This window comes from Nostoc sp. MG11, assembly GCF_014904695.1.
Classification (GTDB): domain Bacteria; phylum Cyanobacteriota; class Cyanobacteriia; order Cyanobacteriales; family Nostocaceae; genus Komarekiella.
Map to the genome: position 1 here is coordinate 1 of NZ_JACXXN010000018.1, position 115,343 is coordinate 115,343.

Sequence of the window (115,343 nt, forward strand, 5' to 3'; positions counted from 1 at the left end):
AAACTGCTCAGAAGGTTCTCAATCGTTTCATTGCTGAACTAATCGGTTCAGTTTAGCTGTTTGGGGAATTCGCCAACGGTATCCGTATCTCGGCGGCTACCCTACAACACTAAGGTGGGGCAGGATACCAGAGAAATTCAGGTACATCCCAAATTGAAGGAATTTTTAGAGTCTTATAGCATTGAGCTAAAAGGGAGAAATCCCCACTTGTTCCCCGGTCGTCACGGGTTGGGGCATATTCATAAGGCTAGCGCTGACCGAATATTACGTGAGGCGCTGCGGCGGGTAGATTTGTACGAGAAGGGAATATCTTCCCACAGCTTCCGGCGAACGGCGTTAACGTGGATAAGTGATGCCGGGGTTCCCTTGCGGCACATTCAATCTATCAGTGGTCATCGTTCACTTGCAGCCCTGGAGCGATATTTGGGTGTGACAGAGCAGCAGAAAGAAAATGCTATTTCCACTTTAGTTTTTTAAGTCAGTAAGGAATTATGAACGTTTACAAAAAATACATCACCATTACAGATCCAAAGCAAGTAATATTATTTGATTTACCTTTTCAAGCAGGACAGCGAGTAGAAATAATTATCTTAGCTGAGGAGAACCCCAGAGCATCTATTAGTAAAAAGCTGATAGATTTATTTGATAAAACACAGTCAATACCAGGAGTACAAGATATTAGCAAAGCCGAAATAGCAGCAGAGATTGAAGCTTACCGACGCGGAGAATAAAAGTTGTTATTGACACGAATGTTTTAGTTTCTGCTGTCCTTAAGGGTAGAGTACCAAGAGCAGTTATTCAGTTTATTTTTGATAATCCCGACTGGGAATGGATTGTTTCATTGGAAATTGTAGCGGAATATAAAGAGGTATTAAGTCGCCCTAAGTTTAAGTTGACAGATGAAGTGAGAGCATCATGGTTTGAAATTATTGATACATTTGCGACGCTAATTGATGTCAATGTGTCAATTGATTTTCCAATAGACACAAAAGATGCAAAGTTTTTAGCTTGTGCTATAGCAGCCGAAGCAGATTTTTTGATTACGGGGAATTCTGATTTTAATCAGGCGCAAACTTTGGTAAATACAACGATTATTTCTGTGTCTTTATTTAACAGGTTAGTTTGCAATTAAATGTGAGTCGCCCTGAAGTCGGTAAATGATAGTATGACGACATCGCAGCGAAAGCACCGAGTATAAGGCATTCAGCCACCGAGCGCGCCCAAATCGCGATCGCTCTCGTTGGCGGAAAAGGAGATTATCACGACATGGATACACCAGATTCTATACGGCAAGAATTAAGCCAGTGAAATACACTCAAAATTTATAATAAACAAATTTAAATTCCATTAATTTATGTTTAAATTCAAATAAACTAATCGACAGTAAAATTTATTATTTAAATATTTGTTGAAATTTAAATAATAAACCTATGTCTAACGACGGCAGAGAAACAACTTTTTGATTTAAAGATTTACTAATTGATTTTAATAAAATTGGAGAATATTACAATTTATATAATGACGGATTGGCTATTCAGCTAAAGGAACTTAAGTTATTGTCCGAAAACCCAACAGAAGCAAATAAAGTTGATGATCAAGAAAAAATTTATTTTTATAAAAAATGGTCATTCAAAGGCTTCAGAGGCAGTGTTGACCCAGCCCATTTTTATTAGCTGGACGGGTATACACGTTCCAAAACTCGATGAGATTCTGCGGTACGATGCAGAGCGTTTCCCCCTGATTCCGCAGCAAGGAAATTGCATTGGTCGCATCGTTGTACATTGGGTGGTTAGGGTCTGCGCTCCGCAGCAGAACATTGGTGTCAAGCAGATAAGCCACTAGAGCCTCTCGTCCTCATACATACTTGACCGGCTGACCGCATAGTCCGAAAGGGGAGGTGCATCATGGCGGTGACTTGCTGCCCATTCCCGGAAAGCTGTTACCCACTCCGATGCTGTTGCAGTTTCATAGAAAGGGCGTTCTGTTGATGGTTGCACCAGCTGCAATAGCATGGTGTTCAAGTGAGGTTTAATCTCCGATGGACTACGGTTGGAAATCTTCGCTAACAAACGGGTAATTGTTTCAATATCCTGACTATGGGCTTGTTCTAAATCACTCACAACAGATTTTGGTTGACTGTTCATAGCTTTAACATCATCTAATTCAAGTTAATCGCTTATTTTTCAGCTTACTGATAAATTCTTGTCCAGGTCGCACGCTTTCAACTTGTCCACAAATAAACTTGTCAACTTGTAAACATTTAAATATATTAACGTGTAAACACTGTTATATGTAATCTTATCTACATGAAAACAATCGCCATAATTTCGAGAAAAGGCGTTGCAGGCAAAACAACCCTGGCAGTGCATCTTGCTGTTGCTGCCACTATTGATGGTTTCTCAACAGCGATTATCGACTTAGACCCACAAGCTTCGGCTACTGGCTGGGGGGACAGTAGAACCTTTGAAGCTCCAACAGTCGTATCAGCACAAGCTGCCCGTCTGCCAAAAGTTTTAGAAGCAGCCGCTAATAATGGAGCAGATATAGTTTTTATTGATACAGCACCGCACTCGGAAACCGCAGCATTGGCAGCTATCCGTGCGGCTGACTTAATTTTGATTCCCTGTCGCCCTGCAATTCTTGATTTAAGAGCAATCAGCGATAGCATTGACCCAGTAAACCTGGCCAAGAAAACTGCAACTGTCGTTCTCAATGCTGTCCCTCCACGCGGTTCCTCAGCAAGTGAGGCCACTCTTGCGATTGCCACCTATGAAGTTGCAGTCGCCCCTATTCAAGTAGGACAACGAGCTGCATTTGTGCATAGCCTGACAGCAGGACAAACAGCTCAGGAATATGAACCTTCGGGTAGGGCTGCTGAAGAAATCCAACAACTTTACAAGTGGATGTGTGAACAAGTAGAAATATAAACATTTAAACTTGTACACAAGTCTACTTGTAATATTAATTGAAAATACACGACATATATTATATAGATATGGCTAAAAAGAATCTTGCAGACGCTCTACAACTTGCATCTGGAAAACCAGCGACCAATGAACGGTCTTCTTTTCAATTGCAGGCTGCTGATAAGCCGGAGTTACCACCAAGCAGACAGGGGAAAAAAGCGATCGCTGGTCATTTTGACCCAGCTGTATCTAAGCAGTTAAAGCAATTGGCGCTGGAACAAGACACCACAGTTCAAGCCTTGCTAGCTGAAGCGTTAAATGACCTATTTGATAAATATGGCAAGAAGCCAATAGCTTGAGCCGGCGATCGCCTTAACTGTGTAGGACTTGCATAAGTATCATCAGACTGTTTACCAAGCATATCTTACTAGCGAATAAAGTTATTTGTTGTAATCTCTTGAGAGAGTAGTTACATAGATTTAACTCTATGCAATGTTCTATTAATGAAATAAATAGTGATGCTATTTCTTGAAAGTAAGAAATAAAAGTAAGAAAAAGTTTACTATTCAAGCTAAAAAGCTTAATTGATAAAGGTTTCAGGAGCCAATGCTGCGTAAGTATCTTGGACGAGAAGTAACTGAAGTTTTAGGAGAATACCCCTTTCCAGTGCTAAAAGCACAGATCAGTCAAAGGGTAGCATTTGCTGAGTGTTTGAACATTGGGAGTACTGTTTTGGAGGCTGCCCCGAAAAGTGCTGCCAGTGATGAAGTACGAGCTGTTGTTGAGGAAATATTAGAAGCAAGAGAGGAAACGAATCATGGCAGAAGTTAAAAAATCACAAAAACTAAGCTTGAGGCCAGGTGTTCAGAAAACGCCTGTAAAAGATGAAGCAGCAGCGTGGGTGGTAAGGGGTTTAGCCGTTCTAATTTGCAGTATATGCGTCTGTTTTATTTGAACTATGAGAATTGCCAAACACTGTCTGGCAAATTGAGTTGGTCGCACTATACGGAGCTTTTAGCTATTTCCGATGATTTGGCGCGGTCATTTTATGAGCAGCAGTGCATCCAAGATCGCTGGAGTGTGCGGGAGTTGAAACGCCAGAAGGATTCGGCTTTGTTTGAGCGGGTGGCGTTGAGTAAGGATGGGGCAGAGATTTTGGCACTGGCTAAGGATGGGCAACGGATCGAGTCGGCGCGGGATGTGGTCAAAGATCCTTATGTGTTCGAGTTTTTGGATTTACCAGACCGCAATTATCGTGAGAGTGAGTTAGAAAATCGTTTAATTGCTCAGTTGGAAAAGTTTCTACTTGAGTTGGGCAAGGGGTTTGCATTTATTGGGCAGCAATACCGAATTACGTTAAACAACACGCATTTTTTTGTGGATTTGGTGTTTTATCATCGCATTCTCAAGTGTTTTGTCTTAATCGATCTGAAGACGCAAGCGGTAAGTCATCAGGATATTGGACAGATGAATATGTATCTAAATTATTTTCGCGCTGAGGAGAATATGGAGGATGATAACGAGCCGATAGGGATTGTGTTGGCGCGAGATAAGGATGAGATTTTGGTTGAGTATGCGACGGGTGGTATTTCTAATCAGCTTTTTGTGTCAAGATATCAACTTTATTTGCCAGATCCGGAGGTTTTAAAGCAGGAGTTAAGGCGGCTTTTGGAGGTAAATGATGGGTGATGTTCCCTGCCCCCTTTGGTGTGATGTCGTCATACTACCATAAGCCGACTTTTAAGCTACTTGGCTCGACTTGATTGCCTGTGAATTCACTCAAATAGAAAATCTGCCGAGATTGCTAGCAACTGACTACGTTTTCTTTTTTGCTTGTATTTTAGGTTTTGCTTCGCCATCAACTAATTCGTAGGTGATATCCCCTTTCGGTAGTGCGAGGAATTCTTGTAATGTGATTTGAGATTTGACTTGAGTCATAACAAGTATGTCTCCTTGGCAATGACTCTATTTTGAGGCAGTTTAACTAAAACCTATGACCAATTTCAAATTACGCGTGGAAGATACAGCTATCGAATTTACGCTTATCATGACTTGTAGAGATGCGATCAATCAATCTCAAAATTAGTTGAAGCAAATGCGATTAATTTTATACAGTAAACCTGGATGTCATTTGTGTGAGGGCTTGCAGGAAAAGTTAGAACAAATTCAAAATCTCAGTTTTGAGTTGGAAATTCGGGATATTACGACTCGTGAAGATTGGTTTGGTGCGTATCAGTATGAAGTGCCGGTACTTTATTTATCGAACCGTAGAGACACCATGTGTGCGGAGGGAGGATTGAGTGAGGAACCTTTGCCGCGTCCTTCTCCACGTGCTAGTGTGCAGCAGTTAGAGCAAATGTTGCGTAAGTATTTATCCAATTAGAAAAAAAATAATGCAGAATAAGCGCAATAGAAATGTGTGACGAGGTTCACAAGATGAAATTGCGGGAATTACTTGCAGCGGTAGACAGTGTTGAGCAATTAACTAGCCATCCTGCTTTGGAGGATGTGGAAGTTAAGGGATTGAAGACGAATTCTCATGCTTGCAGTGTGGGAGATTTGTTTATTGGGATGCCAGGAACGCGGGTAGATGGTGGGGAATTTTGGCCAAGTGCGATCGCATCGGGTGCAGTGGCGGCGATTATCTCTCCCGAAGCTGTTCAGAAAATTCCTCCCACGGCTGAGGCTTTGGTCATCAGTGCTACGGATATGACTAAAGCTTGTGGCCAGATAGCTAGTGCTTTTTACGGTTATCCAGGGCAAAAACTCAAGCTAGTAGGTGTAACTGGTACTAATGGCAAAACTACAACTACTCACTTAATTGAATATCTGCTCACCAAAGCCAATCTATCTACAGCTTTGATGGGAACTCTCTACACTCGCTGGGCTGGTTTTGAGCAGACTGCTGTTCACACTACGCCGTTTGCGGTGGAATTACAACAGCAGTTAGCAGAAGCTATGAATGCTGGTTGTGAGTTTGGGGTGATGGAAGTCAGTTCCCACGCTTTAGCGCAAGGTCGAGTTTTGGGTTGTCAGTTTGAGGTGGGGGTGTTTAGCAATCTCACTCAAGACCACCTAGACTATCACAGCGATATGGAAGATTACTTTGCTGCTAAAGCGCTGTTGTTTAGTCCTGATTATCTTAAGGGACGGGCAATAATTAACGCTGATGACACCTACGGTAAGCGATTAATTGCGTCGTTAAATGCAGATCAGGTTTGGAGTTATAGTGTCAACAACAATAGTGCTAATTTGTGGATGAGTGATTTAAGCTATGAGCCGAATGGTGTTAGCGGGATTTTGCATACACCAAAGGGTAATGTGGCTTTTCGTTCTCCCTTAGTTGGGCAATACAATTTAGAAAATTTATTGGCAGCGGTAGGAGCAGTTTTACACTTAGGGCTAGATTTAGAGTTGCTCGTATCTGTGATACCTGAGTTTCCGGGAGTTCCCGGACGAATGGAACGAGTGCAAATTACTCCTGAGCAAGATATTAGTGTGATTGTAGATTATGCCCATACGCCGGATAGTTTGGAGAATTTACTCAAAGCCGCACGTCCGTTTATACCTGGGAAGATGATTTGTGTGTTTGGCTGTGGAGGCGATCGCGATCGCACTAAACGCCCAAAAATGGGTAAAATCGCCGCTGATTTAGCTGATGTAGCAGTGGTGACATCTGATAATCCCCGCACTGAAGACCCAGAACGGATTTTACAAGATATCTTGGCGGGAATTCCTGAGACAGTAAAGCCAATTGTGAATGGCGATCGCGCTACTGCCATTCGTACCGCTATTTTACAAGCACAACCTGGTGACGGGGTATTACTTGCTGGTAAAGGTCACGAAGACTATCAAATTCTTGGCACAGAAAAAATCCACTTTGACGACCGAGAACACGCGCGTGATGCTTTACAAGAAAGACTGAAAATACAAGGTTAATTGCGCGATCGCACGGGATTGGGCATTAGGAAAACTTCCCCAATCCCCAATCCACAATAAGTAACATCACTGAAGAAAAGCACGTATAATACTTTATTTCGGTGCTTATACCGTGCCGTAAGCTCTTGATTGTGGCTAGAAATGTGAAAATCTTATACTTTCAAAGCGTATGTTTTTTAAAATAGGTGGCAGGCTGGGAGCGATCGCTATTTTGTTAAGTAGTACTGCGGCGAGTCTCCTTCAGAGAGGCTACGCCAACGCCCAAAATGCTGAAAGATATGTCACCGTAGGACACGATAAAGGAGGAAACAGCGTCGCTCTGGATACTAAAACTATTCGTGGTACGACATACAAGCTTTACGGACTTTACGGAGACGGCATATTCGAGACTACATTCTCTGCATCATGCACAGAATCGCGGCTTTTTCTAAATCGTATTGCCATTTATGGAACAGGGGGACAGCTACTTGAAGAGGATAAGGAGAAAGGAGAAATTCCTTTTGTAGCGAGTTCTTCACCAGGTAAAGCAATGCGAATTGTTTGTCAAAAGATTGGGGCGCGTGGCTGGTAGATTCTGATAATTACTGGCAATTATCAAACCAGAAGTAGTGAGTCACATCATGAGATAATTCAGAATTTATGTTTTTTCGGTAGCTTTTTTGTCAAAAATGTACACATAGGGGTGAAAATCGAAGACAGTATTATTTTTTCCTTAATCCTTCTTCGTTTTTCCTTAATTGTACTTAACTCATGAATGTTTCTCTGACTAAGGATCTATCTGTTTATCAGCTGGTTTTGGGAGTGCAATCGCCTCCTAAACCATTGTCCCTCAGTCCTGCTACTCTGCTATCACTGGTGAGAGCGCAAATAGACTTACTCATTGAGCAGCAGATTGTAGCCACTTTATGGGTAAAACTACCACCAGAAAAAATTTGGCAATCAGAATTAGCGCGTTATCAATCCTTGGTGGGTGCGTCTAGCCTCATCTATATTTGTCAGTTCGCGGACAGTGAGATAGGGGAAGCAGGAGAAGACAAGGCAGAACATTCTAATTCATCCCCCTCATCCTCTAATCATGTCCGCGTTCAACTACCAGCAAATAGCCAATTGCGGCGGGAAAACTTTCTGATGGTGTTGTCGCCGCAGTTTTGCAGTTTAGTTTTGGCGCATCGACCACTTAAAAAACGTGAAAATCCCATCTTGGGGAAGGCAAATACTAAAAAAAACCAGCCATTGCTGATTATAACTACTGTTGATGGAAAAATTATTCAGCAAGTATTAGATGGTATTCAACAGGCGACTACGCCGGAATCATTTCCAATGTTGCTTGCTGATTTTATTTGCCCAAGTGCGCCCGAAGCCGCACTCATGAATCAACTTTTGGCAAAACAACTCCAGCGATTAGATGAAATTAATCGTCAAATCATGGCAGAACGTACTGCTAAGTTGCAGCAGCAAAATCAAAACCTACATAGTAAAGAGGAACTCAAGGATGAATACCTGAATAATGTGTGTCAAGAACTACGTACACCCCTGACGCACATGAAAACAGCACTCTCTTTGTTGAATTCTCCTAATCTCAAACCGCCGCAGCGACAACGTTATTTACAAATGCTAAATACCCAGTGCGATCGCCAAAATTCTTTGATTACTGGTTTATTGGATTTGGTGCAACTAGAGCGTAATTTGGAGGAGACAACTTTAGAGTCGGTACGTCTCTCAGATATTGTACCTGGGGTAGTCAGTACCTATCAGCCTGTAGCGCAAGAAAAAGGCATCATGCTAGCCTACACAGTACCTACTGAGCTGCCTGCTGTTCGGTGTGTAAGTGGTGGGCTGAGGCAGATTGTGATCAATCTGCTACACAACAGTATTAAGTTTACGCCCAATGGTGGTCGAGTATGGGTGCGTACCCGTGTTCATGGCAATTATGTTCAATTGGAATTCCGCGATACAGGTATTGGTATTGCCGAAAGTGAAATTCCCAAAATTTTTGACCGTTTCTATCGAGTCCGTGTAGGAGCAACTGAAGATTATGGTGGTGCGGGGTTGGGGTTAACGATTGTACAGCAGTTGCTATTACGCTGTGGTGGCTCTATTTCTGTGAAAAGTAAGCTATATGAAGGTTCTAGCTTCATAATACAACTGGCGAGTGTTGGTGACATCCCAAAAGCGATCGCTACCGAACATGAGTGATATATCTAGCTCATTTTTAAGGCATTTCCTCAGATTCGGGGCATTGGGTGTAAACATCAATAGAAAAATTCATCTGATCAGCATCAAGATGCACAAAAATTAATTTACTTTGGAAAAAGCTTTTAAGGATTCGTTTGAGTGAACTAAACTTAAGTCGTCTGATGGCTTTATTCACATCTAGCCACTGCCGTTTTCTTTGATTTGCTTCTGGATAATCTTCACTCACAGTTTCGACTGGTAACAAATACATCTTGACCTGATAAATCCTGCCTCGTTTGCGGTACTTATAAGTACCCAGTTCATTCGCATCTACTTGTCCAATAACTCCAGCTTCTTCCCACGCCTCTTTAGCTGCTGAATCAGGTGGACTCATTCCATTATGAATATCTCCTTTCGGAATTACCCAGTGTTGATAGTTCCGAGTTGAAATTAGTAAAATTTCGATTTTGCCATTTTTAACTCTGTAAGGAATTACCCCAGACTGTTTAAACACTTTGCTGACTTTTCGGCTCATATAAATTAGAAAGTGTACAACTTAGTTTTTTGTACAATTTTTATTTAAAAAAGGCAAGATCTGATACCAAATATTGTTTGGTTAATATCAGGTTATAAAACAGATAATTTTGATCGCCGGAATTATTTTAAAGCATAGGATTTTATATAAATTTTATTTAAGGGATTTTAAACTACAGATAAAGATGAGATGACATGGTTAATTCTTAGGTGTGTATTTGTAAAAAATTTGAACATTAGCTTTTAACATTCAGAACTTTCAAGCTTTTGACAATCATAAAATTGACAGAGTATAAAAGGGGTCTTCCTTTAGGAGGATTAACAAACACGGTACTTTTTTAAACACAATATTTACGGTATGAGCTTGGATATTTGCTATGGGTGCAATTAACTAAATTTCTTGAGATTTTGATAGATATATTGAGAAGAAATTGCATTAAAATCTACTTTTTTAGTCTCATTATTAGTATTTTGAAATAGTACTGTAAATGCACCAGCACCTAACCTATCTTGAGGAAACATCCGATAACAAGGCATTGTAGTTAAATGCGACTGATATTTTAATAAATTGCTTACTTGCACTGCCTGAAAGTGAGGAAATCTTTCTAAAAACCATTCACAAACCTGCTCATTTTCCTCGGTAGAGTATGTGCAAGTCATATAAGCAAGATAGCCTTTTGGTGAGACAATTTTAGCAGAGTTAGCTATAATCCGTTTCTGCCTATTTGCACTTTTATTAATCGCTGTTGGATGAAAGCACCCAGGAGCTTTTTCACCTTTAGCAAGTAAAGATTGTCCAGTACAAGGAGCATCTACTATTACTAAATTACTAGAAAGTGGGATTAATTCTGCAAATATACTCGAATCTCTATTAACTACTGCACTAGGACTAATATGACAACGCTTCAAATTAGAAATTAGCATTCCTAAACGTTTACCAATTACTTCATTACTGATGATTAATTCTGGTTGTAAAGCCTTCCAGGCAAAGATACTTTTCCCTCCTGGTGCAGCACACATATCAAAAATTAAACGCACTGACTGAGGAACTGTTAACAAAGTAGCGGCAGCAAATACAGAAGAAAAATCCAAACAGTAGAAATATCCTTTTTCATGTAGTGGATGCTGACCAGGTTTTTCTCCTAGATAAAGACGGTCTATAAAATCTGGCTGCCAATGCATTGGTGTTTCCACTGAAAAAGAGGTAAATTCTGGCTTTTCCTGACACCAAAGAATACTTGGTTGAAAAGGCTGAGGATTCATTAAAGCCTCAATAAATCTTTCTTGTTGATCTGGATTTGTAAACAAACGTCGTGTGAGTTTAAGTAATAAATTAGAAGGTTTTTCCATGTGGATATATAAATAATTGTGTTGTCTTGGAATGCTAAATAAAACTGTTACACAAGAACAATGTAATTAAGGTACTTGGCTCCATACTGAAAATACAATGACCGCCTTTCAGATCGCAATTGCCAAATTACCCCACTGCACCGGAGTAGGTCATGATCTTAGATAATTTTCCGCAAAAACTACGCAAAGAGGCACAACTGTGGAGGGATGAAGGACTAATTAGTTCTTCGTTGTATGAGCAAATAGCAGAACGTTATCAATTTAAAAACCTGGAAGCTGCTGCACGCGATCGCTTCGTTGCGATCGTGGTTGCTATAGGCAGCATACTTTTATGCTTAGGCATAATTACCTTTGTTGGAGCAAACTGGCAAGCAGGATCACGAGAAGTCAAGTTTATTTTATTAATGAGCTTGTTTTTCACAATTACGATCACTGGTTTTTACACTTGGAGACAACCGGAAGGAAAAAAACCAGAACAAAGTAAACGCATACTGGGAGAAGGATTGCTAATTTTAGGCGCTTTCATTTTAGGCGCAAATTTCGCCTTGATGGCCCAGATGTTCAATATTAGCGGTACAACTTCCCAACTTTTTCTGGCTTGGGGATTGGGTGTTTTAGTCATGGCTTACAGTCTGTCCATAAATTCCTTGGGAATTCTGGCAATTATCTTAGTGCAAATCGGGTACTGGACGGGACTGGAAGACTTGCTATACTCTTCAGGTGAATCGACTTGGGCGCGGCTAGTGGTGCAGCATATGCCTCTGCTGTCATGGCTGCTATTTGTACCATTAGCATATTTTTGTCGATCGCGTTGGATTTTTGGTCTAGCAGCATTCTGCTTTGTTAGTTCCTTACAAGCTAACCTCAATCCGCTGCCGCTGCTGAATTATGCTGATGTAGCGCCTTGGGTGGCATCTTTTGCTTTTGCACTCCCACCTGCATTATTCTGGAGTTATGACGACTTGCTATTCCCCAGCATAAATTACAGGTTGTTTCAAACTCTTGCCCGTAATTTAGCGTTGGTGGCTTTTGGGGCTGTCTTTTATGTTCTGTCTTTTCGTTGGAATTGGGAATCTCCTGATTATACTTATAATCAGCCAACGACTTTGACAAACTTATTCGAGTCTCTGCCGATAATTGATTTGGGGATTCTCAGCGGCTTGGCTGTATTTCAATGGTTGTTTCTGATGCGTCAACGAAATAACCCTCCTCGCCGCGAAGTGATTTTCACGACTGCTGTCATTAGTACCTTTATTGCCTTCATTGTTGTAGTACCTTTTTGGCATCAAACTATCAGCCGGATTGATGAACTTGGCATTTTTATTTTCAATGTACTTCTAGCAACATTAGCCTGGGGACTAATTCAAGAAGGGTTGAAATTAAACAACAGAAACTCCTTTTGGGGCGGTATGCTATTGTTAACGCTGCAAGTTATCAGTCGAATGCTGGAGTACGATACTGACTTACTCTTTAAGTCCCTCGTCTTTGTCCTATGCGGTTCTGCTTTAATTAGCGCTGGACTTTGGTTTGAACGCCGCAAACCTGCTGCAAATAAGAAGTAATGCTTGAAAAGTGCTGAGTCAAGAGTCAAGAGTCAAGAGTCAGTATTTTTCCCCCTTGTACTCCTCTGCTCCCCCTGCTCCCCTGCCTCCCCTGCTTCCCCTGCCCTCTACTCCTAATTTAGAGTTTCTCTGCGTTAGTCCTAATCTTGTTACTTTTAACCTCCTCAATACTCCTTCTTTTTAGGACTACGCTCATGAAAAGTAGCGCTTCTGAATCTAAAAACAAATCGTTGTCTCCTGAAGCAGAATTCTCCGAAAAATTAACTTTTCGGGATTACCTAATTGCATCTGAACAAAAATCGAATAAGCCTTTACCTATTTGGCGGTTAATAGCTCCCTTGCTCATCCAAACAGGGTTAATTATGGCAGTACCAGCCCAAGCGCTGTACACAGACATGACGGGCAAGACAGTAATTTTGCAAACTGCGCCTGTAAATCCTAACAATGTACAGCAAGGTAATTCTCTAGCACTAGATTACAACATATCCCGTACTGCCAATTTGAGAAGACTGCCTGGCTGGGAAACATTGGTTAGCAAAGGTCGTGGAAGTGGCAGACGATTGCCCGATGGAACTACTATATATGTGATTTTGCAAGAGCAAATATCCTCTGGTAGTGGTGTTCCTAGAGCTTGGAGGCCAGTACGAGTGACTGGCGATCGCCCCACTTCCTTAAGAGCTAATCAGGCAGCCTTAAAAGGTGTGTACGAGGATGGCTTTGTTAACTACGGTTTAGAAACATATTACATCCCAGAAAACCAACGGCAGCAGATTAACAACGATATCCGACAAGCCCGACGGAATCGAAGAGGACAGCAGCCACCCATAGTTGTGAAAGCTAAAGTCGATCCCCAAGGTAACGCAGTGCCTATCAGTATGTGGGTACGCGATCGCAACTATCGCTTTTAATCTTCATGCCGTAGACGCCATACTGCACCGCAAGCAGCGCCAGCCCCGGCTAATAATCCGGTACTCATTCCTTGTAGAGTCTTTTGAATTGGGTCTTGGGTCAGGCACTCACTCGTAACCTTACTGTCTTGCAAGCAAAGACTGCTTTGTGCCCAACTGGCAGTACCTCCTAAAATTACACCAGTCACACTACAAGAAACAACAAGCAGCAAAAAGCGTCGGGTTTTTCTATCCATAGATGGATGTGTCAAGTATAAGAGTAGTAGTCAACTCTCAACTACTTTACACATCCTTGCTGCTAATGTCAGCTGGTTTCCAAGAGACTAATGTCTATACGTAAGTTCTACTTAACCTGAGTTCTGGTTAAGCCGACTAAAGCAAAGCCGATTCTAAAAAGCAATCGTAAGCGTTTTTACTATTAATTTTAGAGCATAAACTTGACGGCATGGCGATCGCATCTCATTTGCAATCTATCTCTGCACCGGATGAACGCGCTTTACTACTTTACCCATCAGGATTAGACTTTGTTGTTAGCTTTTTCGCCGCCGGAATTATCGCTGTTCCTGCTTATCCGCCTAAACGCAATCAAAAACTATCCAGATTGCAGGCAATTGTTCGGGATGCCCAAGCTAGTTTATTATTAACCACCGCAGATATTTTTTCCCTCATCGAAAAACAGGCATACTCCGAACAGCAAATATTAGCCATTTCCGCAGATGTATCTCAATGGGAACAAGTAGAAAAAGCGATCGCAAAAGCCATCACTGATCTTCAGGAGCAGGATTAATTGGATTGTATGGATATACACCATATAGTTCTAGTAAATTTGCGGTGCGGAGATTAGCTGAATCTTTGCGGGGTGAACTCAAAACCGCAGATATAGACATTTCCATTGTTTACCCACCGGATACTGATACACCCCAATTAGCAACCGAAAATCAAACTAAGCCACCCGAAACCAAACTGATTACACAATCAGCCCAAATCATGAAAGCAGAGAAAGTGGCAATTGAAATTTTACAAGGAATCACCAGCAAAGCTTTTGCAATTACACCAGAACTACAAATGTCTTTACTGATGCGGCTGCATAGTCTTTTTGCTCCCTTAGTGCAATGGTATTTTGATGGTCTTGTCAAAAAATTGCACAAAACTAAAAAACTACAAATTACTAACAAAACCGAATTACCTGTTAACTAAATCAATTTTCATAGATGATCGGGATCAATATTTAATTCTCGCAACTTAGCGGCTAGCCGTTCAGCACGTTGTTTTTCCTGTTCAGCACGTTGTTTTTCCTGTTCAGCACGTTGTTTTTCCTGTTCAGCACGCTGTTTTTCCTGTTCAGCACGCTGTTTTTCTTGTTCAGCACGCTGTTTTTCTTGTTCAGCACGTTGTTTTTCTTGTTCAGCTAATTCTTCTGGTGTCGGCAATAACTGTCCTTGTGCCGTAAAATAGCGTAATTGATTCTCATGCACACCTAAGTATAAATCTAACTGCTGACTCCATAACCAACCTTGAGAGTTTGGTTCTATTGGTTGGTAATTCCCGTCTACTAAATGAAACCCTAAAAATTCTAAATTATGTGGGTCAAACCAAAAATACTCTAGTGTGCGAAATATGTCTTGGTAGATTTGTTTTTTTAAGCTTTTGTCAGTAGCTTTTGTAGAAGGCGAAAGCAACTCAACAATGATATTCGGATACTTACCATCTTCTTGCCAAATCACCCAACTTTTGCGTGGTTTGCGTTCGCATCCTCGCACCACAAAAAAGTCTGGCCCCCGGAATTCTTCTGATTTCAGTTGACGTTGGCTGTAGTAAATTGTCAAATTTCCCGCAGCATAAAAGTCATTGCGGTTTTGCCACCACAATTCTAAGCATTGTAATAACAGAATAATCTGGCGTAGATGTAAATCGCTTTCCAATGGTGGTTCGTGACTTTCTATATCTCCTGGTGGAAATATTATATCTTTTGTCGGTTCTAATTCTTGGGCAACTGACATGACTTGATTGGGGCTAGAGGTGAAATGAGCAGTTGAATGGCTGCGGATAGATGCACAGATATTATTACTATCATAATCTGGCTAATGTATATGTGATCCAGATAAAATAACAGCGATCGTCTCATTTGGGGCTAAAGGTTGTGCAGTTCTTCTCTGAGAAGATGCCCGATTTGGATGGAATGATGAATTGAAACTCTAGCTCGAATCCAGGTTAATTAAATGACTGAATCCAAGCAATAAATCAGAATTAGGCAAACCCGAACTCAGGTTAAATAGCTATAATAAACTCCGTTTACAGAGAGTTGGTTTACTTCATCCTGTAATAAAGACTAGGAAATCAAGAGGCTATTTCCTAGTCTTTAGTGATCGTTGCAACTACTCAATTTTAATGTTGAAAGGCAAACGGGCATAAACTCCCTGTGGATCGTTCATCTTTTGCAGAATCCCAATTTCTTGTTGCAGTTTGTCAAATTCAGCGGTGAGGGGATTGGATTGTTTGAGTTTTGCCTCTTCAAGTCCCAAAGCAGCCTGCACCTCTTGAGTTGCTCGCCCGAAAAAGCGTTCTTCAAAACTGCTAACTCGTGGGTACTCTTGTAATTCCCAATCGTTACCTAGATTCGCCTGCTTAGCAGCGTATTTGATCGCAGCATTTAAGCCGCCAATTTCATCCACCAAACCAATTTCTTTAGCCGCCATACCTGACCAAACTCGTCCTTGAGCAATTTCTGCTACTTTTTGTTCTGGCAGTTTCCGACCTTGAGAAACTTTATTTAAAAACATACTATAAATACGGTTAACACTGCGCTGGTAAAGGGCCAACTCTTGGGGCGATTTTGGGCGAGAAACTGTTTGGCTATCAGCATAGCGGGCGGTTTTCACCGAATCCCAGGTAATACCATTATCGTTCGCCAGCTTTTGACCATTTAACAGCACCCCAAACACACCAATTGAACCTGTAATTGTATTTGGTTCGGCAAAAATCCGATTAGAGTCGCTGGCAATCCAGTAACCACCAGAGGCGGCGACATCACCCATCGATACTACAACTGGTTTTACTTCACGAGTCAACCGGACTTCTCGCTGCATGATTTCAGCGGCGGTAGCACTACCACCAGGGCTATTAATCCGCAGAATTACTGCCTTGACATCATTCTCTTGTCGCAGTTTGTTAAAGATTTTTGCAAAGCGATCGCCTCCTACTTCGCCAGTTTCACCTCTACCATCGACAATTTCACCCTCAGCATAAACAACAGCAATTTTATTTTTCGAGTTGCGTTCTACACCTAACAATTTGCCGGTCACTTGTGCGTAGTCATCCAGATTAATTTGTCGGAATGTTTTGTCTTCCTTTTTACTAGCTGTCAATTGTTTGAGGTCAGCTACTACTTGATCAACGTATGCTACTTGATCTATCAAACCGCTGGTTTTGGCTTCCGTTGCTTCCAGTACTGCCTGATTATCGGCGATCGCTTGCAATTGTTGGGGGTTAATTTTACGACTTGTTCCCACAGCCGTGCGCCACTCTCCCCAAACATCATCTAACAATTTTTGCGTTTGTTCACGGTTTTCTGGACTCAGTTTTGTGAGAATTAACGGTTCTATTGCTCCCTTAAATTTTCCTACCCGCACGACCTGAACGCCAACACCATACTTTTCCAATGCTCCCGTTAAGAAAATCGGTTGGCTACTCAAACCGTTGACTTCCATTAGTCCCACAGGGTTAAGTACGATGGTATTTGCCACCGAACTCACATAATATTCCTGTTCACTCCAGTTGCCACCATAAGCCACAATCTTTTTTCCCGCAGTTCGGAATTTCTCCAAAGCTTGACGGACTTCTTTAAGAGATGCATAGCCGACGCTACTAGCTTCTCTTGTGCGTGTTGCATCTAAATAAATACCAACAATTCGCGGATCGCGCCGGGCTTTCTCCAGAGTTTCCAGAACTTTGCGGAGTGTCATCCTTTTATCTTCTACACCTGATAGTGTGTTCTGAAGTATTTCGTTGGAACTGGGTGCGCCATCGGTGATTTTCATCGATAAGTCAAAAACCAGCACTGACTTATCTTTGACTTCTGGTCCAACATTTTTAGAGGAAGTGGCAGCTACAAGTAACAATAGCAGTCCAGTAGTTCCCAGACCAGAGAAAATAATCAGTCCTAGGAAGCTGCCAACTAAACTAGCAAAAGTTTGTTTAAGAAAATTACGCATTAGTCAAGAGTCAAGAGTCAAGAATCAAGAGTCAAGAGTCAAGAATCATTAGACAAATGACAAACAGAGAAGCCTGAGCGGAGGGAAAAGCCGGAGCGGAGTTTGCTCCGTACCCGTACCGGGAAGCAAGCTACGCGCAGCGTCTCTGAAAGAGACTCTGGACTTTTGAAGACAGATTTCCTCCGCTCAGAACTCCAGGGACAAAAGACAAATGACTAATGACTAAGACCTACTTATCCTATTCTATGCGCTGTAAACTCCCAGAGTGCTTTAACTGATACAAGCTGTTGTTGCCAGTGCAGAATAAAACTGTGGTGATTTCAGCGATTAGTACCTCAGCTAGATCGGAAACGGCTGCTTCTGATACTGCTGCTGCTTTGAGGAAAGGCATTGCCAAACCAGCTATATCTGCTCCTAGGGCGATCGCCACTGCTACATCTAGCCCATGACGTAATCCCCCCGAAGCAATCAAGGGTATATTAGGGGCGATCGCTCGAATACTTGTAATGCACTCTGCCGTCGGCAAACCCCAATCGGCAAACGTCCTTCCCAAGCGGCGTTGCAGAGCATTTTCTGCTCGCTCGCTTTCCACTTTTGCCCAAGAAGTACCACCCGCACCAGCCACATCAATTGCTGTCACCCCGGCGGCAATGAGTTTCTCTGCCATTACCGCTGAGATGCCATTCCCCACTTCTTTAGCAATCACTGGCACTTGTAGTTTATTGCATAAGTTAGAAATTTTGTCCAGTAATCCCCGAAAATTAGTATCGCCTCTGGGTTGAATATATTCTTGCAACGGATTGAGGTGCAAAATCAATGCATCAGCCTCTACGATATCGACAACCCGCAAACATTCATCTAAACCATACTTGTAGTTAAGTTGCACAGCGCCCAAATTCGCAAATAACAGAACATCAGGAGCATACTTGCGGATAGCAAAAGTATCAGCCACTTGGGGTTTTTCTACTGCTACTCGTTGGGAACCGACACCCATTGCAATTTTGTAGTGTTGTGCAACTTGGGCCAAACGTTGGTTAATTATTCCCGCTTGTTCCGTTCCTCCAGTCATGGAAGAAATTAACAGGGGTGCGCCAAGGTGTTTTCCTAGAAAAGTCGTACTGGTATCAATATCGTTGTGGTTTAATTCGGGCAAGCAAGAATGGGTAAAACGATAGCGTTCCAGTCCATTGGTGATTTCATGGCACTGAACATCTTCTTCTAGACAGATCCGAATATGATCCGCCTTGCGAGTTTGAGTTTGTGCTGAGATGTTGGTAGGTGCGTTCACGGTTAAGTATGACTCAACGTAGTTACAATGACTATTGTTACAGTCTCCGGCACTCACGCCTACACCCTGAGTTAAACCTGTTGGAGATAGTATTTAAACCGCTCTCGAAGTTGTTCAACTGTGAGATTTTGAGTCCAGTACTCTACTAGGGCGTGGCCAAATGCCCAGGCGTTGCGGTCGGGTGAAGAAGGATTTTCCAATAGCAGCGGCCAGAGGGATAGCAACTCAAAGTTGAGCGGGTTAGCATTGCTAGTATTTAAGAGTGAGAAAAGCTCATACGCCATCTGGAGTTTACCAATCACAATAGGCAACTGTTCTACGGGAATTTGCTCAGCCAGCAGATAAGCCAGAGCTGGAGATCCGGTTGACAGCGTAGAAACGAATTGGAGGACAGGACTTTTGAGCAGTGCTGTTAGTCCCTGTGTTGTCGCCATCTGAAAGGTGTAGTGGTCAATGATTTTGGCAGCAGCGACGGTACGGACTTCGAGGTTACGCAAAAAGCGGGTAAGACGGAGTTGCTTGGTTGGTGCGATCGCTTCCACTAGTCCCAAAGATAGGGCTTCTGCTCCCCAAGCGACTCGACCTGTTTGAGTATCACCTGTGACGACGGGCAAAACTAAATTACAGAATTTACCCAGTAGTTTAGCGCGATATTCGGTAGCTTCCCGAATAGCAATTTCTTTTGGACGATTGCCCCATTCCCAATCATAAGGTGGTTGCCACTCTCGGATGGGGCGCAGGCGATCTACTTGAGTAACGATCGCGATTCCAGGTAAATCTGCAACTTCCGCTCTCATGTCTTGGAGAAAGTCTACATCCATTTGCAGGGCAGGATCAAGGGCCGGGGTGACGAGCAGCAGTAAATCTGCATTTGTGGCATAATCAAGCACCAGCTTTCGTAAATCGGTACGGTTTGCTTGTTCATAACCAGGGGTATCCCAAAGCGTTAGTGTTTCCCCGCCTTGTGTCTGCCAGTGGTAATTCTGAATCCGATCAGTACTAGGTAAAACATCAACGGCTGCGAGTTCAGCTTGGAACAGTGTATTAATCAGGCTGCTTTTTCCTGACCCGGTGCGTCCCACCAACAGAATATTGACGGGTTTTTGCTCAACCGCCTCAGTTGGTTCTGCTTGAGTGAGGATGTCTCGGAGTGCTTGGGTTTTTGCCTTGGGTAGAGTTGATGTAGCAACGGATGCTGAAGGCAGTTTACTACGTCCGTAGAGAGCGATCGCCTGCTGACATAAGTTCCGCAAAGCAGCTTCCCGGAGCAATTGGCTTAAATTCACCAACAATTCCTGAGTTGCGCGGTTACTGTAACCTTGGCTGGCTTGTTTTGCCACCGCCGCCGCAGGATTTAAGAGCCACTGGGCCCAGTTCCAAACTCGCCAGAATTTCCGAGCGGATGGCTCCAACTTCCGGTAGACTTCATAAGCTTGGTATGCTTGTCCAACCGTTACCTGATTCAACATAGGGGATAACTTCTGCATCCATTGATCGAGATCATCCACCGTTCCCCGAATTAGCCCATAAGCTTGGGGAACGTAGATATTCAATAGAGGATATTGAACTTCAGGATTGTAGATCCGGGCGATCGCCACAACCAAATCCTGACATCGTGTCCAGAAGGTTTGCCAGTCTTCCCAAATTGGGCGATCGCTTTGTGCAGCTTTCACAATCTCTTGTAGGGCGACTTCTGCTTGCTTTGTCACGTCGCTTCCTGCTGTTGGCATAACTCTATCTTCCGCTGTTGATTCCAGTTCTTCGCGGACTTCAGCCAATACAGATTCCACTTGATTAACCGCGGGTTGAGTCCATTTCACCAGTAACCAACGCCAACCCACAAATACAAGCGTGAACACACCCCAGATCCAACTAATACCCCATGCATGGATTTGTGATCCTGCCGATATTAATAAGAAAGTGATGATGAAAGCGATCGGGATTGCTAAGACTACCCATTGCCACGGTTTTAATCGCACCATTGCCCCATACCTGCCTTGGTTAGACTACTTATACTCCTATTGTCGATCTAATACTCTTGTCATGATCTTTGGATTATTGCGTGTATTAGAGCGTAATAATTTGCTGGTGAAAGCTTCTACTGGCTGCTAGTTAATATGACAAGTTGTGGTAAAAGTGGAGGTTTGCTTACCTTCACGATAAAATTTACGTGAATAAATCACACATAAATGCTTTGTACGCCTTGAATTATGCTTGTAGACTTTACCGTCGAAAACTACCGCTCAATTAAAGAACCTGTAACCCTAAGTGCAGTTGCTCAAAAACAAAGCGATCGTCAAACAAGCCAAAGCAGCAAACGCAAACGGGTGAAGTCAGATCATGAAATTGCATCTGGATATCATGTTGAAGGGTGGGATATTGAGCTTTTACCTGTCCTGGCAATTTTTGGAGCTAACGCATCGGGCAAGAGTAATGTTATCCAAGCTCTCAATTATTTATTGCTCATGATGACTCAAGGCACACAGGAAGCAGTAAAAATCCAGAGAATCTTTAAATATGCAAAACTAGACCCTTTCAAATTGGATAGTGTCTCTGTCCACACTCCAACAAAATTTGAGTTAAGAACTATATTTGATAAAACAATTTATACTTATTCTCTAGTAATTAATCAAAATCATATATTTTCAGAAAAGTTAGATTATGCTTTAAACACAACTAAGCGGACTCGTCGTTTATTTCATCGCCAATGGGATGAAACCATTAAAAAATTTATATGGAAAACTGGGGATGATTTTGCTGGTTCCCATAATCAACTCCAGAATAATATTAGAGAAAATGAGTTGTTTATAAATACATTATTAAAACTAAAAGTAGATAGAATTGAATCTCTTGTAAACTGGTTAAAAACTAGTTGGCGTGGAATTAATCTGGGAAGTGAAGATTAAGCGATCGCTTACCATTTCTAGTGTTAAGAATAGCTTTTAAAATTATTAAAGCAATCTATAGACGCGCAAAGATGCAGACTCTCGAAAAACTTTCCCTCCCAAGTATGGGCTGCGGAACTTGGGCTTGGGGCAACCAATTGCTCTGGGGATACAACGAAAGCATGGATGACCAGTTGCAAGCTGTCTTTAACCTTTGTGTGAGCAACGGCGTCACTTTATTTGATACAGGCGATTCTTATGGAACTGGGAAATTAAATGGTCGCAGTGAGCTACTTCTGGGACGATTTGATCGGGAATACGTCGGTACAGGCCAAAAAAATATTTGCATTGCTACCAAGCTTGCTGCTTACCCGTGGAGATGGACACGCCAATCAATGGTGCAGGCCTGTAAGGCTTCTGCCCAGCGCTTGGGAAGAAATGTAGATTTGGTGCAGATGCACTGGTCAACAGCGAACTATGCCCCGTGGCAAGAAAGAGGGCTGTTAGATGGTCTTGCAGATCTTTATGAGCAAGGGTTAGTTAAAGGAGTGGGACTATCTAATTACGGCCCTAAACGCCTCAAACACGTACATCACAAGTTTGCTGAGCGAGGAGTCCCAATTGCTACCTTGCAAGTCCAGTACTCGCTGTTATCTACGTATCCTGTCACACAGCTACATCTCAAAGACGTTTGTGATCAACTAGGAATACAACTGATTGCCTACAGCCCTTTAGCATTGGGCTTGTTGACAGGAAAATTCTCAGAAAAAGGCCCTTTTCCTAAAGGTATTCGAGGTCTACTGTTTAGGCAGTTATTGCCAGGAATGCGATCGCTTTTAGCATGTTTACGAGAAGTTGCACAATCCAGAAATAAGTCTATGTCACAGGTAGCAATTAACTGGTGCATCTGTAAAGGAACTATTCCTATCCCTGGAGCGAAGACCATAAACCAGGCAAGGGATAATATTGGGGCGTTGGGTTGGTATTTGAACTCTAGTGAGATTGCAGAGTTGGATCAAGCGGCCGCAAGTACAGATAAAAAAATGGTACAAAATATCTTTCAAACTAAATAAACTCTCTCATCAACAAAAGCAATGGCACGGATGTTACGGAGGCTTGCTAATACCGCAAGCCTTCACCGTATCTATAATACAGCTATTCTCAAAGGACTGTTGGGCAAAAGATACCGCTATGCGATCGCAGCCGGGGAGATATAAAAATAGCTACACCTATACTAAATGAACCAATATTTATGTTATTCTCCCAGAGAAGAATAAAGAGGAGTGATATGCGAATCAAAAAATTGTCTGTACTTCTTTCAATCTTTTTCGTTGCTCTTTGCTGTTGTTTTAGCTTTAGAGTGGATGCACAGACTCCGATGACAAACAATTTGATTGCAACTATCATCGATGATATGGAACCGCTTCATGAGGGAATGCCGCATGGTGTTCCAAAGAGTTTTAGCTGGGCATCTGCTCCTCGTATAGGTATGGGGAACGATCCACAAGGTTCTAAAGCCATGATGGCATGGGGGCAACTATACGAAGCTGCTGAAGAGAATCCTGCTACTAATACCAGGGTTCAGATAAAAGATATCAAGGCTTATATGCTCAGTAAGATAGATAATAAATGGCATCTTCTCCAAAGTTCAACAGCAGTTGAAGGGGCTGCTTATAAAGAAGATTTTGCTAATGATACTAACAAATCCGCAGATATCCGTTACGAGCAGGATGGTAGTATTTCGGCAAAAGCAGGCGATGGATATAACTTTCACTTCTGGTGTACAACTGGCCGGGTTAAAATTAATCCTTACGACGTGGCAGGTATGTTTACCACTGTTCAAGCCAGGCTGGGACTTGACAATACTGGAGGACAGGACGATCGCTCTCAAGCTCGCTATTTGCTGAGTATGGGTGGTGATTACTGGCCTGACTTAAATTCTGAGTGGAGCGAACGGGATACAATCGGTGATATAGCTATTGGCAAGTTTAAGTACGTTACAAAAGACTGGAAAGCTTTCAATATGTCTAGTCTTTCACCAGAGCAAATCCGTCAAAACCCGCCACCAATCTAGATTACACTCATAAAACCTTTGTGGCGATCACAAAGCGTACCACAGACAATCAGTCATGGCATAGAGTTTTGATACAAGGTCGGTTATTGGCTCTACAATTTGCTAAACTCCAACTTCATGGACGAATAAAAACAATTTGAGCATTGGGAATTTGGAGGGGGTCGCGGAGTGGCTGATGATGAACGCGCAGATAATATAGAACAGGTTCATTCCAGAGATTTTTCATGGCAACTATGGCCCGTTTTGCCACTCTACCCGTATGGCAAACGACGGACAATCCGCAAAGAAGTAGTTAAAGACACAATCTGGACTTTTGACCAACTTCAAGGCATCTTCTACGTTGTTGTGCCGATTCGGATGACCGTTGTAAAGCTAGATGATGGGGGTCTTTTCGTCTATGCACCTGTTGCACCTACCCCAGAGTGTATCCGCCTCGTCAATGAGTTGGTAGCAAAACACGGCAACGTCAGGTACATCATCCTACCAACTATTTCTGGTCTAGAACACAAAGTCTTCGTCGGCCCCTTTGCCAGATGTTTTCCCAATGCACAGGTCTTTGTCGCTCCCAATCAGTGGAGTTTCCCGTTAAATCTGCCACTTAGCTGGCTTGGCTTACCTCCTAAGCGTACTCAGGTACTCCCACAAGACAGTACTAAAACTCCTTTTGCAGACCAGTTTGACTATGCAATGCTGGGCCCCATCGACCTGGGGCCAGGTAAGTTTGCAGAGGTTGCATTCTTCCACAAGCGATCGCACACATTACTAGTAACAGACTCAGTAATTTCTATACCAGAAGATCCGCCTGCGATCGTGCAGTTAGATCCATATCCCTTGCTGTTTCATGCCAAGGATAAAGCTGCTGATATCGTTGCAGACATTCCGGCAAACCGCCGTAAAGGATGGCAGCGTATTTCACTATTTGCTTTGTATTTTCAACCAAGCACCCTGGAGATCAGTGAATGGGGTCAGGTCTTTCGCGATGCCCTGAAAGCACCGGAACGCTCAAATAGAGCCTATTTTGGGTTGTTTCCCTTTAAATGGCGAGAAAACTGGCAGCAATCATTCTATGCACTGCAAGGGGGTGGGCGTTTATTTGTAGCACCAATTTTACAGACCCTCATTCTTAACCGAGCACCACGAGAAACCATCGATTGGGCTGATCAAGTGGCAAGTTGGGACTTCCAGTGGATTGTTCCTTGCCACTTTGACTCACCAATTAAAGCAGCGCCGCATCAGTTTCGTCAAGCTTTTTCCTTCTTAGAAAAGCAACCTGCTGTCAGTGCAGGTTTTGGTGGTAGTTACCCTTTACCGGAAGAAGACTTTGAAGTACTTAGAGTAATTGATACAAATTTATATAAATTAAATATTGTGCCGTCAGTGAAAGAGAAGGTGTAGAAACCCCAAATAGTTGACATCCTCAGACTATTGATAGAACCTATATACCTATAAAGATAGAAATAATACTTCGGTAATCAAGGTATTATTTATCCTAATCCTGATAATTCCTGTGTTTCCTAAATTCAATTTGGTGGAGTCGTAAAAATTTTGCGGCGAATTTTACCCCGGTTTGACTACGGGGTTTTTTATTTCCAGGGCAATGCCTGGGTTGGGCTACGCCTACGCTAATTAACTAAGCTTGCAACGCCTTGAAGCATTTATTCAAAACTGTATTGATAGTTTGTTTAATCTGATGATTGCGGTTCCATTTCTGGAATGCTATTTCGTACTCTTCACCCTTAGTTTGAAAAGTATTCCAGGCATCGAGTCCTACTGGCAAGCCGCTGAACAGCAAAATATACAACGACCAAACAAGACCTCCGCTAGTGAGCAAATCGAGCAGCATCAAAAAACCATTGACAATTGTATAATTGCCGAGACGCTTCTTAAATCTTCTGATGCGGAAGGCGTCAAAGGCTTTTCGCTTTTGCACTTGCCCTTGTTGGACTACCCAGTCGCGTTCTGCTAGTTTTAGGGACTCTGGGGAAATTTCTAACTCAGTTGCAATTTCCAAAAGATGCTCATAAGAAAATTCTGTGTCTTTATCATCTGCTTGACGGGCGATCGCCAATTGCAGAATTTGCTGCACATCTTCTTGGCTATAAGAGCGGATGCTGTTAGGTTCAAACGCCGTCATAATTCTTTCTCTTAATCTTACTTTTGGTTGAGATTTGCTGCCTGACAGATGTTATGAAACCACGCCACCATCAGCAGTACTATTTCCATTATCCCTACACTAGCAAATCTAGATAGTGCTGTAGGTGTGAATTTCTCGGACTAATAAAATTTTCGCTGTTTAGGACGGTTATCACTGCATCCCCGTCCTTACCAGTTAGTTCCTTTATTGATGGCACTGAAGTTAGAAACGGTAAAACTACTCATAGCCGATGATGCATGTATTGGCAAGACCATTGAAACTGGATTAATTATTCATGAGCTTTTAGACCGAGGTGAGATCAAGCGGATATTCCAAACAGCATGGGCAGATTCTTCCAAGTTCTCGTTTTCCTATTTCGCTTTAGCCTTTGAAAATGATGTCATACAATGACAATAGAATCTCTACCACAATCAGAATCACTACATACCACTCTACTCGCTGGCTACTGCTATGCTGCATGAACTCCAGTACCGTTTGTGCGGTTTGGGAAATTAGCTCTAGTTTGCGTTCCAAAGCATTGTGACGTTCACGAATTTCGTATTCATCCTCCAAGCGCAGATATAAGTTTTCTAGCTGTGGAGATTCCCAAAGTAACTCCGGCTTATCGATAATCTCTACTCGACCCACAATCTTATGTTGAACTAACAGGGTAGTGCCAAGTTGACGCAGTAATTCCCGACTCTGGCGTCTGCTCCTATTTTCACGCTGGAGACTAGCTGCAAACGGTTCAATTTGATCAAATACAGTTGCTAAACTAGTCTCATAATGAGACAGCACAACACTCTTAGCGAGAATATCAGCCACAATCTGCAAGCGTTCTACACTAAATTCATGCAGCAAAATTTTTCCCTCCTTAACTCGCTCACTCTGTGCTGTGTTGAGCTGAACTTCCACTTTTTCCGTCTCCGGGTTAGCAAAAGATTCGCTAACTTGAGAGGATAGTTCGGTCAAGAAAACTACCTTTTCCACAGGCTCAAGGTTAAACAGGATAACTGCACCATAGCCCAGCAGCACCGCACAACCGTGTTCACCGACTGTAACCATTAGTGGCATAGTTGCCAAACAGACGTACTTCTCTAATGTCTGTAGGTTAATCTCCTCACCAAGGAATAGGGCCTGCGCTTTAAAGCTATCTCTGTCATTAAAAAGGAGTTTTTGCATTGCCGCCCTATATTATATTCTGCCTGTCCAACTGCTCTGGTAGCGATCGCAATTGATGTCTGTTGTCGGAGATCACTACAATCTCAGCTTACCAATAAACCTATCCAGGCGTACTGCGGGAGCGATCGCCTGACTATTCATTGATTCAAAGCTGGGATATCTATCTGGTTTCCTTTTGCGCTTTTCTTAGTGCCATTCCAGCCTTAACCCTTGACCTTTGACCCCCTATCTCCTTTCACTAACTGCATTAAGGCTGTCGAAAGGCATAGATATCTTGAATGACTTGTACCCAACCATTGGCGACAGATTCGAGAATGCGATCGCCTTTTTCTTTAGTTGCAGTTGTAGCGTCGCCAATTACTCCACTTTTACTAATATCCCGCGTCACCCAAGCCACAGGTAATTTACCCTCCCAACTCAGCAAACTAGTTTCTGACTGTTCTGGTGGATACTCTGCAACAGCTCTCTCCAGCTTTACTTGCTCTGGTAAAATCGACAGCATAATACTAGTTTCTGCATCTCCAGCGTGCATTCCTAGTGCTGCTTCTTTCGGAGTTAATAATTCCTTAGTGATGTTTGGCACACGCCAAGTAAACAGCGGAAATACTAAAAAGTCATCATACATAACATGTAAATCCCGCGCTGCCATTTGCATGACTTGGGGCTGTCCACCGTGAGAGTTCATCAACACCAGTTTTCTAAACCCAGCACGATAGATACTTTCTCCCACTTCCATGATGATTGCCGTGAGAGTTGCTGTACTCAGGCTAATCGTGCCAGGAAAGTGTAAGTGTTCGTTAGATTTGCCATAATAAAGCGTTGGTAAGGCATAAGCGGGAATCCTAAAGTCTAGTTTTTCCAATGCTTTTCCCAGTACTCCCACACCAATAGCAGCATCTACAATTAACGGCAGATGAGGGCCATGTTGTTCAATTGCCCCTACTGGTTGAATAATCACCACATTTTCCTTATCTGGCATGGACTGGATGTCAGTCCAAGTGAGGTAGGAAAAAAAGCGTTTTGGAGGAATGAAACTGTGCATATTACTTAGGGATATTATTTTTGCAACACAACTAATAAAAAGGTAACGACTTCAATATAAGTAAAAACAGGTTCCTATGCTTTCTTGAGGCACGATCAATTTGAGTCACCCAAGACACGCTTAAACGCATACATAATCTCTATGCCTTTCAAAAAAGATGAAGAGATCAAATCTAAGGAAAAAGGCAAGCTAAGCACTTATACTTCTATTTCTCAACTTGAACAGAGATAAAAGGTAGCATCAATATAGAAAATATTAGTTGAGCGACTACTCCTCTTGCTTAGGCGTAAAGATATGGCAATTCTCACTTGGGTGAGGTATGTAAATTTCATTACGAAGTCTCAGATCGACTTTATCTCTTACGCTGTAACCCTTCCCCAAACTCTATCAGTTGTATTGCACAGAAGCCAAAACTGCTATAAAAATGAACCTTGCGATCGCTAATTACAATCTCATTGCTGTCCTTTATGAAAGCAACACTACTGGTGTCTATCGTGCTTTAAATGAGTCAGATAAAACCGTAGTGATTATTAAAACTACTAAATCCGAGTATCCAACTCTAGAGCAACTTGCTAGATTAAGATACGAATATAAAATACTTAAATCTTTACAAATAGAAGGAGTTGTTAAACCTTTAGCTTTAGAGAGCTATCGAAATAGCCTGGCGTTAATCTTGTTAGATTTTGAAGGAGAACCGCTGAATAATTTTATCATTCAGACAGGTTTTGAAATGAATAGTTTTTTGGAAATTGCTATTCAATTAGCTTCAACGCTTGCTCAATTACATGAAAATCAGATTATTCATAAAGATATTAAGCCCCACAACATTCTCATTAATCAAAAAACAGGTCAGGTAAAAATTATAGATTTTAGTATTTCATCATGCCTATCGGTAGAAATTCAAAGTCTCAGTAATCTCAATTTGTTTGAAGGGACTTTAGCCTATCTGTCACCAGAACAAACTGGGAGGATGAATCGTTCGATTGACTATCGAACTGACTTTTACTCATTAGGCGTTACTTTCTATGAAATGCTAACGGGGCAGTTGCCCTTTCCGACTACTGATACTTTGGAATTAATTCATTGTCATATTGCTAAAACACCGCGATCGCCTAAAGAACTCAACTCGGAAATACCCCAAACAATTTCTGATATGGTGATGAAATTGTTAGCTAAAAACGCTGAAGAACGTTATCAAAGTGCTTTAGGATTAAAAGCAGATTTAGAAGTTATCCAAAGAATGTTACAGACATCTTCAAATCTTGAAGAATTTATTGTTGGTCAGCTTGACTCACACAGCCAATTTCTCATTCCCCAAAAGCTTTATGGTCGAGAAAAAGAAGTAAATACATTACTAAATGCTTTTGAGCGCATCAGTAGCGGTAAAACTGAAATAATGCTTATTTCTGGTTATTCAGGAATTGGTAAATCTTCTTTGGTAAACGAAATTATTAAACCAATTGTGCGGCAAAGGGGATACTTTATTTCTGGTAAATTTGACCAGTTTAAACGCAATATTCCTTATGCTTCATTAATTCAAGCCTTCCAAGAGTTAATGCGCCAAGTGTTAACAGAAAATAATGAATCCTTAAAAAATTGGAAATCTAAACTATTAGCTGCTCTTGGTTCTAATGGTCAAGTCATTGTAGATGTAATTCCCGAAGTTGAACGAATTATTGGTTCTCAGCCTGCGGTTTCTCAATTAGGTGCATCAGAAACTCAAAATCGTTTTAATCGAGTGTTTCAACAGTTTATTCATGTATTTACTAAACCAGAACATCCCCTAGCTTTATTTCTAGATGACTTACAGTGGGCAGATTTAGCTACTCTGAAGCTAATTGAGTTAATTATGACTGCTCCAGATAGTCAACATTTGTTATTAATTGGGGCTTATCGAGATAACGAAGTTAGCGCTACTCATCCCTTACTTCATACTTTATATAAGATTCAAAAAACTAAAACTAATGTAAATAATATTATTCTCCGAGAACTGAATATTGATTATATTAATCAACTAGTTGCTGATACTCTAAACAGCAGTATGATAAAAATTAAGCCACTAGCTAACTTACTATTGCATAAAACTCAAGGTAATCCTTTTTTCTTAACACAGTTGCTCAAATTTCTTTATCAAGATGACTTATTAAAATTTAATTTTTTTAACGGCGTTTGGGAATGGGATATTGAGCGATTACAAGGTATTAACATCACTAATAACGTTGTCGAATTAATGGTCAACCAGATTCAAAAGCTGTCACCAACAACGATTAACGTCTTAAAATTAGCTGCCTGTATTGGGAACAAGTTTACTTTAAAAGTTTTATCAATTGTTAATGAAAAAACCCAGTTAGAAACTGCTAAAGATTTGTGGGAAGCTCTACAAGCAAATTTAGTTTTACCCTTGAGCAATTCCTACAAAATTCCCCTTGCATTTGATACCGAAGACCAGACCAAGAAGCCATTTGAACAGTTAAAGGTTGGCTACAAGTTTTTGCATGACAGAGTGCAGCAAGCATCTTATTCTCTGATTCCAGACGCTCAGAAAAAACAAACTCATCTAAAAATCGGCGAACTACTACTGAAAAACACCTCAGAAGCAAAGTTAGAAGAAAATATTTTTGAGATTGTCAATCAATTGAATATTGGCTCTGAATTGATTGTCAAACAAAAACAAAGATATGAATTAGCAAAACTTAATCTGATAGCAGGTAAAAAAGCTAAAGCAGCAACGGCTTATGAAACTGCTGTCAAATATTTAACGATAGGAATAGCACTTCTTACAAAAGATAGCTGGGAGAGTCAGTATGAGTTAACACTAGCTCTTTACGTTGAAGCGGTGTCAGCAGAATACCTAAACACTAACTTTGAGCGAGCAGCTATCTTAACAGAAATTGTTCTCCAACGAGCTGCAAATCTGCTTGACAGAGTGCAAGTCTACGAGATGCAAATCCAGTTTTGTATTGATCAAAATCAAATGCTTAAAGGCATTGAAAAAGCGCTGCAAGTATTGGAAATGCTAGATGTCTCCTTATCGAATTTACCAAATGACGAGAAATTAAGACCGCAATTGCCTCAGTTGCAAGACTTAGAACATACGCCAGCTATGACAGATCTTGCTCAAATGGCAGCTCTACGTATTTTAATGATTATTGTCCCATCAGCGTTTATTGCTGCTCCCAAGATTTATGTGCAGGTGATCCTGACTATGGTCAATCTCTGTATTGAACATGGACATTCAGCTATTGCTGCTTTTGTGTATTGTCAATATGGTTTAGTGCTATCGGGAGTGTTGGGAGAATTGGATGCTGGATATCAATCTGGAAAACTAGCTCTAAGGCTGTTAGATAAATTTAAAGCAGACGAACTAAAATGCAAAGTTTACTTAGTATTTAACACTTTTATTAGACCTTGGAAAGAACATATTAATAATACTCTTGAACCACTAAAAGAGGGATATAAAAGTGGGATAGAAACAGGAGATATAGCATGGTTAGGCTATAATTCTGCATATTATTGCGACCATTTATTCTTTGTTGGCGAATCCTTAGAAGTAGTAGCTGCTCAACAGAGCAAATACTTAAATTCTATGCTTCATCTAAAACAAATTTTGCATATTTATTGTATTAACCCATTTAGAAGATTGGTTTTAAAACTTATTAATGTAGCAGAAGAACAATATGTTTTTAATGGCAAAATCGTCACAGATGAAGAAATATTACAAGATTTAATTACCGCTAAGAATTATATGTGTGCTTTTTCAGCGTATGTTTCTCAAGTCATTTTTGATTATTTATTTAAAAATTATGATGGAGCGATCGCTAATGCATCTTCAGCTTTAGAGTATGCAGGAAGTGCTGTTAATCAGGTTGTTACAGCCATACATAACTTCTATTATTCTCTTTCTCTACTTGCCTTAGCACGTACTCTTTCAGAACAGGAACGCAAAGAAGCTTTGAATAAAGTTGTAACAAATCAAGAGATTATGCGAAACTTCGCGTTTCATGCTCCTTGTAACTTTCAACATAAATATGACTTAGTAGAAGCGGAGAAAGCACGCACATTAGGGCAAAATTTAGAAGCAATAGAGCATTATGACCAAGCTATTCAAGGAGCTAAAGAACAAGGATATATCCAAGAAGAAGCTCTTGCAAATGAACTAGCAGCAGAATTTTACTTGTCGTGGGGTAAAGAAAAAATTTTTCACACTTATCTAATCGATGCTTATTATCGATACCTTCGTTGGGGAGCGAAAGCCAAAGTCAAAGATTTAGAAGCAAGATATCCTTATATATTATCTCAAATTTTAAGGCAAAAAACTACACCTACATCAGTAAATCAAGCTATTAACTCCAGGGCTATACCCAGCACTGACATTCTAGATTTAGCTACTATTATGAAAGCCTCACAAGCTATGTCTGGCGAGATTGTTCTTGACAATTTACTGGCTCAATTAATCCGAATTGTTCTAGAAAGTGCTGGTGCAGAAACCGGATTTTTAATTTTAGAAAAGTCAGGAGAGCTATTCATAGAAGCTTCAGGAAGTATTGAAAAGGAGGAAATAAATGTACAACTATCAACTCCTGTATCAACTAGCCAGCAACTACCTGTATCTGTGATCAATTACGTACGTTACACTCAAGAAAATGTTGTACTAAAAGATGCAACTCGTGAAGGAGCTTTTACAACAGATAACTATATCATTAACCATCAACCAAAATCAATTTTATGTACACCAATTGTTCATCAAAGTAAACTTATTGGGATTCTTTACTTAGAAAATAGCTTAATTGATGGGGCATTTACGCCAGAGCGATTAGAAGTCTTACAACTTTTATCTTCTCAAGCAGCCATCTCAATTGAAAATGCCCGTCTTTATAATGATTTGGAAGAATCTAATCGAACACTAGAAGCGAAAGTAGAAGAGCGAACACTAGAATTACAAGACAAAAATTTACAACTGCAACAGGAAATTTACGAACGTCAGCGAGCTGAAGAAGCAGCCTTATCTGCTAGCCGCGCCAAGAGCGAATTTTTAGCTAACATGAGTCATGAACTTCGTACCCCGCTCAATGGTATTTTGGGTTATGCCCAAATCTTTCAGAAAGGCAACAATCTAACAGCACAGCAAAAGAATGGTGTAAACATTATTAATAAATGTGGTGAACACTTACTGACACTTATTAACGATATTTTAGACATATCTAAAATTGAAGCTCGGAAAATGGAACTTTATCCAAAAATCTTTCATTTTCCTGAATTTATGGAAACTATAGTTAAAATATGCCGCATGCGTGCTGAAGAAAAGGGAATTTCTTTAAATTATGAAATTTTATCTCCACTACCAAGGATGATTAAAGCCGATGAAAAACGGTTACGCCAAGTTTTGATTAATTTACTGAGTAATGCGGTAAAGTTTACAGTAAAAGGTAATATAACTTGCAAAGTAGATTATCAAAAAGAGAAACTTCGATTTCAAATAGAAGATACTGGTATTGGCATTGCTTCAGAGCAACTAGACGAAATATTTTTACCATTTAAGCAAGTTGGTGAAGATAATCGTAAGATTGAAGGAACAGGACTAGGATTAGCAATTAGCCTTCAATTAGTTCAAATGATGGGTGGTGAATTAAAGGCAAAAAGTATTTTAGGTGAAGGAAGTGTTTTTTGGTTTGATTTAGCTTTATCTGACGTTTTTCAAGATGCTGATATTCAGAAGCTCGATGAATATAATGTTATTGGTTTTATTAGTTCTAAACGGAAAATTTTAGTAGTAGATGACAAGGAGGAAAATCGTTCTGTTTTAGTTAACATACTACAGCCTTTAGGGTTTGAAATTATGGAAGCTACAAACGGATTAGACGGTCTTAACAAAGCGCGTGAATTTAAGCCAGATGTCATTTTAATGGACTTAGTAATGACTGTAATGGACGGCTTTGAAGCCACTCGCCGTCTTAAAAAGTTACCAGACCTTAAGAAAATGGTAGTAATTGCTGTTTCAGCTAGCGTTTTTGACTTTGAGCAAAAGCAGAGCTTAGAGGTAGGCTGCGACGATTTTCTCTCCAAACCAGTCCAAATTGCAGAGCTTTTAGAAAAATTACAAGTTCACTTGGGATTAGAATGGGTTTACAAGGAGCAGCACAGCAACGTGCAACTTAACACTTCTAATTCCTGCGATCGCAGTAGTACTGTGTTGCTACAGGCTGATAATACATTTGTAGCTCCATCAGCAGAAGAACTTGCACTTTTGCTTGACTTAGCGATGAAAGGTGACTTAAGAAGTATTGCAGAGCAAGCCGCCAAATTAGCAGAATTGGATCAAAAACTAACACCATTTGCTACTCATTTGTATCAACTTGCCAAAAGCTTTAAAGGAAAACAAATTATAGAGTTTATCAAAAAATATTAATAATAACTTTAATGATTACTAATTCTACCAAAGGTTCAATTTTAATTGTTGATGACATTCCTAGCAATCTAGAAATGTTATTCGATTTTTTAACTAATTCTGGATTTACAGTATTGGTGGCTGAAGATGGTGAAAGTGCTATAGCAAGAGCAGAATATGCCCCACCCGACTTGATTCTATTGGATATACTCATGCCAGAAATGGATGGTTTTGAAACATGCCGCCATTTAAAAGTTAATGAGTTAACAAAAGATATCCCTGTCATTTTCATGACCGCTCTTTCTGAAACAGTAGATAAGGTCAAAGGCTTAAATCTTGGTGCAGTAGATTACATTACTAAGCCGCTTCAGCACGAAGAGGTTTTAGCTCGCGTCGAACTTCATTTGAGACTTCGCAAGCTAACGAAGACACTACAAGAGCAAAATTTGCGTTTAGAGGAAGAAATTACTGAACGCAAGCGAATAGAAGAGAAAATCCGCGAACAGGCTGCTTTGTTGGATATCACTACTGATGCAATTCTTGTTAAAGATTTGAATAACCAAATCAGTTTTTGGAACCAAGGAGCTGAACATTTATACGGTTGGAAAACAACCGAAGCAGTTGGTAAAAATGTGACTGAGCTTCTGTATCGCTCAGAAACCTTATCTCAACTCCAAAACACCAACAAAATTTTAACTAAAAATGGCTTTTGGCAAGGCGAGTTGAGCCAGATAAATAAACAAGGTCAAGAGATTATTGTTGCTAGTCGCTGGACTCTGATGCGCGATCAAGATGGTCAACCCCAATCGATTCTTACAGTTAACACAGATATTACCGAGAAAAAACAACTCGAAAGTCAATTTCTCCGCGCTCAGCGATTAGAGAGCATAGGTACGCTTGCTGGTGGTATTGCACACGACTTGAACAATATACTGACTCCAATTTTGACATTATCACAACTGCTACAGCGAACCCTTCCTAATACAGATGAGCGCCATCAGCAGATGTTCAAGATCATAGAAACTAATGCTAAACGTGGGGCTGCTTTAGTTAAACAAGTTTTGCAATTTGCGCGTGGAGACAAAGGTAAGCGGACAATTGTACAAATTAGCCATTTATTTTTGGAAATTGAGCAGATTGTTAAAGGGACGTTTCCCAAATCGATTGAATTTTATACGAATATAAATCCAGAGATTTGGCCTGTAATTGGAGATGCTACACAACTACATCAGTTGCTTGTAAATCTAGTAGTTAATGCTCGTGATGCCATGCCAGATGGTGGTACTCTTAGTCTTTGTGTTGAAAATTTGTTCATAGACGAACATTATGCTCGGATAAATCTTGATGCCCATGTCGGCCCCTATCTTGTAATTTCTGTTACAGATACGGGAACTGGTATGACATCAGAAATAGTTGATAGAATATTCGAGCCGTTTTTTACTACTAAAGAAATTGGCAAAGGTACAGGACTGGGTTTATCAACCGTAAGGGGCATTATCAAAAGCCACGGTGGTTTTGTGAATGTGTACAGCAAAGTTGGAAAAGGAACTGAATTTAAAGTATTCTTACCAGCAGTCGAGGCAATGACAACACCATTGGCAGAAAACCTTGAACTGTTAAAAGGAAATAGTGAATGCATTCTAGTTGTAGATGACGAAACCAAAATTCTAGAAACTACAAAAATTACGTTACAAGCTTTCAACTATAAGGTGTTTACGGCTAGTAATGGAATTGAAGCAATGGCTGTGTATGCCCAGCACCAAGATGAAATTAGTGTGGTATTGATGGATATTATGATGCCATCAATGGACGGTGCGCTAACTATTCGCGTGTTACAAAAATTTAATCCTCTTGTCAAGATTATTGCTATCAGCGGTCTAGTACCTGACGATAATTTAGTGAATTCTGCTGGAGTCAAAGCGTTTATTTCTAAGCCCTACACGACTAGAGAATTACTGCAAACTTTAGACAGTATTCTTTCTCAAGAATCATCTCAGGAAATACCAAAGTAACTGAAGTTGATGAGCTAGAAGCTTTTATCGGCTATTTGAGCAATTTTTTACTACTAAAGATATAGGTAAAGGTACTGCTTTAAGATAAGCGATCGCTTATCAAATTATTATGGAAAAGCACAGAGGAGCCCCGAAAGTTAACTGGGATCGCTTGCAAATCCTCAGATGAAGACTCTCCGCATATCCAGTCTGATCCAGATGCACCAGGGGATAATAACAAAATAAGCGGCACTAACAAGGACGTAAGCCAATGGCTGAAGAAAATGGATCGATTCGCACCCTATCAGTTGATATTGGCGGTAGTGGTGTCAAAGCCATAGTTTTAGATATCACGGGAACTCCATTAACAGAAAGAGTGCGTTTAGAAACGCCCCAACCTGCTACACCCGAAGTTGTAATTAATGCAATTATCGTGTTGGCGGCTGCACAAGGGGAATTTCATCGCGTTTCGGTAGGTTTTCCTGGTGTGGTGCGGTGTGGAGTCACGGAAACAGCGGTAAACTTACATCCAGATTGGATTGGATTTAATTTTGAAACAGCATTGTCTAATCACTTACATAAGCCTGTGCGTGTAATTAATGATGCAGATATGCAAGGGTTTGGGGCGATCGCAGGTAAAGGCGTAGAATTGGTGATTACTCTGGGAACAGGGTTTGGTTCGGCTCTTTTTGTAGATGGTAAATTAGTGCCGAATATGGAAATGGGTCATCATCAGTTTCGCAAAGGAGAGACTTATGAGCAACAACTCAGGCGTGCAGAGTTAGAAAAAATTGGTGAGAAAAGATGGAACAGGCGTTTAGAAAAAGCGATCGCATCCTTGCAACATCTATTCAATTATGATTACCTTTACATCGGCGGTGGTGAAGCCGTCAAGGTAAATATCCAATTGCCGTTAAATGTCAAACTTATCCCTAATATTGCTGGTTTATTAGGTGGTATCGCTTTGTGGCGAGAGGAAAAAAATGAAAGGGGTTAAGAGTCAAGGGGAGCCAGCGCCGTGGTGTTAGCGTAGTGTCTCGTAGAGAAAAACGAGCGTCCGTAGGAGCGTCGGCAGTCCGGTCTTCTCTGCGAGACGCTGCGATAAGGGGGTTCCTCCCAGGAGGAACTGCCGTTAGAACTCTCCTTTGAAGGCAGGAATAAGCAAATTCTTCCTTGTCCCTATTGTCCCACTTACCGCGTTGTCGTAAAAACCTACACTTGTCAAACTCCTCCACACACATCTCTACCTTGTGTGTAAGTCTTGCGAGGGATGAATCTAACCTTAATCAAACTTTACATATAAGGTAAGGATAAGGGTGATTAACCATGCAATTGAAGCCAATTAATCAGCAGGTGGTAGCCGTAGTTGGGGCTTCCAGCGGCATCGGAAGGGATGCAGCAGTAAAGTTTGCTCGACGTGGTGCAAAGGTAGTAGTTGCAGCACGCAGCGAACCAGGGCTGAAGTCATTAGTAGAGGAAATTCAAAGCTTTGGCGGTGAGGCGATCGCAGTTATTGCAGATGTGAGTGAGTTTCAGCAAGTAAAAGCGATCGCAGACAAAGCCGTAGCCCAATATGGACGACTAGATACTTGGGTTCATACTGCGGCTACGGGTATACTTGCGCCTTTCGAGAAAATCACACCGGAAGAGTTTCAACGAGTTGTTGATGTCACCTTGATGGGACAGGTGTATGGTGCAATGGCAGCACTACCTTATCTCAAACAAGAGGGACGCGGGGCGTTAATTCATATTTCCTCAATGGAGGGTAGGCGCAGTCTGCCATTGCAAAGTCCTTATTCTACTGCCAAGCACGGTTTAGAAGGTTTCTTGGAAGCGTTGCGCGTCGAGTTGCAACACGAAAAGTGGCCTATCAGCGTCACCTCAATACTGCCTTCAGTGATTAATACACCTTTCTACAATAAAGTTCGCACCAAGCTAGGAGTGAAACCGACAGGGATACCGCCGTATTATGATCCTAGTTTAGTTGCCGATGCAATTCTCTACGTTGCCGAACACCCCACACGCGATTTTATCGTCGGGGATGTAGGCAGAGTGTTAGATGTACTACAACGCGTTTCACCGTCTCTAGTGGATTCAGTGCTAGTGGCGATCGGTTTTGCAGGACAGCGTACTAATGAGCCGAAATCAGAGGATGCGCCAGACAATGTTTTTGAACCGATAAACGGCTATGACCGTGTTGAAGGAGACTTTAAAAACCTGACAATACCAAGCTTTTCAGATTGGTGGGATATGAATCCAACCTTGAAATGGGGAGCGATCGGTTTAGCGGCGTTGGGGATAGCTGCGTTTCTTGGTAGTTGGCATGACGGCAAGGATGTTTGATGCAGCAACGCGTGGTAAGACAAGAGTAGGTGTAATTGTTCTCTATTCGCCTTAGTAATTAGTTAACTGAGTTAAATTTTAATTTACCCATCGTCGAGTATTTTTGTCTCGTGAGCGAGTATTAAAGATAGGACTTACGCACTGAAGCCTGAAACCCTGATCCCCCCTAACCGCCCTTTTTAAGGCTACGGTGTACACACATCTGTGTACAAAACCAAAATCGTTGTATATCCTCCTAAATCCCCCTTAAAAGGGGGACTTTGAGAGGTTTTTGCCCCCCTTTTGAAGGGGGGTTGGGGGGATCAAAAGCCTGTGGGGCAACTCTAAAAGACTTGTGTGTACACCGTAGCTTTTTAAGGGGGGAACGTCTAAAGCCCCCTTTCTAAGGGGGTTGGGGGATCTGAGTGCGTAAGTTCTGAAAGACTCATCGTCGAGTATTTTTGTCTCTTGAGCATAAAAAATTACTACACTAATGTCTATTTAAAAAGCCTGCAAACATTAAACTTTATAACTTTTGATTGATGAGGTTGCTAGCTAATTAGACGAAAATTTTGCTGTAATTTAAAAAATATCAAGGAAGAAACATGGCTAGGATCAAAATGACTAACTTGCAACTTTTGAATAAAGTTGAAGAACAAGAACTATCTAATGCAGAACTCACAGCAGTCAGTGGAGGAATTCAATTTCAGCTTCTAGGTAATAACTATGTAGATGCAACATTTGGGGGTTTTAGATTGACGCTTTAAATTTGACAGCGTGCTTGTGTTTGCAAACACTATAATCGTTAATCTGAAATTTTTTTATCTGCAACCTGACCACCAAAATAATAAAACTTATCGTTCTTCTGTCCTGCCTGAAACAGATAAATAGTAATACAAAATTAAATACCTCACAGCTTATTACTTCTTCAAAGGTTGCACACTAACCATCTGCTCAACTTCATTAACAGTTATTCGCCCTAGTCCAAATTGCTCAATCACCGCTGCATTTGTTGTTAAATGTGTACTAATTTCAGCGACTCGGTATTGGCTTTCCTGTGAGGCTAAAGCCGCTGGTAACAATAACTGATCGGCTAAATGTTCATCTACTGGTGCGCCAGTTTGATGAAAGTCCAGTAGTTGCTGACAAGCAATTTCTGCAACTGTTTCCGCTGATAACCGCAAACGCCCAAACCCACCAAACCCAGTCAAGCTATTTTGATATTCAGCAGTTAGGAAAATACCCGCCCCCGGTGCAACACCTTTTTCTCGTAAAGCCTGTACAGTAACTTTCAACTGCGCTTCTCTTAACAAATTCTCGGCACGATTCGCCATCCGTTGTGGAATATGCGAAGGCAGTTCTGTGACTACCGCTAGTCCCCGCACCTGCTTTAAATCTCCCCGTTCTAGCAAGTTGATCCCACTAAGTTTACTACCACCAGTCACCCGCATCTCTACCTCTCCGCCACCTTGAGGATACCACCCCCAAGCGCCTAACTTAACTTGGGCTTCCACTCCCATACGTTGCAATATTGGCAGATAAACTTGCTCAATGTAAGTCACTGTCGGACTGAAGATGACATGAGTTCCACCCCGTAGCGTTACTAGGGAATCACCATTTGCTAGTGCTAAAGGTAAAAGAATAGTCTGTAAAACTAGAGCGATCGCACCAGCAGAACCCCCAGTCCGCGCTTCACTCACATCAAAAGTATAAGCTCCAGTTTGTACAGAACTACCGGGGATAAACTCCAGTAGCATTGAACCCAAAGCATCACCTCGGAGTTGAGCATTACAAATTCTTGCCGCAGCGCGAACTGCTGTTAAATGTTGTGCTGCTAATCCTGGCTTTTTGCGTCCGGCGCGAATGCCTGTAATACGTATAGGTTCGCCAGTGATGGCGGCTAGACTCAGGGAAGTGCGAAGAACCTGTCCGCCTCCCTCTCCGTAGGAACCGTCAATGTCAATCATGCGCGATTTTAGGATGATGGAGCCACTGGTGTGCTCTCGAAACCATTGAGCAAAGTAGCGTGATTTTGGATTTTCCTCACGTTTATTGAATCAAACTATCAGAGGTTACACAAATATACACAGATTCTAATCTGTGTGTCTCTAACTTTCTAACGTTGCATTTTTAATTATGAATTTTTAATTGTAAAACCTTACTTTTACCGGGATTCATCAACCCATAAGGGTCAACCATTTCCTTAAATTTTAATTGCTCAGGATCAATAACTTTTCTTCCCCCGTCTTCAATAATATACGTGTGAGGATTGGCAATAAACACACCCTGCGCTTCATGGTAGCGGATAATTTCGTTGAGGCGTTCCTCCGTGGTGTAGCGCACAAGTTGCAAAGCACCAGGAATTACAGTACCATTCACCCGAAAAAATTCTAAATGCATTATCACCTCATCACCAAAATGATGATATAGATGCTCTACCAGTTGCAAGCTTTGATTAGCAGGAAACATACTTTGCAAATAGGTAATCGAAGTATCTACCGTCCGGGCGTGCAAGGTAGTGTGATTCCAGGTAAATTCTGCTAAATGTGTACCTTTTGCTGCTTCATTGGCTGGTTTTTGATAAGTAATCTTACCGCCATATTGCTGCACTAAACCAGGTAATAATTCCAAACTCGATTCAGCAAGCATCAATAATACCGGGTGAGTACCTTGAGGAATATAATCTTGCAGAGCGTGAAAATATTGTGGAATCTGGGATGCAAACACAGAAATCAACTTCTTAATCATGCCATCAGCATTACCCAGTGCTTGACCAAAATTTACCGCTGCCATAAAGTCATCAAATGTGATAATGACTTCTGCCCAAGGATAAGCTGGCCCCAAGGGAATTTCTAATTCAGTGATAATGCCATTAATCCCCCAAGCATGATTCACCTTTTGCACATCGTCCCCCCGCAGTTCAATGATCCGGGGTTCATCTTCTACAGTCACAACTCGTAGGGCCAAGATATTACCGCGATCGCCTAGCAATCCATATTGTACAGACCCGATACCCCCACTCCCACCAGCAATAAATCCGCCAATTGTCGCTGTGCGGTACGTAGAGGGTGTCATCCGCATTTCCCAGCCAATTTCTCTGGCTTTTTTATCCAACGCCGCCAATTTTACCCCAGCTTCTACCCGCGCCACTCCCGGTTTCACCCAAGGAATCTCGTGCATCCTTGTCATATCAAGAATTACACCACCGTGCAGCGGTACGCATTGCCCATAATTTCCAGTTCCCGCACCCCGCACAGTCACGGGTACACGATATTTAGCACAAGCAGCTGCAACTTTTAAAACCTCTTCTTCGTTGGCAGGACGCACCACAATATCCCCCACTTTTCCCTCTAGTTTCGGCATTAACACAGGGCTAAAGGTGTGGTAATCCTGAGATAATTTTGCTACTTGGCTAGGTTCGGTGATAATTTCTAGACCTTCTAGAGAATTAATCAAGGTATCTAATCTTGTTGTCATAGCTTATATCCTTTTTTCTAATGCAGACAGAAGTATGAGCGCATAACTTCTCCTATGGTCGTCACTACACGTAGCTTCCCTCAAAGAGTACGGTGGAATGCAGAGAGATTCCTTTGCGTTACTCTGCGCTTTCCTTAGCGTCCCTTCGCGTTTAAAATCTCAACTTTCTTCTTTAACAGCCCTTTCATACCACTTACTTAATATAAAGTCAGATACGGCACTCAGGCGAACGAAAATTAGTCTGCCTAACCCTGTTGTGAGAAAACAATGGGAAAAAGTAACTTTCTGCATTCTGACTCCTGACTCCCCTAGTTGAGAAGAGTGCAAGCTAAACGCTTACTACATATCATCTTGCACCCAACTGACATATTTCCTTTAACAGATGGGTACTATAAGCTTACTCTGCTAACAACATCTTCATGAAGTTGCCTTCAGATAAAACAGATATCCGCAAACTTACTGTGAAGTTATGGTGTTTTTATGCTCTACCCTTCCAGAATTAATAATTATCAAAAAATCGGTATTTCCCGGATTAAATTAAACAATTTATCAATGATATAACTTTAATAAATTGTTTTTTACCGCCATTTTAATTAGAAATTTAGTAACTCAATATGCAGTACTCGCACAACTACAATCTCAAGTTTTGCCTCCAAAATTAATTTACAGGCATCCTTGATTTTACCAATAAACAATCCATAATTCGCCACAAATCACTTGATAGGGAAGCAGCTATGTCTCGAAAATGTCGGACATTCAAGGCAATAAAAAAAGTCTTCATACAAATTAGCAAGCAATTTTTATCTGCAATTAAAAAGCAAATTATTTGGCTTCTGCGGATTTTTGTTGTCACGGGAAAGAAACGAAGCTCAGTAAATGCTGGTTTTGTATTGCCAACAGTGGCAATGGTAGCTTTAGTGGTCGTATTACTAACAACTGCGATTTTATTTCGGTCTTTTGAACGCTCCAAAAATGCTAGTAATGTTCGAGTTAATGAGGCTGCACTCAATGCTGCAACTCCAGCAATTGATCGCGCTAGAGCCAAGTTAAACAAGTTATTTCAAGATGGACGACTACCAAGAGCTACGCCAACAGATGATGCGTTGTACTCTACTTTAACAACAATACCCAATATCAACGAATACACTTTTGGTGACGAAACTCAACTACAGCTGACTCAAGGCTCAGACAACTTAAAGACAGCATGGCTGTACCCTGTAGATACCGACAACAACGGCAAATTTGATAGCTATACTCTTTATGGAATTTACTTTAGAAATCCTCCCATAAGTGATGGTGCATATACCCGTGCTAGAAATTCCCTAGAGGCGAGAACTCCACCAATGACTGCTGGTAGTGTGAGTGGAGATTGTGGAGATACTCTAGGAACTAGTGCCACCTTAGTAGGCGAGACTGGCTGGTTTAATATTGGCGGTAAATTGAAAAAAAGTTTTTTTGTTTACACTGCCAACGTTCCTATTACCACTGACCCTCCATCTGCTCAGGCTGCTAATTATGAGAAATACAAAGGGAATAAAGGCTTCTCTGCCTTAGAGTATCAACAAGAACGCGTGCAACTTCCTCTCGTTAACAATGCCGTTATTTATGAAGATGACATAGGACTTAGCCCTGGTCCTGCGTTCAGATTGAATGGGCGAATTTTTACCAATAGTAACTTCCTCACTGCTTCACCAGGGAATAGTGCGAATCTATACCAGGTTAGCAGTTTAGCATCCTGTTTCTATACAGCTGACAATGGCAAAATTACCGTTGGTGGAAACTTAGGCGCTGGTGGATTCACAGATGCAAGCGATTTAGGGAATGCTACAAATGTACATTTATACCAGGGCAAAAGCATTGATCCTAGTTCATCGCCTCCAAATATCACGGCTAATAAATCAGTGGCTGCTGGACCAAGTGCAATAGCGTACAACAGTCTAGCTTATGTGCAGCGCCTCAATCGCTTAGTTAGTGCTCAGACGACTCTAGATTCAACTGGTAGTACTGACCCGCAGGAAGTTAAAGATGGCATTATCAAGCAGCAGCAGAATACACCTGGTTACACCACAGATGATACGGCGCTATTTCGTCAACAAGAGCTATATAACTACTTTAAAAGACGGACTCGTCGTGTACCTTATGCAGAGGTTGGTTTTGGTGGCGATGCTTTAACCCCTTACGCAACGACCAGCCCACTCGAAGGTAGTGGTGATACACTACGTCCAAAAGATGTTTGGATATATCCCTTCCAGTATTCCACTACCCCTACAACTAGCACTACAACCCCAAATCCAGATGCTACGCTTGGTCTGCCGCTGCACCTAAATGGCAGTACCAAGGTTTACCCTACTGCAACCGAGCCAACTAAGCAGCTAAATACTTTGGCAGGTAATGAACAATCTTTAGGTGATCGGGTTTTAGTTGGTAATAATCTACCTGAACTCTGGTGGAACGGAACAGCCTTTGTTGGGCCAAATACCCAAGACACTCAAGCTATTTCAGATAAGATTTGGGATGACGGAACTCCTCCATCTCCGGCTCCTAATGTTCGTACTCGTCGCACCCAAGTACAACAACTGGCTGATTTTGGTGCTACAGACCGAGATAAAGATTGGGAATTAGCAGCTGCTAAAATACCGACTAGTCCACAAGATCCTTCTGGTGGCTTGCGAGTTATAACTGGTGCGGGTATTTATCTACCTAGTGGTTACACTACGACAGGTATTGCTGGTGATACTGATTTTTCCAACGCCACAACTACTACTAAAGATATTTGGTCAGACATGATGCCAGTTGCTTCTGGCAACGCTACTGAACCAACCAGCAGTCTATATCCATATATCACCTTACCAGACCCGACTTATACTCCCTATCTACGAATGCGGGCGTCAGTAGTCTACCACTACAACAAGACCAGCTACAGTCAGTCGGCTCCCCAACCTATTGCTTGTGTTAGTAGCTACTATGACCCCACGAGTAGCACTACAGCCAGAAATAAAGCAGGTCTACCTGATGTCTTCCCTGTAGGCGTTATTACTCCTAACCCCACTACAAATGTTACTGCTGCCAACGCTGGAAATTCTAACAATGGCGTAGTCTACTCTCCTCCTGATGCTGCTGGTGAAACAACTTATGCAGCAGCGCTGAGATACCAAGCACAACTAAAATACCCCAATGGACGTTTGGTAAACCCGATACTAAACAGTTTATATACGCAACCAATAACATCAGCGTCTACAATACAACCAGTTGCCAATCGCACTCTTTCAGAAAGATCTGCTGTAGAATCGGCAGTTTGCGCCCTGCAAATTTTAGACGGCACTATTGGTAGCCCCACTGATACCGACATTCCTCACGGCGCAATTATGGAAACTGCCTTTCTTGACCCCAGACAGGTTAAGGCAATTCACGCAGATGTAACAATGGGTGTTGAAACATTTACTAACGCGGATGGTAATGGAACAGTTAATGCAGCTGTACCAGACGCAGCAAACTACAACCTGTCTAAGGAACAACGCCAACCTCTAGAAATTCGCGCCACAGTATTAGATATTGATAAGCTGCGAGGAAAAACTATCAGTGGCGGTTCAGCAACAGTAACAGAGTATTTACTACCTAATAGCGGTATTATCTACGCTACTCGTGATGATGCGCTTTTAGATTTGAGTGCGCTTAAACTTAGTTCTGGCACAAATGCACAAAAGAAACAAGACCAGAATACACGAAGCCCTGTTGACTTTATACTTGACCCAACTCGCCGTCCTAACGCGATTATGTTGAACAATGGCGGAAAAGTCTGGCGGACAAATTCTTATAGAGACACAGAGAAAGGACTAATTTTGGCTTCTAATCTGCCTGTATATGTCAAGGGTAACTTTAATCTTCACACTGAACAAGAGTTTACAACGGCATTAGCAGATGATTGGGGCAACTTCTATACTCGCACCGCAGCTACTCGCAACGTTAACTTTGCTTGTCGCTCAGGTGACCCAAGGCTTCCAAACTGTGCTACTGGGGATGAATGGCGACCTGCAAGCGTGTTGGCAGATGCTGTAACTTTACTTTCTAATAATTTCCGGCTAGGTTTCCGCAATGAGGGAGACTATGACCTGAATAATAACTTAGGGAATAGTAATTCCATTAACAAGTTTACAAATAATGGCTTTTTTGCTAATGCCTATGTCACCAATTTTGACTGGTCTAATAGCGGCGTGCCTAGAGACCTTGAGCCTACTATTACTATTCAATCACAAACTTTTCAAGGTAGTTCTTACCTCAATAACTTTGTCACACCAATTCAGCGCCGGATAAATGCCCCAGAGTATTTGATGGAGGTTTGTCCAAAATTACCTGTTTCCGAATGTGATCCAGCGAAAGACTGGTATGTTCACTATATTGACTCAGTAACCCCAGCTAACAATAGACGCTCATGGTTACTTGGTGGGACTGATAATGTTCCGAATATTGCCCTTGATGGAACTCTAGATAAGTCAAGCTCAAATACAAATGCAGGTACAACGGTTACTGCCTTTCCTTCCACTCAAATGTATCCGCGTCGGGTTGCTTTTAAGCGCGATGACACAACCGGTGCATTGGCCTTAGATGGTGGTCAACCTGTTATCTTGGGTATCAAAGATGGAAAGGTAAATGCTTACCCATTGAGCGCTTTTAGTTCTGCTGCAACTAGACCTGACCTACAAAACAACGCCTTATGGTTTAGGACAACTACAGCAAATAATAACGACACTCCTCCAAGGCTTACTGAAACGGTAGCCTCTGGTACAATCAACAATCCGCGTTTAATCCCAGTTTTACAAGTTCAAAACCCGACGAATGATGATAACGAAGATAACACTGAGATAATAAACACTGGTTCTACGCGCAACTGGCTACAAATAGCTACCGAAACGACATTCAATTTAGCCGCAGCAGCAGGAGACACCCCTGCACGCCCCACTGAAGATAACGGTGGTTTGCATAACTTTGTACGGTTTATCGAGAACTGGAACCCAACTAGCGGTGTAGCAAATGCTGTAAAGGCGAGAATTAACGGCTCCTTTATCCAGTTCAAGCGCAGCGCCTATGCTACTGGACCATTTAGGGCATCATTGGCAGCCTCCTTTTACCCAATCACTGGTAATAACGGTACGGCTCCCTTCTATATAGCTCCTACACGGCAGTGGGGTTATGATGTCGGGTTGCTTTCTCAGTCGCCTGATTTGTTTGCCCAAAAATTGGTGAGAACGCCAGATGATCTGCCAGATGAGTACTTTCGGGAAGTTGGTCGAGATGATGCCTGGGTGAAAACTTTGTTGTGTGCTAAAAAAGCCGACGATACTTATGCAATCGACGAAGATCAACGTCGTTGTGACTAACTAATCAAATCTTAGAAGTTGGTGATTCGCAATGATTAAACGCAAACAACAGCAAATAAGCTGCCTTTCTGATCAGTCTGGTTTTACGATTATTGAGTCATTAGTAGCACTACTCGTAGTTGCTATTTTACTAACAGCGATCGCACCTGTAATCGTCTTAGCAACAGCGACCCGCATTCAGTCTCGACGTGTAGAACTAGCAACCCAAGCAACAAAAACATTCATTGATGGCCTCAGGACTGGAGCGATTGCAGCACCAAGTGAAATTACTCCTGCACTAGATGCACCAAGCACAACTATTAAAAGAAATCTTGTAGATAGACCAGGTGAGTATTTAATTAACACTTTTACAAAGATGCCCCTTCCCGAAGAATCGACTAAAAATACTTTATATTGCTTTCAAAAGGACGGCATTATTAGCAATCCAGGCTGTGCTGGCAATACCAACAATTTGTTTTACATTCAGGCTAAGCGAATTGTCCAAAGTACTATTGTAAACGATGGTTATCGTCTAGGAATTCGGGTATACCGGGCAGATGTTGACTTTAATAATATAACTGCCAGCACAGGTCTTGATATTAAGAAGACACAACTAACTTTCACAGGCGGATTAGGTGAGCGTCAAGCACCACTAATAGAAATGACAACCGACATTGCTAGTAGTACAACATCATTTCAAGCTTTATGTCAGCGTCTTGGTATTAAAACCGATCAAGCCTGCCAATAAAAGACTGGGCAAATTCACATTATGCGATTGAGCGCTTTGTATCCATACAGTAAAGACAGTAAAGAGAATACCGCAATATGATGAGGACATTAAAATTCCTACTCAGGAGCCATCTGACACGTTCCAAGGCCGTTCAGCAAGTTGGTGGTTTTACCATGATTGAATTGCTGATAGCCATGATTCTGGCATTCCTTGTTATAACGCCGTTGATGGGATTCATGATCAACATTATGAACACAGACAGACAGGAGCAAGCTAAGGCAAATTCTGAGCAAGAAATTCAAGCTGCACTGGATTACATTGCCCGTGATTTACAGCAGGCAATCTATATTTATGATCAAACAGGTATCAATGCTCTCTCTCAAACCACCGATAACGGGCCTCAAATACCTAACGGCACAGACAGAGTTCCTGTACTTGTCTTTTGGAAGCGAGAATTAGCTAGCAAGGTAATTCCAATTACAAGCGATAATAATGATAAGAATGATACGTTTGTTTATTCATTGGTTGCCTACTATTTACTTAAAGACAGTAACACCACTTGGTCTAAAGCTGCTCGCATCGTTAGATGGCAAATTAAGGATGGTGTGCCGGCTACCACTGGTGGTGTAGCTTGTCCTGGATATAGTGGCACTTATATTAGTGATGATAATTGTCCTAGTGAGGGTTTTGCTTTATTTAAGCTTGATGGAGTAGGCTCCATTGAGGAAAAAATGAATGGTTGGAAAAGACTCAGTGGATATGAAGATGCAAGCGGAGACGATATAGCTGTAGGTTACGCTAACTCCATAGTGCTTGTTGATTTTATTGATCAAACCAAAACTGACGACGCATTAAATCCAGCGCCACCAGTAGCATGTTCCCCCATCAGTCTACCAGCTACAGCTACCTTTAATACTCGTGATACGGCTAAAATGACTGGCTTTTATGCATGTATTGATAGAGTTAATACAACAGCACAGGTTTTTATACGAGGTAATGCACTAGCTCGTATTGAAAACGATCCAAATAAACTGAAGTACAGTGATAGCAAAAGAACTTATTTTCCAAATGCAAGTGTACGAGTACAAGGACGCGGATATTTGTATACCAAGTAAAAGCTGAAAATCAAAGGATTATTCAATAGCAGCTAAATTATGGAAAATTTAAGTTTGAAGTTATTGCACCCCGGTGACTGGAATAGGAACAGTAAACAGCGATATCTGGTTAACAGGCTGCGCTATGCTTCTAGATACACCCGACATGATGCTGGCTTTAGTTTACTGGAATTAATCGCAGTGATGGTGATGATAGGTATTTTAGGTGCGATCGCGGCTCCTGGTTGGCTCGCCTTTGCAAATCGGCAGCGGGTAAATAAGGTTAATGACGCCGTTGTAGCCGCATTACAGGAAGCACAGCGAGAAGCTAAAAAGAAAAAACTGAGCTACAGTGTCAGCTTTACAACTGATAACACCACTAAAGTTACACAAATTGCCATACATCCCAAGGATTCTACACCTAACAGTTTTTGGCGTGATTTGGGTGGAGATTTGGGAATTCAACCGGGACAGGTATTGCTTGGTACAAATCTTAGCGAAGTAAATACCGTCAGTTCGCTCACATATGCTTCTAGCTTTAATAGCAGCGCACCACAAACGATTACTTTTGATTACATGGGTATTTTGGCACCTAAGACTAACAATAATGCTCCTGATACGGGGTTAAAAGTTGTATTAGCTGTACCCCAAGGAAATAATAGCGCTAGCAGTGTAAAGCGATGTGTCATTGTGGATACTCTCATTGGAGGAATGCGAACAGCAAAAGACTCTCAATGCAATTAAATAAATTTTTTTGGTAGCGAAATGCTGCAAAAATTTCTGTAATAATACGGGACGGGAAACTACACCTTAAGAGCAAAATTGTAACATTAGATGCAAGTTTCTGGTTTTAAACATTATTGTTTACTTGTACTCAATTAGCCATGCAATACGCCCTGTTGCATTTTTAGCATTTGCTGGGCATCCTCAAAAAGCACTTTAATAAAATATAACTTTGGGAAGATGACTGAGAGCGTTGATTTTACTATAGCCATCCCAACTTATAACGGCGAAAGTCGTTTGCCTGAACTACTAGAGCGACTAAAAAATCAAATTCACACAGAAAATTTAACTTGGGAAATTATAGTTGTAGATAATAACAGCACTGATCAAACAGCTAAAGTTGTTCAAACCTTTCAAAAAAATTGGCAATGTCCTTACCCTTTAAAATATTGCTTTGAAGCACGACAGGGAGCAGCTTATGCTCGAAAACGAGCAGTTGAAGAAGCTAAAGGTAAATTGATAGGTTTTCTAGACGATGATAATTACCCACTATTAACTTGGGTAGCCGCAGCTTATGCTTTTGGTCAAAAGTATCCTAAAGTGGGAGCTTATGGTAGCCAAATTCACCCTGACTGGGAAGTAGAACCACCGCAAAACTTTCAGCGAATTGCTCCATTTTTGGCAATTACAGAGCGAGGAAATTTACCGCTACTCTATGAACCTGCAAAAAAATTGTTACCGCCTTCTGCTGGACTTGTTATTCGCAGACAAGCTTGGTTAGAAAGTGTGCCAGACAAGTCTATTTTAACTGGTAGAGCTAATGGCAACATGCTGACCAGTGAAGACTTAGAAATGTTGTCTTACATTCAAAAAGCAGGATGGGAAATTTGGTATAACCCAGAGATGGAAATTTATCATAAAATACCTAGCTTTCGGTTAAAAAAAGATTATTTAATTCCCTTTTTTCAAGGTATTGGACTTAGCCGATATGTAACGAGAATGGTAAATATAAAACCTATATACAAACCAGTTATTTATTTAGCTTATATGATAAATGACATCCGTAAAATTGCTTTTCACTTAATTAAATATCAAACTAAATTAAAAAATGATTTAGTTGCTGCTTGTGAGTTGCAACTATTTATTAGTAGCTTTATTAGCCCTTTTTATCTGTGGAAAAACGGATATTTAAAAACTAATAATAAATAACTTTAATACATATGACTGAGTTATTAAATGCAAGCTTAGATATTACTGTAGCCATTCCTACATATAACGGAGCAACTCGTTTACCTAAAATTTTAGATAGACTTTTTACCCAGATGAGAATAGCAAATCTCAACTGGGAGATTATTGTTGTGGATAATAATAGTTCCGATAATACATGTCAGGTAGTAGAAAATTACCAAAAAATCTGCAATAGTAACTTTTCATTGAGGTACTTTTTAGAAACCGAACAGGGAGCCGCCTTCGCAAGACTACGCGCAGTACGTGAAGCTAGAGGTGAGTTGATTGCATTTTTAGATGATGATAACTTACCTGATCCTAATTGGCTAGCAGAAGCCTATGCATTTGGTACTGAGCATCCTCAAGCAGGTGCTTGGAGTGGGCAAATTCATGGTGATTTTGAAGTGAAGCCACCAGAAAAATTTGAGAGAATTCAAGCTTTTTTAGCTATCAGAGAACACGGAATAGAACCACATTTATTTGATCCAGATAATTTACGGCTTCCTCCTGGTGCGGCTCTTGTTGTCCGTAAACAAGCATGGTGTGAGAATGTTCCACAACGACCTAAACTAAGTGGAAAATTACCTGGCATTTTAGTACAGGGTGATGACTATGAGCCATTGCTTTATATCCACTATGCAGGCTGGCAAATTTGGTATAACCCAACCATGCATACTTATCACCAAATACCACATTGGCGACTAGAAAAAGATTACTTACTAACTCTGGCTCGTGGTTGTGGTCTGTGTATTTGTCAGTTACGCTTGATCAATACTAAAAACTGGCAAAAACCAATAGTGTTGGTGAGAACCTTTTTGGGTAATTTGCGCCGAGTTTTAGAGCATTTAATTAAGTATAGAGGTCACTTAAAAAGTGATTTAATTGCGCTTTTTGAAATGCAATTTTACTTGGGTAGCATGATGAGTCCTTTTTATTGCTTGAAAAGGACTATACGAAAGTTAACTGATTAATTAATTATCTATTTATTATAATTTTCTACTTTTCTGTAGAAATATACTTACATATAGCTATACTACTGAATATCAAAAAGTAGTAATACTAAATTTATACTTGTTGAAAGTAACGGTTATATATAAACTTTTATATTTTTTACATAAGAATGTTAGTGTGCCAGGATTACAGGGAACACTAAATTTATCAACCCTGATATAAATCAGCTAGACAATGCCAAATATTTCTGTAATCATCCCTGCTTACAATAGCGAAAAAACTATTCAAAGAACAATTGAATCTGTTTTAAATCAAACTTTTGCTGACTTTGAGCTAATTATAATTAATGATGGTTCGCAAGATTCAACTTTAGGTATAATTTCACAATTCAAAGACTCCAGAATCAAAGTATTTGCCTTTAATAATTCTGGGGGAAATGTCAGCCGTAACCGTGGACTGAATTATGCAGTTGGAGAATTTATTAGTTTCTTAGATGCAGATGATATCTGGACGGCTGATAAGCTAGAACTTCAGTTGAAAGCTTTGCAGGAAAACTCTCAAGCAGCAGTTGCTTATAGCTGGACTGATTATATTAATGAAAATGATGAATTCGTAGTTTCAGGTACACACATTAATATGAATGGAAATGTTTATGAAAATCTGTTGTTGACTAATTTTTTAGAGAATGGTTCCAATCCTCTGATTCGTAGAGAAGCTTTAATTGAATTGGGTGGATTTGATAAATCCTTAAGTGCTGCTCAAGATTGGGATATGTGGTTGCGATTAGCTTACAAGTTTGATTTTGTGTGCATACCATCTATACAAATTTTATACCGAATAAGTGCTAATTCAGTTTCTTCTAATCTTGTCAGACAGGAAAAAGCCTGCTTAAAAGTGCTTGAAAGAGCCTATCGTGTAAGACCTTCAGCACTTAACGATAATTGGAATATCAGCCTTACAAATTTATACAAATACCTAACATGCAAAGCCCTACAAAAGCCGTTTAATCGACATAAAGGTTTAGTAGCAGCTAAATTTTTATGGAATTACGTTTTGAATGACTCTTCAAGACTTCAACGTATAACTTTCAGCTTAAAACTGTTATTGAAAATTGTTATAATTCTTTTTCTGCCTACCTTACTACACAGGATTATTAACCAGCGCGGAAACACAAGGCAGGAGGCTGAAAACCGATCAGAAAATCAAAGTGGATACTCAGGTGCATTTACCGTCTCTAGTTAATACAAAACATTTTTTAAATCGCTCTAACAGTGGCTTTACCTTGCCAGAGATGTTAGTAGTCGTCGTATTAATTGGTATATTAGCCGCGTTGGGAATACCCAATTGGCTAGCTTTTGTAGACACTCGTCGCCTCAACACTGCACAAAACGAAGTTCACCTTGCTATACGTCAAGCTCGAAGCCAAGCTACCAAAGAAAAATTGACTTGGCAAGTTAGCTTTCGTGAACAAAACGGTATTATTCAATGGGCTGTTCATCCTGCTACAGTAAACCCATCTACTGCTAACTGGAATAATTTAGATTCCAGTGTCCATTTTGATTCTGAGACAAACTTTCCACTCTCAAATGGAATACGCAAAGTTGAGTTTGACTACAGAGGTAATGCTAAAAGCCTCAACGATCTAGGACGGATCACGTTATCTAGTAAATATGGTGGTAAAGCTAAGCGTTGCGTTATTGTTTCGACAATTATAGGGGGAATGCGAACGGAAAAAGAGCAGGCTACAGCCGAAGGTGGCAAGTATTGCTATTAAGATATTTTTAGTTTATTCAAATAAGGTATTGTGTGCTGAAATCACCAAAAAGCTCAAAACAGCACTTAGTTATTTTTACTCGCTATCCAGAACCAGGGAAAACAAAAACCCGACTGATACCTGCTTTGGGTACTATTGGCGCTGCTAATCTTCAACGGCAAATGACAGAATATACAATATTTCAGGTTAGAGAACTGCAAAAGGTAGCTGCTATATCAGTTGAAGTGCGGTTCGCAGGTGGTGATTTGCAACTTATGCAAGACTGGCTGGGGTTGGGTTTAGTTTACCAGCCTCAAGGTGAAGGAGATCTAGGTTCACGCATGGCGCGATCGCTATTTGATGCTTTTGAGTCTGGTGCAAAAGAAGTAATGATCATCGGTACGGATTGTCCTGGAGTGAATGCCCAGATTTTAGCAATAGCCTTTGAGCAACTACAAGCCTTTGACCTTGTGCTTGGCCCAGCTATCGATGGTGGTTATTACTTGATTGGTTTGCGCCAACCTATCCCTGAGTTATTCGTTAACATCGAGTGGGGAACTGCTCAAGTATTCCAAAAAACTGTAGAGATTGCTCAGTTACTAAATTTGTCACCTGTATACTTGCCTACCTTGGCTGATGTTGATCGTCCAGAGGATTTGCCAATTTGGGAACAAACTCTTGAGGAGGAGTGCGGAAATGGAGGAGTGGAGAATAGAAACTAAATTCTTCACAGTACCCAATACCCTTACTTGGTTTCGTATCTTCCAACACCAGGAATTTTCTGAAGACAGTCTACATTACAGATGCTACTGTGGTGTAGTTTAAAACCAAGAGGCGAAGATTTTTGACTAGTCTTGAATCAGTCTTGTGTTCATACACAACATTTAAAGTTATGGGAACAATATTCAAGTAACTTGAAATATGAAAATCACTCTTATTTACCGCAAGTTTGAAAGACTATGGTTAACCGTTTTGCTGCCTTGAACACTGCCTTAACACTGAAGGTTGTTGGAATAATCTGCATTTTGTCCTTTTTTGTAGACTTTGTGATTCTACTGTTACCCTTTCAACCAACTGATCGGGGATGGCAAATCAGCATAGCAACGGCCCTTGTTGACCGGGGAATCGTGCCTCTGGTAGGCTTGGGGCTGCTGTTTGCTGCATATTGGATTGATAGTGCTGATGCTGGCGATCGCCCATCGGGTATCGATTTAAGATTTCCCGCCCTGATTATATCCAGTATTTTAGGGTTAATGTTCTTACTGATTTTTCCTCTGCACCTCAACAATGTGCGTCAAGCTAGCACTCAAACAGTAAATCAAATTTCCCAGGATGCGGATCAGGCAGAAAATCAACTGAAAAACCAGCTATCTCAATTCCAAGCACAGCTGAACAACGATCAGGCAAAAGCTCAGTTAGAACAATTGCGAAACCAAGCTAGAGCTCAGTTTACTGAACTACTTAAAGACGAACAGAAGTATAAGCAAGCGCTTGCAAATCCCCAACTTCCCGCTGAGCAAAAAGAATTACTCAAAAAGTTTAAAGCAAATCCCCAAGAACTTGACAAATTTATCGCGCAGCGCACAGATCCTCAAGGGGTTGCAAATCAAAGACTGAACCAAATTCGCCAGCGCAGAGACGAAGCTGAAAAACAAGCTAAAGATAATGCTTGGAAGTCTGGACTGAGGATTGGTATTAGCAGTTTGCTGTTGTCTATTGGTTACATTATCATCGGCTGGACAGGATTAAGAGGTATGGGTAGTTTACAAGGTGGTGGACGTAAAGCTACCGCGCGTTAATCAACTATCAGCATGGCAGTAGGACGCATCAAATATTTGTTGATGGTTCATGCTGCCACATACCTAATAGCTAATAACAATAAAAAGATAATTAACAACTTAGTTAAATCGCTATAAAACCTAAGAATGTTCTCAATTTACATACTGACATATAACGAAGAACTAGATATTGCTGCTTGTATTGAGTCGGCGATGCTATCGGATGACATCATTGTTGTAGACTCATGCAGTAGCGATCGCACAGTAGAAATCGCCAGTCACTATCCTATCCGCATCGTCCAACATCCCTTTGAAAGTCACGGTCGTCAACGCACTTGGATGTTGGAGTCTATCCCCCCAAAGCACGAATGGGTGTACATTCTTGAAGCCGACGAACGGATGACACCAGAACTTTTCACTGAAGGTGAAAAAGCCATACAGAATCCAGACTACATTGGCTACTACGTCGCCGAACGTGTCATGTTCATGAATCGTTGGATTCGTCATAGCACCCAGTATCCCCGTTATCAAATGCGTCTCTTCCGCCACGGTAAAGTCTGGTTTACAGACTATGGTCATACTGAACGAGAAGTTTGTGACGGTGCTACTAGTTTTTTAAAAGAAACTTACCCCCACTACACTTGCAGCAAAGGCTTGAGTCGCTGGATTGAAAAGCACAATCGGTATTCCACAGATGAAGCCCAAGAAACGCTGTATCAACTAGAACAGGGAGAAGTTAACTGGCGAGATTTGTTTTTCGGTAAGTCAGAAGTAGAAAAACGCCGCGCCCTCAAAGATTTGTCTTTGCGTTTACCCGCTAGACCGTTGCTACGCTTTTTGTATATGTATTTTATCTTGGGTGGCTGTTTAGACGGACGTGCTGGAATGGCTTGGTGTACATTGCAAGCATTCTACGAATACCTGATTTTGCTCAAAGTCTGGGAAATGAAGTATTTACCCAAGCCCAGCTTAGATACAAAAGTAATTCTTGCAGAAGAGAGTATACAACAGGTGCAGTGCGTGGCTTCAGAAACTACACAAGCTGATGCAGCTTAGAGAAATTTGGGAGTTGCGAGCCAAAAGAATTTTTCTTTTGGTTTTGATTTCCCAAGCTTTCAAGAGTGAGATTTTAAATATACATTAGCTGATTACGGCCCAAATTTGATAAATTAATGTTTTTAACACAAATTTTTCAGAAAAGCCGCTCCTAGCAATGCGTAAATTACTCACCAGACAAGACAACTCCTAAGTTTGCCTGGTGGTGCTTCCACAATCATGAGCAGCTTTTGGCTGAGCGCGGTAGATTAGTAATACTAACGGGACTTGCAACAATCATTTACAAGTCTTACAAAGAAAAGTAACATCCTCTAAGACTAACTACCCGCTAGTCGGTTGGTACATGTCTATTCATACACATTTGTATAAAAATAGCTGAATTTCCAGCAACAAGTGAGTATTTCTGTGGTAGCAGCCAAACAGCTTGCTGTTTGGAAAGTTATGTATGGCAAAAAATGCCTCAAGTAAAGTCTTCGCAATTTGACGAATCTGCTGGTATGAAGACCAATAATCAAAGTTCCTCTAGTCTCAAAAAGGAGAATCAGGGCTTGGTAATCGAACGCCTAAAACAGGACTTAAAAAATGACCTGATTGCTGGTTTGTTGGTAGTTATTCCGCTAGCAACCACCATCTGGCTAACGATTACAATTGCCACTTGGGTAATCAACTTTCTCACCCAAATTCCTAAACAACTGAATCCTTTTGATGGATTACACCCAATACTAGTGAATTTACTGAATTTTGTAGTGGGATTAGCTGTACCATTACTAAGTATTCTCTTGATTGGCTTAATGGCTCGGAATATTGCTGGGCGATGGTTGCTCGATTTTGGTGAACGCGTATTACAAGCTATTCCCTTAGCTGGACAGGTATACAAAACTCTCAAGCAACTTTTGGAAACAATACTAAAAGACTCAAATGGCAAGTTTCGCCGTGTAATTTTGGTAGAGTATCCCAGGCGGGGAATTTGGGCGATCGCCTTTGTCACTGGCGCGATCAGCGGTGATATCCAATCTCAAATGTCTCACCCGATGCTGAGTGTTTTTATCCCCACCACCCCAAACCCCACCACCGGATGGTATGCAGTAGTTCCTGAAGATGAGGTAGTGAACCTCTCATTATCGATTGAAGACGCCTTTAAAATAGTTGTGTCTGGTGGCATTGTTGCCCCCAATACGCCCTTGGTTTTTCCCAAAGAATCTCAACTGGAAGTAAAACACGACGAAACAAAGCAGTCGATTATCCCCGTCGAAGAAACTTAAAATCAATCAGGCAAAGTCACAAGCAATAGGATAACGTTGTTGTTTGGCTGTGCCAAAATTGATACACTTTTAAATCCACTCCTTCTAGTTAATCAATTCTCGCACAATCACCCCTCACTTTTATGCAACCTCGTAAACCTCAGCAAATTGCTCGTGAATTAGCGCTTTTAAGCCTTAGTCAATTGCCAGTAAACCCCAAGAAATTGGATCAATTGCAAGATGATCAACTAGTATCCAAGTTGGTACTAGGAGCAGTACGCACCCTGACATCAGAAGTACAAGATACCTTGGACAATGCCGCAGGTGAATTGCAACGCAGTAACGATCGCCTATTAAGCAGCCAAACTCGGGCCTCAGACATCAATACTGCTAGAACAATGCTCCAGGAGGCGATCGCATATACACAAACAGCAATCAATCAGCTGGGTACAGCAATTGATTTCCCAGAATTGATTCAGTTAGCTAATCAGGATAAGGGAGTCCGTAATTACGCCAAAGAGATTGTAATTACAGTCAACGAAAATCGAAATATTATAGATGAACTCATTTCTACTGCTTTAGTAGATTGGCAAGTAACTCGCCTTGCTCAAATCGACCGGGACATTTTGCAAATCGCTGTAGCAGAAATGAAGTTCTTAGGAGTTCCAGACAGCATTGCTATCAATGAAGCAGTGGAGCTAGCCAAACGCTACAGTGGAGACGAAGGTCATCGGTTTATTAACGGCGTTTTGCGCCGAGTCACAGAGCAGAAAAAAACTGCATAGGGTTTTTACCTCACTTCCTCAGCTGCATGAGTGCCAAGTTTTGAGCTAAGGATGAGGAGGTGCTTGTGTGCAAAAAGAAGTCTGAGAATCGGCTTTCGACTCTCAGAACTTTTGAGGATTATACCCGTCGTTGTGGCAACTCCTGTCAAACTGGCGTTGAAAAGTGAGGATAACCTGGGGGTTTTCACTCCAGGAAAGAGTACACAGTTAAATTAAACTCATAACTTATAACTCATAACTCACATAACAACTAGTACTGTTGCAATGGTTTTTAATTGGTTCCGTCGTCAACATCACGATTCTTCTAAAACTCCCTCTGAGCAGAAACAGGAAGAAACTCCTTCTATAAAAGAACCCCAAACAGAGCCAGCTGAACCGTCAACGCCAACGGCAGAAACTACACAAGACACGGGGACGGATTTGTTGGCATTTGCTAAAGCCGCCTACAAAAATATTCAGCAAAAACAACAATCTCAGGTAGAAGAAACTCCGCCTGATTCAACAGATGCTCAAGCCTCGCCAGAACAATCTGAGACCGCCGAAACTGTACAAACGCAAGTAACGGAAACGGCACAAGAAACAGTTGAGGAACCTGCTGGCATTACTTTAGAAGCTGCAACTCCTGAAGAAGTAACGGAAACATCACAGCCGGAAGCAGCAGTTATTGATGTTGCCCAAACAACAAGTGAGGAATTTGTTGGCATAAATGAAGAGAGTGTAGCAAGTTACGATGAGCCAGATGTTTCTAGCCCAGAACTAACTGTAAGTGAAACTGAATCAACAACGCCAGCCACCTTATCTTTCTTAGAACGAGCCGCAGCAGAACGGCAAGCCAGGCAGGAACGACTGATCGCCAGCGCGATTGAAGTATCAGAACCAGAGGTAGTTCAGCCACCAGCTACAACTGCACCAGAAACAACAGAAGAAATTCCCGGCTTGACATTTGATGAAGGGTTTGTGTGGTCAGCAGAAGTTTTGGCAGCTCAAGGTAGGCGTCCAGAAGATGTTTCTATTGAAGAAATTACCTGGTTGAAAAAGCTTCGCCAAGGTTTAGACAAAACTCGTCGTGGCATCCTGAACCAACTGAAGGCGATTGTTGGTCAAGGGCCGCTCAATCAAGCAGCTGTGACGGAAATTGAGGCGTTACTCCTGCAAGCTGATGTAGGTGTAGAGGCGACAGACTTGATCATTAACGCTCTACAGAAAAAATTACGAGAAGAAGTCACTCCACCAGATGAGGCGATCGCTTATCTGAAAAAAATCCTGCGGGATATGCTGGATGCACCAAGCCAAACATCCTATAAATCTACTTTTACCCCAGAAAAAGACACTCTCAATATTTGGTTAATCACCGGAGTCAATGGTGCTGGTAAAACCACTACCATCGGCAAAATTTCCCACTTAGCCCAGAAATCTGGCTATAAATGCTTGATTGGAGCAGCAGACACTTTCCGCGCCGCTGCTGTGGAACAAGTGAAAGTTTGGGGTACTAGAAGTGGTGTAGAAGTAATTGCCAATCCTGGAAAGAATACAGACCCGGCAGCAGTGGTATTTGATGCGATCGCTGCTGCTCAAGCGCGGCAAACGGAATTACTTTTAGTAGATACTGCTGGGCGACTGCAAAACAAGAAAAATTTAATGGATGAACTTAGTAAAATCCGTCGAATTATTGACAAAAAAGCCCCAAATGCCAAAGTAGAATCACTATTGGTTCTAGATGCCACTTTAGGGCAAAATGGATTGCGGCAAGCCGAAGTCTTCTCCCAAGCTGCTCAACTCAGTGGCGTTGTCTTAACCAAGCTCGATGGTACTGCCAAAGGAGGCGTAGCCCTTGCCGTTGTGCAACAGTTGGGTTTACCCATTCGCTTCATTGGTGCTGGTGAAGGCATTGAAGACCTACGTCCCTTTTCCAGCTATGAGTTTGTCGAAGCGCTATTGAGTGGTTAAGTGGCTAGTTGAAAAATTGTAGTCAAGATTTTCTCTTTACAAACTCATAAATTTAGGGCTTACTGATCTGGTATTATCACTTGGATAAACTACAAACAAAATGCTGGAAACAGTGTAAGTCCTAATTTCATTAGCTTGGCGCTACTTGCGGGTGACTTTTGCAAAAATTTCAGACTAATGCTATTTTTTTACGCATTAAATGGGGGTCTTTAAATATAGCAGTACTAGCATTTAGTTGCAATCCAGAGAAGTCCGAGCAGAACTTTGGATAACTGTCCTCACTAGTGGATTCCAAAAGTGAATTGATGTAGGTAAGCTGGTTCAACACTGACGTATGTATTCTCAGCTTCTACCTGCAAAAGTGTCTATAAATATTCTCTAGAGAAAGTTTAAAAGTTTGAAGTGCGATCGCTAAATCATAACAACCTTTCTAGCTTTTGAGTTAGAGGTCTGAGAATATGCTTTTTCTAAATTTTGTGTCAATCACTTTTATTGAGATTTTATACGTACCAAATACCTCTTTAAAATAAATTTTTGGCTAATATCTTTATTTAATTTAAACTGAATGAAAAGCCTGCAATGTATAGCTTTTAGCCATTTAAGTGCTTTTAAAATTTAAGCATAAACTGAATTTTAGTGGCTCTGATACAAGATGTATGTTCTAATTATTTTTTGAGTAAGCTAAAATACACCTCTGAGCATTTAAAAAGCTAATAAATGACAAATGAAAAAGTAGAAAACACAATCTGGTAAGTATCGTGGGAATTATGATATATAAATTAAATCTTTAAAAGCCTATTTGCTATTTATCACTTATGACATGAGCGCTATAAAGTTATACAAGTCCCTATGTAGATCCTCTCTCGCAACCCTTAAACATGTTCCTTAGCCTAAACGTTCACTCTGAAAGGATTATGTATTATTCTTTTGTCAAAGTATTTTTATGACTTAAGATATATGATTTGAGAATTAAGTTATGAAAAAATGAAAATTTTTCTAGAGTCTCCCTAGCATTACTGATTTTTACAACGGGGATTTTGATTAAAAATACATTACCTACAATTCCTAACATTGAACAAGAAATGCAATAAGCAAATACAATACTCATAAAAGTTACACCTTACGTCTTTATACTCTTGCTAAAGTGACAATTCTTGTCTCAATATGGTTTAGCAATGCCCAAGCCAAAGGATTTATAAGTCTAAAATCTACCGATATTCAAGTGCAATAGTACCTGTGCCTGTGTCTCAACTGCCCTCTCAACCCACTGACAACAATAGTACTGCCGCGACAGATGTCACACCAGTAGTGGCACTGAAAGAACTCGTGGCGCGGTTGCACCGGGAACAAAACAAAATCCAAGATTTGCTAAGTTCTTTAGGATTTGCCCTGAGAAGCTTCAATAATTTGAATCAGTTTTTGGAGCTAATTCCGTTGATGGCAACACGGGTGACAGATGCGGACGGCAGTGCTCTTTTTCTCTACAAACCCAATGGTCAAGTCAGGTTAGAGCAACTACACTGGCAAGATAGTCGCCAGCGTAAAAATATCCGCAAAGCGCTGGAAACAGCTAGCAGTCAGATTACACTTGTGCCTAACACTGTTCCTTTAGCAGCGGCTACAGGGATTTTGGATGACCAAATGCATCGCTATTTGGGGCCAGATGTGCAAATCTTTGGCACAGCAATTTTGGTGAAGCACACAGAACGGGGATGGCTCTATGTCTTGAGCCGCGATCCTGAATATAGCTGGACAGAAACTAGACAAAAATTAGTTAGGTTAGTGGCAGATCAAACAGCGGTAGCGATTGAGAACGATGAACTAGCCGTAGAACTAAGGAAGAAAGAACGCCTAGACCAAGAACTAGAAATTGGTGCAGAAATTCAACGGCGACTTTTGCCACGTCAATGCCCCACAATTCCTGGTGTAGCTCTCGCTGCACGCTGTAAACCAGCTAATCGTGTTGGCGGAGACTATTACGACTTTATTCCCACAAATCACAATCAGATTCAGCCAACTACTCAAAGCAGTATTCAAACTGGGCGCTGGGGTTTAGTAATTGGGGATGTTATGGGTAAGGGCGTTCCCGCAGGGCTAATTATGACTATGATGCGGGGAATGCTACGGGGAGAAGTACTACATGGTAATTCTCCATCAGGGATTCTGCAAAACTTAAACCGTGTTATGTACGCGGATTTGGAAAATTCCCACCGCTTTGTAACTTTATTTTATTCAGAATATAATCCTCAAAGCCAAATTTTGTCTTACAGCAATGCGGCGCACAATCCTCCTTTGTGGTGGCATGCAGCGACAAAAGCTGTTACCCGTTTGGATACTTTGGGAATGCTAATCGGTTTAGATGCTAACAGCCAATATGAAGATGCTCAGGCACAGTTAGAGCCTGGGGATACAATTATTTACTACACAGATGGCTTAACAGATGCCGCTGCCGCAGGAGGCGATCGCTTCGACGAAGACAACTTTATTACTGCTTTCAACACGGCTTGTAAGTATTGTAATGGCCCACAGGAAATTGTAGATTACCTATTTGACCAAGTTCAGCAATTCATCGGTTCTGATAAGCAAAACACCGATGACATGACACTGGTTGTTTTACAAATTTTATACCCAATAGTTAGTAGCCAGTAGTTATTAGCTAATAAATTAATAACTAGTGGAATAGTAAATTAGTCAAAACTTGTATAGGTTGGGTTTCGCTGCTGCTCAAACCAACAAAGTCTTGATAATGTTGGTTTTTGTTCCTAAACTCAAGCCTATTGACCTAAAATTATCAACTTGTTGTCCTTTCAAAACGTATAATTTCACCACTATTAGCACGGTTATATCTAACAGCGGCGATAACTTTCGATTGTTGATCGTTTACAGTGATTAATCCAGATCTATTACTAAGTTGCATTGAATTGGAACTAGATCGAGTAATTGCAAACTGCTTAACTTCATTCGGCTGAAGAATACCACTCAACGATTGAGGACGAGCTGCCTTATCACGCATCTCCCAGTTTGTTAAGTCAATCGGTTCATCTGTCACATTCTGCAACTTAACCCACTCTCCTGTGTCCTCTAATCCTACAGGATTTGCTAACGCTTCTACAATTATTACTGGCTTATTATTCTTGATTTCTATTGGCACAACCTCCACATCAGGACGCTCTTTCGGAACATCTGGAAGTGTTTCCGTCCCCTCGTTACCGAGAAATATAGGGAAGAATGAACGAATAAAATCTCCGCGACTACCATCAGATTTGATATTGCGGTATATGACTAAATCGTAGACGCCACTATTAATAATAGTACGTCGCTTGTCTTGCTTTACTCTGTCATTTATGCTCTCAAAGTAAACAACTGTTCCTATTGCAATTTCCGATTCTGGACTTGAACCGACAAAAAATCCACCTTTTTTCTTGAACAGTTGAGCGATAACTTCGCCTCGCATATTAGTAAGATACTGTAGCATTTGCAGAGTAACCACATTTGGATTATTGGGTATTTCATCACCCTGCAAATCATATTTATAGCCGAGAAAGTTGACGTTACGAATTTTCTCATCAAAGTAAAACTTAATCCAGGAGTGATAGCCAGAAATTTCTCCTAAGTTCTGTGTTCTATCTCTAGTACTTCTGAAATTTTCGTCAAACTTCGCTTCTCCAACAAAGACATGTTCAAAACCAGAGCAGAAATGAGTAGATTTACCTTTGTAATAGTTGGTATACATCTCAAACCAAATCTGTTTGAGTCTGGCTCGAAATTTTTGCTGTGAAAGGTTTTCTCCCAGTTCTTGATTGATGTATTCTAATGCCAGCTTCATCGGTTCAGTGGGTAGAATTGCATCAAGAAATTTCTCAATTTCTTCTTGTTCTTCAGCAGTTAAAATATCCTCTGCACGAAAATTGGCAATATAGTTGTCTAGAAGTTGGACAAAGGTAGTATAAGTTTGACCATTCAATTTTTCCTCATTGACTTGGAAAAATAGAGGTTGAGTAGCTAAGTCAATATTAGTTTTACCACTAGCCTCTGTCTGTAAATCAAGGAGAATATCAGCATCGGGATTTTTCCAACCGTCTCCACTTCTGAGACTGACTGAGAACCCATTCTTGTCGCTATTCCAGATTTGTTGATAGATATCGCTCATTAGTGTGTCTCCTGTTGTTATCAATACCAACTTGATGTCAATAATCTGTAGCAAAACTTCTTCCAAAGTTTAGCTGAACTCTCCGTACTTAAGACTCAAATGCCTTATTCGACTCATTTAAAGTACGGTAATTACAGGTGCATTATCTGAATGATGGATATGCCCTTATCGGTTGCAAAGGCAATTAATTGGTTAGAAGTTAGATGGTTATGAACTACTGCATTTTGACATTAAGGCATTAGCGATCGCCACCACTGGTCTAATACTTTACTCATAGTTAGGCTTGCGCTCAGGTTCTCTAAGTTAAAGTATAACTACGTAATAAACAGTTGTTTTTTATTACAAACTGCAATACCATCACCAATAATGGCTCAATGTTATTAGGTATGGCAGTACCCCACTGGGTGATTTTGCTTGCCTTGTCAGCAATTATCGATAAACAAGCCCTAGCCAATGGGGATAAGCATAAGAATCCGCAGCTACCAATCTTGACCCCCGATAAGTATAGAATATGGAACTGGCTGTTGTCTGAAGATTATCTATCAAGCGCACATCTTCACCGGAAGCTTCAAAACCAATACTCCACCAAGGATTGTCCCTAGCTACCACAGATGTAATTTCGACAGTACAAGGGTTATCTATGTTCTCATTGCTTACAACAGGTTGTACTGAAGAGTCGGGTAAAACTTGATAAAGCTGTGAATAACGAACTTTCTGCACACTCACCCACGAAGCATTATCTAAAACCGTTGCAGGCTGGAAGCTTTCTCCTGTGGAATCGCAACACAGCCACTTACCCCATTTTTCTGCTCTACCCTCCACTAATTCCCCAAAACGCAATAGGTCTAATTCGGCTTGCCGCCATTTGACTTCTAGCCTTCCTTGTCGCAGTTTTATCCCCATGTAATCACACCCTGGTGAGTAGAGATACAAATCTTCTCTTGTTTCTGGTGATTGCAACGAGTCAACAAGACAATTCTGCTGAAACCAAAGTTTAATGTCTTCCGGGATTGTGCCAGGGTAGAACCAGCGCAATTCGTTAGTTATCAGCATAATTTGTTTAGTCAAGGGTTAGGAGGTAGGGGGGCAGGGGGGCAGGGGGGGTAGAGGAGATATATTTTGGAATGCAACAATGGGTCTTTGAACTGGATGAATCCACCTCGGAACTGGATTAATGAGTCTTTGAACTGGATGAATCCACATCTGAACTGGATTGACGAGTCTTTGAACTGGATGAATCCACCTGGGAATTCCACTTCTGTGCTCCCTACTCCTCCCGCTCCGTTATCTTCCCATCTCTCCCTGGAGTGTGTCATCCGAAGCGTCCCTGATGATGGGAGAATAAAAACGAGAAATGATGGTGGCCTTGTTTTGCCTCCAGCCCAAAGGAATCTATAGAAATGTGGAAACGAATTGCATTGATTTTGCTATTAGTCTTGAGCTTTGGCTTGAGTAATTCTGGTGTAGCAACTGCGGCTGGACTCAAAAGCTTTGTAGATACTAATGATGGCTATGAGTTTTTATATCCTAACGGCTGGGTGCAAGTTAAAGTTGCTAACGGCCCAGATGTGGTATTCCACGATTTGATTGAGATATCTGAAAATGTTTCTGTGGTGATTAGTCCCGTTCCAGAAGGCAAAACTTTGCCAGAACTAGGGACACCAACGGAAGTAGGATATAAGTTGGGAAAAGCTGCTCTGGCTCCTCCTGACTCTGGCCGCTCAGCTGAGTTAGTCAATGCCGTTGAGCGAGAAGTTGACGGTAAAACGTACTATCTTCTGGAGTATGAGGTTAAACTTCCTAATCAGCAAGAACGACACAACATCGCCAGCGTTGCTGTTAGCCGTGGTAAACTTTTCACCTTGAACGCCTCAATTCCTGAAAGGCGTTGGCAGAAAGTTAAACGTATGATTGACAATGTTGTGAATTCTTTTTCTGTTTATTAGTCATTTGTCATTTGTACTGAGCGAAGTCGAAGTATTTGTCATCTGTTTAAGTAAAAGTCTTTTTGTCTTTTTATCTCCCCTAGTTCTCTATGGGAATTCTACCCTTTGTACTTGCTTCTGCTTCTCCAGCGCGACGCCGTTTGCTGCAAACTGTTGGTATTGAACCGATAGTTAGACCCAGTGATTTTGATGAGTCGCAAATTCAATTAAATGAGCCTGCACAATTGGTCAAAACTCTTGCTCAGTGCAAGGCGGAAACTGTCGTACCGCAGTTTGAATCAGCTTTGATTATGGGTTGTGATTCGGTTTTGTCACTCAATGGTGAGATTCATGGCAAACCAGCAAACGCCTCAGAAGCGATCGCTCGTTGGCAGGTAATGCAAGGTAAATTCGGTGACTTGTACACAGGTCATGCCTTGATTGACCTTTCCCAAAACCGCACCATAGTTAAGTCCCAAGTGACAAGGGTTTACTTTGGTCAAATGAGCGATCGCACAATTGCTGCCTATGTAGCCACAGGTGAACCCCTCAAATGTGCTGGTGCTTTCGCCCTCGAAGGTTTTGGTAGTTTATTTGTGGAAAAAATCGAAGGCTGTCACAGCAACGTGATTGGACTCAGTTTGCCCCTGCTGCGGCAAATGTTAGCGGAACTAGGATACGATGTCACTGATTTTTGGCGATAGTCATTTATCATTTGTCCGAAGTCAATGACTAATAACGAAATTGTCTCCTGTGCAGCAGCGCTTCCCCATGATCTGGAATCCAAACCAGCCACTCGTCTTCAGAAACCGGACACAATAAAAGTGCTTCGTCAAAACTGTATGGGTTAGGAAGTTGCAAAAGGTCTACCCAAGTAGAAGCTTTTAGTTGCCGCATACCTTCCCAATTCTGTCTTCTTGCTTGTAAAGCAAAATCTGGTCTATTAGAATCTAGTTTCATAGCTGTGTACTAGTCTAAGTTAATGGACTAATCAAAAATTATTTCTGTAACCTAGACTACAAAATAAATAATATTTTTGAAAAGTCAATGTTTCATAACTTTACGTTGGCTAGGTGCAAGTGTTTGCTTATATTGCAAGCTAGAACAGGTGTGGCACGGCAGGCTGTAGACTGGCAACTAGATAACATTTCTCAGTAGAACATGTCATTTACTTCTATTCCCTCACTGCGTGAGCAACAACATCCCCTAATTCGTCAGCTAGCTGATTGTATTGAGGCAGCTTGGCATAAGCACTTGGATCTGTCGCCTTACCAGTTGCCTGCTGAGTTAGGGTATGTAGAAGGTAGATTAGAGGGCGAAAAACTAATAATTCAAAACAGCTGTTACCAAACTCCCCAGTTCCGAAAAATCCACTTGGAACTGGCAAAAGTAGGAAATATGCTGGATATTTTGCACTGTGTGATGTTTCCTCGGCCAGAATATGACTTGCCAATGTTTGGTTGTGATTTAGTTGCGGGTAGGGGTCAAATTAGTGCAGCGATCGCAGACCTTTCACCTGTTCACATAGAGCGTGTCTTACCAGCATCTTATACTTCTGCACTGACGGCGTTAACAACCCTTAACTTTTCTCAACCCCGTGAATTACCTGAATGGGGAAATATCTTTTCTGATTTTTGTATTTTTGTGCGCCCCGGTTCTCCAGAAGAAGAAGCGATGTTTCTTTCTCGCGTGGGTGATTTTTTAGATATTCATTGCACCCAGGCGATCGCCTCTAGTCCAGTTTCGCCTGAACAAGTAACGCAAAATCTCGCTGGACAACACAACTACTGCACCAAACAGCAGCAAAACGACAAAACCCGCCGCGTATTAGAAAAAGCCTTTGGCTCAGCTTGGGCAGAACATTACATGACCACAGTTTTATTTGACCTCCCAGATTCATCAGCCCCCTCTCCCCATCTGTAAGCTCTGTTACGTTTTCCCGTAACTGATGAATGTAGAATTCATTCAACGAGAGTTTGATGGAGTCCCAAAGCAGCAGTGAGAGCAGCAAGTTTTTTGGAGCAAATAGCCAAAGATGGTTTGTTGCCTTGGTAGGTATAAACGACCAGCCCTGCTAACAGGTTGACCAAATTAAGGAAACTGTGATGTTAAGAATGCTCAAGTTGAGAAAAATTTTTTAGTTGGTCGCTGACTTACTGAAGGAAGACTTGGTTTGGCAGCAAAATCGTTTCCAACAACGGTAACAGTGTGTTTACTAGATACGCGCTATTCCTCGCTTACTGGCGTAACTATTTCTGCAAGGTTAAACAGTGCCTTTACTTATTTCAAGGTGTTTGGATATCAAATAATTAAGGGCTTTGTCTAAGATATTTGACAGCAAATAAATTCACCTGTGGCTTACTTCTCATAGCTTCAAACTAGAGCATCGATTCAGTAATAGCAAAAACCCGATTTCTTTTCCGTAAAATGACCAATTATCGTTGACTGTAGAGACGTTGCAATGCAACGTCTCTACGAAATAATCGGTTTTTCTCGCCCCTATCTTGAATACTAAATCGGTGTTCTAGGGAACCCCGTCACGAAGATTTTTGGTGTATTCTCCTAACTCACATCATATTCACGTCTTAATCAGACTCAAAGTTATTTAATAGCCAGCAAACACAAAACGCTATTTTGCAAGAGCATTCATTAAGCAGTGGGTTTAAAGCAACTTCCAGCTTTAAACTACTGTTGCTTCTCCTATGCAACTGGCTATTTGCTAAAAACCCTTTTTGACTAATTTAACTGCGCCTAACTCATTTTTTTACTGCCATCACCACAATTCAGATAAACGGGCAACATACCATGTCAAGGGTGACTGAGAAGCCAAAACCAAGCGAGCAGCCACTTAATCATGAACAAGCTAAGATTTGGTGGGGCATTGCTGTAGCTGTGCCGATAGTAATCGCTGCTGGGGTACTAGGTACAGCCAAAATCGAGCAGTTAAGAAAACTCACTACGCCCGTACCCGTAGCGCCAGTTGCTAATAGCATTAGTGCTGTTGGGCGTTTGGAGCCGCGGGGAGAAGTCGTTAGACTGTCTGCCCCAAGTGCAGGATTAGCAGCGTCTTCACGAATTCAGCAAATTTTCGTGAGAGAAGGTGAACGGGTAAGGCAAGGTCAAGTAGTTGCGATTTTGGATAACCGCGATACCCAAGTAGCAGTAGTGGAAGAGGCAAAAGCCAAACTGCAAGAATCTCGTGCGAATTTAGCGCAAGTGAGAGCAGGTTCACCAAGAGACATTCAAGCTCAAAGAGCAGTCATTGCTAGGCTACAAGCTCAGTTAAGGGGGGAAAGAGATGCTCAGCAAGCGACGATCGCTCGGATCGCCGCCCAGTTAAGTGGAGAAAAAATCGCTCAACAAGCAATGGTAAATCGCCTAGAAGCTGAACTGACTGGGCAAAGAGATACTTTAAGAGCGACAATTACACGGATCCGAGCCGAGCAGCGCAATGCCCAAATCGATGCTGGACGCTATGATATGTTGTACCGAGAAGGTGCGATTTCTCAACAAGAACGCGATAGAAGACGTCTAACTGCCATAACTTCTAATCAGCAAGTTGTCGAAAGCCAAGCTACCTTAAGGCAAACACTAGCAACTCTACGACAGCAACTTGCCGAAGCCAGAGCCAATCAGATCACAAATTTAGCGACTTTGCAACAGCAGCTAATCGAAGCCAGAGTTAACCGCGACAAAACTGTAGCAACTCTGCAAAGGCAAATCGACGAAGAAAAAGCCAAACTGAGCAGAATTTTAGAAGTTAGCCCGACTGACTCGCAAGTAGCACAAGCTCAAGTTAGCAATGCGATCGCCAATGTTAGAAAAGCAGAAGCAGAGCTAAAGTTGAGCTATGTTCAAGCACCAATTGCTGGAGAAATTTTAAAAATTCACACCAAATCAGGTGAAGCCATCAGTTCAAATGGCATTGCTGAAATTGGACAAACTAATCAGATGTTTGTGATTGCCGAAGTTCCTGAAGACGGTATTGGTAAAGTGCGCGTTGGTCAAAATGCCACTATCACCAGTGATAATGGAGCATTTAACGGAGAATTAAAAGGAACCGTCACTGAAATTGGTAGAAAAATAGGCAAAAAAGATGTGCTGAATACAGATCCAGCAGCAGATGTGGATGCCAGAGTTGTAGAAGTTAAAATCGCTCTGTCTCCAGAAGATAGCCAACTAGTTTCTGGTTTGACCTACGCTAAAGTAATTGTCGAAATTAATATCTAATCAAGTTATGAGTGAGCAGTAATGATTTATTTGTACTGCAATACTTGCATTATTTATAATGCAGGCAATCATAATTATTAGTTAATAAAATTAATTATCTCCAATCAAAATAGTTTTAAAAATTATTTTACATTTAATGCTTTATGAATTAGATACTACCTGCTTAACAGCCTAGAAAATGAATCAAAAAATACCTCTGTCTTGGCTACAGTTGACAAGAGAAAAAACTCGCCTAGCCGTAGCTCTGGCAGGCATTGCCTTTGCTGATATTTTAATGTTTATGCAACTTGGTTTCCGAGATGCACTTTATTATAGTAACGTTCGGTTCCATACCAGCTTGCAAGGCGATATTGTTTTAATCAACAGTCAATCTAACGCTCTGTTGGCGATGAAAAGTTTTTCCCAACGGCGATTGTATAAGGCTTTAGATTTACAAGAAGTACAATCAGTCCATCCTATATATTTGGACTATACAAGTTGGAAAAATCCTGTAACTGGTCGTCCTCGTAATATCCTAATTTTTGGAATTAATCCAGAAGTTAACTTGTTAAACTTACCTGGAGTTCAAGAAAATTTAGATAAAGTTAAACTACCTGATGTAGTTTTATATGACCGTTCTTCTAGGGTAGAGTATGGGCCAATTGCGGCTAATTTTGAGCAAGGAAAGACAGTAACAGCAGAAGTGAGAAGGAGACAAATAAAAGTAGAAGGACTATTTACATTAGGTGCATCCTTTGGAGCAGATGGTAATTTAATTACGAGTGATGTTAACTTTATACGGATATTCACTAATCGTCAGCGAGGATTAATTGATATTGGACTAATTAGATTGAAACCTGGAGCAAATGCTACAGTTGTTGTCCAAAATTTACGCAACTATTTACCTAAAGATATTAACGTTTTAACTAAGCAAGAATTTATTGACTTTGAGCGGAATTACTGGGCGAGTGGTACGGCGATCGGATTTATTTTCACGCTAGGGACAATTATGGGTTTTATTGTAGGAACTGTGATTGTGTATCAAATACTTTATACAGAAGTTACAGAGCATTTAGCTGAGTATGCCACTCTCAAAGCAATCGGCTATACACAAAGATATTTGTTGATTGTGATTTTACAAGAAGCTTTATTGTTAGCAGTTTTAGGATACATTCCTGGATTTACTTTTACGATGTTTCTTTACCAAAGGGCTAGAGAGGCTACACTTTTACCAGTTTTTATGAGCTTTGGTCGTGCGGTCATGGTGTTAATTATGACTATTCTAATGTGCTTTATTTCTGGTGCGATCGCTGTACGAAAATTACGCTCTGCGGATCCAGCAGATATCTTTTAATTAAAGATGATAAGCAATATTTAATTTTGAATATTATAAATTCAAGATTAATTATTAACAGCTAATAAAAATTGTGAACCATAATTTATAGTTGAGAGATTATAAATCCTCAAACTTACTAAACCATCTCAAAAAAGCTAAATTATAGCTACAAAATTTATGATGAGAGAACCAGTAATTACGATTAAAAACCTGAATCATTACTACGGTAAAGGCGCACTAAAAAGACAAATTTTATTTGACATTAACCTAGATATTTATGCTGGAGAGATTGTAATTATGACTGGGCCATCAGGGTCAGGAAAAACAACATTACTGAGCTTGATTGGTGGTTTGCGGTCTGTACAAGAGGGAAGCTTAAAATTTCTAGGTGAAGAACTATTTGGTGTCAGTCAGAACAAGCTGGTGCAAATGCGGCGCAAAATTGGTTATATTTTCCAGGCTCATAATTTACTGGGGTTCTTGACTGCTAGGCAAAATGTGCAAATGGCGGTGGAATTGAATGAAAATATATCTCAAACTGAGGCAGTATCTAAGTCAGAAGGTATGCTAGGGGCTGTTGGTTTAAACGAACGAATTAATTACTATCCAGACAATCTTTCTGGTGGACAAAAACAAAGAATAGCGATCGCCCGCGCCTTAGTGAATCGTCCCCCACTGGTGCTAGCAGACGAACCAACAGCAGCTTTAGACAAGCAATCAGGACGCGATGTTGTAGAAATAATGCAGAGCCTTGCCAAAGAGCAGGGAACTACGATCTTGTTAGTGACGCACGACAACCGCATCTTGGACATAGCCGATCGCATCATAGAAATGGAAGATGGTCTTTTAGCCCGTAATTCCCAAAGTGCAGTTATCAGTTAGTAGTAGTAGGATTCTAAAATCAAAACTTAAAAACCTCCCCAAAAGGGGGAGGCGATTAAGGAGAATATTCTTCAACCCAGGAATTAGGGTTTGGTGTCGGTGCGCTGGCTGAGCAGTCTAGTAATGGTTCAGGTTAATGCCAGCTTCTTTTGCCATTGCTTCCAACCCTTTGATTTCTAGGGTTTTGATTGCTTTAGTACACAGCTTCAGTTTTACCCAGCGATTACCACCTTGCCACCAAACGCGCTTGTTTTGCAGATTGGCATGTTGAAGCCGTTTTGTGCGGCGGTGGGAGTGGGAAACGGCAAAGGCGTTATTGGCCTTTTTACCAGTTAGTTCACAGCGACGAGACATAGCAACTATCTCCAGTTAGTTTTTGAATACAGCCTTTCCATTTTAGGACTTAGGCAGCGGAAGTAGTTAAGGAAGGAGTGGGAGAGTGGGAGTAGCGCTTCGGCTTCTCTACGAGACGCTACGCGTAGCTTGCTTCCCCATAGGTAAGCTCAGCAACCGGGGTAGAGAGAGGGGACAAGGAGGACAAGGAGGACAAGGGAAATAAATACTGACCCTTGACCCTTGACCCCTTGTCCTACTTACTAGCCTGTTCCGTCAGCTTGGTGAGTACTTCGTTTGAGCGCTCAACGAAAGATTTCATTCCCTCAGCGTCAAAGCCTTTTTGAGACATCAGTGCCAAATCATAGACGTGTTGGCAAATCATATTTACCAACTGATTTGTAGGCGATTGAGCGTCACCTTGGATGATAGTACCTTGGTTGAGATTCGCTAAGTTTTGAATCAGCGGGTGAGCAGTATTCACCAGCAAAATGTGGTCTTCGGGAAACTCTGCTGTTTGCTGCTGCATCATAGCGTTCATTTCCCGCAGGCGGCGGAGAATCTCTGGTAGTAGCACGATCGCAGGTGGTGTTCCTTGGGGATTATCGGCTTTTAAAGCTTCGGTACGGATGTTGAGTTTGGGTTTGTTGAGGGATTTCTCAAATAACTCTTTGATGACCTCACTCCGGGTTTTGTTGGTTTTGGGATCAACAATTTCCGTCGCTTTGTCTTGTTCCAACAAGGTATTATCTAAGTCGGAGTCTACCCGTGTAAACTTAACATCCTGATATTCCCGCTCTAAGAAGTTGATAAAGTGGGTGTCGATGAAGGAGTCCATAAACAGGACTTCTAAACCTTGGTTTTTGTGCAATTCTACATAGGTAGCTTGGGTTGCTTCATCGGTGCTGTAGAAAACCCGATTTTCGTGGCGTTCTTTGTTGCGTTCTAAATACTCTTTCAGCGTCGTATAGGGAGCGCTGGGTGCTGAGTTCTCAGAATTGGATGATGCAGGAGTAACATCTTGCCACGCATCCCCTTCTGAGGACTGTACTTCAACTGCTGGAGTTTCGGCAGCAGGTTTGTCTGTAAGTTTGGCGGTGGTGCGAAAAACGATGATATCTTCGATTTGTTTTTTGAATTTCTCGTCGTTGAGAACACCAAATTTGACAAAAGTTCCGAGGTCTTTCCAAGCACTAATGTATTGTTCGCGGTTGTCGCGGAAAAGTTCTTTGAGGCGATCGCCTACTTTTTTGGCAATATAATCACCAATTCGCCGTACGGTGCGATCGCCTTGCAATGCACTACGCGACACATTCAAGGGAATATCACTGCTATCAATCACACCCCGCATCGGTGTTAAAAATTGCGGGATAATTTCTTCGCAGTTATCGCTAACAAAAACTTGATTGCAAAATAGTTTGATCTGCCCTTTAGTAACATCTACATCGGGCTTCATTTTCGGAAAATACAGAATACCGTTGATGATAAAGGGATAATCTGTATTCAGATGCACCCACAACAGCGGTTCTTCCTGAAAAGGATACAGGTAGCGGTAAAACTCTAAATAATCTTCTTGACTCAGACTACTTGGTGACTCACGCCACGGTGCTTTTTGCCGATTTAAGACTTCACCTTCCAATTTAATTGGCACTGGCATGAAGTCACAGTAAGTCTTGACAAGATTCTTAATGCGTGCCGCTTCTAAAAATTCTTCCTCTTCTCCTTGCAGAGTCAGGGTAATAGTAGTACCGCGAGTTGTACGGGATGAATCTTCTAGGGTAAATTCTGGAGAACCATCGCAAGTCCAATGAACCGCCTGCGCTCCTTCTTGGTAGGAAAGGGTATCAATTTCAACTTTTTGCGCCACCATGAACGAGGAGTAGAAGCCAAGACCGAAGTGACCGATAATTGGTTGATCTGATTTGCCTTGATACTTGTGAATAAATTCTTCAGCACTGGAGAAGGCAACCTGATTGATGTATTTTTTCACTTCCTCTGCTGTCATTCCGATACCATTGTCGGAAATAGAGAGAGTCTTGTTATTTTTGTCGATGGCGATTTCAATTTCTGGTTCGCCGATGTCTCCACCATACTCCCCGGCTTGAGATACCATTTTCAGTTTTTGAATGGCATCTACAGCGTTGGATACCAGTTCCCGCAAGAAGATTTGGTGATCTGAGTAGAGCGACTTCTTGATAATTGGGAAAATATTCTCAGTATGAATACTGATAGTACCTTGTTCTAGCATGGTTATCCGTCTGTGTTAGTTGCAGAGATAATTCTGAGGATCAATTTTCCGCGATTCCTCTGTTGTCTTAGGTAAGGAATGCCTCTTCATTTTATTCGGATTTCACTACCATCAATCATAAATGCTGTTGAAACTACCGTTGCAGGTTGTTATATAGGGCGGCTATTTCCGCAGCTTGCATATCTAGAGTACGAACTGGTTTAATACCTTGGCGTAATTTATTCAGTAAATTTGCATCTGTTGCTAACAGCCGAAGGCTCTCAGTCCAAGCCTTGGTATCGTTAGCAGTGACTAACCAACCATCAATGCCATGTCTTACCAGTTCTGCGATCCCGCCTAAATTGGAACCGATTACAGGTAAAGATAGGGCATGGGCTTCTAGTACGACTAAAGGGCCAGTTTCCAGCCATTGAGAGGGCACAGCCAGTATATCGTAATTGGCCATAGCCTTGGGCAGTTCTTCTCTTGTTAGTTGTTTTTCTACACGAATCCGAGGATCGTTGCCGATTAGGTTAAAAATTGTTTGGCGATATCGTTCATCCTGCGCTATTCCATGAATTATTAACTCAATGGGAATTTCCGCAGGTAAATCTTTAACTGCTTGTACTAAGATATCGATGCCTTTATATATATCCCAGCGTCCTAAAAAAACTACTTTTAAAGGGATAGATTGCTTATGTGCTAGTGGTGTTTCTTGTGTAGCGTAACCAATTCCATAGCGGCAGAGAACAAGTTTTTCTTCAGGGATGCCGTTGATGAGTAGAGCTTTATAGAGCCAATCACACACTGCTATGATGCGATCGGCAAATTTTGCCATTTCTAGTAAACTTTGTAGACGGGCATTGACATAACCAGGTACGACAAAAGGACGTACAAACCGCCCTAATTCCTCGTCTACTGAAGCAGGTAGATAGGCACTTGTGGGCAAAGGTAATTGACTTAGGACAGACATAGGCAAATGGCTGAAAGTTTTGACCATTGCCGCAGGTAGTTTACTGCTTAAAGTATCGGCACACTGAGAACAACGCACTACATCGATTTTGCCATCACAGACTTGTTGCCCGTTAAACATTAAGGTAGTCCGCTGGCAAATAGGTAGAGGATAGTGGATTGTTACCACTGTTGATATGCCTAATTCTTTAGCTAAACGTAAATGGGGTAATCCACAATATGCCTCCCAATGATGTTGATGATATATATCTGCTTTTTGGCTGGTTAACCAATTAGCGAAATATTCAAATTTACCATGTGGAAATTGTCCATGATTGGGTTGTGTTTTGGGTGCTGGAAAGACAGGATATCGATAAACTTCTACGTCGTTATGTTTACAAGTATCTTCTTTTTGGGAACCGTTACTAGCCGCTGCTATTTGGATGTCAATATTATGCGAACTTAGTTGTGGCAGTAACTCATTCAGGTTTACTTGAATACCACCACATTTATCCGGGAAATAACGAGCAAGAGCTTGGATTGCTTTCATAATCAGCACTTCTGGGTGAGTAAATCGGCTCTTGCTATTTTATTCGCTGTATTGTCAATTACCCAGTAATAGGCAGTCAGGAGAAATTATTCTGGCTCCTGACTCCTGTCTTCTTAGGCTAGTTTTACGGTTCAGGTGATGGCTCTAACAACTTGACAGTTGTTTTTGAAACTGACACCTTAACAGACGATTTTTTGCTAAATGATAGACCATTTTCACCTTTATCAATGAAAATCGTGTCTCCAGCGATAAAAGTATTTTCTAGCAACTTGGTGGCGATGGGGTTTTCGACTTCTCGCTGAATTGCCCGTTTAAGTGGGCGTGCGCCGTAAACTGGATCGTAGCCTGTTTCTACAAGGTAATCACAGGCAGGTTGTGATATCTCGAAAGAGATTTTTTGCTCTCGGAGGAGATTTTCTACTCGTTTAAGTTGAATGCGGATGATGTGCCGCATTTCTGTGCGACTGAGGGTATGGAAGAGAATAATATCATCGACGCGGTTGAGAAATTCGGGGCGGAAGTGCGATCGCAACGCATCCGTCACCCGAACCCGCATCATTTCATACTTGGTGTCATCACCTGAAACATCCAAGATGTACTCACTGCCGATGTTACTAGTCATGACAATGACGCTGTTACGAAAATCTACTGTTCTCCCCTGCGAATCAGTAATTCTCCCATCATCTAGGACTTGCAACAAAATATTGAACACATCGGGGTGAGCCTTTTCAACTTCATCTAATAGCACCACCGAATAGGGACGGCGGCGAACAGCCTCGGAAAGTTGACCGCCTTCTTCATAGCCGATGTATCCTGGAGGCGCTCCTACCAGCCGGGAAACTGAGTGTTTTTCCATATACTCAGACATATCCAGGCGCACTAAGGCATCATCAGAATCAAAGAGAAACTGAGCTAAAGCACGGGCGAGTTCAGTTTTACCCACACCAGTGGGCCCCATGAACAAAAATGAACCAATGGGACGAGATGGGTCTTTCATCCCAGCACGGGCGCGACGAATTGCTGCTGATACTGCTGCGACAGCTTCCTGTTGCCCAATAACTCGTTCATGCAAATGGTGCTCTAATTGCAGCAATTTTTGCCGTTCTGATTCCAACAGGCGATTTACAGGAATTCCTGTCCATTTAGCGACAATTTCGGCAATATCGGCTTCGATGACTTGTTCTCGCAGTAAGGTAGAACCTTTGCTTTGAATTTCTAAAAGTTTGATTTCTTTGGCTTCGCGATCGCGCTGCATTCCTTCCAATTTGCCATACTTCAATTGGGCAGCTTTGTTTAAATCGTAGTCGCGTTCTGCTTGTTCAATTTGCACGCGCAAGGCATCTTCTTCTTTCTTTAAGGTGCTAATAGCTTCCAATAGCTGCTTTTCACCTTGCCATTGCTCATTAAATTTCTGCTGTTTAATCGTCAATTTAGCAATTTCCTGCTCAATACGTTCCAAACGCTCTCTGGTTTGAGCAGTACCCTTTTCTTCTCCAGCTAATGACAGCTTTTCCATTTCTAGCTGCATCAGACGGCGGTCAATAGTTTCTAATTCCGCTGGTTTGGAGGTAATTTCCATTTTCAACTTTGCCGCTGCTTCATCTACCAAGTCAATGGCTTTATCTGGTAAGAAGCGGTCAGAAATGTAACGCGCTGACAGAGTTGCTGCTGCTACCAGGGCTGAATCAGAAATTTTCACGTTGTGATGTACTTCGTAGCGTTCTTTTAATCCCCGAAGAATGGAAATAGTATTTTCTACGCTGGGTTGATCTACAAATACTTGCTGAAAGCGGCGTTCTAGTGCCGCATCTTTTTCGATGTGTTTGCGGTATTCATCCAAGGTACTTGCACCGATGCAACGCAGTTCGCCCCGGGCCAACATTGGTTTGAGTAAATTTCCCGCATCCATCGCTCCTTGTTGACTAGAACCAGTACCGACTACGGTGTGGAGTTCGTCAATAAATAGCACAATGTCACCATTAGATTCGGTAACTTCCCGGAGTACAGATTTCAGGCGATCTTCAAATTCACCCCGGTATTTTGCCCCAGCAATCAAACTGCCAATATCTAAAGAGATAAGTTGACGGTTTTTCAGAGATTCGGGAACGTCACCGTTTACCATGCGCTGCGCTAATGCTTCAGCGATCGCAGTTTTACCTACCCCAGGTTCACCAATTAACACCGGGTTATTCTTGCTGCGACGAGACAATACCTGGATTACCCGACGAATTTCGTCATCCCGTCCAATTACCGGATCGAGTTTTCCAGCTTTTGCCTGTTCTGTCAAATCTCTGCCAAACTTTTGTAAAGCTTCATAACGGGATTCTGGACTTTGATCTGTCACTTTTTGGCTGCCCCGAATAGTTTTAATAGCAGCTTCTAGCTTGGCAATGTCTACGTTAAAGCCTTTTAGAACTCGCCGCCCAATGCGATCGTCATCAGCAAAAGCCAGAAGAATATGTTCCACAGAGACGTAGGAATCTTTCAACTTAACTCTAATTTCTTCGGCTCGGTCTAGTAAAACATCTAAGCTGCGACCAAGATAGAGCTGATCGCTTTTACCAACTTTGGGTTGACGTTGAGTAAATGCTTCAAGTTGCTGTTGTAAGCGAATCGGATCGACCTCAGAGCGAGCGAGGATACGGATTGCTATACTAGTGGGTTCTTCTAAAAGAGCAATAATTAAATGTTCAACATCTAGTTGCTGTTGTTGATAAGCACGGACTATATCCTGAGATTTAACAATTGCTTCCCAGGCTTTATCAGTAAATTTATTGGGATCTGTAGGTTGCATTTTTAGGATTTTAGCTTTGGGATTTTTTAGTTTAGGGATTGGGGATTATCCCAGAGAGTAGGGCTTGGTAAGTGGTTGTAATGGTACTCCCCAATTATCCAAACATTGTTGGCGTATATCCGCGTGTATCTTCAGTGGCAACTTTGGGTTGATAGTTGGTGATAGTTTGATCCATTATCTATATTTCTAATTTAAAACGAAAACACTGTTCTCAGCTGACTTTGCTAGATAGTACCAAGTAGAGCGATCGCTAATTGTGTTCAGATGCTAATGGTGCAATTTACTAAACTTCTATTTAACAATTTTTACAAATGTATTCTTTGCTGCATTACTTCATACTCAACTTGATCACCTAGTTAGGGCTTACGCAAAATTAGGGAAAAACGAACGGCCTTCTCTACGAGAGGCTTCCGCCAACGCGCAGCGTCTCGTAGAGAAGGACGCAAAGGAATAAGAGTTTCAGAGAGTTCTTGCGTAAGTCCTGCTATAATTCTTTCCTCGGAATTACTGGCTCACAAGTTGTTCTTGTGATTCCTGTTTTGCTGCTGACCCTTGAGTGCCCAGCTGAATCAGTTCAACTTTATACCCATCTGGATCTTCTACAAAAGCAATTACTGTCGAACCGTGTTTCATTGGGCCTGGTTCTCGTACAACTTTACCGCCATGATTTCGGATTTCCTCACATGTGGCGTAAATATCATCAACACCAAGGGCAATATGACCGTAAGCATTACCCAATTCGTACTTTTCTACTCCCCAGTTGTAGGTTAGTTCGAGCACTGTATGATCGCTTTCATCACCGTAACCAACAAAAGCCAGGGTAAATTCTCCACCCGGATAATCTTTTCGTCGGAGTAATTTCATTCCCAGGACTTCACAGTAGAACTTCAAGGATTCTTCAAGATTGCCTACTCTTAGCATTGTATGTAGTAATCGCATATTGACCTTTTATCTGTACTCAGTTCAGTATTATTATCTGCCAACATTTTACAAAGCTTGGGGACTGAGAATGGGGGAGTGGAAGGTGGGAGCAGGGGAGCAGAGGGGAAGTTACAGTAAGTCTTCCCCTCTGCCTCTTAACCCTTGACCCTTGACCAATCATTGGAAATCTTCTTTAATCTCAGCCAATAAAGTCTCCTTAACGCCTATGCTAGCGATTGGGTTAGCCACTGGACTAGATGCGATCGGCGCTGAGAACTCACTCGAAGTAAAAGAATACAAAGGACGAACTACAGATGAGTAACATTCTAGATACTACAATCGAGGCGATCGCTGCCCGCGAAATTCTCGATTCACGAGGCAGACCAACAGTTGAAGCTGAAGTACATTTGGTCAACGGTGTTGTAGGACTGGCACAGGTTCCTAGTGGTGCTTCTACTGGCACTTTTGAAGCCCACGAACTGCGTGATGGCGATAAAAGTCGTTATGGGGGCAAAGGAGTACTCAAGGCAGTGCAAAATATCAAGGAGGCACTTGCTCCGAAATTGTTAAACCTGGATGCCCTCAACCAAGAACTGCTAGACCGAACAATGATTGCTTTGGATGGTTCTGCTAACAAATCTAATTTGGGAGCTAATGCAATTTTGGCGGTTTCTTTAGCAGCAGCGAAAGCTGGCGCTGAATCTCTGGCAATTCCCCTATATCGCTATTTAGGTGGGCCTTTAGCGAATTTGTTGCCAGTGCCCTTAATGAACGTGATTAACGGTGGCGCACACGCGTCAAACAACGTAGATTTTCAAGAGTTTATGATTGTCCCAATTGGCGCATCTTCCTTTCGGGAAGCTTTGCGCTGGGGTGCAGAGGTATTTGCCACTCTCAGCCAGGTATTGGATGAGAAGGGTTTGCTCACTGGTGTGGGCGATGAAGGTGGCTTTGCTCCTAATCTAGAGTCCAATCAGGTGGCTTTAGAATTGTTGATTGCTGCCATTGAGAAAGCTGGTTACAAGCCAGGAGAACAAGTTGCTTTGGCGTTGGATGTGGCAGCTAGTGAGTTTTATAAGAATGGGCAATATGTCTATGATGGTAAACCTCACGCTCCTACAGAGTTTATTGATTATTTAGCGCAATTAGTTGACCAATATCCCATTATATCAATTGAGGATGGGTTGCATGAAGAAGACTGGCAAAGTTGGCAATTGCTCACTCAGAAGTTAGGTTCGCGGGTGCAGTTGGTAGGGGATGACCTGTTTGTGACTAACGCTACTCGCTTGCAAAGAGGCATTCAAGAAAAAGCTGGTAACGCTATTTTGATTAAACTCAATCAAATTGGTTCGCTCACCGAAACCTTAGAAACGATTGATTTGGCGACTCGCAACGGTTTTCGTTCAGTAATCAGCCATCGTTCTGGTGAAACCGAAGACACAACGATCGCCGACCTCTCCGTGGCAACTCGTGCCGGTCAAATCAAAACAGGTTCTCTATGCCGCAGCGAACGGGTAGCAAAATACAATCGCTTGCTGCGTATTGAAGATGAACTAGGCGATCGCGCCCTCTATGCTGGTGCTGTAGGTTTAGGGCCGAAGTAAGAGGAGGGGGAGCAGGGGAGCGGAGGAGCAGAGGGGCAGGGGGGAAAAATGAAACAATTTCTTCCAATCCCCAGTCTCCAATGCCCATTCCCCAATCATGGATAAAACCCCAACTTGGGCAACCCCAAAGTTTCATCCCAGCCCATCATTAGGTTCAGGCATTGAATCGCTTGGCCGGCTTGTCCTTTAATTAAGTTATCGATTACTGACATCACAATTACCCGACCAGTACGTGGGTCAACCTCTAAACCGATGTAGCAAAGATTGCTGCCACTTGCCCACTTGGTTTGAGGATAAACTCCGCTATCACAGATTTTTATCCAAGGTGAATTACGGTAAAAAGCGGTAAAAATCGTGATTAAATCATCTCGCACTAGTCCGGGATCGCGTAGTGTGGCATATATGGTAGCTAAAATGCCGCGCACCATTGGGACAAGGTGCGGTGTGAATTGGATCATGAGTTCGTGACCAGCTAAGTCACTGCAGATTTGCTCGATTTCTGGGGTGTGGCGGTGACGGGTTACACCATAAGCTGCTAAGGAGTTGTCTGCTTCGGCTAGCAACAAGTCGGTTTTGGCTTGCCGTCCGCTGCTAGATGTGCCCGACTTGGCGTCGATAATGGCTGTTTCTGGTACGATTAAGCCTTGTTTCAGCAGTGGCGAAAGTGCCAGAAGGCTGGCGGTGGGATAGCAACCGGGACAGCCAATTAGTTGGGCTTCGGCAATGCGATCGCGATACAGTTCTGGTAGTCCATAAATTGCTGTGGCAGCAGTTGCGCGATCATTTCTCGGTATACCATACCAAGCTGTATAAGTTGCTAAATCACTGAACCGATAGTCTGCACTCAGATCCAGTACTTTACATCCTTTTTCTAAAAGTTTGGGTACGATTTGGCAAGCCAAACCATTTGGTAAAGAGAGGAACACTACTTCACAGCGGTGAGCAATTATTTCTGGCTCTATCGCTTCTATTGGTAGGTTAAATGCATGAGCCAGATGCGGGTACAGATTAGTAAAGGGTTTCCCGGCGCTATTCTCATCGCCCAAATAAACCAGTTCTACTTCTGGATGATCCATTAGTAGTCGGACTAACTGTACTCCGCCATAGCCTGACGCGCCAACAATCCCAACGGGTACGCGTCTAAATTTGCCCATGATCTGAAATCCTTATCCCATGAATGGTTAATTCGTTCTCAGCTATCAACATATCAGCGACCAGACGCGCGGCGCATAAAACGCCCCTTCCTTCGTTCCGGGGAGTCCAAAGGAGCCACTGCGTTGGACGGGTTTCCCGGCTTAAAGCAAGTGGCGTTCAAAAGTCCAGAGACCCTTGACCCTTAACCCTTGACTCTTGACTCTTGACCCTTAACTCCACAAAGTGAGTATTCAAATTTCGCCCCACTTTGGTACTAAACCCCAAAAATTTTTATTGATGGAAATTTTTGCCATATTATCAAATCATTGCTAGTCTACTTCTCTGCCTTATAAAGGAGCTACAATCAAAAAGAAGAAATTGTTAAAAAAATTTACGTTAGGTAGCTGGAATTCTTCTGTGTCACAGCCTAAGACTACCCAAGCTTTTAAATTTGATTCGATTGATGCCGCCTTGGCAGACCTCAAATCTGGTCGCGTCGTTGTAGTGGTCGATGACGAAAATAGAGAAAATGAAGGCGATTTGATTTGTGCTGCCCAATTTGCCACACCTGACATGATTAATTTCATGGCGGTGGAAGCTAGAGGGTTGATTTGTTTAGCCATGACTGGCGATCGCCTCGATGAACTAGACTTACCATTGATGGTGAGCAATATTACAGATACTAACCAGACTGCCTTCACTGTCAGTATTGATGCTGGGCCACATTTAGGCGTCAGCACTGGCATCTCAGCAGAAGACCGCGCCCGCACTATCCAGGTTACTCTCAACCCAGCTACAAAACCTTTAGATTTGCGTCGTCCTGGTCATATTTTCCCGATTCGAGCTAGGGAGGGAGGCGTACTAAAACGGGCAGGGCATACAGAAGCAGCTGTAGACTTATCTCGACTAGCAGGGCTATATCCAGCTGGGGTAATTTGCGAAATTCAAAACCCTGATGGTTCAATGGCGCGGTTGCAGCAGTTAATTGAATATGCTCAACATCACAATCTAAAAATTATTAGTATTGCGGATTTAATTAGTTATCGCCTCCAACACGATCGCCTAGTGTATCGCGAAGTTGTGACTAAGCTGCCTAGTCAGTTCGGTCAGTTTGAAATTTACGCCTATCGCCACACTCTGGATAATACAGAACACGTTGCCATTGTCAAGGGTGATCCAGCTAACTTTAAAGATGAGCCAGTGATGGTGCGGATGCATTCTGAATGCTTAACTGGTGACGCTTTGGGTTCTTTGCGCTGCGACTGTCGGATGCAACTACAGGCAGCACTGAAAATGATTGAAAGTGCAGGTCAAGGTGTAGTTGTATACCTGCGGCAAGAAGGACGAGGAATAGGGCTGATTAATAAGCTGAAAGCCTACTCTTTGCAAGATATGGGACTGGATACAGTTGAGGCGAACGAGCGTTTAGGCTTTCCTGCTGACCTGCGCGACTACGGGATGGGAGCGCAAATGCTCATGGACTTGGGCATTAAAAAGATTCGCCTGATTACTAATAATCCTCGCAAAATTGCCGGGGTTAAAGGCTATGGGTTGGAAGTAGTTGACCGCGTACCGTTGTTGATTGAAGCGAATGACTACAATTCGTACTACTTGGCGACAAAAGCGAAAAAGCTCGGTCACATGCTGTTACAAACTTATCTAGTAACAGTGGCAATTCATTGGCAAGATGACCCAGAAGCGGTGACTGAACGTTATGAACGCTTAGAGAAAATACGGCATTTAGCGAGAACTCATGATTTATTGTTGCAGGAAGAGGCGCGTCCCTTAGCGATCGCTTTGTTTGACGAGCCAGCCTTAACAGTACACTTGGGTTTTGATCAACCAAAAGTTGCGACCAGCGATTGGTATCAGCAGAGTGGACATCCTTACTTGCAAGCCATCTTCCAAATTTTGGACAATTTAGTAAATTTGCCTTACATCCAGAAGCTAGAATTTTTGATTTCTCCTGGTTGTGACCCTCTGAGTAATTTACAAGTCCAACTAGATCGGCAGATCTTCTTGGATGGTATACTACCGTCATCGCTGAGCGATCGCCTGGAGACGCAGCAAATTTATAGCTTTAGTAAATAGTCAAGGGTCAACAGATCCTTTGCTCTGCTTGATTGTAATAATCTCAAAGAGAAACGTATAACTCCCATCTTCTTTTAGTTGACTCTGTAAATTGGTTTGGCTTGGCGATAGGTATGAAGCAAGCTGAGGAATTTGTCAGAGTCAAAATTTATTGGGTCAACTTTTTGACCTGAACGGTCTACTTGCTGATGAGTGGTGATGCGATCGTCTGGCACTTGACTTTGAGCAATTAACCAGGCTAGAGAATTATATTGAGCTTCCGTGTAACCACTATGGGCTTGTTGGCTGCTATTATAACTATCTGGCGGTGTTTCTAAAGAAACGTGATATGCAAAATTATTTACAGATGGCGGTAAATCTGGATTAGTCTTCACAGTTTCAGACCCATCAGGACTATCAAATACTGAGTTAGCTGCTCCGAAAGCTCGCTTTTCTGGCGGTACTAGATAAATAATCGTTCCATCTAACTTGATTAAAGTGTGGTAACTCGCTTGAACACTTTCATCATTGTGGGATGCTTGAAAAAAATTAATCGCGCTGGAAGCAGAATAACCAGTTTCATGGAGTACTACAATTGCTTCGTTGTTGAGAGGTGCGCCGTTAATATCTTTGGCGTAGCGTTCTCCATAGTTGCTGGGGTTAACAGCAGCAATTTCATAACTAGGTCTGTATTGTGCAAAAGCCTCAGTTGTACTGTACCTTGTTACAGCTTTGTTCGTCTTGACTGGGGATTTAACGACTTTTTTAGACTCGTTTCCTTGATTTTTTGCTGATTGCAATTGCGCCTTTGGATATTGACTCCAGCTTATATTTTCTGGATTCGATGTTGGCGTATTACTTTGTAATTGTGTCCCTTTTCCTGCAAGCAGCACCAAAATTAAAGCGGCGAACATTAGACAAATTAGCATGACTCTAGTCGCCCAGTCTTTAAACTTCATGATCCTAATATTTGTAAAACGGTAGATATTAACTTAAGTATCTTAATTTTAGTAATAAATTGGTTACAAGTATATCTTTTAATGCTAAGTATTTTTTTTAGGTGCTCCCTCTGTCTATAGGGCTATTTAGAGGCTATTTCTAAACAAAATATGAAGTAGGTGAGCTAGTGCGTTGTGTGGGTTATCCGCGTTGTAGTACGTGGCGTTATGTTATGGCACAAGGTGATTAAAGATAACGAAAGTAAATATTTTTGCCGTAATAAACTCACGATGAATAGTTAAGAATAATTGTAGGTTGGGTTAAACAGAGTGAAACCCAACAAAGTTTTGAAACGTTGGGTTTTGTTCCTCAACCCAACCTACATAATTTAGTTTTTTGGGTTTAACTAAACCGGATTATCCTATAAAGTTAAGATTTACTTCAGAAAAGCTCTAATGAATCAAGTTTCTAAAATTAAATCAAAATTGACAATTGTGTTAGCGTTTGTATTCTGCTGCGTGGTGTTCGCATAGCCATAGATAATGTCCCTCTGGAGTTAAGGTATTTTTTAATCCACCCCAATGCTGCTGTGGATCTTTTTCTTCTAATAGTTGGCGCAAGGCACGCAAAGCAGCACCATCGACACGTTCTGGATCTAAATCTTCACCTCTAGCAATTTTATCTGCTAATTCTAAATCTTCAGATTCTTTGAGTTCAGGTAATTTTGCTGCTAGTTCTTTAAATAGTTCTAAATCATTTTTGAATAGCGTTTCATATTCTTTAGGATCTACTACACCCAGCCAAGGACCAACTATGGGTGCGGCATATTTCAAAACGCGAAATAACCTACTAATATAGGGTGCAGTTGCTCTTAGCCATTTAGCAGGTTCATTAATTTCGTATAAACCGCCTTCTTGGGTGGGATGCCAACAGCCTGGTGCTTGGCAATAAAGTTGTAAATATAATTTTTGTCCAGCTATAGCTTGCTTCCAAACTTTACTGCCATGCGGACGCAGGACAAACACATTAGGACAATGAGAATCTATTTTTGATTGTTCGCGGCGGAATGCATTAGTAAATTCTCGTTGCGTCAGTTCTAAAAGATTATCCAGTTTATTTTTAATATCATCATTACCTTTATCAACTCTATTCTTTAAATCGTTGAGACTATCTAAAACTGCATCTTGTTTAGTCCAATATAATCCCTGTAATAGTGCTGTTACTGATACATCTTCGTCTTCTGTGGCTTCTGGGCATTCAATTGTGAGTTTCTGTTTTTGCAATCGCTTCTGTACTTGTTCGTAGTCAAACTCGTGGGAGCAAGGTTGACTATTATGACCAAGACAGGGAATTTTGCGTTGAATTTGCAATCCGGGAAACCGTTCAAGCGTCTTTTCGATACCATCCTTGAGGAGTACAAAGAAATTCAGCGGGTATGCTCCCCGGACTGTTAATTGCAAGTAGCGTTCATGAGGAAATGCTTGCACTAAAGCTAAATGTTTTTGCTCTGGTGTATCAGCAAACAGGACACCATTTCGCCAATGGGTGTTGGTTGTGAAGCGGTGTTGACGCGCAATAAACCAAGTGGGAATACCCGCAAGAATGGTATTGAGTTGAAATTTCATCGAAATTTCGTGGCACTCGCTTGATTGTTTTATTTGCTGCCATTTCTGTTCATAGTTAGGCGGGTCGAAGGGCAAGCGTTCAACAACCAAACTGATATCCCGGTTTTCTTGAGTGCGGTAGGAAAGGTCAAAACGCTCCATTAGATGCAAAAAGTGGTCGCGCATTGATGGCTCTAAGTCACGCCAAAGTTGAGCCATTTCCTGACGGGTGAAAATGCCAACGCGCTTGATTACTTCTTCGCTTTCCAGTACTTTGCTGATATATTCTGTCACCCACTGGGGTTTGAGGATAACAGTATCGTTAAGTTCTTCGTTGTCTTGGAAGTAAAGAATTTCACCTAATTCATGCAGCCATCGCGCTAGCACTTCCTTGCTAATGTCAGCAACTTTGGACTCAGCCATGATGTCCCACAATTGTTGTGGTGTGATTTGTTTTTTTGGGTGGGTGCGAATGGCATTGGCAGCATTTAGCCAGGTGGTAGGCCAGATTTCACCCATCAAAGGTAACTTGGCAGATGCTTCTGCGATTGTTTGGCGAAGTTGTTCAACGCCGAGGTGAATTTTAGAGCTAATTTTACAGTGTTCAACTATCTGAGGGTATTTGCGGCGTAACTCAGCCAGGGGAAGGTCTGCATCTCGTTCGTCGATGTGGGTGGCGACAAGTAAAATCGGAGATTCCGGGGCTAGGGCTTTGATTGTATCTAGCCAGTAGTAGAGTTTACCTTGCTCAAATCCCAGTCGGGCATTCCAGGCGAGTAAGAATAAAGAGCGGTTAGTGAGAAAGAATTGATGGGTTGCGTGATAGATTTCCTGTCCCCCAAAGTCCCAGGTTTTCAGATGCATTCTTGTATCTGCTTTTGTGGGATGAGTTAGTTCAAAGGATTTAATTTCAATGCCGTGGGTAGTGGATTCTTGGGTGTCAAACTCTTCACCGCGTAATGCTCTTAATAAAGATGTCTTACCTACACCCCCTTCACCAACGACTAGCAGTTTGGAAACCCACTGCTGTTGACTACCCTCTAACCGTTCTCGAAGATAGGTCAAAATTGCCTGTGTTCCTTGCTCGACAATCTCAGGTGGCGGCGAAGTTAATGGATTGTCAGAGAGGTATAGCGTTGTCAGTTGGGAGAGTTGGCAGATTTCTGGCGGCAGGCTGCCCAGTTGATTGTTATGGAGGTATAGCTCAGTCAGTTGGGAGAGTTGGCAGATTTCTGGCGGCAGGCTGCCCAGTTGATTGTTAGAGAGGTATAGCCTTGTCAGTTGGGAGAGTTGGCAGATTTCTGGCGGCAGGCTGCCCAGTTGATTGTTATGGAGGTATAGCGTTGTCAGTTGGGAGAGTTGGTAGATTTCTGGCGGCAGGCTGCCCAGTTGATTGTTATGGAGGTATAGCGTTGTCAGTTGGGAGAGTTGGCAGATTTCTGGCGGCAGGCTGCCCAGTTGATTGTTAGAGAGGTCTAGCGTTGTCAGTTGGGAGAGTTGGCAGATTTCTGGCGGCAGGCTGCCCAGTTGATTGTTATCGAGGTATAGCCTTGTCAAGTTGGAGAGTTGGCTGATCTCTGGCGGCAGGCTGCCCAGTTGATTGTCAGAGAGGTCTAGCTCTGTTACTTTTTCCATAGCAGCTTGTTCAAGAATTTGCAACAGTTCTTCGTTTGTCACCAGTAAACCTCACCAACTCTGTAGCGTTATTTACCAGAATAGTTTATCGCAGGTTAGGGACTGGGCACTGGGGCTAGATGCGGGCGTTGTATCTACATAAGAACGGCTGTAATGTTTAAATTAACAGGATGCGATCGCCTGTTCAGAGAAGACACTCATTACGTGCCACATATTAAAAAGCGCGGTGATGTTTTACTGTGTCGAGTGCCAATGCTTTCTACTGAGTTTTCACCATTTACAAGCTTTGATGATGTTGGGTTTCGTTCCTCAACCCAACCTACTCGTCCGCGAGTATTAAAGACTCGTTCACGGAGCTAAAAGACTGGACGACAAAGCTCAGAGGTTCATTGACAAAGCTCAAAGATTCATTGACGAAGCTCAGAGGTTCATTGACGAAGCTCAAAGATTCATTGACAAAGCTCAGAGGTTCATTGACGAAGCTCAGAGGTTCATCGACGAAGCTCAGAGGTTCATTGACAAAGCTCAGAGGTTCATCAACAAAGCTCAGAGGTTCATTGACGAAGCTCAGAGGTTCATCAACAAAGCTCAGAGGTTCATTGACGAAGCTCAGAGGTTCATTTACTAGTTGCTAGAAGCAGGGGTGAGAGAAACAAGCAAAACTCTGTGACAATGGGGTGAGTGTTTTTTGTTGTGATTGGGGTTAATCGGTGGACTCAATTAATTGGAACTTCTAAGGTTTCAAAGCTGCGGCTGATGGGTAAAGGAACGAACCACGAAGGACGCAAAGAGCACAAAGGAAGAAAAGAAGAGAAATCAAAAACTTTATTTACCTGGCAAAGGTTCTCTGGCAGACCACTAATTATGAGCAATCGCTAATTTTCAGCATACGTGGTTTAATCAAACTCTAATAATGCAACTCTGGCAATTGTGGAAAATAATAAAGTAAGTCGAGTATCACAAGACTCACTTAATTTCCTCATTTCTTCTAGGAAAATATGACTCATTCTTTCCTTGAACGCCTACGTAGTCCAGATAGCCCAGTTCTCGTCTTCGACGGGGCGATGGGAACTAACCTACAAACCCAAAACCTCACGGCTGAAGACTTCGGCGGCCCGCAGTATGAAGGTTGTAATGAATATCTAGTCCACACGAAACCGGAAGCTGTCGCTAAGGTTCACCGCGACTTTCTCGCCGCTGGTGCTGATGTGATTGAAACGGATACTTTTGGCAGCACGTCGATTGTACTGGCAGAATATGACTTGGCAGACCAGGCTTACTACCTCAGCAAGACTGCTGCTGAATTAGCGAAGCGTGTCGCTGCGGAATTTTCCACACCGGAAAAACCCAGGTTTGTCGCGGGTTCTATCGGCCCCACAACTAAATTGCCTACCTTGGGACATATTGACTTTGACACCATGAAAGCTACTTTTGCAGAACAAGCAGAAGCGCTATGGGATGGTGGAGTTGATTTATTCTTGGTGGAGACTTGCCAAGATGTGCTGCAAATTAAGGCGGCGCTAAATGGGATTGAAGAGGTGTTTGCTAAGAAGGGGGCACGCCGTCCGCTCATGGTTTCTGTGACAATGGAAAGCATGGGTACAATGTTGGTGGGTTCAGAAATCAGCGCTGTGCTGACAATTTTGGAACCTTACCCCATTGATATTCTCGGTTTGAATTGTGCCACTGGCCCAGACTTGATGAAACCGCATATCAAGTATCTGGCAGAACATTCACCTTTTATTGTTTCCTGTATTCCTAACGCAGGTTTACCTGAGAACGTTGGCGGTCAAGCACACTACCGACTAACACCGTTGGAATTACGGATGTCGCTGATGCATTTTGTTGAAGATTTGGGTGTCCAAGTGATTGGGGGTTGCTGTGGGACGCGTCCAGAACACATTCAACAATTGGCAGAAATCGCTAAAGAACTGAAGCCAAAAGTTAGACAACCAAGTTTAGAACCTGCGGCAGCATCAATTTACACCACTCAGCCTTACGACCAAGATAATTCTTTTTTAATTGTTGGTGAACGTCTCAACGCCAGTGGTTCCAAGAAGTGCCGCGATTTGCTGAATGCGGAAGATTGGGACGGACTCGTTTCAATGGCGAGAAGCCAGGTAAAAGAAGGCGCACATATTCTTGATGTGAACGTGGATTATGTGGGACGTGATGGTGTGCGAGATATGCACGAGTTGGTTTCGCGCATTGTTAATAATGTGACATTGCCTTTAATGCTTGATTCCACCGAATGGGAAAAGATGGAGGCGGGTTTAAAGGTGGCCGGCGGTAAGTGCTTGCTGAACTCCACGAACTACGAAGATGGAGAACCGCGCTTTTTGAAGGTGTTGGAGTTGGCGAAAAAATACGGCGCTGGTGTTGTAATTGGGACTATTGATGAAGATGGGATGGCGCGAACAGCAGATAAAAAGTTTGCGATCGCGGGTCGGGCATACCGACAAGCTGTAGAATATGGCATACCTCCTACAGAAATATTCTTTGACACTTTAGCGTTACCCATTTCCACAGGAATTGAAGAAGACCGGGAAAACGGTAAGGCGACAATAGAATCCATTCGGCGGATTCGTCAAGAATTGCCTGGGTGTCATGTAATTTTGGGTGTTTCTAATATTTCCTTCGGTCTTTCTCCCGCATCGCGGATGGTGCTGAACTCGGTATTTTTGCATGAGGCGACGACGGCGGGAATGGATGCAGCGATTGTCAGTGCTAACAAGATTTTACCGCTATCCAAGATTGAGGCACGCCATCAAGAAGTTTGTCGCCAGTTGATTTATGATGAGCGGAAATTTGAGGGTAATGTTTGCGTTTACGATCCCTTGGGAGAGCTTACCACATTGTTTGCCGGGGTAACGACAAAACGCGATCGCTCCTTAGACGAAAGTCTACCTATCCCAGAACGCCTGAAGCGCCATATCATCGACGGCGAACGCATTGGCTTGGAAGAACATCTGACAAAAGCCTTAGAACAATATCCCCCTTTAGAAATTATCAACACCTTCTTGCTAGATGGGATGAAAGTTGTCGGGGAATTATTTGGTTCTGGACAAATGCAACTTCCCTTCGTCTTGCAATCTGCGGAAACCATGAAAGCAGCGGTAGCGTATTTAGAGCCGTTCATGGAGAAGTCCGAATCTGGCAACAACGCCAAGGGAAGCTTTATTATTGCCACAGTTAAAGGCGATGTCCATGACATAGGTAAAAACCTGGTAGATATTATCTTGTCCAACAACGGCTACAAGGTAATTAACCTGGGAATTAAACAGCCAGTGGAAAATATCATCCAAGCCTACGAACAGCACAAAGCTGATTGTATTGCTATGAGTGGTTTGCTGGTGAAATCCACCGCCTTCATGAAAGAGAATTTGGAGATATTCAACGAAAAGGGAATTACCGTCCCCGTGATTTTAGGTGGTGCGGCGTTAACTCCCAAGTTTGTCCATGAAGATTGCCAAAACACCTACAAAGGTAAAGTTGTTTATGGCAAAGATGCCTTTTCTGACTTGCATTTCATGGATAAATTAATGCCAGCAAAGACTGCTGGTAACTGGGATGATTTCCAGGGATTTTTGAACGAAGTTGAGGAAACAGCTGAAGTCTCGAAGAATGGTCACAAAGAATCAGTAGCTACAATTGCTGAGGAAACATCTGCTGAACCAAAAGAGGTGGATACTCGGCGTTCCGAAGCAGTGGCAATAGATATTGAACGTCCCACGCCGCCTTTCTGGGGAACGAAGTTGTTGCAGCCTAGTGATATTCCTATTGAGGAAATATTTTGGCATTTAGATTTGCAAGCTTTGATTGCTGGACAGTGGCAATTCCGTAAGCCGAAGGAGCAATCTAAGGAAGAATATCAGGCTTTCTTGGCTGAGAAAGTGTATCCCGTTTTGGAAAGTTGGAAGCAGCGGATTATTGAGGAGAATCTGTTGCATCCGCAGGTGATTTATGGGTATTTTCCTTGTCAGGCTGAAGGAAATTCTCTACATATATATAACTCAGAGAACCAATCACAGCAGGTTGCAACTTTCGAGTTTCCGAGGCAAAGGTCTTTGAGGAGGCTGTGCATTGCTGATTTCTTTGCGCCGAAGGAGTCTGGGGTAATTGATGTGTTCCCGATGCAAGCCGTGACTGTGGGTGAAATTGCGACGGAGTTCGCTCAAAAGCTGTTTGCTGATAATCTATACACTGATTATTTGTATTTCCACGGAATGGCGGTGCAGGTAGCGGAGGCGTTGGCTGAGTGGACACACGCCAGAATTCGCCGGGAATTGGGTTTTGCAGCTGATGAACCGGATAATATTCGGGATATTTTAGCGCAACGTTATCAAGGCTCGCGGTATAGTTTTGGCTATCCAGCTTGTCCGAATATCCAAGACCAATATAAGCAACTGGAGTTATTGGGGACTGACAGGATTAACCTATATATGGATGAAAGTGAGCAACTTTATCCAGAACAGTCCACAACAGCGATTATTGCTTATCACCCAATAGCGAAGTACTTTAGCGCATAACCTTTGTTCTTCGTAAAAGAGAGGTAGGAGGGGCGTTGCTGAATATGAGTATGAAAATCCAAAATTCAATCTCTCAAACTCTTATTCTCTGCGCCTCTGTCTTGAAAAGTTTCCTACGGCGGGAAACCCGCCTACAGAACTTTTCGCTGCGTCTCTGCGTGATACCAATTCATACTTTCACTCAACAACACCTAAATTTTCAATTTCTCTCCTCGAATCGCATAATCCAACAACTCCATCGGATGAATTACCGAAATTTCCTTACCTTGCAACTTTAAATGCTTAGTAATCTGCAAAGTACAACCAGGATTTGCAGAAGCAATTAAATCAGCACCAGTATTCAACAAATTCTGCACTTTTTGCTGACCCAATTCATCAGCCACTTCCGGTTGTAGCATATTGTAAACCCCCGCACTGCCACAACACAAAGCTGCGTCTATTGGTTCTCGTAATTTCACGCCTGGAATTTGCCGCAACAACTGACGTGGTTGCACGCTAATCTTTTGCCCATGCAATAAATGACAAGCATCTTGATAAACTAAATTCAAGGGTTTATCAGTCAATGGCGAAAGTTTAGTTGTTAACCCAACAGTTGCCAAAAACTCCTGAGCATCTTTTACCTTTGCTGCAAATTCCTTAGCTCTTTCTTGATATTCTGGGTCATCTTCTAAGATGTGACCGTATTCTTTCAAAGTATGACCACAACCAGCAGCATTGATAATTACGAAATCTACATCAGTATTGGCGAAACTATCAATCATTTGCTTAGCCAAAGCCTGCGCTTGTTCTGTTTGTCCTTGGTGTTCGGGAAGCGCCGCACAACAACCTTGAGATTTGGGGATAATGACTTCACAACCATTCGCCGTTAAAACCCTTACCGTTGCTTCATTTACTGGAGAGAACAACAGCCGTTGCACACATCCCAAAATCACCCCAACTCTGTAGCGCTTCTCGCCTTGCGCTGGGATAACAGTAGGCAAATTATCTTGAAAAGATTTGAGAGTAATTTCTGGTAAAATTGATTCCATTGCTGCCAAACGGGGCGATATTTTCTTGAGTAAACCCGTGGCGCGAAAGAATTTAGCAAAACCCAACTTTTGATAAACCAATAATGGAATTAGTAAAACTCGTAAAAGGTTGGGATAGGGAAACAGAGAAAATATTAATTTACGAAACAGTGTATCTGGTAAACTCCGAGGATAATTCCGTTCGACTTGGTGACGAGTTGCAGAAATTAACTTGTCATATTGTACACCAGAAGGACAAGTTGTCACACAAGCAAGACACCCCAAACAAGAATCAAAATGTTCTACCGTTGCTGTATTCAGAGCAATCTCACCCTCATTAATTGCATCCATTAAATAGATGCGTCCCCTAGGAGAATCCATCTCCTTACCCAGCACCCGATAACTGGGACAAGTTGCAAGACAAAACCCACAATGCACACAACTATCAATCAACTTCGGCTCAGGCGGATGATTTTCATCAAATCCCTTCAAATTCTTTAAACTAGCCGTATTATTAACAGAATTTTCTGAAACTTGCATAATTAATTCTTTTCCCCTCTCTCTTTGCGTCCTTTGTGTCCTTTGCGGTTCGTTTCCTAAATCCCACCCACAAACCGACCCGGACTTAAAATATTCTTACTATCAAACTGTTGCTTAATTTGTCGCATCAACGGCAAAGCATTGCCAGTGTAGCCCCAAATATCTACTTGTTGTTTAACTGTCACTGGTGCTTCTAAAATTGTGAGAAAGCCACTATTAGCTTGAATGCGATCGCGTACTTCCAAAATCTGACTTTGACTATCCAGCTGTAACATCCCCAAACCACTACCAATGTGAATCACACCCAACTCCACCTGAGTCAAAACCTCCACGGCAGCAGTGGGTAACACTCCTATTTTGCAGGTAATTACAGACTTTGTGGGAGAAGAATGCATATATTCTCGCAATCTCTGCCATAGAGTAGCTTCATCCCCATGTGAATAAATTACCCCATCCAATCCCAATTTTTGCCCTACTTCCAAAAGTCTGTTCGACTGTTCCTTGACACTCTGACTAATACTTTGAAAACGAGCAATTAATCCCAGCCCTTTACCTAAACCTAAGCCAGACACCAGTTTAGTAGATAGCAAATCAGCTTGAGTTGGCGTTAATGCCGAACCTCGGAGGATATCAGCAGCTTGAGATACAGCCTCCGCCATGCCAGTCAATACTACTGTCCCCGATGCCTCCTGTAACGGATAAACACGAAACGTTACTTGACTAATAATTCCCAATGTGCCGTAAGACCCAGTAAATAACTTCATTAAGTCGTATCCGGCAACATTTTTTACTACTCGTCCCCCAGCTTTGGCGATTTGTCCATCAGCACGCACAAAGGTAATGCCTAATAACTGGTCGCGCACACTGCCATAACGCTGTCGCGAGGAACCTGTATCCGCTGTGGCGACAATACCACCAATAGTTGCTGACTCTGGCGTAGTCGGGTCAAGGGCGAGAAATTGGCGAGAATCTGCCAAAATTGCCTGGAGACAAGAGAACTTCATCCCAGCTTCTACCGTGATAGTCAAATCGCCAATAGCGTGTTCAATCAGTTGGTTGATGCGTTCTGTACTAACTACAACATCAATGTTTTTAGCTAAACCACCCCAACTGAGTTTACTACCACTACCGCAAGGTAGGACGCGCCAGTGATTACGGTGAGCCGCTGCGATGACTGCGGCTAGTTGTTCTTGAGTGCGGGGATAGACGATACAACTGGGAAGGTTTTCGGAAGCCATCGCCTGTTGGATACGTTTTTGCTGACTGAATTCGATATTTTCCCAAAGGCAAACAGCATTTTCTTCACCAACGATAGATGCAAGATCAGAAGCAATTACTTTCATCAGTTTATTTTTTACTCCCTACATCTAACTTTACTGGCTAACCTTACCAAAAAAGTGCATAAGTTGATTGTTGAATAGTTCGGATAGAAATTCAGAACCACTTGACTAGTGAACTACTTCAAATTGCCACTACCATTTTTAGTCTTGTCTTTAGCAACTATTAGTGTGAATTTTTTCTAAAGTATGTGACATATTTTATTAAGTATTAACCACGTAACACTAACATGAATTGTGCTTTAATCTAACGAAATAGGAATACCATATATTCATTTCAAATTGCTAAATGTAGTATTTACAATACCTTTTTTACTATCAAATCTGCAAAAAAATATCCACACTATAGTATCATAATGAAAGAAAGAATTTTAGTCGTTGAAGATGAAACAATTATCACTGACGATATTAAATATTGTTTAGAAAAATCAGGCTATACTGTTCCTGATGTTGCTATTTATGGAAAGCAAGCAATTGAAAATATAGCAGCATTATGTCCAGATTTAGTTTTAATAGATATGATGATAAAAGGTGATAGTGGTACGGTGCATTTTGACCTGTTTTGTGTCCAGGGAGAAGCTATTTTCCGTATTCAAGATGAAGGCATTGGTATTCCAGAAGCCGATCAACAAAACTTGTTTAATTCTTTCCACAGAGGGAGCAATGTTGGCAAGATACCAGGACATGGTTTAGGACTGGCAATTGTTAAACATTATGTTGAGTTACATGGCGGAGAAATTACTTTTGCTAGTAAAGTTGGACGGGGTACAACGTTTATCGTTAGCGTACCGTTTCAGAATAATTAGTCAGTGGTCAGTAGTCAAGATTAAACAACTGACCACTAAAAAAGGACAATTACACGTTTATCGGTTGTTTATTATTTGCTGACGTATAAGAATTGTTGCTGTCATTAATTCCTAACTGCGTTAGTGATTCTTGTCCTGTAATCAATCTTGCTCCACGATTGCGGGTGAAATAATTCCATACCCACTGAATCATTACTACTAATTTGTTGTCAAACTCAATTAAAAAGTAGATGTGAATCAATAGCCAAAATAGCCATCCCAAGAAACCTTTAAGTTTAATAAAGCCAAAATCTACAACAGCATGATTTTGCCCAATCATCGCTAAGCTACCCCGATCATTGTAATAAAATGGGGGTAAAATTTTATCTTCAAGCCGCTTTTTAACTAGTGTTGCTACATATTCTCCTTCCTGCTTAGCTACAGGTGCAACACCAGGTAGAGGTTTGCCATTTTGATGCGAAAAATTTGCTAAATCGCCAATCACAAAAATATTAGAATATCCCTTAATACTCAAGTCGGGTTCGACAATAACACGTCCAGCGCGATCGCATTCAGCACCTACCCGTTCAGTTAACACTTTGCCCATTGCTGAAGCTTTCACACCTGCTGCCCATAATACTGTTTTTGAGGCAATTTCTTTAACTTCATCGCCTTGTTTGAGGGTGACAAGATCATTTTCAATATTAGTTACCAGTGTTTTTGTCTGAACAACCACCCCCAAACGCGTTAGAGATGCTTCAGCTTCTTGTGATAACTCTGGTGCAAAGGGTGGCAATATACGATCCATCCCTTCTAGTAGCAAAATTCTGGTGTCTGTTGTGTCGATGTTGCGGAAATCGTCTTTGAGGGTTTGATTTGCTAACTCTGCGATCGCACCCGCTAATTCTACACCAGTAGGGCCACCACCAACAATTACAAAAGTTAACCAGGCACGACGTTTTACTGGGTCTGTTTCTTTCTCTGCGGCTTCAAAAGCTGTAAAGATGCGGCGACGCATTTCTATTGCATCTTCTACAGTTTTCAAACCGGGAGCGAATTCTTCCCAGTTGTCTTTACCAAAATAGGAATGCTTGGCACCTGTAGCAATAATCAACGTATCGTAAGGTATTGCTTCGCCGCTTACAATCACTTTTTGTGCCTCTGAATCAATATCATTTACTTCTCCCAGCAGCACTTTTGTATTTTTGCTCTTACTAAGTACAGAACGCAACGGCGAGGAAATATCAGCGGGAGATAAAGCACCTGTAGCAACTTGGTACAAAAGTGGTTGAAATAGATGAAAGTTGCGTTTATCGATAACAGTAACGTCTACCGCAGCCTTGGCTAGTGTTTTGGCTGCATACAGTCCACCAAAACCACCACCAACGATAACCACTTTATGGGGTGGGTTATTATCAAGCGAATTTACCATAAGAAATATTTCCCCGTGTTACGAGCGTTGTTACTATTCTTAACAAATTTGTATCAAACTTATCACAATTTTTTCTGTAATGCTTTGCACATCTGAAAAAATAATAAAAGTAATCAAGGTTACTGGGGACTGGGGAATAAATTACTGACCTTAACCCTTGACCCTTGACTCTTGACCCTTGATTCTTGACCAATCCCTAATACCCAATTTGAGGTACAATCGAAAGCCTGCCAATTAATGACTATGCTTGCTGACAGGAGATGCTTCTATGGCCCGGATGTATTATGACGAAGATGCCAATTTAGACCTTTTAGCTGGAAAAACCATTGCTATCATTGGTTATGGTTCACAAGGTCATGCCCACGCCCTCAATCTGAAAGATAGTGGTTTGGATGTCATTGTGGGACTATATCCGGGCAGTAAGTCAGCAGAAAAAGCTACAGCCGCCGGGTTAACTGTGAAAAATGTTGCAGATGCTGCCAATGCTGCTGACTTCATCATGATTTTATTGCCTGATGAAGTGCAAAAAACAGTTTATAAAAATGAGATTGAACCAAATCTAGAAGAAGGGAATGTTTTAGCCTTTGCTCACGGTTTCAATATTCACTTTGGACAAGTCGTACCACCGGCGAATGTAGATGTGGTGATGGTAGCACCCAAAGGTCCGGGGCATTTAGTGCGGCGGACTTATGAACAAGGGCAAGGCGTACCAGCGCTATTTGCAGTCTATCAAGATGCTAGTGGTCAAGCACGCGATCGCGCGATGGCTTATGCTAAAGGTATTGGTGGTAGCCGCGCCGGTATTCTCGAAACCTCTTTCCGCGAAGAAACCGAAACAGACTTGTTTGGTGAACAAGCTGTGTTGTGCGGCGGTTTGAGTGCTTTAATCAAAGCTGGATTTGAAACTTTGGTAGAAGCTGGTTATCAACCAGAATTGGCTTATTTTGAATGTCTCCACGAAGTCAAGTTGATTGTTGACTTGGTTGTAGAAGGCGGTTTAGCTAAGATGCGCGACAGTATTTCCAACACTGCGGAATATGGCGATTATACTCGTGGCCCGCGGATTGTAACCGCAGAAACGAAAGCCGAAATGCAGAAAATTCTCAGCGAAATTCAATCTGGACAATTTGCACGGGAATTCGTTTTAGAAAACCAAGCTGGTAAACCTGGATTTACCTCCATGCGTCGCCAAGAAGCTGAACACAAAATTGAGGAAGTTGGCAAAGATTTACGCGCCATGTTTAGCTGGTTGAAAAAGGCTTAAGTGTGATTCAGTGAATAGTTAACATCACAAATGACAACTATTCACTGATAACTGAATTGAGAAATGAGTTGATCCTGAGAACTGCATGTCGGATGCTGTTTTCATCAGCATATTGTGGATTAATTGGTATCTCCTTGCCTGATTTCAGCACAATCACAACTCGATAAAGCTTGGAGTATTTAAATTGCTTTTCTTGGATATCAAGATGTAGAATTGATTCTAGTGGCTGCTCAATGATTTGGTTGCCACGCAAACTTTTACGCTCTATAAATACCTGATTAAGACTCTTATAAAAAGTGCAGTTGGTTACAGGTGATGTGGCGAAAAAAGCTGCGATCGCCATTACAATTAATAGAAATAAGCTGAAGAAAAATATATAATTTCGCTGATTTTGCTGTACTAACAGGGAAGTTTGATTAGAATTGATAAAATTGTTAATTTTTAAGACAACTTCTTGATTTTCTTGATAGCTAACATGTGATAAAAGAGCAATATCTTTGAAGGGAGTCATAATAATAACCTGATAGCTTTTTCCACGCTTCCTACCGCTCTTTGTGAGGATGTATGCTTCTTGTGGATCAAAAATCTTTAGTTTTTCCATACTTCCCAGCAAATTATACCGCCTCAATTCACAGTTAATTTGGTTGGATGAGGAGCGATTCTCCGAAGGAGACGCTACGCGAACGCAAGTTAAACTAGCTGAAGCAGAATCAAAAACTGTGCAGTAAATCAAAAAACTCAAGCAGACAGTAAAAATGCACCATCCGATAGACCAATATCTGAATGGTCGATGCTTAAGGCGCAATCTAGTATGGGTTTCCTCTACAATTTTCATTAGTGCTTGGCATGAAATACTTAACTCTTAAGTAGAGTATTCCCCTCTTAGCCTATTTAGTAATCACCAAGTCTAAATACTAATGAATAAATATCATTCACTAGACTGTATTAAGCTATAAACCTGAGGATAGATGAATTATTAAAAAATATTTGAGTAGCTAGTAGATAATTGGGTCAAAAAATTACGGCTAAAAATATGGAAACCAAACAGCTAGGAAAAACTGGTATCTTTGTAAGTGCGATCGGTTTAGGTGGAATGCCGATGTCAATCTATAATCGTCCTCCAGAATCGCAATCAATCTCAGTTATTCATCGTGCTTTAGAGTTGGGTATTACATTTATTGACACTGCTGATTCTTACTGCAAAGATGAGTCAGATAAGCACCATAACGAGCGACTAATTCACAAGGCACTTACCAGTTACAAGGACGATATCAGCCAAGTAATTGTAGCAACTAAAGGCGGTTTGATGCGTCCCGATGGGAGTTGGACACGCAACGGTAGCCCGGAACATTTGCGCCAAACAATTCGAGTCAGCTTTGAGGCTTTAGGTGGGGCTAAACCCATTGATGTTTGGCAATACCATTCCCCTGATTCTAATTACACCATTGAAGAATCTCTTGCACCAGTAAAAGAAGCAGTAGAAACAGGTTTGATTAGGTTTGTCGGAGTTTCTAATTTTTCCGTTGAACAAATTAAGCGGGCGCGGGATGTGGTGGATATTATATCCGTGCAAAATCAATACAGTCCTTGGGAACGACAGCCAGAAAATGACGGTGTATTTAAGTATTGCGAGCAAGAAGGATTGACATTTTTGCCTTGGAGTCCCTTTGGTGGTAGTCGTCGCCATCAAAACTTGCAAGATATTCCTGCGATCGCTCAATTAGCCAAGCAAAAAGGCGTATCTGTGTATAATATTGTTTTGGCATGGTTGCGTTCAAAGTCACCCTCTATTTTGCCAATTCCTGGTGCTAGCAAGATTTCCAGCATCGAAGATTCTGTACACGCAATCAATGTGACACTATCTGATGAAGAAGTGCAAAAAATTGATCGAGCAACCTAATCATTTTGAATTAACTCTTATGCAAAAACGTAATATACGTTAGCAAGCATTTTACATATTTGCAATGAACACTTTGCTCAATGAAAGTTTACTCATTAGAGCAAAGTGTTTTCGTCTTTATGCGAAACTATTATCCAAGTAATTAATTTAAAATTTATGTATCTCAATTCTGCAAACCATAAGTTTGTAAGAGTGGTTGTGATTCTACTGCTATCCACACTCTACTGGCAAAATCCAGTAGAAGCGCAGTCTCAGCCAAATACACAACTTCTGCCATTTTTTGATAATGTAGATAATCCTGTTCCTGTAGGCTTCCCCGCAGGACAGAAATTAGACATTACACCATCCCCACCGCTGCTAAATTCTTTTGACCAAGCTGTACTACAAATCTGTGGCCCTATTGGGACAAGAGTCACTAGCAATAAATTTAAACAATTGTTATCCTTTTACCCGGATGTATTACAGAAACTTCAGCAAGTTAGCGGTGGCGAATTGCGTCCGGGGCGTCGGAAAAAAGCGCAATTTCTCGAAGATTTAACTAATATTTGGTTCAAACGTAGGGGGTTTGAACACATTTTTTGTGGCGAAATATATAATGCTAACGATATTGGCGGCTTGCATTTTCGTGGCAGATATTTACAGCTACAAAATGAAGGAATTGGCGGACGCCTACCAAATAATCAAGGACGAGAGGAAGTTATTCCTGGTGTAATTTATACAATGGGTGTAGTGCTTAAACAAGAAAACCAAACGGTAACAGATGTGATCAAAGGCTATGGCTACCTTAGCAACGCCGAAGAGATGCTTTTAGATGCAACTAGAGGATTTAAACTACAAGGAAATACTGAGGGAGCGTGTATTTATAATGTGCGCGATCGCAAATCAGGTAAATCTTTTCCCACAGTTTTTGTAAGGAAACAAAAGGCGATCATTACCTTCTACCCCGATGCTACTCCGCAGGGTACACAATGTAAAAGTTAATTCCTTCTTTGAGCTATCTCAAAGACAGTATGATAAATTCCTGGCAAATTGGGGATAAGACAAGTTCAGAGATTCAAAGAAATGACATAGCCCTTTAAAGATGCAATATATCTTTCTTGATATCTTTCTCTTGAAAAGTTCTGAGCGCCGATTTCATTTATATGTGGTTAATAATCCCCAAAGACTATGACTTTTCCAATCAAAAATAACTCATCTTTTGTTGCTCAGTTGCGAGAAAAAATTGAATATCCCTGTGCTGGAGTTATCAGCAAATTACTGCTAAAAGATAACACTTGTCAATCCACTCTCTTTTCTCTAGTTTGTCTAGCAGCTAACACTGAGATTTCTGAGCATAGCTCTAATCGTAATGCTACTATCAATGTTCTAGAAGGTAGAGGTTTACTTACTTTATCAGGAAAAGATATTACACTTGAAACTGGTGTTTTTGTCTTTATGCCTGCTAATGCCCCCCATGCCTTAAAGGCTGAAGAAAACTTGTCATTTCTCCTCACTCTTTATCAGCAAGTAGGAGATTGTAGTTAATTATTTTCGTAGTTGAAAAATGTAATCGCTAATTGATAGCTTTTGCTAAAAGTTATCAATTAGTATAAGAGGTAATACCAATTTTCCAAAATTAGACTAAGAGGATGTCTGAAAAGTTTTGGCGAAGTTCAGTCATCAATTGAAACTGCGTTTGGACGACTGATAGAATCAGCCATCACAATTATCCCTCGCGCCCTTGCAGCCCTTTTGGTGATAGGGTTATTTTAGGCGATCGCTGTTGCAGTGCGCTGGTTAATGCGGATTATCTTTCGCCATATTGTTGAAGATTTAATCATTGAGAACCTGGTTAAACAGGTTGCTTACTAAGCTGTCTGGATGCTAGGAATTATTGTTGCACTCGACGCGTTTGGCTTTGACCCACAGACCGTTGCTACAGGTCTTGGCTTAACTAGTCTCGCTCTTGGCTTCGCACTGAAAGATATTTTCTCAAACTTCTAGGACTTACGCACTGAAGCCTGAAACCCCGATCCCCCCTAACCCACGCCAGTCGCTCCACTTGGGGAGACCCCATCGCATGATCGCGTCTCCCCTTCTCTACGAGACGCTACGCGAAGGGAGAAGACCGCGCTGGCTCCCCTTAAAAAGGGGGAACGTCTAAAGCCCCCTTTCTAAGGGGGTTGGGGGATCTGAGTTACTCATCTAGCTAGTGTTGATGCACTTGCTCCAGCAACCACAGCGAAGTAACAGTACCAATAAAGTGAGCAGCAATCCCATTGATGTTTGCTAGGATCACAAAAACATCAAGCGCTCGAATAATCTTGTAGGGATCTGTGATTGCGACTCCTGGAGGTTGGGATATGGATTTTGCTATTAGCACTGCTACAGTTGCTCCAGCACCCAAGAGAGTTAATAATACCCCCACCAAACTTAAAAATACCCCTAATCGAATGATTTTAGTAGTATCTGCCTTACTAGAATGCAGAGCCGGATTAGGATTTTCTAGACTTTTACCTATACGGGTGTAACGAAAATCCCAATACACACTGAATAACAATACTACGACACCGCATACAGCCCAAAATATGCCAACCCCAAGTCCGGCATTTGGTTGCTCAGTCAAACCACGACCAGTATAGGCAAACAACAATGCTAAGCCAGAAACCGCTGCAAGTCCCAATTGTACCCAGAAGGTAATCCAGCCTGTAAGACGTATAGTATTCCCAATTGAACGAGTTTCTGGTGCTAGCGATCGCGCTTCTGATTCCATTTGCATATTAAATTCCATTAAGTCTAATTGGCCTATCCCCTAACCTCCAACCATATTTTCACGGCTCCTTCTATACCCCCATCCTCAGACATAATTACCTCAAAATCTTGGGGAATAGAATCTCAATATTTTTAATTTTTAATTTGTAATTGAAGCGTAGCGACTGACTTCTGAAATACTTCTAAATAATAGAAACTTATCAAACTTAGGGATGATAAGCAATCAGCAATTAAATTGACAAAATTGCACCATAAAGCATGATATTTAAGCGATAGGCAGCGATAGCGAAGGATAAGGGGTATGATTAAATCTTGGATGGTGATTGGGGGTGTGGCTTTCTTGGTTGCTCTAGCGGCTAACTTTATTACACCAAGCGATCGCCAATGGTTCAAGCGCCTACAACGACCTAGATGGCTAACTTTTGAGGGAGCAATTCCAATTATTTGGACTGTAATCTTTATTTGTGGTGCTTGGTCAGCTTATATTGTCTGGAAAAACGACCCAGGAAGCACCACAACTTGGTTAATGATGGGTTTATACCTACTTCTAGAAATTGTTACCATTGCCTATACACCTGTAATGTTCCGGCTTCGCAGTCTTAAAGTAGGAACAATTCTCGGTGGTACAGGTTTTATCATCAGTATTCTGCTGATACTTGCAGTATTAACTATTTCTGGTTGGGCAGCATTGTTACTAGTTCCTTATTTGTTGTGGAGTCCTATTGGCACTTATACCACTTGGCAGATGGCTAGTCTCAATCCTCAAGATAGCTGATATTCCAACCAGCGAATGATTTAACTTATGCCCTAAATTGTCAAACTTGCAGTGTATAACTTGACAAAATACACGAGCAAGAGTTCACCATGATTAAATCTTGGATGGTCATTGCGGCTGTAACTTTATTAATTGAGTTTGGTAGTTTCTTAATTACGCCGCGCGATGTCAAATGGTTTGCACAGTTAAGACGCCCCAAATGGCTAGTTTTTGAGCCGCTTATCCCGATCATTTGGACTGTAATTTTTATTTGCGGTGCAATTTCAGCTAATATAGTTTGGCAAAAAAATCCCGGAAGCGTCATCACCTGGCTGCTAATGGGTTTGTATCTCATACTGGAAATTATCACCGTCGCTTACATACCTCTAATGCTGAGATTTCGCAGTCTAAAAGCTGGGGAAATTGTTGGGTTAAGTGGTCTAATTTTAGGCGTTGTCCTAGCAATATGCGTTCTACCGATTTCTGGACTAGCGGCGCTGTTACTCGCTCCTTATCTAATTTGGAGTCCAATTGGAACTTATACCACCGACGAGTTGAAAGAGTTAAATCCTCAAGATGCGTAGAGGAGTCAAGGGACTGGAGACTAGGGACTGGGAAGAAATTCTTTTATTTTCCCCCTTTGCCCCTTTACCTCCCCCACTCCTGCTCTATACAAGACGCCCATAGCGTGCTGTAACTGGATTAGCTGGATTGGATTGATTATTTAGCCAAGCCCACATTTGATCACCAGCAGAAAAATGCCACCATTCTCTGGGATTTCGTTGAAATTGCGCTTTTAACATCACATCCCGTAATAACTGACGGTAAGCATGATATTGTTGTGCTTCTGGATGGTGATTATTGGCATAGTAATCGGGATGCGATCGCTCTGACATTTCATCAATTGGCGAACCCATATTCACTATTTGCCCTGCATCATCTACTAACGTCACATCTACCGCTGCACCTGTACTGTGGGGAGGAGGAGTTTTTTCATCCAAACTTGGTACAGCCCAAATTTCATAAACTGCTTTCCAAATCTCTTGACGTTGGTGTGGTGATAACTCAGCTTCAGCCAGTCCTCTTTGTTGCAACGCTACCGCGAAGCTGTAATCTACCATAAACTGCTGTACTGCGATCGGGCGATAAGCATCAAAGACTTGGATGCGCCAGTTAGGATGCAAGCAATGAAGATAATTTTGGGCTTGGCTCAAATTGTCAACAACACTTTGACGGAGATAGTAAGGGGAATTTTTTCCATAAGGCGCACCCAGTTTTTCGTAAGGATGGGGCGATTCCACTGCAAACAATTCTAAAGGAATCTCTACTAAGGGTTCACCACATTCATAAATAGGGATTTGGTGATAAGGTCTCATTTACTTTGCAGCCGTTTATCCAATGCATCTAAAAATCGAATCGTAACAGGTTCTAGGTATCGTGATGCAACAGCTTCGATGAATTTATCTATTTTATTATTTGTCATTTGTCATTTATAATTATTCTCTCCCTCTGCTTTATCATTTCCCTCAGCCGCCTCTGGAACTGGGTCGTAACCACCTGGATGAAAGGGATGACAGCGCAAAATACGCCAAATTGCCATCCACCCACCACGCAATACGCCAAAGCGTTCAATTGCTTGGATGGCATACATTGAACAAGTTGGTTGAAAGCGACAAGTCGGGAGATACAGCGGCGAAATAAACATTCGGTAGCCCCGAATCAGCCAAATCAATAATATTTTCATTGCGTCACCCAAATCTTATAAATTAGTAACAATGGTAATAATTTCTATTTTGTTGCATCTTCGTTGATTACATTTCCTGGCTTGACTTCAATTCCGCTTTTATGGCTGCAAATTGCGATCATTGCAGTTTGGGTGTTTTTCATCCTTCTAATTGCATGGTGGGTAAATCGTTTTGCTAATCGTGATCCAGAAATTGTACGGAAGATAGTTCATATTGGCACTGGCAATGTAATCTTACTCGCCTGGTGGCTAGATATTCCTGCAATTGTCGGGATTACGGCTTCAATTTTAGCGAGTGTCATCACCTTATTATCCTATCGATTTCCCATTCTTCCTGGTATTAACAGCGTCGGACGCCAAAGTTTTGGGACATTTTTTTATTCTGTCAGTTTTGGCATTTTAGTTGCCTGGTTTTGGCATTTGCAACAACCCCAGTACGCAGCGCTAGGAATTTTGGTAATGTCTTGGGGAGATGGACTAGCAGCTTTGATTGGGCAACGCTTTGGTACACATAAGTATAAAGTGTTTGGCAGAGAAAAAAGTTGGGAAGGCTCTTTGACTATGACGTTAGTGAGCTTTCTTGTTAGTAGTTTGATTTTAATTGGTACACAAGGAAACAATTGGCAGACTTGGATAATATCACTTGTGGTGGCATTTATCGCTACTGGTTTAGAAGCTTTTTCGTTTTTAGGCGTTGATAATTTAACAGTTCCTTTAGGTAGTGCTGCGCTGGCTTTTGTGTTAATTCAACAACTGGCACTTTATTGAGTTTAGCAGTGCGTAAGTGTAGCCCGTCGTAGCAGCAGTTTCCGCCGATGGTCTTTTCACTGCCGAGAGGTGCAAAGCCTTAGTCCATCATTGATAAATCTTGAATCTAGACTTGATAAATAGAAACTACGTGTCTACTAACTATATATAAAAGTTATAGTTTTAACTGTCTAAAATCTGTTGATATCTTTTCAAATACGTTAGATAGCTTCAAAAACATTCAATATCGACCATTCCTACTCTAGGGGTATTAGTTTATCTCAAAAAAATGAAAGATTGTATATCTACTTTGGGGAGTAATTATTTAAGTCCGATTTCTATCTCTAGATTTATGAATTCCTGACAAACAATCCTTATAGTTGGTTACTTAAGTGGGGAAACCACCGAATTGCGTATGTGAGGTTAATAATCATGTCACACCAAATAACTGCATACCGAGTTGTTTGTCGCGTTATCTAAATCAGTAATAGGAGATTCTAGCTGGCTGTACCAATTTGAATTGGATTAACAGCAATATTACTCTAAGAACTAGCGGCTTTACAGGGAACAACCACTTCTAAGTTATAAGACAGCACTAGTAATTCCTTGGCTTAGAATAAAGCCATAATATGGCAGCACAAGATAGATTAGGCTTGGTTGTAACCATTCCTACAGATATTATGGGCTTCTTGGGTTCTGCACTTATTCTTTAACGATTGTCATATCAAGTTCGTTTAATCACGTATCAAAAAATATCTTTCATGCTGAGCGAAACTTAGTGGAGCATAGGAGCACAAACGCGCTCTATACCGATTCCTAAAGAGTAGCATCTCGTAGATTCATCTTTTGTCGGAGACACTACGCATAGCTTACTTCTTGCTTTGAATGAAAACTATTTAGCCTGACTTGACATCACACGTAATCTAGAAAATTATTTGTTACACCACAAAACTTTGCACATTTAAGCAGAAATTAGTTTAACAGGAGTCGCCAATCATTCAAGAGTGAATATGTTTTTAGGTCAATATCAAACTGATTATTTCTTTCCCAACTGTAAATATACAAGTTGGTAGTTGTGACGCCGAGTAATTCTGGGGTTTTCGTGTCATCTTCTGCTTTATATAGCTAACGCTCTAGCTAACTACTTCGGACAAAACTAAATCTGCCAATAAATTTTTGAAATTCTTTTTGTTGTATACAAAAAAAGGGGTGGGAGGAGGTTTTTATGACTCGCTCAACGTAAGTGAGGACTTTGAGGGAGTTTGAGCTTTCTCCTCCGTTTTCTTTACTCAACGCGTTGCCCACGTTTGAGATTTGAGAAAGATAATTTTCGCATGTTGCGTATACCCTTCTCGCCCCTTTACTAATTATATAACATTGCAAAGTTTGATGGTTGCTACTGTTAGCAGCAGATGTTAGCGTTTCACCATTTAACACACTAGAGACCTATATCTACAGGATATTTTGTAATGTTTAATGCTTCACTTGACTATTCCTCCTGACTTATTACCAAAGATAGTTATTTTTGTGCTTTGCACGATTTGCAATCAAGTTATATACATCTACCTGTTTTGTAGTGTTCTTCGAAAATCAACAGGTGTGACATCAGATAACCTTACTTATCCATTCCAAACTAAAGGTGCAATGCTGTGAGCTTCTTACGCCATGAGAAAAACAATGTTTGGCATAGATTTAATGAACCTAATCCAGAGCAGCTCCATTTAGTTGAAGCTAACGAGTTTCTCCCTCGTATCAGTAAATGGACAAACATCGGAGGGGGAGTTCTGCTTACTACCTTTGTAGCAGGAGTTACTCTTACATCTGTTTTAAATTACAACGTTACAGTCAAAGTTCCTGCAACTATCCGACCTGTAGGAGAACTGCGAGTTGTTCAGTCTGCCCTTACTGGAACTATTCAAAAGATTGAGGTTAGAGACAATCAGCTAGTAACTAAAGGGGAAGCTATTGCTTACATTGATGATTCTCGCCTGCAAAATCAAAAGAGTCAATTAGAAAACACGATCCAGCAGAGTCAATTACAGCTAAGTCAAATTTATGCTCAGCTTGGTGAAATTAATACTCAAATTGCAGCGCAGACAAACTTAATTAACCGCACAATTATAGCTGCACAAGCTGAGCTAGGTGGTACTCAACGCAACTATGAAGATCAGCAAATTAAAGCTACAGCTGATATGGCACAAGTAGAAGCAGCCTTGATGCTAGCGAGGGTGCAACGAGACAGATTACAGCGGGAAAAACTCTTAACAGCGACCGTGCAAGAAGCAGAAACAGCTTTGATTTTAGCGAGGGTGCAACGAAACAGATTGCAGCGAGAAAAAGTCTTAACGGCAACTGTGCAAGAAGCAGAAGCAGCCTTGAAGTTAGCTAGGGTGCAACGAGCGCGATTGCAGCCAATAGTAGCATCGGGAGCAATTTCTCAGACTTTGTTTGAAGAAAAAGAACAAGAAGTGAAATCTGCTGAGGCAAAGTTAGAACAAGCTAAAGCAAATGCTAAAAATCTTTTAGAAGAAAAAGCCCAAGCGGTGAAATCTGCTGAGGCGAAGCTAGAACAAGCTAAAGAAAACGCTAAAAATCTTTTGGAAGAAAAAGACCAAGCCGTTAAAGTCGCGCAAACGAACTTAAAAAAGGCTAAAACTGCGATCAATCCTAGTAATGCTACTGTAACCGTAGCATCTGAAAAAATTAGGCAAGAACAGGCACAAGGTGAGGCTACATTAGCTGCTTTGAAAAAAGAAAGAGAGACTCTGCTCCAGCAAAATCTAGAATTTCAAAAGCAACTCGTTACTAATCGCAAAGAACTGCAACAGGTAGAAACTGACCTAAAACAGAGTGTGATTCGATCGCCAATTGAAGGTACTGTGTTGCAACTGAATCTTCGCAACCCTGGACAGGTAGTACAACCAAGTGAAGCTATTGCTCAAATTGCTCCTCTGAATGCGCCAGTACTGATCAAGGCTCAAGTGCCGGCTCAAGATATTGACAAGGTAAAAGCGGGTCAAAAAGTTCAAATGCAGGTTTCTGCTTGCCCTTATCCAGACTACGGCACTCTTAAAGGAACTGTCACAACAATTGCACCAGATGCCGTCTCGAATGTAAAAAATAGTGCATCCCTAAGCACGCAGCAAGCTATACCGCAGGCTGCTACCTACGAGGTAACTATTGAACCACAAACCCTACATGTGGGTAGAAGCGATCGCCATTGCTATCTCAAGTCTGGGATGGAAGGTAGAGCAGATATTATTTCCCGGCGGGAAACAGTACTTCACTTTATTCTCAGAAAAGCAAGATTAATCACGGATTTTTAATCCCACAATTGGGTTTTAACAAGAGGTGGATCAAGGGGAAAGGTTCTATACCTTTAATTCTTCTCTGTTCCCCTGATCAATTGTTCTGCTGAATTTGTATACCAATTTGATAGGTTTGGTGACTATGTTTGGTCTATTCCAACCCGGTAAAAATTACCAGTGTGTTTTACAGTTGAGTGAAGAAGACTGTGGAGCAGCTTGTCTAGCTTCGATTTCCAAACATTATGGACGGTTCCTGAGCATCAATCGCAGCCGCGAAGCAGTAGGGACTGGACAATTAGGAACAACCATGTTGGGTCTAAAACGTGGCTCTGAAAATCTGGGTTTTAATGCGAGGGCGGTTAAAGCTTCGCCAGCGATTATAGACAGAATTAAAGAAGTTAATTTGCCAGCGATCATACATTGGCAAGGCTATCACTGGGTTGTTCTATACGACAAACTGGGTAGTAAGTATGCGATCGCTGATCCATCTGTGGGCATCCGTTATGTCAGCCGCGAAGAATTAACCGAAGCGTGGAATGGGGTGATGCTCCTACTGGAGCCAGATCCCGAACGTTTTAATGAGCAGCCTAAAGAAGAAGCCAAAGGCGGCTTAGGACGCTTTTTTAAGCGCATCTTGCCTTTTCGTGGGCTGTTAACTCATGTTTTGATGATCAATGTTGTCTTGGGATTGCTCGCTCTAGGTACTCCCATCCTGATCCAACTGCTCACAGATGATGTTCTGGTGCGTGGAGATACTCAGTTACTTACTGTTGTTGTGTCAGCCGTTGTAGTCATGACCTTGTTTAGCAGTGGTCTGCAAGTATTACAAGGCATTATGATTGCACATTTTGGTCAACGGCTGCAATTAGGGTTAGTCTTGGAGTTTGGGCGCAAAATTCTCCAATTGCCCTTGAATTACTACGAATCCCGTCGTAGTGGCGAAATCAGCAGCCGACTACGAGATATAAATGACATCAACCAATTGGTATCACAGGTTGTGATTCTTTTACCCAGTCAGTTTTTCGTTGCAGTGGTTTCTTTCTGCTTTATGTTGCTTTATAGCTGGCAGTTAACACTTGCAGTTGTTCTTGTTGGCGCTTTAATGACTTTATCCACCTTACCTTTTTTACCTATTCTTCAACAAAAAACTCGCAATCTTTTGGTCTTGGGCGCGGAAAATCAAGGTGTTTTAGTGGAAACTTTTAAAGGCGCACAAGTTCTTAAAACTACAAATGCTGCACCACAATTCTGGGATGAATTTCAAAGCCGTTTTGGTCGCCTTGCTAATCTCTCTTTCAGTACACTTCAAATCGGAATTATTAATAATACCCTTGCTGATCTCCTTTCAACAATCGGCGGTGTCATGATACTTGGGCTAGGGAGTATCTTGGTAATTCGGGGGGAATTAAGCATTGGTCAAATGCTTGCTTTTAACGCCCTACAAATTAATGTTCTAAATTTAATTGACTCGTTAGTGAACTTAACGGATGAGTATTTTCGCTCCCAAACAGCAGTTTCTCGCCTCTTGGAAGTTATTGATGCTACACCAGAAGTAGTAGGAGGTAGTCAAAAGCCAATCGCCCAAATCTCTGGTGATGCAGATATTCGTTGCTCCCAAGTTACATTTCATCATGCTGGCAGAGTTGACTTACTAGAGGATTTTTCCGTCAAGCTTCCTGGAGGAAAAGTTGTTGCTTTGATTGGGAAATCTGGCTGTGGTAAAAGTACTTTAGCTAAATTGATCGCAGGTTTATATCAGCCAAACTCTGGTAATATTCGCATTGGTTTTTTTAACACACAAGATATCTCTCTGGATTGCTTACGCCAACAAGTAGTTTATGTACCCCAAGAACCTCATTTCTGGAGTCGCTCAATTTTAGATAATTTCCGCTTAGGAACACCTTACATTTCTTTTGAAGAAATTGTCAACGCTTGCCATATTGCTGATGCAGACAGCTTTATTAGTCAACTTCCCAATAACTATCAAACTGTTTTAGGAGAATTTGGTGCAAATCTCTCTGGTGGACAAAGACAAAGATTAGCGATCGCTAGAGGAATTCTCACTGATCCACCTGTGCTAATTTTAGATGAAGCAACTGCGGGACTAGACCCAGTGAGTGAATCTCAAGTACTAGATCGGCTCTTGGAATACCGCAAAGGCAGAACCACAATTTTGATTACCCATCGCCCCAGCGTCATCAATCGCGCTGATTGGATCGTACTCCTAGATAAAGGTCAGGTGAAAATTCAAGGTACGTTAGAAACTTTTCTCTCTCAACAAGGAGAGCATTTAAAGTTTTTATAATTCACTGTAAAACTGAATAAAAGCAAGTTGCAGAGACAATCATAAACTCTGCAACTATTAATAAGTCATTACAAAAAATTAAAAATAATTAGGACTTATGCACTGAAGCCTGAAACCCCGATCCCCCCCTAACCCCCCTTTTAAGGGGGGAACGTGTAAAGCCCCCTTTCTAAGGGGGTTGGGGGATCTGAGTGCGTAAGTTCTGATAACAATTACCTAGATTAGCTAATTACAAATAGTAAACCAACTATTTTTTTGTTAAAAATCAAATTCAAAAGTTATTTATTCAAGCTATCACAATCTATAATAAATAACTTTTTTAGCATTAACCTCTATCCAGGGAATAATTTAAAATCTACAAGAATAGTTAATAATAAAAATATAGGTATTTAACACCTATTTACGTAAGTGAGGTCATCGATTATGTCTATTAAATTCATTCAATCAGAGCTACTTTTAGAGCTATCTAAAGAGCAACAACAGCTTCTATCGGGCGGACGAGGAGCATATTTTGCAACGGTGTCAAGTCCTGATATTATCGTTCGTGGTCAACTTAGGACTAAAGAGGGCGTGAGTTTCCCTGTTGATATTGTCGGCTTTAGGCGTGATTCATAGTTGATTAGCAAACTTGTATAAATTGCAAGACTTTATAAACCCGTTTTCTTTAAATGA

General features: G+C 41.7%; 95 protein-coding genes and 1 pseudogene. 64 read left to right on the forward strand and 32 right to left on the reverse strand.

What is annotated here, in order from left to right:
- Positions 1-60 precede the first annotated feature (60 nt).
- The 4 genes from HCR01_RS22345 (at position 61) to HCR01_RS22360 (ending at position 1,842) form a co-directional block, all read left to right on the forward strand.
- Positions 61-477 carry a tyrosine-type recombinase/integrase gene (locus HCR01_RS22345; protein ID WP_193198312.1) on the forward strand — a complete coding sequence of 139 codons (417 nt, stop codon included), beginning with the start codon at positions 61-63 and terminating at the stop codon, positions 475-477.
- A 14-nt stretch (positions 478-491) separates the two neighbouring features.
- Positions 492-731, forward strand: coding sequence for a hypothetical protein (locus tag HCR01_RS22350; protein ID WP_193198313.1), 240 nt, complete (start codon positions 492-494; stop codon positions 729-731).
- An 8-nt stretch (positions 732-739) separates the two neighbouring features.
- On the forward strand, positions 740-1,132 hold the full coding sequence (locus tag HCR01_RS22355; RefSeq protein WP_320073158.1) for a putative toxin-antitoxin system toxin component, PIN family: 393 nt from the start codon (positions 740-742) through the stop codon (positions 1,130-1,132).
- Between the two features lie 518 nt (positions 1,133-1,650).
- Positions 1,651-1,842, forward strand: a complete 192-nt coding sequence (locus HCR01_RS22360) for a hypothetical protein (protein WP_193198314.1) — start codon at positions 1,651-1,653, stop codon at positions 1,840-1,842.
- Here HCR01_RS22360 and HCR01_RS22365 read toward each other — a convergent pair.
- The gene (locus HCR01_RS22365) at positions 1,839-2,144 is read right to left on the reverse strand and encodes a hypothetical protein (protein ID WP_193198315.1); all 306 of its coding nucleotides are present in this window, start codon (positions 2,142-2,144) and stop codon (positions 1,839-1,841) included. The genes HCR01_RS22360 and HCR01_RS22365 overlap by 4 nt on opposite strands.
- A gap of 162 nt (positions 2,145-2,306) precedes the next feature.
- On the opposite strand from HCR01_RS22365, the gene HCR01_RS22370 reads away from it, so the two are divergent.
- From HCR01_RS22370 to HCR01_RS22385, 4 genes are all read left to right on the forward strand, one after another.
- Positions 2,307-2,927 carry a ParA family protein gene (locus HCR01_RS22370; protein WP_193198316.1) on the forward strand — a complete coding sequence of 207 codons (621 nt, stop codon included), beginning with the start codon at positions 2,307-2,309 and terminating at the stop codon, positions 2,925-2,927.
- Positions 2,928-2,995: 68 nt separating this feature from the next.
- Positions 2,996-3,265, forward strand: coding sequence for a ribbon-helix-helix domain-containing protein (locus HCR01_RS22375; RefSeq protein ID WP_193198317.1), 270 nt, complete (start codon positions 2,996-2,998; stop codon positions 3,263-3,265).
- A gap of 247 nt (positions 3,266-3,512) precedes the next feature.
- The gene (locus tag HCR01_RS22380; RefSeq protein ID WP_226889545.1) at positions 3,513-3,737 is read left to right on the forward strand and encodes a hypothetical protein; all 225 of its coding nucleotides are present in this window, start codon (positions 3,513-3,515) and stop codon (positions 3,735-3,737) included.
- Between the two features lie 66 nt (positions 3,738-3,803).
- Positions 3,804-4,595, forward strand: coding sequence for a PDDEXK nuclease domain-containing protein (locus tag HCR01_RS22385; protein ID WP_320073156.1), 792 nt, complete (start codon positions 3,804-3,806; stop codon positions 4,593-4,595).
- A 144-nt stretch (positions 4,596-4,739) separates the two neighbouring features.
- Here HCR01_RS22385 and HCR01_RS22390 read toward each other — a convergent pair.
- Positions 4,740-4,844 (reverse strand): annotated as a pseudogene (locus HCR01_RS22390) (Uma2 family endonuclease); the annotation flags it as partial.
- A gap of 157 nt (positions 4,845-5,001) precedes the next feature.
- On the opposite strand from HCR01_RS22390, the gene HCR01_RS22395 reads away from it, so the two are divergent.
- The 4 genes from HCR01_RS22395 to HCR01_RS22410 all read left to right on the forward strand — a co-directional run bounded on the left by HCR01_RS22395 (position 5,002) and on the right by HCR01_RS22410 (position 9,041).
- The gene (locus HCR01_RS22395; RefSeq protein WP_193198318.1) at positions 5,002-5,289 is read left to right on the forward strand and encodes a glutaredoxin family protein; all 288 of its coding nucleotides are present in this window, start codon (positions 5,002-5,004) and stop codon (positions 5,287-5,289) included.
- 53 nt (positions 5,290-5,342) lie between these two features.
- Entirely contained in the window at positions 5,343-6,845 is a 1,503-nt protein-coding gene (locus HCR01_RS22400; RefSeq protein WP_193198319.1) for a UDP-N-acetylmuramoyl-L-alanyl-D-glutamate--2,6-diaminopimelate ligase, read from the forward strand.
- A gap of 169 nt (positions 6,846-7,014) precedes the next feature.
- Positions 7,015-7,416, forward strand: a complete 402-nt coding sequence (locus HCR01_RS22405) for a hypothetical protein (RefSeq protein ID WP_193198320.1) — start codon at positions 7,015-7,017, stop codon at positions 7,414-7,416.
- Positions 7,417-7,595: 179 nt separating this feature from the next.
- Positions 7,596-9,041 carry a DICT sensory domain-containing protein gene (locus HCR01_RS22410; protein ID WP_193198321.1) on the forward strand — a complete coding sequence of 482 codons (1,446 nt, stop codon included), beginning with the start codon at positions 7,596-7,598 and terminating at the stop codon, positions 9,039-9,041.
- Between the two features lie 16 nt (positions 9,042-9,057).
- Here HCR01_RS22410 and HCR01_RS22415 read toward each other — a convergent pair whose 3' ends face one another.
- Together HCR01_RS22415 and HCR01_RS22420 are read right to left on the reverse strand one after the other, a co-directional pair.
- Positions 9,058-9,555, reverse strand: a complete 498-nt coding sequence (locus HCR01_RS22415; protein WP_193198322.1) for an NUDIX hydrolase — start codon at positions 9,553-9,555, stop codon at positions 9,058-9,060.
- Positions 9,556-9,941: 386 nt separating this feature from the next.
- The gene (locus HCR01_RS22420) at positions 9,942-10,904 is read right to left on the reverse strand and encodes an RsmB/NOP family class I SAM-dependent RNA methyltransferase (protein WP_193198323.1); all 963 of its coding nucleotides are present in this window, start codon (positions 10,902-10,904) and stop codon (positions 9,942-9,944) included.
- Between the two features lie 152 nt (positions 10,905-11,056).
- On the opposite strand from HCR01_RS22420, the gene HCR01_RS22425 reads away from it, so the two are divergent.
- Together HCR01_RS22425 and HCR01_RS22430 are read left to right on the forward strand one after the other, a co-directional pair.
- Entirely contained in the window at positions 11,057-12,466 is a 1,410-nt protein-coding gene (locus HCR01_RS22425; protein ID WP_193198324.1) for a DUF2157 domain-containing protein, read from the forward strand.
- Positions 12,467-12,660: 194 nt separating this feature from the next.
- Positions 12,661-13,374, forward strand: coding sequence for a GDYXXLXY domain-containing protein (locus HCR01_RS22430; protein ID WP_193198325.1), 714 nt, complete (start codon positions 12,661-12,663; stop codon positions 13,372-13,374).
- On the opposite strand, the gene HCR01_RS22435 is transcribed toward HCR01_RS22430, so the two are convergent.
- A complete protein-coding gene (locus tag HCR01_RS22435) occupies positions 13,371-13,610 on the reverse strand; it encodes a hypothetical protein (RefSeq protein WP_191755900.1) in 240 nt (79 codons plus the stop codon). The genes HCR01_RS22430 and HCR01_RS22435 overlap by 4 nt on opposite strands.
- Before the next feature lie 209 nt (positions 13,611-13,819).
- Between HCR01_RS22435 and HCR01_RS38960 the strand changes: the two genes are divergently transcribed.
- Both HCR01_RS38960 and HCR01_RS38965 read left to right on the forward strand, forming a co-directional pair.
- Entirely contained in the window at positions 13,820-14,161 is a 342-nt protein-coding gene (locus HCR01_RS38960; protein WP_226889546.1) for a hypothetical protein, read from the forward strand.
- Positions 14,162-14,166: 5 nt separating this feature from the next.
- Positions 14,167-14,571, forward strand: a complete 405-nt coding sequence (locus HCR01_RS38965) for an SDR family NAD(P)-dependent oxidoreductase (protein ID WP_226889547.1) — start codon at positions 14,167-14,169, stop codon at positions 14,569-14,571.
- A gap of 8 nt (positions 14,572-14,579) precedes the next feature.
- On the opposite strand, the gene HCR01_RS22445 is transcribed toward HCR01_RS38965, so the two are convergent.
- From HCR01_RS22445 to HCR01_RS22460, 4 genes are all read right to left on the reverse strand, one after another.
- Positions 14,580-15,374 (reverse strand): Uma2 family endonuclease, encoded by a 795-nt coding sequence (locus HCR01_RS22445; RefSeq protein ID WP_193198326.1) that lies wholly within the window; start codon positions 15,372-15,374, stop codon positions 14,580-14,582.
- A 375-nt stretch (positions 15,375-15,749) separates the two neighbouring features.
- Positions 15,750-17,585 carry a signal peptide peptidase SppA gene (gene sppA, locus HCR01_RS22450; protein ID WP_193198327.1) on the reverse strand — a complete coding sequence of 612 codons (1,836 nt, stop codon included), beginning with the start codon at positions 17,583-17,585 and terminating at the stop codon, positions 15,750-15,752.
- A 238-nt stretch (positions 17,586-17,823) separates the two neighbouring features.
- A complete protein-coding gene (gene fni / locus HCR01_RS22455; protein WP_193198328.1) occupies positions 17,824-18,873 on the reverse strand; it encodes a type 2 isopentenyl-diphosphate Delta-isomerase in 1,050 nt (349 codons plus the stop codon).
- Positions 18,874-18,944: 71 nt separating this feature from the next.
- Positions 18,945-20,855, reverse strand: coding sequence for a GTPase family protein (locus HCR01_RS22460; protein WP_193198329.1), 1,911 nt, complete (start codon positions 20,853-20,855; stop codon positions 18,945-18,947).
- A gap of 228 nt (positions 20,856-21,083) precedes the next feature.
- On the opposite strand from HCR01_RS22460, the gene HCR01_RS22465 reads away from it, so the two are divergent.
- The 5 genes from HCR01_RS22465 (at position 21,084) to HCR01_RS22480 (ending at position 25,227) form a co-directional block, all read left to right on the forward strand.
- Positions 21,084-21,779, forward strand: coding sequence for an AAA family ATPase (locus tag HCR01_RS22465; protein WP_226889548.1), 696 nt, complete (start codon positions 21,084-21,086; stop codon positions 21,777-21,779).
- A gap of 71 nt (positions 21,780-21,850) precedes the next feature.
- On the forward strand, positions 21,851-22,831 hold the full coding sequence (locus tag HCR01_RS22470) for an aldo/keto reductase (protein ID WP_193198330.1): 981 nt from the start codon (positions 21,851-21,853) through the stop codon (positions 22,829-22,831).
- Positions 22,832-22,852: 21 nt separating this feature from the next.
- Positions 22,853-22,975, forward strand: coding sequence for a hypothetical protein (locus HCR01_RS40100; protein ID WP_264299935.1), 123 nt, complete (start codon positions 22,853-22,855; stop codon positions 22,973-22,975).
- 161 nt (positions 22,976-23,136) lie between these two features.
- On the forward strand, positions 23,137-23,832 hold the full coding sequence (locus tag HCR01_RS22475; RefSeq protein ID WP_193198331.1) for a hypothetical protein: 696 nt from the start codon (positions 23,137-23,139) through the stop codon (positions 23,830-23,832).
- A gap of 168 nt (positions 23,833-24,000) precedes the next feature.
- On the forward strand, positions 24,001-25,227 hold the full coding sequence (locus HCR01_RS22480) for a DUF4336 domain-containing protein (protein ID WP_193198332.1): 1,227 nt from the start codon (positions 24,001-24,003) through the stop codon (positions 25,225-25,227).
- 235 nt (positions 25,228-25,462) lie between these two features.
- On the opposite strand, the gene HCR01_RS22485 is transcribed toward HCR01_RS22480, so the two are convergent.
- On the reverse strand, positions 25,463-25,966 hold the full coding sequence (locus HCR01_RS22485) for a 2TM domain-containing protein (protein WP_193198333.1): 504 nt from the start codon (positions 25,964-25,966) through the stop codon (positions 25,463-25,465).
- 210 nt (positions 25,967-26,176) lie between these two features.
- Here HCR01_RS22485 and HCR01_RS38970 point away from each other — a divergent pair, with 210 nt between their 5' ends.
- Positions 26,177-26,377, forward strand: coding sequence for a hypothetical protein (locus HCR01_RS38970; protein WP_226889549.1), 201 nt, complete (start codon positions 26,177-26,179; stop codon positions 26,375-26,377).
- Here the strand turns inward: HCR01_RS38970 and HCR01_RS22495 are convergent.
- Both HCR01_RS22495 and HCR01_RS22500 read right to left on the reverse strand, forming a co-directional pair.
- Positions 26,348-27,148, reverse strand: coding sequence for an RMD1 family protein (locus tag HCR01_RS22495; RefSeq protein WP_193198334.1), 801 nt, complete (start codon positions 27,146-27,148; stop codon positions 26,348-26,350). The genes HCR01_RS38970 and HCR01_RS22495 overlap by 30 nt on opposite strands.
- A gap of 247 nt (positions 27,149-27,395) precedes the next feature.
- Positions 27,396-28,190 (reverse strand): creatininase family protein, encoded by a 795-nt coding sequence (locus HCR01_RS22500; protein ID WP_193198335.1) that lies wholly within the window; start codon positions 28,188-28,190, stop codon positions 27,396-27,398.
- 424 nt (positions 28,191-28,614) lie between these two features.
- On the opposite strand from HCR01_RS22500, the gene HCR01_RS22505 reads away from it, so the two are divergent.
- The 5 genes from HCR01_RS22505 (at position 28,615) to HCR01_RS22525 (ending at position 39,655) form a co-directional block, all read left to right on the forward strand.
- Positions 28,615-34,596 (forward strand): hybrid sensor histidine kinase/response regulator, encoded by a 5,982-nt coding sequence (locus HCR01_RS22505; protein ID WP_193198336.1) that lies wholly within the window; start codon positions 28,615-28,617, stop codon positions 34,594-34,596.
- Positions 34,597-34,607: 11 nt separating this feature from the next.
- Positions 34,608-36,587: a response regulator gene (locus HCR01_RS22510; RefSeq protein ID WP_193198337.1), complete on the forward strand. Its 1,980-nt coding sequence runs from the start codon at positions 34,608-34,610 to the stop codon at positions 36,585-36,587.
- A gap of 250 nt (positions 36,588-36,837) precedes the next feature.
- Positions 36,838-37,563, forward strand: coding sequence for an ROK family protein (locus tag HCR01_RS22515; RefSeq protein ID WP_193198338.1), 726 nt, complete (start codon positions 36,838-36,840; stop codon positions 37,561-37,563).
- Positions 37,564-37,892: 329 nt separating this feature from the next.
- Complete coding sequence (locus HCR01_RS22520) at positions 37,893-38,909, forward strand: SDR family oxidoreductase (protein WP_193198339.1); 1,017 nt, start codon at positions 37,893-37,895, stop codon at positions 38,907-38,909.
- A 584-nt stretch (positions 38,910-39,493) separates the two neighbouring features.
- Positions 39,494-39,655, forward strand: a complete 162-nt coding sequence (locus tag HCR01_RS22525) for a hypothetical protein (protein ID WP_193198340.1) — start codon at positions 39,494-39,496, stop codon at positions 39,653-39,655.
- A gap of 153 nt (positions 39,656-39,808) precedes the next feature.
- Here HCR01_RS22525 and rtcA read toward each other — a convergent pair whose 3' ends face one another.
- Positions 39,809-40,855: an RNA 3'-terminal phosphate cyclase gene (rtcA, locus tag HCR01_RS22530; protein WP_193198341.1), complete on the reverse strand. Its 1,047-nt coding sequence runs from the start codon at positions 40,853-40,855 to the stop codon at positions 39,809-39,811.
- A 163-nt stretch (positions 40,856-41,018) separates the two neighbouring features.
- Positions 41,019-42,365 (reverse strand): FAD-binding oxidoreductase, encoded by a 1,347-nt coding sequence (locus tag HCR01_RS22535; RefSeq protein ID WP_193198342.1) that lies wholly within the window; start codon positions 42,363-42,365, stop codon positions 41,019-41,021.
- A 734-nt stretch (positions 42,366-43,099) separates the two neighbouring features.
- Between HCR01_RS22535 and hpsA the strand changes: the two genes are divergently transcribed.
- The 15 genes from hpsA (at position 43,100) to HCR01_RS22610 (ending at position 63,653) form a co-directional block, all read left to right on the forward strand.
- Positions 43,100-47,740, forward strand: coding sequence for a hormogonium polysaccharide biosynthesis protein HpsA (hpsA, locus tag HCR01_RS22540; RefSeq protein ID WP_193198343.1), 4,641 nt, complete (start codon positions 43,100-43,102; stop codon positions 47,738-47,740).
- A 31-nt stretch (positions 47,741-47,771) separates the two neighbouring features.
- The gene (hpsB, locus tag HCR01_RS22545; protein WP_193198344.1) at positions 47,772-48,467 is read left to right on the forward strand and encodes a hormogonium polysaccharide secretion pseudopilin HpsB; all 696 of its coding nucleotides are present in this window, start codon (positions 47,772-47,774) and stop codon (positions 48,465-48,467) included.
- An 80-nt stretch (positions 48,468-48,547) separates the two neighbouring features.
- Positions 48,548-49,564, forward strand: a complete 1,017-nt coding sequence (hpsC, locus tag HCR01_RS22550) for a hormogonium polysaccharide secretion pseudopilin HpsC (protein ID WP_193198393.1) — start codon at positions 48,548-48,550, stop codon at positions 49,562-49,564.
- Between the two features lie 39 nt (positions 49,565-49,603).
- On the forward strand, positions 49,604-50,287 hold the full coding sequence (locus HCR01_RS22555; protein WP_193198345.1) for a Tfp pilus assembly protein FimT/FimU: 684 nt from the start codon (positions 49,604-49,606) through the stop codon (positions 50,285-50,287).
- A 219-nt stretch (positions 50,288-50,506) separates the two neighbouring features.
- A complete protein-coding gene (gene hpsE, locus HCR01_RS22560; RefSeq protein ID WP_193198346.1) occupies positions 50,507-51,475 on the forward strand; it encodes a hormogonium polysaccharide biosynthesis glycosyltransferase HpsE in 969 nt (322 codons plus the stop codon).
- Positions 51,476-51,486: 11 nt separating this feature from the next.
- Complete coding sequence (hpsE, locus tag HCR01_RS22565) at positions 51,487-52,464, forward strand: hormogonium polysaccharide biosynthesis glycosyltransferase HpsE (RefSeq protein ID WP_193198347.1); 978 nt, start codon at positions 51,487-51,489, stop codon at positions 52,462-52,464.
- A 214-nt stretch (positions 52,465-52,678) separates the two neighbouring features.
- Complete coding sequence (locus HCR01_RS22570; RefSeq protein WP_193198348.1) at positions 52,679-53,686, forward strand: glycosyltransferase; 1,008 nt, start codon at positions 52,679-52,681, stop codon at positions 53,684-53,686.
- Entirely contained in the window at positions 53,652-54,218 is a 567-nt protein-coding gene (locus HCR01_RS22575) for a Tfp pilus assembly protein FimT/FimU (protein ID WP_320073157.1), read from the forward strand. Before HCR01_RS22570 ends, HCR01_RS22575 begins: the two co-directional genes overlap by 35 nt.
- Before the next feature lie 32 nt (positions 54,219-54,250).
- Positions 54,251-54,919 carry a TIGR04282 family arsenosugar biosynthesis glycosyltransferase gene (locus HCR01_RS22580; RefSeq protein WP_193198349.1) on the forward strand — a complete coding sequence of 223 codons (669 nt, stop codon included), beginning with the start codon at positions 54,251-54,253 and terminating at the stop codon, positions 54,917-54,919.
- 237 nt (positions 54,920-55,156) lie between these two features.
- Complete coding sequence (locus HCR01_RS22585; RefSeq protein ID WP_193198350.1) at positions 55,157-55,996, forward strand: HpsJ family protein; 840 nt, start codon at positions 55,157-55,159, stop codon at positions 55,994-55,996.
- 126 nt (positions 55,997-56,122) lie between these two features.
- Positions 56,123-57,031 carry a glycosyltransferase family 2 protein gene (locus HCR01_RS22590; RefSeq protein WP_193198351.1) on the forward strand — a complete coding sequence of 303 codons (909 nt, stop codon included), beginning with the start codon at positions 56,123-56,125 and terminating at the stop codon, positions 57,029-57,031.
- Between the two features lie 497 nt (positions 57,032-57,528).
- Positions 57,529-58,293: a DUF502 domain-containing protein gene (locus tag HCR01_RS22595; protein ID WP_191756046.1), complete on the forward strand. Its 765-nt coding sequence runs from the start codon at positions 57,529-57,531 to the stop codon at positions 58,291-58,293.
- Positions 58,294-58,415: 122 nt separating this feature from the next.
- Entirely contained in the window at positions 58,416-59,057 is a 642-nt protein-coding gene (nusB, locus tag HCR01_RS22600; protein ID WP_193198352.1) for a transcription antitermination factor NusB, read from the forward strand.
- 264 nt (positions 59,058-59,321) lie between these two features.
- Entirely contained in the window at positions 59,322-61,004 is a 1,683-nt protein-coding gene (gene ftsY, locus HCR01_RS22605; protein ID WP_193198353.1) for a signal recognition particle-docking protein FtsY, read from the forward strand.
- Positions 61,005-62,240: 1,236 nt separating this feature from the next.
- A complete protein-coding gene (locus HCR01_RS22610; protein WP_193198354.1) occupies positions 62,241-63,653 on the forward strand; it encodes a PP2C family protein-serine/threonine phosphatase in 1,413 nt (470 codons plus the stop codon).
- A gap of 142 nt (positions 63,654-63,795) precedes the next feature.
- On the opposite strand, the gene HCR01_RS22615 is transcribed toward HCR01_RS22610, so the two are convergent.
- Both HCR01_RS22615 and HCR01_RS22620 read right to left on the reverse strand, forming a co-directional pair.
- Positions 63,796-65,154 (reverse strand): lamin tail domain-containing protein, encoded by a 1,359-nt coding sequence (locus HCR01_RS22615; RefSeq protein ID WP_193198355.1) that lies wholly within the window; start codon positions 65,152-65,154, stop codon positions 63,796-63,798.
- A gap of 429 nt (positions 65,155-65,583) precedes the next feature.
- The gene (locus HCR01_RS22620; RefSeq protein WP_193198356.1) at positions 65,584-66,207 is read right to left on the reverse strand and encodes a hypothetical protein; all 624 of its coding nucleotides are present in this window, start codon (positions 66,205-66,207) and stop codon (positions 65,584-65,586) included.
- A gap of 347 nt (positions 66,208-66,554) precedes the next feature.
- Here HCR01_RS22620 and psbP point away from each other — a divergent pair, with 347 nt between their 5' ends.
- Together psbP and HCR01_RS22630 are read left to right on the forward strand one after the other, a co-directional pair.
- A complete protein-coding gene (gene psbP, locus HCR01_RS22625; protein ID WP_193198357.1) occupies positions 66,555-67,100 on the forward strand; it encodes a photosystem II reaction center PsbP in 546 nt (181 codons plus the stop codon).
- 89 nt (positions 67,101-67,189) lie between these two features.
- Positions 67,190-67,783: a Maf family protein gene (locus tag HCR01_RS22630; RefSeq protein ID WP_193198358.1), complete on the forward strand. Its 594-nt coding sequence runs from the start codon at positions 67,190-67,192 to the stop codon at positions 67,781-67,783.
- Between the two features lie 28 nt (positions 67,784-67,811).
- Here HCR01_RS22630 and HCR01_RS22635 read toward each other — a convergent pair whose 3' ends face one another.
- Positions 67,812-68,039: a hypothetical protein gene (locus tag HCR01_RS22635; protein WP_193198359.1), complete on the reverse strand. Its 228-nt coding sequence runs from the start codon at positions 68,037-68,039 to the stop codon at positions 67,812-67,814.
- Positions 68,040-68,240: 201 nt separating this feature from the next.
- On the opposite strand from HCR01_RS22635, the gene HCR01_RS22640 reads away from it, so the two are divergent.
- The 4 genes from HCR01_RS22640 to HCR01_RS22655 all read left to right on the forward strand — a co-directional run bounded on the left by HCR01_RS22640 (position 68,241) and on the right by HCR01_RS22655 (position 73,506).
- Positions 68,241-69,002, forward strand: coding sequence for a phycocyanobilin:ferredoxin oxidoreductase (locus HCR01_RS22640; RefSeq protein ID WP_193198360.1), 762 nt, complete (start codon positions 68,241-68,243; stop codon positions 69,000-69,002).
- 882 nt (positions 69,003-69,884) lie between these two features.
- Positions 69,885-71,309: an HlyD family efflux transporter periplasmic adaptor subunit gene (locus HCR01_RS22645; RefSeq protein ID WP_193198361.1), complete on the forward strand. Its 1,425-nt coding sequence runs from the start codon at positions 69,885-69,887 to the stop codon at positions 71,307-71,309.
- 178 nt (positions 71,310-71,487) lie between these two features.
- Positions 71,488-72,642 carry an ABC transporter permease DevC gene (gene devC / locus HCR01_RS22650; protein WP_193198362.1) on the forward strand — a complete coding sequence of 385 codons (1,155 nt, stop codon included), beginning with the start codon at positions 71,488-71,490 and terminating at the stop codon, positions 72,640-72,642.
- A 159-nt stretch (positions 72,643-72,801) separates the two neighbouring features.
- Positions 72,802-73,506, forward strand: a complete 705-nt coding sequence (locus HCR01_RS22655) for a DevA family ABC transporter ATP-binding protein (protein ID WP_162399359.1) — start codon at positions 72,802-72,804, stop codon at positions 73,504-73,506.
- 117 nt (positions 73,507-73,623) lie between these two features.
- On the opposite strand, the gene rpmB is transcribed toward HCR01_RS22655, so the two are convergent.
- The 5 genes from rpmB to gloA form a co-directional block, all read right to left on the reverse strand.
- On the reverse strand, positions 73,624-73,860 hold the full coding sequence (gene rpmB, locus HCR01_RS22660) for a 50S ribosomal protein L28 (RefSeq protein WP_193198363.1): 237 nt from the start codon (positions 73,858-73,860) through the stop codon (positions 73,624-73,626).
- A gap of 235 nt (positions 73,861-74,095) precedes the next feature.
- Positions 74,096-76,087: a molecular chaperone HtpG gene (gene htpG / locus HCR01_RS22665; protein ID WP_193198364.1), complete on the reverse strand. Its 1,992-nt coding sequence runs from the start codon at positions 76,085-76,087 to the stop codon at positions 74,096-74,098.
- A gap of 133 nt (positions 76,088-76,220) precedes the next feature.
- A complete protein-coding gene (locus tag HCR01_RS22670) occupies positions 76,221-77,567 on the reverse strand; it encodes a glycosyltransferase (protein ID WP_193198365.1) in 1,347 nt (448 codons plus the stop codon).
- 124 nt (positions 77,568-77,691) lie between these two features.
- Positions 77,692-80,361, reverse strand: a complete 2,670-nt coding sequence (gene clpB, locus HCR01_RS22675; RefSeq protein WP_193198366.1) for an ATP-dependent chaperone ClpB — start codon at positions 80,359-80,361, stop codon at positions 77,692-77,694.
- A gap of 504 nt (positions 80,362-80,865) precedes the next feature.
- Complete coding sequence (gene gloA, locus HCR01_RS22680; protein ID WP_162399364.1) at positions 80,866-81,300, reverse strand: lactoylglutathione lyase; 435 nt, start codon at positions 81,298-81,300, stop codon at positions 80,866-80,868.
- Between the two features lie 296 nt (positions 81,301-81,596).
- Between gloA and eno the strand changes: the two genes are divergently transcribed.
- On the forward strand, positions 81,597-82,886 hold the full coding sequence (eno, locus tag HCR01_RS22685; protein ID WP_193198367.1) for a phosphopyruvate hydratase: 1,290 nt from the start codon (positions 81,597-81,599) through the stop codon (positions 82,884-82,886).
- Between the two features lie 95 nt (positions 82,887-82,981).
- On the opposite strand, the gene argC is transcribed toward eno, so the two are convergent.
- The gene (argC, locus tag HCR01_RS22690) at positions 82,982-84,040 is read right to left on the reverse strand and encodes an N-acetyl-gamma-glutamyl-phosphate reductase (protein WP_193198368.1); all 1,059 of its coding nucleotides are present in this window, start codon (positions 84,038-84,040) and stop codon (positions 82,982-82,984) included.
- A 397-nt stretch (positions 84,041-84,437) separates the two neighbouring features.
- On the opposite strand from argC, the gene ribBA reads away from it, so the two are divergent.
- On the forward strand, positions 84,438-86,111 hold the full coding sequence (gene ribBA, locus HCR01_RS22695; RefSeq protein WP_193198369.1) for a bifunctional 3,4-dihydroxy-2-butanone-4-phosphate synthase/GTP cyclohydrolase II: 1,674 nt from the start codon (positions 84,438-84,440) through the stop codon (positions 86,109-86,111).
- A 74-nt stretch (positions 86,112-86,185) separates the two neighbouring features.
- Here the strand turns inward: ribBA and HCR01_RS22700 are convergent, their stop codons facing one another.
- Together HCR01_RS22700 and HCR01_RS22705 are read right to left on the reverse strand one after the other, a co-directional pair.
- Entirely contained in the window at positions 86,186-87,049 is an 864-nt protein-coding gene (locus HCR01_RS22700; protein WP_193198370.1) for a peptidoglycan recognition family protein, read from the reverse strand.
- Positions 87,050-87,526: 477 nt separating this feature from the next.
- Positions 87,527-90,310, reverse strand: coding sequence for a COR domain-containing protein (locus tag HCR01_RS22705; protein ID WP_193198371.1), 2,784 nt, complete (start codon positions 90,308-90,310; stop codon positions 87,527-87,529).
- 111 nt (positions 90,311-90,421) lie between these two features.
- On the opposite strand from HCR01_RS22705, the gene HCR01_RS22710 reads away from it, so the two are divergent.
- Entirely contained in the window at positions 90,422-90,628 is a 207-nt protein-coding gene (locus HCR01_RS22710) for a hypothetical protein (protein ID WP_193198372.1), read from the forward strand.
- Positions 90,629-91,266: 638 nt separating this feature from the next.
- Positions 91,267-94,797 (forward strand): methionine synthase, encoded by a 3,531-nt coding sequence (gene metH / locus HCR01_RS22715; RefSeq protein ID WP_193198373.1) that lies wholly within the window; start codon positions 91,267-91,269, stop codon positions 94,795-94,797.
- 191 nt (positions 94,798-94,988) lie between these two features.
- On the opposite strand, the gene HCR01_RS22720 is transcribed toward metH, so the two are convergent.
- Both HCR01_RS22720 and HCR01_RS22725 read right to left on the reverse strand, forming a co-directional pair.
- Entirely contained in the window at positions 94,989-96,344 is a 1,356-nt protein-coding gene (locus tag HCR01_RS22720) for a (Fe-S)-binding protein (protein WP_193198374.1), read from the reverse strand.
- A gap of 56 nt (positions 96,345-96,400) precedes the next feature.
- Positions 96,401-97,687 carry an FAD-binding oxidoreductase gene (locus tag HCR01_RS22725; RefSeq protein ID WP_193198375.1) on the reverse strand — a complete coding sequence of 429 codons (1,287 nt, stop codon included), beginning with the start codon at positions 97,685-97,687 and terminating at the stop codon, positions 96,401-96,403.
- Between the two features lie 350 nt (positions 97,688-98,037).
- Between HCR01_RS22725 and HCR01_RS40490 the strand changes: the two genes are divergently transcribed.
- Positions 98,038-98,487, forward strand: a complete 450-nt coding sequence (locus HCR01_RS40490; RefSeq protein ID WP_193198376.1) for an ATP-binding protein — start codon at positions 98,038-98,040, stop codon at positions 98,485-98,487.
- A gap of 49 nt (positions 98,488-98,536) precedes the next feature.
- Here the strand turns inward: HCR01_RS40490 and HCR01_RS22735 are convergent, their stop codons facing one another.
- Positions 98,537-99,898: an NAD(P)/FAD-dependent oxidoreductase gene (locus HCR01_RS22735; RefSeq protein WP_193198377.1), complete on the reverse strand. Its 1,362-nt coding sequence runs from the start codon at positions 99,896-99,898 to the stop codon at positions 98,537-98,539.
- Between the two features lie 268 nt (positions 99,899-100,166).
- On the opposite strand from HCR01_RS22735, the gene ilvC reads away from it, so the two are divergent.
- Positions 100,167-101,162: a ketol-acid reductoisomerase gene (gene ilvC, locus HCR01_RS22740; RefSeq protein ID WP_193198378.1), complete on the forward strand. Its 996-nt coding sequence runs from the start codon at positions 100,167-100,169 to the stop codon at positions 101,160-101,162.
- A gap of 37 nt (positions 101,163-101,199) precedes the next feature.
- On the opposite strand, the gene HCR01_RS22745 is transcribed toward ilvC, so the two are convergent.
- Positions 101,200-101,763 (reverse strand): hypothetical protein, encoded by a 564-nt coding sequence (locus tag HCR01_RS22745; RefSeq protein ID WP_226889551.1) that lies wholly within the window; start codon positions 101,761-101,763, stop codon positions 101,200-101,202.
- A 432-nt stretch (positions 101,764-102,195) separates the two neighbouring features.
- Here HCR01_RS22745 and HCR01_RS22750 point away from each other — a divergent pair, with 432 nt between their 5' ends.
- The 4 genes from HCR01_RS22750 to HCR01_RS38975 all read left to right on the forward strand — a co-directional run bounded on the left by HCR01_RS22750 (position 102,196) and on the right by HCR01_RS38975 (position 105,045).
- On the forward strand, positions 102,196-103,062 hold the full coding sequence (locus tag HCR01_RS22750; protein ID WP_193198380.1) for an aldo/keto reductase: 867 nt from the start codon (positions 102,196-102,198) through the stop codon (positions 103,060-103,062).
- 192 nt (positions 103,063-103,254) lie between these two features.
- Positions 103,255-104,043: an EndoU domain-containing protein gene (locus HCR01_RS22755; RefSeq protein ID WP_413773965.1), complete on the forward strand. Its 789-nt coding sequence runs from the start codon at positions 103,255-103,257 to the stop codon at positions 104,041-104,043.
- A gap of 186 nt (positions 104,044-104,229) precedes the next feature.
- A complete protein-coding gene (locus HCR01_RS22760; protein ID WP_193198382.1) occupies positions 104,230-104,586 on the forward strand; it encodes a cupin domain-containing protein in 357 nt (118 codons plus the stop codon).
- A 336-nt stretch (positions 104,587-104,922) separates the two neighbouring features.
- Complete coding sequence (locus HCR01_RS38975; RefSeq protein WP_226889552.1) at positions 104,923-105,045, forward strand: mechanosensitive ion channel domain-containing protein; 123 nt, start codon at positions 104,923-104,925, stop codon at positions 105,043-105,045.
- A gap of 205 nt (positions 105,046-105,250) precedes the next feature.
- On the opposite strand, the gene HCR01_RS22770 is transcribed toward HCR01_RS38975, so the two are convergent.
- Positions 105,251-105,820, reverse strand: coding sequence for a DUF3611 family protein (locus tag HCR01_RS22770; protein WP_193198383.1), 570 nt, complete (start codon positions 105,818-105,820; stop codon positions 105,251-105,253).
- Positions 105,821-106,114: 294 nt separating this feature from the next.
- Here HCR01_RS22770 and HCR01_RS22775 point away from each other — a divergent pair, with 294 nt between their 5' ends.
- Both HCR01_RS22775 and HCR01_RS22780 read left to right on the forward strand, forming a co-directional pair.
- Positions 106,115-106,588 carry a TspO/MBR family protein gene (locus HCR01_RS22775; protein WP_193198384.1) on the forward strand — a complete coding sequence of 158 codons (474 nt, stop codon included), beginning with the start codon at positions 106,115-106,117 and terminating at the stop codon, positions 106,586-106,588.
- A gap of 89 nt (positions 106,589-106,677) precedes the next feature.
- Complete coding sequence (locus HCR01_RS22780; protein ID WP_193198385.1) at positions 106,678-107,151, forward strand: TspO/MBR family protein; 474 nt, start codon at positions 106,678-106,680, stop codon at positions 107,149-107,151.
- A gap of 84 nt (positions 107,152-107,235) precedes the next feature.
- Here HCR01_RS22780 and HCR01_RS22785 read toward each other — a convergent pair whose 3' ends face one another.
- Positions 107,236-107,943, reverse strand: coding sequence for a M15 family metallopeptidase (locus HCR01_RS22785; protein ID WP_193198386.1), 708 nt, complete (start codon positions 107,941-107,943; stop codon positions 107,236-107,238).
- Between the two features lie 110 nt (positions 107,944-108,053).
- The gene (yidD, locus tag HCR01_RS22790; RefSeq protein WP_193198387.1) at positions 108,054-108,311 is read right to left on the reverse strand and encodes a membrane protein insertion efficiency factor YidD; all 258 of its coding nucleotides are present in this window, start codon (positions 108,309-108,311) and stop codon (positions 108,054-108,056) included.
- A gap of 63 nt (positions 108,312-108,374) precedes the next feature.
- Between yidD and HCR01_RS22795 the strand changes: the two genes are divergently transcribed.
- The 4 genes from HCR01_RS22795 to HCR01_RS22810 all read left to right on the forward strand — a co-directional run bounded on the left by HCR01_RS22795 (position 108,375) and on the right by HCR01_RS22810 (position 115,286).
- Entirely contained in the window at positions 108,375-109,079 is a 705-nt protein-coding gene (locus tag HCR01_RS22795; protein ID WP_193198388.1) for a diacylglycerol/polyprenol kinase family protein, read from the forward strand.
- A gap of 1,628 nt (positions 109,080-110,707) precedes the next feature.
- Positions 110,708-112,384 carry an HlyD family efflux transporter periplasmic adaptor subunit gene (locus HCR01_RS22800; RefSeq protein ID WP_193198389.1) on the forward strand — a complete coding sequence of 559 codons (1,677 nt, stop codon included), beginning with the start codon at positions 110,708-110,710 and terminating at the stop codon, positions 112,382-112,384.
- A 124-nt stretch (positions 112,385-112,508) separates the two neighbouring features.
- Positions 112,509-114,671, forward strand: coding sequence for a peptidase domain-containing ABC transporter (locus HCR01_RS22805; RefSeq protein WP_193198390.1), 2,163 nt, complete (start codon positions 112,509-112,511; stop codon positions 114,669-114,671).
- 423 nt (positions 114,672-115,094) lie between these two features.
- Positions 115,095-115,286 (forward strand): hypothetical protein, encoded by a 192-nt coding sequence (locus tag HCR01_RS22810; RefSeq protein ID WP_193198391.1) that lies wholly within the window; start codon positions 115,095-115,097, stop codon positions 115,284-115,286.
- Positions 115,287-115,343 lie beyond the last annotated feature (57 nt).

Bases quoted from the DNA above. Each gene is read 5' to 3' on its own strand.
- HCR01_RS22350 (WP_193198313.1), top strand. From the start codon at position 492: ATGAACGTTTACAAAAAATACATCACCATTACAGATCCAAAGCAAGTA.
- HCR01_RS22365 (WP_193198315.1), bottom strand. From the start codon at position 2,144: ATGAACAGTCAACCAAAATCTGTTGTGAGTGATTTAGAACAAGCCCAT.
- HCR01_RS22370 (WP_193198316.1), top strand. From the start codon at position 2,307: ATGAAAACAATCGCCATAATTTCGAGAAAAGGCGTTGCAGGCAAAACA.
- HCR01_RS22375 (WP_193198317.1), top strand. From the start codon at position 2,996: ATGGCTAAAAAGAATCTTGCAGACGCTCTACAACTTGCATCTGGAAAA.
- HCR01_RS22380 (WP_226889545.1), top strand. From the start codon at position 3,513: ATGCTGCGTAAGTATCTTGGACGAGAAGTAACTGAAGTTTTAGGAGAA.
- HCR01_RS22395 (WP_193198318.1), top strand. From the start codon at position 5,002: ATGCGATTAATTTTATACAGTAAACCTGGATGTCATTTGTGTGAGGGC.
- HCR01_RS22400 (WP_193198319.1), top strand. From the start codon at position 5,343: ATGAAATTGCGGGAATTACTTGCAGCGGTAGACAGTGTTGAGCAATTA.
- HCR01_RS22405 (WP_193198320.1), top strand. From the start codon at position 7,015: ATGTTTTTTAAAATAGGTGGCAGGCTGGGAGCGATCGCTATTTTGTTA.
- HCR01_RS22410 (WP_193198321.1), top strand. From the start codon at position 7,596: ATGAATGTTTCTCTGACTAAGGATCTATCTGTTTATCAGCTGGTTTTG.
- HCR01_RS22415 (WP_193198322.1), bottom strand. From the start codon at position 9,555: ATGAGCCGAAAAGTCAGCAAAGTGTTTAAACAGTCTGGGGTAATTCCT.
- HCR01_RS22420 (WP_193198323.1), bottom strand. From the start codon at position 10,904: ATGGAAAAACCTTCTAATTTATTACTTAAACTCACACGACGTTTGTTT.
- HCR01_RS22425 (WP_193198324.1), top strand. From the start codon at position 11,057: ATGATCTTAGATAATTTTCCGCAAAAACTACGCAAAGAGGCACAACTG.
- HCR01_RS22430 (WP_193198325.1), top strand. From the start codon at position 12,661: ATGAAAAGTAGCGCTTCTGAATCTAAAAACAAATCGTTGTCTCCTGAA.
- HCR01_RS22435 (WP_191755900.1), bottom strand. From the start codon at position 13,610: ATGGATAGAAAAACCCGACGCTTTTTGCTGCTTGTTGTTTCTTGTAGT.
- HCR01_RS38960 (WP_226889546.1), top strand. From the start codon at position 13,820: ATGGCGATCGCATCTCATTTGCAATCTATCTCTGCACCGGATGAACGC.
- HCR01_RS22445 (WP_193198326.1), bottom strand. From the start codon at position 15,374: ATGTCAGTTGCCCAAGAATTAGAACCGACAAAAGATATAATATTTCCA.
- sppA (WP_193198327.1), bottom strand. From the start codon at position 17,585: ATGCGTAATTTTCTTAAACAAACTTTTGCTAGTTTAGTTGGCAGCTTC.
- HCR01_RS22460 (WP_193198329.1), bottom strand. From the start codon at position 20,855: ATGGTGCGATTAAAACCGTGGCAATGGGTAGTCTTAGCAATCCCGATC.
- HCR01_RS22465 (WP_226889548.1), top strand. From the start codon at position 21,084: ATGCTTGTAGACTTTACCGTCGAAAACTACCGCTCAATTAAAGAACCT.
- HCR01_RS22470 (WP_193198330.1), top strand. From the start codon at position 21,851: ATGCAGACTCTCGAAAAACTTTCCCTCCCAAGTATGGGCTGCGGAACT.
- HCR01_RS40100 (WP_264299935.1), top strand. From the start codon at position 22,853: ATGGCACGGATGTTACGGAGGCTTGCTAATACCGCAAGCCTTCACCGT.
- HCR01_RS22475 (WP_193198331.1), top strand. From the start codon at position 23,137: ATGACAAACAATTTGATTGCAACTATCATCGATGATATGGAACCGCTT.
- HCR01_RS22485 (WP_193198333.1), bottom strand. From the start codon at position 25,966: ATGACGGCGTTTGAACCTAACAGCATCCGCTCTTATAGCCAAGAAGAT.
- HCR01_RS38970 (WP_226889549.1), top strand. From the start codon at position 26,177: ATGGCACTGAAGTTAGAAACGGTAAAACTACTCATAGCCGATGATGCA.
- HCR01_RS22495 (WP_193198334.1), bottom strand. From the start codon at position 27,148: ATGCAAAAACTCCTTTTTAATGACAGAGATAGCTTTAAAGCGCAGGCC.
- HCR01_RS22500 (WP_193198335.1), bottom strand. From the start codon at position 28,190: ATGCACAGTTTCATTCCTCCAAAACGCTTTTTTTCCTACCTCACTTGG.
- HCR01_RS22505 (WP_193198336.1), top strand. From the start codon at position 28,615: ATGAACCTTGCGATCGCTAATTACAATCTCATTGCTGTCCTTTATGAA.
- HCR01_RS22510 (WP_193198337.1), top strand. From the start codon at position 34,608: ATGATTACTAATTCTACCAAAGGTTCAATTTTAATTGTTGATGACATT.
- HCR01_RS22515 (WP_193198338.1), top strand. From the start codon at position 36,838: ATGGCTGAAGAAAATGGATCGATTCGCACCCTATCAGTTGATATTGGC.
- HCR01_RS22520 (WP_193198339.1), top strand. From the start codon at position 37,893: ATGCAATTGAAGCCAATTAATCAGCAGGTGGTAGCCGTAGTTGGGGCT.
- HCR01_RS22525 (WP_193198340.1), top strand. From the start codon at position 39,494: ATGGCTAGGATCAAAATGACTAACTTGCAACTTTTGAATAAAGTTGAA.
- rtcA (WP_193198341.1), bottom strand. From the start codon at position 40,855: ATGATTGACATTGACGGTTCCTACGGAGAGGGAGGCGGACAGGTTCTT.
- HCR01_RS22535 (WP_193198342.1), bottom strand. From the start codon at position 42,365: ATGACAACAAGATTAGATACCTTGATTAATTCTCTAGAAGGTCTAGAA.
- hpsA (WP_193198343.1), top strand. From the start codon at position 43,100: ATGTCTCGAAAATGTCGGACATTCAAGGCAATAAAAAAAGTCTTCATA.
- hpsB (WP_193198344.1), top strand. From the start codon at position 47,772: ATGATTAAACGCAAACAACAGCAAATAAGCTGCCTTTCTGATCAGTCT.
- hpsC (WP_193198393.1), top strand. From the start codon at position 48,548: ATGAGGACATTAAAATTCCTACTCAGGAGCCATCTGACACGTTCCAAG.
- HCR01_RS22555 (WP_193198345.1), top strand. From the start codon at position 49,604: ATGGAAAATTTAAGTTTGAAGTTATTGCACCCCGGTGACTGGAATAGG.
- hpsE (WP_193198346.1), top strand. From the start codon at position 50,507: ATGACTGAGAGCGTTGATTTTACTATAGCCATCCCAACTTATAACGGC.
- hpsE (WP_193198347.1), top strand. From the start codon at position 51,487: ATGACTGAGTTATTAAATGCAAGCTTAGATATTACTGTAGCCATTCCT.
- HCR01_RS22570 (WP_193198348.1), top strand. From the start codon at position 52,679: ATGCCAAATATTTCTGTAATCATCCCTGCTTACAATAGCGAAAAAACT.
- HCR01_RS22585 (WP_193198350.1), top strand. From the start codon at position 55,157: ATGGTTAACCGTTTTGCTGCCTTGAACACTGCCTTAACACTGAAGGTT.
- HCR01_RS22590 (WP_193198351.1), top strand. From the start codon at position 56,123: ATGTTCTCAATTTACATACTGACATATAACGAAGAACTAGATATTGCT.
- HCR01_RS22595 (WP_191756046.1), top strand. From the start codon at position 57,529: ATGAAGACCAATAATCAAAGTTCCTCTAGTCTCAAAAAGGAGAATCAG.
- nusB (WP_193198352.1), top strand. From the start codon at position 58,416: ATGCAACCTCGTAAACCTCAGCAAATTGCTCGTGAATTAGCGCTTTTA.
- ftsY (WP_193198353.1), top strand. From the start codon at position 59,322: ATGGTTTTTAATTGGTTCCGTCGTCAACATCACGATTCTTCTAAAACT.
- HCR01_RS22615 (WP_193198355.1), bottom strand. From the start codon at position 65,154: ATGAGCGATATCTATCAACAAATCTGGAATAGCGACAAGAATGGGTTC.
- HCR01_RS22620 (WP_193198356.1), bottom strand. From the start codon at position 66,207: ATGCTGATAACTAACGAATTGCGCTGGTTCTACCCTGGCACAATCCCG.
- psbP (WP_193198357.1), top strand. From the start codon at position 66,555: ATGTGGAAACGAATTGCATTGATTTTGCTATTAGTCTTGAGCTTTGGC.
- HCR01_RS22630 (WP_193198358.1), top strand. From the start codon at position 67,190: ATGGGAATTCTACCCTTTGTACTTGCTTCTGCTTCTCCAGCGCGACGC.
- HCR01_RS22635 (WP_193198359.1), bottom strand. From the start codon at position 68,039: ATGAAACTAGATTCTAATAGACCAGATTTTGCTTTACAAGCAAGAAGA.
- HCR01_RS22640 (WP_193198360.1), top strand. From the start codon at position 68,241: ATGTCATTTACTTCTATTCCCTCACTGCGTGAGCAACAACATCCCCTA.
- HCR01_RS22645 (WP_193198361.1), top strand. From the start codon at position 69,885: ATGTCAAGGGTGACTGAGAAGCCAAAACCAAGCGAGCAGCCACTTAAT.
- devC (WP_193198362.1), top strand. From the start codon at position 71,488: ATGAATCAAAAAATACCTCTGTCTTGGCTACAGTTGACAAGAGAAAAA.
- HCR01_RS22655 (WP_162399359.1), top strand. From the start codon at position 72,802: ATGATGAGAGAACCAGTAATTACGATTAAAAACCTGAATCATTACTAC.
- rpmB (WP_193198363.1), bottom strand. From the start codon at position 73,860: ATGTCTCGTCGCTGTGAACTAACTGGTAAAAAGGCCAATAACGCCTTT.
- htpG (WP_193198364.1), bottom strand. From the start codon at position 76,087: ATGCTAGAACAAGGTACTATCAGTATTCATACTGAGAATATTTTCCCA.
- HCR01_RS22670 (WP_193198365.1), bottom strand. From the start codon at position 77,567: ATGAAAGCAATCCAAGCTCTTGCTCGTTATTTCCCGGATAAATGTGGT.
- clpB (WP_193198366.1), bottom strand. From the start codon at position 80,361: ATGCAACCTACAGATCCCAATAAATTTACTGATAAAGCCTGGGAAGCA.
- gloA (WP_162399364.1), bottom strand. From the start codon at position 81,300: ATGCGATTACTACATACAATGCTAAGAGTAGGCAATCTTGAAGAATCC.
- eno (WP_193198367.1), top strand. From the start codon at position 81,597: ATGAGTAACATTCTAGATACTACAATCGAGGCGATCGCTGCCCGCGAA.
- argC (WP_193198368.1), bottom strand. From the start codon at position 84,040: ATGGGCAAATTTAGACGCGTACCCGTTGGGATTGTTGGCGCGTCAGGC.
- HCR01_RS22700 (WP_193198370.1), bottom strand. From the start codon at position 87,049: ATGAAGTTTAAAGACTGGGCGACTAGAGTCATGCTAATTTGTCTAATG.
- HCR01_RS22710 (WP_193198372.1), top strand. From the start codon at position 90,422: ATGTTTAAATTAACAGGATGCGATCGCCTGTTCAGAGAAGACACTCAT.
- metH (WP_193198373.1), top strand. From the start codon at position 91,267: ATGACTCATTCTTTCCTTGAACGCCTACGTAGTCCAGATAGCCCAGTT.
- HCR01_RS22720 (WP_193198374.1), bottom strand. From the start codon at position 96,344: ATGCAAGTTTCAGAAAATTCTGTTAATAATACGGCTAGTTTAAAGAAT.
- HCR01_RS22725 (WP_193198375.1), bottom strand. From the start codon at position 97,687: ATGAAAGTAATTGCTTCTGATCTTGCATCTATCGTTGGTGAAGAAAAT.
- HCR01_RS40490 (WP_193198376.1), top strand. From the start codon at position 98,038: ATGAAAGAAAGAATTTTAGTCGTTGAAGATGAAACAATTATCACTGAC.
- HCR01_RS22735 (WP_193198377.1), bottom strand. From the start codon at position 99,898: ATGGTAAATTCGCTTGATAATAACCCACCCCATAAAGTGGTTATCGTT.
- ilvC (WP_193198378.1), top strand. From the start codon at position 100,167: ATGGCCCGGATGTATTATGACGAAGATGCCAATTTAGACCTTTTAGCT.
- HCR01_RS22745 (WP_226889551.1), bottom strand. From the start codon at position 101,763: ATGGAAAAACTAAAGATTTTTGATCCACAAGAAGCATACATCCTCACA.
- HCR01_RS22750 (WP_193198380.1), top strand. From the start codon at position 102,196: ATGGAAACCAAACAGCTAGGAAAAACTGGTATCTTTGTAAGTGCGATC.
- HCR01_RS22760 (WP_193198382.1), top strand. From the start codon at position 104,230: ATGACTTTTCCAATCAAAAATAACTCATCTTTTGTTGCTCAGTTGCGA.
- HCR01_RS38975 (WP_226889552.1), top strand. From the start codon at position 104,923: ATGCTAGGAATTATTGTTGCACTCGACGCGTTTGGCTTTGACCCACAG.
- HCR01_RS22770 (WP_193198383.1), bottom strand. From the start codon at position 105,820: ATGCAAATGGAATCAGAAGCGCGATCGCTAGCACCAGAAACTCGTTCA.
- HCR01_RS22775 (WP_193198384.1), top strand. From the start codon at position 106,115: ATGATTAAATCTTGGATGGTGATTGGGGGTGTGGCTTTCTTGGTTGCT.
- HCR01_RS22780 (WP_193198385.1), top strand. From the start codon at position 106,678: ATGATTAAATCTTGGATGGTCATTGCGGCTGTAACTTTATTAATTGAG.
- HCR01_RS22785 (WP_193198386.1), bottom strand. From the start codon at position 107,943: ATGAGACCTTATCACCAAATCCCTATTTATGAATGTGGTGAACCCTTA.
- yidD (WP_193198387.1), bottom strand. From the start codon at position 108,311: ATGAAAATATTATTGATTTGGCTGATTCGGGGCTACCGAATGTTTATT.
- HCR01_RS22805 (WP_193198390.1), top strand. From the start codon at position 112,509: ATGTTTGGTCTATTCCAACCCGGTAAAAATTACCAGTGTGTTTTACAG.
- HCR01_RS22810 (WP_193198391.1), top strand. From the start codon at position 115,095: ATGTCTATTAAATTCATTCAATCAGAGCTACTTTTAGAGCTATCTAAA.